General features: G+C 51.7%; 110 protein-coding genes, 7 tRNA genes, 1 rRNA gene and 1 riboswitch (1 of these 119 running past the window's edge). Of the genes, 87 read left to right on the forward strand and 31 right to left on the reverse strand.

Annotation, left to right across the window (positions count from 1 at the left end):
- The 32 genes from E5161_RS18285 to E5161_RS18440 all read left to right on the forward strand — a co-directional run.
- A 23S ribosomal RNA gene (locus tag E5161_RS18285) occupies window positions 1-164 on the forward strand; the annotation flags it as partial.
- Window positions 165-311: 147 nt separating this feature from the next.
- Window positions 312-388, forward strand: a tRNA-Met gene (locus E5161_RS18290).
- A 16-nt stretch (window positions 389-404) separates the two neighbouring features.
- Window positions 405-480 (forward strand) — tRNA-Val (locus tag E5161_RS18295).
- 34 nt (window positions 481-514) lie between these two features.
- Window positions 515-591: transfer RNA gene (locus E5161_RS18300), tRNA-Asp, on the forward strand.
- A gap of 22 nt (window positions 592-613) precedes the next feature.
- A tRNA-Phe gene (locus tag E5161_RS18305) sits at window positions 614-689 on the forward strand.
- Between the two features lie 43 nt (window positions 690-732).
- Window positions 733-817: transfer RNA gene (locus E5161_RS18310), tRNA-Tyr, on the forward strand.
- A gap of 30 nt (window positions 818-847) precedes the next feature.
- Window positions 848-923: transfer RNA gene (locus tag E5161_RS18315), tRNA-Lys, on the forward strand.
- Window positions 924-1,072: 149 nt separating this feature from the next.
- The gene (locus E5161_RS18320; RefSeq protein ID WP_136779337.1) at window positions 1,073-2,164 is read left to right on the forward strand and encodes a PucR family transcriptional regulator; all 1,092 of its coding nucleotides are present in this window, start codon (window positions 1,073-1,075) and stop codon (window positions 2,162-2,164) included.
- Between the two features lie 90 nt (window positions 2,165-2,254).
- The gene (locus E5161_RS18325) at window positions 2,255-3,379 is read left to right on the forward strand and encodes an ABC transporter ATP-binding protein (protein WP_136779338.1); all 1,125 of its coding nucleotides are present in this window, start codon (window positions 2,255-2,257) and stop codon (window positions 3,377-3,379) included.
- Window positions 3,380-3,508: 129 nt separating this feature from the next.
- Window positions 3,509-4,441 (forward strand): HPr(Ser) kinase/phosphatase, encoded by a 933-nt coding sequence (hprK, locus tag E5161_RS18330; RefSeq protein WP_136779339.1) that lies wholly within the window; start codon window positions 3,509-3,511, stop codon window positions 4,439-4,441.
- An 18-nt stretch (window positions 4,442-4,459) separates the two neighbouring features.
- Window positions 4,460-5,485, forward strand: coding sequence for a prolipoprotein diacylglyceryl transferase (gene lgt / locus E5161_RS18335; RefSeq protein ID WP_136779340.1), 1,026 nt, complete (start codon window positions 4,460-4,462; stop codon window positions 5,483-5,485).
- A complete protein-coding gene (ppaX, locus tag E5161_RS18340) occupies window positions 5,482-6,144 on the forward strand; it encodes a pyrophosphatase PpaX (RefSeq protein WP_136779341.1) in 663 nt (220 codons plus the stop codon). Before lgt ends, ppaX begins: the two co-directional genes overlap by 4 nt.
- Window positions 6,141-6,614, forward strand: coding sequence for an acyltransferase (locus E5161_RS18345; protein WP_136779342.1), 474 nt, complete (start codon window positions 6,141-6,143; stop codon window positions 6,612-6,614). Before ppaX ends, E5161_RS18345 begins: the two co-directional genes overlap by 4 nt.
- Before the next feature lie 57 nt (window positions 6,615-6,671).
- Window positions 6,672-8,579, forward strand: a complete 1,908-nt coding sequence (locus E5161_RS18350) for an FAD-dependent oxidoreductase (protein ID WP_136779343.1) — start codon at window positions 6,672-6,674, stop codon at window positions 8,577-8,579.
- Window positions 8,580-8,727: 148 nt separating this feature from the next.
- Window positions 8,728-9,954, forward strand: coding sequence for an ATP phosphoribosyltransferase regulatory subunit (locus E5161_RS18355; RefSeq protein ID WP_136779344.1), 1,227 nt, complete (start codon window positions 8,728-8,730; stop codon window positions 9,952-9,954).
- A gap of 5 nt (window positions 9,955-9,959) precedes the next feature.
- Entirely contained in the window at window positions 9,960-10,598 is a 639-nt protein-coding gene (gene hisG, locus E5161_RS18360; protein ID WP_136779452.1) for an ATP phosphoribosyltransferase, read from the forward strand.
- Window positions 10,599-10,600: 2 nt separating this feature from the next.
- A complete protein-coding gene (gene hisD, locus E5161_RS18365; protein ID WP_136779345.1) occupies window positions 10,601-11,893 on the forward strand; it encodes a histidinol dehydrogenase in 1,293 nt (430 codons plus the stop codon).
- Window positions 11,886-12,491 (forward strand): imidazoleglycerol-phosphate dehydratase HisB, encoded by a 606-nt coding sequence (gene hisB, locus E5161_RS18370; protein ID WP_136779346.1) that lies wholly within the window; start codon window positions 11,886-11,888, stop codon window positions 12,489-12,491. The genes hisD and hisB overlap by 8 nt, the downstream gene beginning before the upstream one ends.
- A 2-nt stretch (window positions 12,492-12,493) precedes the next feature.
- Window positions 12,494-13,129: an imidazole glycerol phosphate synthase subunit HisH gene (gene hisH / locus E5161_RS18375; protein ID WP_136779347.1), complete on the forward strand. Its 636-nt coding sequence runs from the start codon at window positions 12,494-12,496 to the stop codon at window positions 13,127-13,129.
- Between the two features lie 236 nt (window positions 13,130-13,365).
- Complete coding sequence (gene hisA, locus E5161_RS18380) at window positions 13,366-14,109, forward strand: 1-(5-phosphoribosyl)-5-[(5-phosphoribosylamino)methylideneamino]imidazole-4-carboxamide isomerase (protein WP_136779348.1); 744 nt, start codon at window positions 13,366-13,368, stop codon at window positions 14,107-14,109.
- 18 nt (window positions 14,110-14,127) lie between these two features.
- Entirely contained in the window at window positions 14,128-14,886 is a 759-nt protein-coding gene (hisF, locus tag E5161_RS18385) for an imidazole glycerol phosphate synthase subunit HisF (RefSeq protein ID WP_136779349.1), read from the forward strand.
- The gene (hisIE, locus tag E5161_RS18390) at window positions 14,883-15,545 is read left to right on the forward strand and encodes a bifunctional phosphoribosyl-AMP cyclohydrolase/phosphoribosyl-ATP diphosphatase HisIE (protein ID WP_136779350.1); all 663 of its coding nucleotides are present in this window, start codon (window positions 14,883-14,885) and stop codon (window positions 15,543-15,545) included. Before hisF ends, hisIE begins: the two co-directional genes overlap by 4 nt.
- 11 nt (window positions 15,546-15,556) lie before the next feature.
- On the forward strand, window positions 15,557-16,363 hold the full coding sequence (gene hisJ / locus E5161_RS18395) for a histidinol-phosphatase HisJ (protein ID WP_136779351.1): 807 nt from the start codon (window positions 15,557-15,559) through the stop codon (window positions 16,361-16,363).
- 83 nt (window positions 16,364-16,446) lie between these two features.
- Window positions 16,447-17,400, forward strand: a complete 954-nt coding sequence (locus tag E5161_RS18400; protein WP_136779352.1) for a ribose-phosphate diphosphokinase — start codon at window positions 16,447-16,449, stop codon at window positions 17,398-17,400.
- A 249-nt stretch (window positions 17,401-17,649) separates the two neighbouring features.
- Window positions 17,650-19,395, forward strand: coding sequence for a tetratricopeptide repeat protein (locus E5161_RS18405; RefSeq protein ID WP_136779353.1), 1,746 nt, complete (start codon window positions 17,650-17,652; stop codon window positions 19,393-19,395).
- 29 nt (window positions 19,396-19,424) lie between these two features.
- Window positions 19,425-20,378: a thioredoxin-disulfide reductase gene (gene trxB, locus E5161_RS18410; RefSeq protein WP_136779354.1), complete on the forward strand. Its 954-nt coding sequence runs from the start codon at window positions 19,425-19,427 to the stop codon at window positions 20,376-20,378.
- 174 nt (window positions 20,379-20,552) lie between these two features.
- Complete coding sequence (locus E5161_RS18415) at window positions 20,553-21,503, forward strand: ROK family glucokinase (RefSeq protein ID WP_136779355.1); 951 nt, start codon at window positions 20,553-20,555, stop codon at window positions 21,501-21,503.
- Window positions 21,504-21,591: 88 nt separating this feature from the next.
- Window positions 21,592-22,479, forward strand: a complete 888-nt coding sequence (gene rapZ, locus E5161_RS18420; RefSeq protein WP_136779356.1) for an RNase adapter RapZ — start codon at window positions 21,592-21,594, stop codon at window positions 22,477-22,479.
- A gap of 17 nt (window positions 22,480-22,496) precedes the next feature.
- Window positions 22,497-23,480: a gluconeogenesis factor YvcK family protein gene (locus E5161_RS18425; protein ID WP_136779357.1), complete on the forward strand. Its 984-nt coding sequence runs from the start codon at window positions 22,497-22,499 to the stop codon at window positions 23,478-23,480.
- 5 nt (window positions 23,481-23,485) lie between these two features.
- The gene (gene whiA / locus E5161_RS18430; protein WP_136779358.1) at window positions 23,486-24,421 is read left to right on the forward strand and encodes a DNA-binding protein WhiA; all 936 of its coding nucleotides are present in this window, start codon (window positions 23,486-23,488) and stop codon (window positions 24,419-24,421) included.
- A 103-nt stretch (window positions 24,422-24,524) separates the two neighbouring features.
- The gene (locus tag E5161_RS18435; RefSeq protein ID WP_136779359.1) at window positions 24,525-24,794 is read left to right on the forward strand and encodes an HPr family phosphocarrier protein; all 270 of its coding nucleotides are present in this window, start codon (window positions 24,525-24,527) and stop codon (window positions 24,792-24,794) included.
- A 142-nt stretch (window positions 24,795-24,936) separates the two neighbouring features.
- Window positions 24,937-25,710: an SIMPL domain-containing protein gene (locus tag E5161_RS18440; protein ID WP_169306758.1), complete on the forward strand. Its 774-nt coding sequence runs from the start codon at window positions 24,937-24,939 to the stop codon at window positions 25,708-25,710.
- A 53-nt stretch (window positions 25,711-25,763) separates the two neighbouring features.
- Here E5161_RS18440 and sda read toward each other — a convergent pair whose 3' ends face one another.
- The 3 genes from sda to E5161_RS18455 all read right to left on the reverse strand — a co-directional run bounded on the left by sda (window position 25,764) and on the right by E5161_RS18455 (window position 27,060).
- The gene (sda, locus tag E5161_RS21445) at window positions 25,764-26,024 is read right to left on the reverse strand and encodes a sporulation histidine kinase inhibitor Sda (RefSeq protein WP_281279890.1); all 261 of its coding nucleotides are present in this window, start codon (window positions 26,022-26,024) and stop codon (window positions 25,764-25,766) included.
- A 206-nt stretch (window positions 26,025-26,230) separates the two neighbouring features.
- The gene (clpP, locus tag E5161_RS18450; protein ID WP_136779361.1) at window positions 26,231-26,812 is read right to left on the reverse strand and encodes an ATP-dependent Clp endopeptidase proteolytic subunit ClpP; all 582 of its coding nucleotides are present in this window, start codon (window positions 26,810-26,812) and stop codon (window positions 26,231-26,233) included.
- 173 nt (window positions 26,813-26,985) lie between these two features.
- Window positions 26,986-27,060, reverse strand: a tRNA-Arg gene (locus tag E5161_RS18455).
- A gap of 235 nt (window positions 27,061-27,295) precedes the next feature.
- Here E5161_RS18455 and E5161_RS18460 point away from each other — a divergent pair.
- The 11 genes from E5161_RS18460 to E5161_RS18510 all read left to right on the forward strand — a co-directional run bounded on the left by E5161_RS18460 (window position 27,296) and on the right by E5161_RS18510 (window position 41,627).
- Window positions 27,296-28,318 carry a sugar-binding transcriptional regulator gene (locus E5161_RS18460; RefSeq protein ID WP_136779362.1) on the forward strand — a complete coding sequence of 341 codons (1,023 nt, stop codon included), beginning with the start codon at window positions 27,296-27,298 and terminating at the stop codon, window positions 28,316-28,318.
- Between the two features lie 101 nt (window positions 28,319-28,419).
- Window positions 28,420-29,424, forward strand: a complete 1,005-nt coding sequence (gene gap, locus E5161_RS18465; RefSeq protein ID WP_136779363.1) for a type I glyceraldehyde-3-phosphate dehydrogenase — start codon at window positions 28,420-28,422, stop codon at window positions 29,422-29,424.
- A gap of 398 nt (window positions 29,425-29,822) precedes the next feature.
- Window positions 29,823-31,004, forward strand: a complete 1,182-nt coding sequence (locus E5161_RS18470; protein ID WP_136779364.1) for a phosphoglycerate kinase — start codon at window positions 29,823-29,825, stop codon at window positions 31,002-31,004.
- A gap of 16 nt (window positions 31,005-31,020) precedes the next feature.
- Complete coding sequence (tpiA, locus tag E5161_RS18475; protein ID WP_136779365.1) at window positions 31,021-31,776, forward strand: triose-phosphate isomerase; 756 nt, start codon at window positions 31,021-31,023, stop codon at window positions 31,774-31,776.
- Entirely contained in the window at window positions 31,777-33,312 is a 1,536-nt protein-coding gene (gene gpmI, locus E5161_RS18480; protein WP_136779366.1) for a 2,3-bisphosphoglycerate-independent phosphoglycerate mutase, read from the forward strand.
- Window positions 33,313-33,365: 53 nt separating this feature from the next.
- Complete coding sequence (eno, locus tag E5161_RS18485) at window positions 33,366-34,658, forward strand: phosphopyruvate hydratase (RefSeq protein ID WP_136779367.1); 1,293 nt, start codon at window positions 33,366-33,368, stop codon at window positions 34,656-34,658.
- Between the two features lie 130 nt (window positions 34,659-34,788).
- Window positions 34,789-35,649: a hypothetical protein gene (locus E5161_RS18490; protein WP_136779368.1), complete on the forward strand. Its 861-nt coding sequence runs from the start codon at window positions 34,789-34,791 to the stop codon at window positions 35,647-35,649.
- A gap of 77 nt (window positions 35,650-35,726) precedes the next feature.
- Complete coding sequence (locus tag E5161_RS18495; protein WP_136779369.1) at window positions 35,727-36,566, forward strand: sulfurtransferase; 840 nt, start codon at window positions 35,727-35,729, stop codon at window positions 36,564-36,566.
- Window positions 36,567-37,126: 560 nt separating this feature from the next.
- Complete coding sequence (locus E5161_RS18500; protein ID WP_136779370.1) at window positions 37,127-38,668, forward strand: SEC-C metal-binding domain-containing protein; 1,542 nt, start codon at window positions 37,127-37,129, stop codon at window positions 38,666-38,668.
- 417 nt (window positions 38,669-39,085) lie between these two features.
- Window positions 39,086-40,540 (forward strand): DUF5677 domain-containing protein, encoded by a 1,455-nt coding sequence (locus E5161_RS18505; protein ID WP_136779371.1) that lies wholly within the window; start codon window positions 39,086-39,088, stop codon window positions 40,538-40,540.
- Window positions 40,530-41,627: a hypothetical protein gene (locus tag E5161_RS18510; RefSeq protein WP_136779372.1), complete on the forward strand. Its 1,098-nt coding sequence runs from the start codon at window positions 40,530-40,532 to the stop codon at window positions 41,625-41,627. The genes E5161_RS18505 and E5161_RS18510 overlap by 11 nt, the downstream gene beginning before the upstream one ends.
- 1,270 nt (window positions 41,628-42,897) lie before the next feature.
- Here E5161_RS18510 and E5161_RS18515 read toward each other — a convergent pair.
- Entirely contained in the window at window positions 42,898-45,204 is a 2,307-nt protein-coding gene (locus E5161_RS18515) for a P-loop NTPase fold protein (RefSeq protein WP_136779373.1), read from the reverse strand.
- A 938-nt stretch (window positions 45,205-46,142) separates the two neighbouring features.
- On the opposite strand from E5161_RS18515, the gene E5161_RS18520 reads away from it, so the two are divergent.
- On the forward strand, window positions 46,143-46,763 hold the full coding sequence (locus E5161_RS18520) for a VOC family protein (RefSeq protein ID WP_136779374.1): 621 nt from the start codon (window positions 46,143-46,145) through the stop codon (window positions 46,761-46,763).
- 315 nt (window positions 46,764-47,078) lie between these two features.
- Here E5161_RS18520 and E5161_RS18525 read toward each other — a convergent pair whose 3' ends face one another.
- On the reverse strand, window positions 47,079-47,963 hold the full coding sequence (locus E5161_RS18525) for a LysR family transcriptional regulator (RefSeq protein ID WP_136779375.1): 885 nt from the start codon (window positions 47,961-47,963) through the stop codon (window positions 47,079-47,081).
- 113 nt (window positions 47,964-48,076) lie between these two features.
- On the opposite strand from E5161_RS18525, the gene E5161_RS18530 reads away from it, so the two are divergent.
- Entirely contained in the window at window positions 48,077-49,333 is a 1,257-nt protein-coding gene (locus tag E5161_RS18530) for an MFS transporter (protein WP_136779376.1), read from the forward strand.
- Window positions 49,334-49,763: 430 nt separating this feature from the next.
- Here the strand turns inward: E5161_RS18530 and E5161_RS18535 are convergent, their stop codons facing one another.
- Together E5161_RS18535 and E5161_RS18540 are read right to left on the reverse strand one after the other, a co-directional pair.
- Window positions 49,764-50,576 carry an SH3 domain-containing protein gene (locus E5161_RS18535; protein ID WP_136779377.1) on the reverse strand — a complete coding sequence of 271 codons (813 nt, stop codon included), beginning with the start codon at window positions 50,574-50,576 and terminating at the stop codon, window positions 49,764-49,766.
- Window positions 50,577-50,633: 57 nt separating this feature from the next.
- Window positions 50,634-51,392 carry an NYN domain-containing protein gene (locus E5161_RS18540; protein ID WP_136779378.1) on the reverse strand — a complete coding sequence of 253 codons (759 nt, stop codon included), beginning with the start codon at window positions 51,390-51,392 and terminating at the stop codon, window positions 50,634-50,636.
- A gap of 147 nt (window positions 51,393-51,539) precedes the next feature.
- On the opposite strand from E5161_RS18540, the gene E5161_RS18545 reads away from it, so the two are divergent.
- From E5161_RS18545 to E5161_RS18580, 8 genes are all read left to right on the forward strand, one after another.
- Window positions 51,540-52,334: an SDR family NAD(P)-dependent oxidoreductase gene (locus E5161_RS18545; RefSeq protein WP_136779379.1), complete on the forward strand. Its 795-nt coding sequence runs from the start codon at window positions 51,540-51,542 to the stop codon at window positions 52,332-52,334.
- Window positions 52,331-53,866 carry an AMP-binding protein gene (locus tag E5161_RS18550; protein ID WP_211246763.1) on the forward strand — a complete coding sequence of 512 codons (1,536 nt, stop codon included), beginning with the start codon at window positions 52,331-52,333 and terminating at the stop codon, window positions 53,864-53,866. The genes E5161_RS18545 and E5161_RS18550 overlap by 4 nt, the downstream gene beginning before the upstream one ends.
- Window positions 53,867-54,141: 275 nt before the next feature.
- On the forward strand, window positions 54,142-55,713 hold the full coding sequence (locus tag E5161_RS18555; protein ID WP_246042424.1) for a phytoene desaturase family protein: 1,572 nt from the start codon (window positions 54,142-54,144) through the stop codon (window positions 55,711-55,713).
- A 594-nt stretch (window positions 55,714-56,307) separates the two neighbouring features.
- Window positions 56,308-57,165 carry a YheC/YheD family protein gene (locus tag E5161_RS18560; RefSeq protein ID WP_281279892.1) on the forward strand — a complete coding sequence of 286 codons (858 nt, stop codon included), beginning with the start codon at window positions 56,308-56,310 and terminating at the stop codon, window positions 57,163-57,165.
- Window positions 57,166-57,193: 28 nt separating this feature from the next.
- Window positions 57,194-58,477 carry an O-acetylhomoserine aminocarboxypropyltransferase/cysteine synthase family protein gene (locus E5161_RS18565; RefSeq protein WP_136779381.1) on the forward strand — a complete coding sequence of 428 codons (1,284 nt, stop codon included), beginning with the start codon at window positions 57,194-57,196 and terminating at the stop codon, window positions 58,475-58,477.
- A gap of 192 nt (window positions 58,478-58,669) precedes the next feature.
- Entirely contained in the window at window positions 58,670-58,999 is a 330-nt protein-coding gene (locus tag E5161_RS18570; protein WP_136779382.1) for an ArsR/SmtB family transcription factor, read from the forward strand.
- Entirely contained in the window at window positions 58,996-59,415 is a 420-nt protein-coding gene (locus E5161_RS18575) for an SRPBCC family protein (protein ID WP_136779383.1), read from the forward strand. Before E5161_RS18570 ends, E5161_RS18575 begins: the two co-directional genes overlap by 4 nt.
- Before the next feature lie 22 nt (window positions 59,416-59,437).
- Window positions 59,438-59,815, forward strand: coding sequence for a DoxX family protein (locus E5161_RS18580; protein ID WP_136779384.1), 378 nt, complete (start codon window positions 59,438-59,440; stop codon window positions 59,813-59,815).
- 67 nt (window positions 59,816-59,882) lie between these two features.
- Here E5161_RS18580 and E5161_RS18585 read toward each other — a convergent pair whose 3' ends face one another.
- Window positions 59,883-60,356 carry an SRPBCC family protein gene (locus tag E5161_RS18585; RefSeq protein ID WP_136779385.1) on the reverse strand — a complete coding sequence of 158 codons (474 nt, stop codon included), beginning with the start codon at window positions 60,354-60,356 and terminating at the stop codon, window positions 59,883-59,885.
- Between the two features lie 112 nt (window positions 60,357-60,468).
- Here E5161_RS18585 and E5161_RS18590 point away from each other — a divergent pair, with 112 nt between their 5' ends.
- Window positions 60,469-60,885, forward strand: a complete 417-nt coding sequence (locus tag E5161_RS18590; RefSeq protein WP_136779386.1) for a winged helix-turn-helix transcriptional regulator — start codon at window positions 60,469-60,471, stop codon at window positions 60,883-60,885.
- A gap of 365 nt (window positions 60,886-61,250) precedes the next feature.
- On the opposite strand, the gene E5161_RS18595 is transcribed toward E5161_RS18590, so the two are convergent.
- From E5161_RS18595 to E5161_RS18615, 5 genes are read right to left on the reverse strand one after another with little or no spacing between them, the layout of a single operon-like run.
- Window positions 61,251-62,441 (reverse strand): acetyl-CoA C-acetyltransferase, encoded by a 1,191-nt coding sequence (locus tag E5161_RS18595; RefSeq protein ID WP_136779387.1) that lies wholly within the window; start codon window positions 62,439-62,441, stop codon window positions 61,251-61,253.
- Window positions 62,442-63,101, reverse strand: coding sequence for a 3-oxoacid CoA-transferase subunit B (locus E5161_RS18600; protein WP_136779388.1), 660 nt, complete (start codon window positions 63,099-63,101; stop codon window positions 62,442-62,444).
- Between the two features lie 13 nt (window positions 63,102-63,114).
- Window positions 63,115-63,810 (reverse strand): CoA transferase subunit A, encoded by a 696-nt coding sequence (locus E5161_RS18605; RefSeq protein ID WP_136779389.1) that lies wholly within the window; start codon window positions 63,808-63,810, stop codon window positions 63,115-63,117.
- Between the two features lie 33 nt (window positions 63,811-63,843).
- Window positions 63,844-64,620 carry a 3-hydroxybutyrate dehydrogenase gene (locus E5161_RS18610; RefSeq protein ID WP_425456540.1) on the reverse strand — a complete coding sequence of 259 codons (777 nt, stop codon included), beginning with the start codon at window positions 64,618-64,620 and terminating at the stop codon, window positions 63,844-63,846.
- A gap of 38 nt (window positions 64,621-64,658) precedes the next feature.
- A complete protein-coding gene (locus tag E5161_RS18615; protein ID WP_136779391.1) occupies window positions 64,659-66,041 on the reverse strand; it encodes a GntP family permease in 1,383 nt (460 codons plus the stop codon).
- A gap of 139 nt (window positions 66,042-66,180) precedes the next feature.
- Between E5161_RS18615 and E5161_RS18620 the strand changes: the two genes are divergently transcribed.
- Window positions 66,181-67,074 (forward strand): LysR family transcriptional regulator, encoded by an 894-nt coding sequence (locus E5161_RS18620; RefSeq protein ID WP_136779392.1) that lies wholly within the window; start codon window positions 66,181-66,183, stop codon window positions 67,072-67,074.
- Window positions 67,075-67,209: 135 nt separating this feature from the next.
- Window positions 67,210-69,576: a DUF4084 domain-containing protein gene (locus E5161_RS18625; protein ID WP_136779393.1), complete on the forward strand. Its 2,367-nt coding sequence runs from the start codon at window positions 67,210-67,212 to the stop codon at window positions 69,574-69,576.
- Window positions 69,577-69,646: 70 nt separating this feature from the next.
- Here the strand turns inward: E5161_RS18625 and E5161_RS18630 are convergent, their stop codons facing one another.
- Genes E5161_RS18630 through E5161_RS18645 form a run of 4 tightly spaced genes read right to left on the reverse strand, consistent with a single transcriptional unit; the run spans window position 69,647 to window position 71,928 of the window.
- On the reverse strand, window positions 69,647-70,558 hold the full coding sequence (locus E5161_RS18630; protein WP_136779394.1) for an NAD(P)-dependent alcohol dehydrogenase: 912 nt from the start codon (window positions 70,556-70,558) through the stop codon (window positions 69,647-69,649).
- Entirely contained in the window at window positions 70,555-71,250 is a 696-nt protein-coding gene (locus tag E5161_RS18635; protein WP_136779395.1) for a DUF4386 domain-containing protein, read from the reverse strand. Before E5161_RS18635 ends, E5161_RS18630 begins: the two co-directional genes overlap by 4 nt.
- A complete protein-coding gene (locus tag E5161_RS18640) occupies window positions 71,247-71,480 on the reverse strand; it encodes a helix-turn-helix transcriptional regulator (protein WP_136779396.1) in 234 nt (77 codons plus the stop codon). The genes E5161_RS18635 and E5161_RS18640 overlap by 4 nt, the downstream gene beginning before the upstream one ends.
- 1 nt (window position 71,481) lies before the next feature.
- The gene (locus tag E5161_RS18645; protein ID WP_136779397.1) at window positions 71,482-71,928 is read right to left on the reverse strand and encodes a hypothetical protein; all 447 of its coding nucleotides are present in this window, start codon (window positions 71,926-71,928) and stop codon (window positions 71,482-71,484) included.
- Window positions 71,929-72,104: 176 nt separating this feature from the next.
- Between E5161_RS18645 and E5161_RS18650 the strand changes: the two genes are divergently transcribed.
- From E5161_RS18650 to E5161_RS18690, 9 genes are all read left to right on the forward strand, one after another.
- Window positions 72,105-73,406 carry an MFS transporter gene (locus E5161_RS18650; protein WP_246042426.1) on the forward strand — a complete coding sequence of 434 codons (1,302 nt, stop codon included), beginning with the start codon at window positions 72,105-72,107 and terminating at the stop codon, window positions 73,404-73,406.
- Between the two features lie 67 nt (window positions 73,407-73,473).
- Window positions 73,474-73,577: riboswitch (purine riboswitch) on the forward strand.
- 165 nt (window positions 73,578-73,742) lie between these two features.
- Entirely contained in the window at window positions 73,743-74,360 is a 618-nt protein-coding gene (locus E5161_RS18655; protein WP_136779399.1) for a xanthine phosphoribosyltransferase, read from the forward strand.
- Window positions 74,353-75,651, forward strand: coding sequence for a nucleobase:cation symporter-2 family protein (locus E5161_RS18660; RefSeq protein ID WP_136779400.1), 1,299 nt, complete (start codon window positions 74,353-74,355; stop codon window positions 75,649-75,651). Before E5161_RS18655 ends, E5161_RS18660 begins: the two co-directional genes overlap by 8 nt.
- Before the next feature lie 199 nt (window positions 75,652-75,850).
- Entirely contained in the window at window positions 75,851-76,816 is a 966-nt protein-coding gene (locus tag E5161_RS18665) for an ABC transporter ATP-binding protein (RefSeq protein WP_136779401.1), read from the forward strand.
- A complete protein-coding gene (locus tag E5161_RS18670) occupies window positions 76,782-77,591 on the forward strand; it encodes an ABC transporter permease (RefSeq protein WP_136779402.1) in 810 nt (269 codons plus the stop codon). Before E5161_RS18665 ends, E5161_RS18670 begins: the two co-directional genes overlap by 35 nt.
- A 352-nt stretch (window positions 77,592-77,943) precedes the next feature.
- The gene (locus E5161_RS18675) at window positions 77,944-78,483 is read left to right on the forward strand and encodes a dihydrofolate reductase family protein (RefSeq protein ID WP_136779403.1); all 540 of its coding nucleotides are present in this window, start codon (window positions 77,944-77,946) and stop codon (window positions 78,481-78,483) included.
- 59 nt (window positions 78,484-78,542) lie between these two features.
- Window positions 78,543-78,767 (forward strand): hypothetical protein, encoded by a 225-nt coding sequence (locus E5161_RS18680; RefSeq protein WP_136779404.1) that lies wholly within the window; start codon window positions 78,543-78,545, stop codon window positions 78,765-78,767.
- Between the two features lie 119 nt (window positions 78,768-78,886).
- Window positions 78,887-79,321, forward strand: coding sequence for a MerR family transcriptional regulator (locus E5161_RS18685; protein ID WP_136779405.1), 435 nt, complete (start codon window positions 78,887-78,889; stop codon window positions 79,319-79,321).
- A gap of 9 nt (window positions 79,322-79,330) precedes the next feature.
- The gene (locus E5161_RS18690) at window positions 79,331-80,575 is read left to right on the forward strand and encodes an MFS transporter (protein WP_136779406.1); all 1,245 of its coding nucleotides are present in this window, start codon (window positions 79,331-79,333) and stop codon (window positions 80,573-80,575) included.
- Here the strand turns inward: E5161_RS18690 and E5161_RS18695 are convergent.
- The 5 genes from E5161_RS18695 to E5161_RS18715 all read right to left on the reverse strand — a co-directional run bounded on the left by E5161_RS18695 (window position 80,572) and on the right by E5161_RS18715 (window position 84,965).
- Entirely contained in the window at window positions 80,572-80,886 is a 315-nt protein-coding gene (locus E5161_RS18695) for a hypothetical protein (RefSeq protein WP_136779407.1), read from the reverse strand. The two genes, E5161_RS18690 and E5161_RS18695, sit on opposite strands and share 4 nt — an antisense overlap.
- Complete coding sequence (locus E5161_RS18700; protein WP_136779408.1) at window positions 80,879-81,247, reverse strand: DUF6864 domain-containing function; 369 nt, start codon at window positions 81,245-81,247, stop codon at window positions 80,879-80,881. Before E5161_RS18700 ends, E5161_RS18695 begins: the two co-directional genes overlap by 8 nt.
- 599 nt (window positions 81,248-81,846) lie before the next feature.
- A complete protein-coding gene (locus tag E5161_RS18705; protein ID WP_136779409.1) occupies window positions 81,847-82,335 on the reverse strand; it encodes a hypothetical protein in 489 nt (162 codons plus the stop codon).
- 354 nt (window positions 82,336-82,689) lie between these two features.
- A complete protein-coding gene (locus E5161_RS18710) occupies window positions 82,690-83,379 on the reverse strand; it encodes a response regulator (protein WP_136779410.1) in 690 nt (229 codons plus the stop codon).
- Entirely contained in the window at window positions 83,376-84,965 is a 1,590-nt protein-coding gene (locus E5161_RS18715) for an ATP-binding protein (RefSeq protein ID WP_136779411.1), read from the reverse strand. Before E5161_RS18715 ends, E5161_RS18710 begins: the two co-directional genes overlap by 4 nt.
- A 224-nt stretch (window positions 84,966-85,189) precedes the next feature.
- Here E5161_RS18715 and E5161_RS18720 point away from each other — a divergent pair, with 224 nt between their 5' ends.
- The 6 genes from E5161_RS18720 (at window position 85,190) to E5161_RS18745 (ending at window position 90,878) form a co-directional block, all read left to right on the forward strand.
- Window positions 85,190-86,146 carry a tripartite tricarboxylate transporter substrate binding protein gene (locus E5161_RS18720; protein WP_246042436.1) on the forward strand — a complete coding sequence of 319 codons (957 nt, stop codon included), beginning with the start codon at window positions 85,190-85,192 and terminating at the stop codon, window positions 86,144-86,146.
- Window positions 86,147-86,240: 94 nt separating this feature from the next.
- Window positions 86,241-86,708, forward strand: a complete 468-nt coding sequence (locus tag E5161_RS18725; protein WP_136779413.1) for a tripartite tricarboxylate transporter TctB family protein — start codon at window positions 86,241-86,243, stop codon at window positions 86,706-86,708.
- Between the two features lie 18 nt (window positions 86,709-86,726).
- Complete coding sequence (locus E5161_RS18730) at window positions 86,727-88,253, forward strand: tripartite tricarboxylate transporter permease (protein ID WP_136779414.1); 1,527 nt, start codon at window positions 86,727-86,729, stop codon at window positions 88,251-88,253.
- Window positions 88,254-88,290: 37 nt separating this feature from the next.
- Entirely contained in the window at window positions 88,291-89,697 is a 1,407-nt protein-coding gene (locus E5161_RS18735; protein ID WP_136779415.1) for an NAD-dependent malic enzyme, read from the forward strand.
- On the forward strand, window positions 89,697-90,620 hold the full coding sequence (locus tag E5161_RS18740; protein WP_136779416.1) for an AEC family transporter: 924 nt from the start codon (window positions 89,697-89,699) through the stop codon (window positions 90,618-90,620). Before E5161_RS18735 ends, E5161_RS18740 begins: the two co-directional genes overlap by 1 nt.
- 12 nt (window positions 90,621-90,632) lie before the next feature.
- Window positions 90,633-90,878: an HPr family phosphocarrier protein gene (locus E5161_RS18745; protein WP_136779417.1), complete on the forward strand. Its 246-nt coding sequence runs from the start codon at window positions 90,633-90,635 to the stop codon at window positions 90,876-90,878.
- 35 nt (window positions 90,879-90,913) lie between these two features.
- On the opposite strand, the gene E5161_RS18750 is transcribed toward E5161_RS18745, so the two are convergent.
- Window positions 90,914-91,582 carry a DUF1796 family putative cysteine peptidase gene (locus E5161_RS18750; RefSeq protein ID WP_169306762.1) on the reverse strand — a complete coding sequence of 223 codons (669 nt, stop codon included), beginning with the start codon at window positions 91,580-91,582 and terminating at the stop codon, window positions 90,914-90,916.
- Between the two features lie 194 nt (window positions 91,583-91,776).
- Between E5161_RS18750 and E5161_RS18755 the strand changes: the two genes are divergently transcribed.
- Entirely contained in the window at window positions 91,777-92,145 is a 369-nt protein-coding gene (locus tag E5161_RS18755; RefSeq protein WP_136779419.1) for a heme-copper oxidase family protein, read from the forward strand.
- Between the two features lie 54 nt (window positions 92,146-92,199).
- Here the strand turns inward: E5161_RS18755 and E5161_RS18760 are convergent, their stop codons facing one another.
- Genes E5161_RS18760 through E5161_RS18770 form a run of 3 tightly spaced genes read right to left on the reverse strand, consistent with a single transcriptional unit; the run spans window position 92,200 to window position 94,600 of the window.
- A complete protein-coding gene (locus tag E5161_RS18760) occupies window positions 92,200-92,346 on the reverse strand; it encodes a FeoB-associated Cys-rich membrane protein (RefSeq protein ID WP_136779420.1) in 147 nt (48 codons plus the stop codon).
- Between the two features lie 14 nt (window positions 92,347-92,360).
- Complete coding sequence (gene feoB, locus E5161_RS18765) at window positions 92,361-94,376, reverse strand: ferrous iron transport protein B (RefSeq protein WP_136779421.1); 2,016 nt, start codon at window positions 94,374-94,376, stop codon at window positions 92,361-92,363.
- Complete coding sequence (locus E5161_RS18770) at window positions 94,370-94,600, reverse strand: FeoA family protein (protein WP_136779422.1); 231 nt, start codon at window positions 94,598-94,600, stop codon at window positions 94,370-94,372. Before E5161_RS18770 ends, feoB begins: the two co-directional genes overlap by 7 nt.
- A gap of 218 nt (window positions 94,601-94,818) precedes the next feature.
- Here E5161_RS18770 and E5161_RS18775 point away from each other — a divergent pair, with 218 nt between their 5' ends.
- The 5 genes from E5161_RS18775 to E5161_RS18795 all read left to right on the forward strand — a co-directional run bounded on the left by E5161_RS18775 (window position 94,819) and on the right by E5161_RS18795 (window position 99,961).
- Entirely contained in the window at window positions 94,819-95,481 is a 663-nt protein-coding gene (locus E5161_RS18775) for a response regulator transcription factor (RefSeq protein ID WP_136779423.1), read from the forward strand.
- Complete coding sequence (locus E5161_RS18780; protein ID WP_136779424.1) at window positions 95,468-96,604, forward strand: sensor histidine kinase; 1,137 nt, start codon at window positions 95,468-95,470, stop codon at window positions 96,602-96,604. Before E5161_RS18775 ends, E5161_RS18780 begins: the two co-directional genes overlap by 14 nt.
- A 120-nt stretch (window positions 96,605-96,724) precedes the next feature.
- A complete protein-coding gene (locus E5161_RS18785; protein WP_136779425.1) occupies window positions 96,725-97,660 on the forward strand; it encodes an ABC transporter ATP-binding protein in 936 nt (311 codons plus the stop codon).
- A gap of 31 nt (window positions 97,661-97,691) precedes the next feature.
- Window positions 97,692-98,810 carry an ABC transporter permease gene (locus E5161_RS18790; RefSeq protein ID WP_136779426.1) on the forward strand — a complete coding sequence of 373 codons (1,119 nt, stop codon included), beginning with the start codon at window positions 97,692-97,694 and terminating at the stop codon, window positions 98,808-98,810.
- A 2-nt stretch (window positions 98,811-98,812) separates the two neighbouring features.
- On the forward strand, window positions 98,813-99,961 hold the full coding sequence (locus E5161_RS18795; RefSeq protein WP_136779427.1) for an ABC transporter permease: 1,149 nt from the start codon (window positions 98,813-98,815) through the stop codon (window positions 99,959-99,961).
- Between the two features lie 57 nt (window positions 99,962-100,018).
- Here the strand turns inward: E5161_RS18795 and E5161_RS18800 are convergent, their stop codons facing one another.
- Entirely contained in the window at window positions 100,019-100,936 is a 918-nt protein-coding gene (locus E5161_RS18800) for an aldo/keto reductase (protein WP_136779428.1), read from the reverse strand.
- Window positions 100,937-101,018: 82 nt separating this feature from the next.
- On the opposite strand from E5161_RS18800, the gene E5161_RS18805 reads away from it, so the two are divergent.
- Complete coding sequence (locus E5161_RS18805) at window positions 101,019-101,546, forward strand: DinB family protein (protein ID WP_136779429.1); 528 nt, start codon at window positions 101,019-101,021, stop codon at window positions 101,544-101,546.
- 1 nt (window position 101,547) lies between these two features.
- On the opposite strand, the gene E5161_RS18810 is transcribed toward E5161_RS18805, so the two are convergent.
- Window positions 101,548-102,333, reverse strand: coding sequence for an SDR family NAD(P)-dependent oxidoreductase (locus E5161_RS18810; protein WP_136779430.1), 786 nt, complete (start codon window positions 102,331-102,333; stop codon window positions 101,548-101,550).
- A gap of 160 nt (window positions 102,334-102,493) precedes the next feature.
- On the opposite strand from E5161_RS18810, the gene E5161_RS18815 reads away from it, so the two are divergent.
- Together E5161_RS18815 and E5161_RS18820 are read left to right on the forward strand one after the other, a co-directional pair.
- Window positions 102,494-103,033, forward strand: coding sequence for a sigma-70 family RNA polymerase sigma factor (locus E5161_RS18815; RefSeq protein ID WP_136779431.1), 540 nt, complete (start codon window positions 102,494-102,496; stop codon window positions 103,031-103,033).
- The gene (locus E5161_RS18820) at window positions 103,026-104,345 is read left to right on the forward strand and encodes a DUF4179 domain-containing protein (RefSeq protein ID WP_169306763.1); all 1,320 of its coding nucleotides are present in this window, start codon (window positions 103,026-103,028) and stop codon (window positions 104,343-104,345) included. Before E5161_RS18815 ends, E5161_RS18820 begins: the two co-directional genes overlap by 8 nt.
- 185 nt (window positions 104,346-104,530) lie before the next feature.
- On the opposite strand, the gene E5161_RS18825 is transcribed toward E5161_RS18820, so the two are convergent.
- On the reverse strand, window positions 104,531-104,968 hold the full coding sequence (locus E5161_RS18825) for a VOC family protein (RefSeq protein ID WP_136779433.1): 438 nt from the start codon (window positions 104,966-104,968) through the stop codon (window positions 104,531-104,533).
- A gap of 217 nt (window positions 104,969-105,185) precedes the next feature.
- Here E5161_RS18825 and E5161_RS18830 point away from each other — a divergent pair, with 217 nt between their 5' ends.
- The 7 genes from E5161_RS18830 (at window position 105,186) to E5161_RS18860 (ending at window position 114,394) form a co-directional block, all read left to right on the forward strand.
- Complete coding sequence (locus E5161_RS18830; protein ID WP_136779456.1) at window positions 105,186-106,163, forward strand: sugar ABC transporter substrate-binding protein; 978 nt, start codon at window positions 105,186-105,188, stop codon at window positions 106,161-106,163.
- Complete coding sequence (locus tag E5161_RS18835) at window positions 106,160-107,626, forward strand: sensor histidine kinase (RefSeq protein WP_136779434.1); 1,467 nt, start codon at window positions 106,160-106,162, stop codon at window positions 107,624-107,626. The genes E5161_RS18830 and E5161_RS18835 overlap by 4 nt, the downstream gene beginning before the upstream one ends.
- Window positions 107,601-109,142, forward strand: a complete 1,542-nt coding sequence (locus E5161_RS18840) for a response regulator (RefSeq protein WP_136779435.1) — start codon at window positions 107,601-107,603, stop codon at window positions 109,140-109,142. Before E5161_RS18835 ends, E5161_RS18840 begins: the two co-directional genes overlap by 26 nt.
- 36 nt (window positions 109,143-109,178) lie before the next feature.
- A complete protein-coding gene (xylF, locus tag E5161_RS18845) occupies window positions 109,179-110,300 on the forward strand; it encodes a D-xylose ABC transporter substrate-binding protein (protein WP_246042427.1) in 1,122 nt (373 codons plus the stop codon).
- A 126-nt stretch (window positions 110,301-110,426) separates the two neighbouring features.
- The gene (locus tag E5161_RS18850) at window positions 110,427-111,533 is read left to right on the forward strand and encodes a sugar ABC transporter substrate-binding protein (RefSeq protein WP_136779436.1); all 1,107 of its coding nucleotides are present in this window, start codon (window positions 110,427-110,429) and stop codon (window positions 111,531-111,533) included.
- Window positions 111,534-111,641: 108 nt separating this feature from the next.
- A complete protein-coding gene (locus E5161_RS18855; RefSeq protein WP_136779437.1) occupies window positions 111,642-113,162 on the forward strand; it encodes a sugar ABC transporter ATP-binding protein in 1,521 nt (506 codons plus the stop codon).
- Window positions 113,163-113,173: 11 nt separating this feature from the next.
- Window positions 113,174-114,394, forward strand: a complete 1,221-nt coding sequence (locus tag E5161_RS18860) for a sugar ABC transporter permease (RefSeq protein ID WP_136779438.1) — start codon at window positions 113,174-113,176, stop codon at window positions 114,392-114,394.
- A gap of 57 nt (window positions 114,395-114,451) precedes the next feature.
- On the opposite strand, the gene E5161_RS18865 is transcribed toward E5161_RS18860, so the two are convergent.
- A complete protein-coding gene (locus E5161_RS18865) occupies window positions 114,452-115,207 on the reverse strand; it encodes an exodeoxyribonuclease III (RefSeq protein ID WP_136779439.1) in 756 nt (251 codons plus the stop codon).
- Window positions 115,204-115,343, reverse strand: partial view of a 3'-5' exonuclease gene (locus E5161_RS18870; protein WP_136779440.1) — the end only. The gene runs 625 nt beyond the window's last position; the window shows 140 of its 765 coding nt (coding positions 626-765); the start codon falls outside the window, past its right edge — the gene reads right to left on this strand; the stop codon is at window positions 115,204-115,206. The genes E5161_RS18865 and E5161_RS18870 overlap by 4 nt, the downstream gene beginning before the upstream one ends.

Raw genomic sequence — 115,343 nt, forward strand, 5'->3', positions numbered from 1 at the left:
GCGGGAGGGATAAGCGCTGAAAGCATCTAAGCGCGAAGCCCGCCTCAAGATGAGATTTCCCAATTTAGTAAGACCCCTGGAAGAACACCAGGTTGATAGGCTCGGGGTGGAAGCGCGGCAACGCGTGCAGCTGACGAGTACTAATCGGTCGAGGGCTTATCCTAATAAGCACACAGGTATCGATGATGTTTATATCAGCAACTGTTTCGTTTCGCATCCGGTTTTCAAGGCGCAAGCCTTGGGCGGCAGACAAAAATTGCCGCTGTACATGACGGCGAGTCCGTGGTATGATCGGGTTCGTTGCAATTTATGGCGGCGTAGCTCAGCTGGCTAGAGCGTTCGGTTCATACCCGAGAGGTCGGGGGTTCGATCCCCTCCGCCGCTACCAAATTCATATCCTTCATGGAGGCTTAGCTCAGCTGGGAGAGCATCTGCCTTACAAGCAGAGGGTCGGGGGTTCGATCCCCTCAGCCTCCACCATGATTACACCCCATTCGGGGACCATGTACAACGCGGAGCCGTGGTGTAGAGGCCTAACATGCCTGCCTGTCACGCAGGAGACCGCGGGTTCGAATCCCGTCGGCTCCGCCATTTTATATGGCGATATTTTTTTGGCTCGGTAGCTCAGTTGGTAGAGCAGAGGACTGAAAATCCTCGTGTCGGCGGTTCGATTCCGTCCCGAGCCACCACTTGTTTCAACCGGTACAGGCATAACCTGCCGGCGAATATCGTGGAGGCTTAGCGAAGTGGCCAAACGCGGCAGACTGTAAATCTGTTCCCTCAGGGTTCGGTGGTTCAAATCCATCAGCCTCCACCATTTTATCTTTACATGCAGCATCAGCATCACGAGCCATTAGCTCAGTTGGTAGAGCACCTGACTTTTAATCAGGGTGTCGAAGGTTCGAGTCCTTCATGGCTCACCACCATACACATCGAAGCAGACGAACAGACGTCTGTTTTTTTGTATTTATACGAGATTTTACATAACTATACCGAAAATAGCTGCTCATACAGCAATATACGAAATGTGGTACAATACACGCAGAAACTACGGCCGTCAAAGGGGAACGCGATGCAGAAATCACAGTGGCAGCAATTGGAGCAGTTGCTAGGTGACGGCGTGACCGCTAGAACGATCACCGTCGATCAGTGGGAACACGACGGAGGCAATCGGCGTCCGGAGCCCGGGGATCGTATGAAGCTGGATACGGGAATTCGGTTTGTTACACGAACGGTCGGTTCGGAACTTCACGTTTTGGAGACGGACAAGGAGCTCACCGCTCTCGAACAAGAGTTGATCCGCTTGCTGCTGCAGCAAAGGAACGGAAAGACTTCCGGCGGAGCAACGGAATTGGAACGCCAAGCCCGCAGGCTCGGGGAATGGATCGGGCAAAACGCGGCGTCAGGCGACTGGCGGATGGAAGTGCCTGACGGCATGGAGCTGAGAAGCCGGTTGTTCGACGGGATGATCCCCTTTTTACTGCTGAGAGAGCAGGCGGAAGAGAAGGAGCCGTCGTACGGCGAGCTGGACAAGGCCATTCGTTCGTTTATGAGCGAAGACACCCTTCTCATTCCGCTGAGGGATCATGAATGGCTCATCTTGTCGCCGGACCGGCTGCTCGCCGAAGCGGAAGCGGCGGAGGAAGATGTGCTGGAAGGCCATGAACGCAAAGCGATGCTGAGTTCGCTGGGTTCTGGGCTTCTTCAAATGGTCTCGGGAGAGTGGGGCGGCGAGTGCCATGTCGCGGTCGGAGATCCGATCGATCCGGTAGAAAGCGCCGTGCAAACCGTGGGGGTACTGCGGGAGACGATTCAACTCGGGCGGAAGTTCCATGTCGGAATGCAGGTGCATCTGCCGTGGCTTATCCATCTGGAGCGGCTGCTCAGCGGCATTCCGGAGGCTTCGCGGATCCGCTTCGTCGAAGAGACCATGGGCAGGCCGGACATGTTCAACGATCTTGAGACGGTATCGACGCTGGACGCCTTTTTTGCGATGGACTGCAACGTCAGCGAAACCGCCAAAAAGCTGTTCATTCACCGGAACACGCTGCTTTACCGCTTGGATAAGATCAAGCAGGAAACGGGCTTGGACGTCCGTTCCTTCAACGACGCCGTATTGGTGCGCATTTTGCTGTTATTGTACAAAGTCACGAAAAGGAAATGAATTTTTTGTACGGATTGTGCATAGTCATTGGGCCTAGGTGTGCGGTATGATGATTATGTACCTTCAAACGAAGTGTTAGGGGGAAAAACAATGGCAGGCGTACGTTTGGAACATGTATTTAAAAAATACCCGGGTTCTGACAAAGCATCGGTATCCGACTTCAACCTTGATATCCAGGACAAAGAATTTCTCGTTCTGGTCGGCCCTTCGGGCTGCGGCAAATCGACCACGCTGCGGATGATCGCAGGCCTTGAGGAAATTTCCGAAGGCAAGCTTTATATCGGCGACCGCGTCGTCAACGACGTCGCTCCGAAAGACCGCGACATCGCGATGGTGTTCCAGTCCTACGCTCTTTATCCTCATATGAACGTATATCAAAATATGGCGTTCGGTCTGAAACTGCGGAAATTCCGCAAGGACGAAATCGACCGCCGCGTGCGCGAAGCTGCCCGCACCCTGGAAATCGAGCACCTGCTCGACCGCAAGCCGAAAGCTCTGTCCGGCGGACAGCGCCAGCGCGTTGCATTGGGCCGCGCCATCGTGCGCGAACCGCAAGTGTTCCTGATGGACGAACCGTTGTCCAACTTGGATGCCAAGCTGCGTACGCAAATGCGCGCTAACATCTCCAAATTGATGAAGCGCCTGGAGACGACTTGCATCTACGTTACCCACGACCAGACGGAAGCCATGACGATGGGCGACCGCATCGTCGTTATGAAAGACGGATTCATTCAACAATCCGCGACTCCGGAAGTTCTCTACAACCACCCGGTTAACCTGTTCGTTGCAGGCTTCATCGGCGCTCCGGCGATGAACTTCCTGACCGGCCAGCTGGTCGAAGAAGGCGGTTCCGTCCGCTTCCGCGCAACGGGCGTAAACGTGGTCATTCCGGAAGGCAAAGCGCAGCTGCTTCGCTCCAAAGGCTATATCGGCCGCGAAGTGATCGTCGGCGTTCGTCCGGAAGATATCCATGAAGAGCCGGTGTTCATCGAAGCTTCTCCGAACAGCATCATCAACGCGAGCATCGAAGTTTCCGAGAACCTCGGTCACGAAATGTTCCTGTACCTGAACGGACTGGGCAAAGACAACGTCATCGCCCGCGTTGACGGCCGATCCGGCCTGCATGAAGGCCAGAACGTGAAGCTTGCCATCGACATGAACAAAATCCATGTTTTCGACAAAGACTCGGAATTGAACGTATTCGAAGCCGAGTAATTAACACCAACCGTTCGGCCCTCGGCCGGACGGTTTTTTTTGTTGTGCGGCTGGTGAAACACTCATTGCTTTACCTGCCCATTTTCGTTACGATGAAGGATGAACGCAAATTGGGAAAGGAGCTGTACGATGCCCAAAAAAGTGAGAGTTGCCGAACTCGTGCAGCAATTTCACCTGGAGGTCGTAGCCGGGGAAGATGGGCTCCGCCGCACGGTCGAAACCGACAACCTGAACCGGCCCGGGTTGGAGATGGCCGGCTATTTCAACTATTATCCTGCCGAGCGTGTACAAATATTGGGCCGCACCGAATTGGCTTTTCTGGAAACGCTGACGACCGAACTGCGTAAGGATCGCATGGAGCGGCTGTGCCATGAAGAAACACCGTGTATCATCATTACACGAGGACTCGAGACTCCCAGCGAGCTGGTGGAAATCGCGAACAGCCGTCACTTTCCGGTGCTGCGAAGCGGACTGGCCACGACCATTTTGCTCAGCCGAATTACGAACTACCTGGAGAAGCAGCTGGCGCCGTCGGCCACCATTCACGGCGTCCTTGTGGACGTATATGGGGTCGGCATGCTGATCACCGGCGGAAGCGGCATCGGGAAAAGCGAAACGGCGTTGGAGCTGGTCAAGCGCGGACACCGGCTTGTCGCCGACGATGCGGTTGAAATCCGGCAGACATCCGACAATAACCTTTTCGGAAGCGCACCGGAGCTGATTCGGCATTTGCTGGAAATCCGGGGACTCGGCATTTTGAACGTGATGACCTTGTTCGGAGCCGGCGCCGTGCTGAACTCGAAAAATATCAGTCTTGTGGTGAAGCTGGAGAATTGGCAGCAGGACAAGCAGTACGACCGTCTCGGATTGGATGAGGAAACGACCAAAATTCTCGATACCGAAGTGCTTCTGCTCACGGTACCTGTACGGCCCGGACGAAATCTCGCGGTCATTCTCGAGGTGGCGGCCATGAACTTCCGGCTCAAACGGATGGGCTATAACGCGGCTCAGCAATTTACGAACAAATTGACTGAGGCAATTGCCGAAGACGATTACGAATAGTCGGGACGGAGGATCAACATGTTACCCTTGGTTTTAAATCCGGTTGCCTTCACGATTGGAACGCTGGAGGTTCATTGGTACGGCATTATTTTGGGCTTGGGCGCGCTCGCGGGACTGCTGCTGGCGGTCCAAGAAGGGAAACGGTTCGGCCTCTCGCCGGACTTTTTCCTGGATCTGCTGCTGTTCGGAGTTCCATCTGCTATTGTCGGAGCCCGGCTGTACTACGTGTTGTTTAAATGGGACTTTTACCGCGAACACCCTTTGGATATTTTCAAAATATGGGAGGGTGGCATTGCGATATATGGCGCCCTCATTGGCGCGTTGGTCTGCGGATTTTTCTATATTCGGTCGAAGGGCTACCGATTCTGGCGAGTGACGGACATTTGCGCTCCGTCCCTGTTGATCGGGCAAATGATCGGCCGCTGGGGAAACTTCGTGAATCAGGAAGCTTACGGGGGACCGGTGAAAGAATCCTTCCTTCGGGACACGCTTCATATTCCTTCCTTTATCGTGAATCAAATGAACGTACAAGGCGAGTACCATCATCCGACATTCCTGTATGAATCGATGTGGAGCCTGCTCGGCTTGGTCATCATCTTCATCATCCGCCGCATGAACTTTTTAAAAGCCGGAGAGCTCTTCATGTTCTACATTATCTGGTATTCGATCGGACGCTTTTTCATCGAGGCGCTGCGTACGGACAGCTTGGCGTTTCAAGGGCCGAGTTGGCTCGCATCACTCTTGAACGCATTGTGGTCTCCGATGACGGCGGTATTTGAGCAAGGCTATTTGAACCCGGCTTACGGCAATGTACGGACATCTCAGCTGCTCGCGCTGTTGATTGTGCTTGCAGGCATTGTGTTTATCGTCTTCCGGCGCGTTACCGGAAGAGCGTGCGAACGTTACAACGATCCGATCGTGAAGCGCGGACAGCAGGAAGTGCCGGTTGAAAATGAAACGGCGGCTGAACGCACAATTCACGTAGAAGAAGTGACAACAGCCACGGACAACGACATCGAGAATGGAGAGCAAACCAAGGCATGACGAAGCTAGTGAAAGCCGTCCTGTTCGATTTGGACGGGACGATCGTCGATACGAACGAGCTGATCATTCAATCTTTTTTGCACGCGCTGCAAGGCACGGTATCCGACGATTTCGGGCGGGAACACATTATTCCCAGCATGGGCCTGACGCTCACAGACCAGTTGAAGCTGTTTTCCGGTCTGGAGGATGTGACAGAGCTTACCCGCGCGTACCGGGAGTACAATTATTTGAAGCATGATGAAATGGTGGCCTTGTTCCCGGGTGTGGCGGAGGTGCTGCCGATTTTACGCCGGCACGGAATCCGGCTCGGCGTGGTCACGACCAAAATGCGGCCTACCACAGAACGGGCGCTGAAGTTGTTCGGATTGTTCGAGCATTTGGGAACGATCGTGACGCTCGACGACGTTCAGCATCCGAAACCTCATCCGGAGCCGGTACAGAAAGCGATGGAAGCGCTTGGCGCGGAGCCGGAGCACACGATCATGGTTGGTGACAGTACGGTAGATATTGAGTCTGCGGCCAATGCCGGCGCACTGCCGGTCGGTGTGGCCTGGTCTTTAAAAGGGGAAGCCGTTCTCCGGGAAGCCGGAGCGGCGCATATCCTTCATAAGATGGAAGATCTGTTGACTTTATGCGGAATCGAGGGAACCGACGCTTGAGAAACGTAGAGCGGTATCCGGTTGAAGGACCTAACTCGCTATGGCAGGTTTATCGGACGGTATCGCGCTGGAAAGCGGTCCGAAATTTCGTGTTTATCCAGATCGCGCGATATTGCCCGAGCCTGCCGATCAAAAATTGGATCTATCGCCATATTCTCGGGATGAAGGTGGGCGAACGAACCGCCTTTGCCCTAATGGTGATGGTAGACGTCTTTTTTCCGGAACGCATCTCCGTCGGCCGAAATTCGATTATCGGTTACAATTCCACGCTGCTCACGCATGAATATTTGATCGAGGAATATCGGCTTGGCAACATTTCTATAGGTTCCAACGTTATGATAGGGGCGAATGTAACCATACTTCCCGGCGTTACGATTGGGGACAACGCGGTCGTCGCGGCGGGAGCCGTCGTCCATCGCGATGTGCCCGCTAGTGCGAAAGTCGGAGGAAATCCTCTTCGGGAGTTATAACATTTTTCCGCCGTCTTCATCCCGCGATTTCATTATCCAGTTGACAGGAGTATGGAAATGCCCGCACTGTCCCTCCGCAAAAAACAGGTACTTTTGCTCGCTCTTTTTTTTATTATCGTCATTTCCGGTCTCGTGGTGTGGCAGCTTCTCCCGAGCACCCAGAACCATTCGGCGCATCAAAAGCTTCAGCCTGTGCATGTCACGGGGATTACCCGTCCGTCGTACGACGTGATCGTGACAGGCACCGATCCGGAAGGGATCATGGCGGCTGTCTCGGCGGCGCGCAACGGACTTTCGGTGCTGCTCGTCGACGGCAAAAATCGTGACATTTTCGGCGGGCTGTTGACGCTGGGCTGGCTCAATTCGCTCGACAACAACTATTCTCCGAAACAGCAGCCGCTGACGGGCAAGCACAACTTTTTGAACAAAGGTTTGTTCCAGGAATGGTACGATCAAATTGAAGGCACATCGTTCGACGTGAATACGGCCGCCAATGTCTTTCATAAAATGGTCGCGAACGAAAAGAACATCGACGTGCTGCTCAAGGTACGCAAAATGGAACCGCTCATGGAAGGCAGCCGGGTTGCCGGATTGCGGGTCGAGAAGGAAGACAGGACGGTGCAAGACGTACCGTCCAAAGTATTGATCGATGCGACGCAGGATGCGGACATTGCGGCTGCAGCTCACGTTCCGTACACGTTTGGACGCGAAGACATCGGAGAACCGGACGCCCGCATGGCCGTGACGGTGGTTTTCAAAATGAGCGGTGTCACCCAGCAGATTTGGGATTCGTTCGGGCAACATAAGGACTCGGGTGTGGACAAGATGAGCGCCTGGGGATTTCCCGAAGCTAAAGACTATGTATCCAGCGACCCCGCACGGGTGAAGCTCCGGGGTCTGAACATCGGCCGGCAGAACGACGGCACCATCCTCATCAACGCGATGCACATTTATGAGGTGAATCCGCTCACGCCGGAGTCGGTGCAGGCAGGACTCGCGATCGGGCGAAAAGAAGCGCCTTTGATGGCCGCGTTCCTCAAAAACAAGTTCAAGGAATTTAAGGATCTGGAATACGCCGGAACGGCGCCTGAGCTCTACATAAGGGAATCCCGTCACATTATGGGCGAATATCGCTTGAAAATGACCGATTTGATGGAAAACCGGAATTTTGATGACGCCATCGCTTACGGTTCCTATGAAGTGGATATCCAAAGCACGAGTCCCGACTATCCGGGCGCCATCCTGATGAAGCCGCAAGCCTACGGGGTGCCGTTCCGCTGCCTCGTGCCCCAGCAAATAGACGGGTTGCTGGTCGTGGGAAGATCGGCAAGCTACGACTCGCTCCCGCACGGAAGCGCGCGCGTCGTGCCGCTGGGCATGGCAACCGGACAAGCAGCCGGTGCGGCGGCTAAACTGGCCATCGACAAAGCCGTCTCCCTAAGGGAATTGTCCAGGTCTAAAGAGGATATTACCCAACTAAGGGCTCTTTTGAAACAACAAGGCATGGATCTTCAAATGCCCGACATCCATAAGCCTGAGTATGCCAAGCATCCGGATTATCCCGGACTGCTTGCGGCGGTCAGCATGTTCATCACAAGCGGCAACTATCATAATAAAAGCTTTGATCTGGACGGGAGTTCTAACGCGAAACGTTTTGCGAACCAGTTGTCCCAAGTGAAAAAAGCTCATCGGGAATATTTCAAAGGGAATCCGCAGGCCGCGGCAGCCGTCATGGCGAAGCCCGAGAAGAAGCCGCTGAGTTTGGGGCAGGCCGCGTACACCATTGCGCTGGCTGCTGGAATTGAGACCACGCCGGATCATGCGCTGAAAGAGCTGAAGAAGCGGAAATGGCTAAGGGATGAAACCGTCAGCGAGATTAAAGATCCGAACGCCCTGACGAACGGGGAATGCTTTATGCTCATCCGTGACGTCGTAGAATTGTATGCCGGGGTAAAATACAAATAAAAGCCGGAAGCCTCCTGAGCGATCGGGAGGTTTTTCGCGTTCTTGACGCTCTGGAGGATTCATGCTAAAGTGAGAAAAATCTTTATTTTGCTAATATGGTAGCATATTAACGCATTAAAGCGTTTTGCGGTGCAACGGGGTGAAGGAAGTGTCCAAACCGAAAGGGTTCGAGAAACCGGTAGGCGTGAAAGACTATTTGCCGCATGCCGTAACTAAGCTGCGCGCCATCGAGCGGAACGTGCTCGCCTGCATGAGCCGCTGGGGCTATGAGCAAATTGTGACGCCGACGATGGAATATTACGATACGGTGGGGGTGGCCAGCGCTACCTCGGACCAAAAGCTTTTCAAGCTGCTCAACCAACGCGGCACAACGATCGTGCTGCGCTCGGATATGACGGCTCCGATCGCCCGGGTGGTCGGATCGCTGCTCAAGGATCGGCCGTTCCCGCTCCGTCTCAGTTACCACGCCAACGTGTTTCGCGCGTTCGAGGAGGAAGCGGGCAGGGATGCGGAGTTTTTTCAGACCGGTGTGGAACTGGTAGGCGATCCGTCGCCCGAGGCGGATGCAGAGATGATCGCCTTGGCGGTAGCCTCGCTCCAGGCGGCCGGTGTGGAGTCATTTAAGATGGCCGTGGGCCATGTCGGATTTCTGAACGGGCTGTTCGAAGAGACGCTGCCGGGTCGCACGGAAGAGCAGGAAGCGCTGAAGGAATGCTTGCTTCAGAGAGATCACGTGGGGTACCGGAGCATCCTCCGATCCTTGTCGTTGGAAGAGGGCTGCCGGGTCGAGCTGGAAGGGATCTTGAGGCTGCGCGGCGGTCAGGAAGTGTGCGACCAGGCCCTGCATTTAAGCGGCAGCGCGGGAGCGAAGGATGCGATCCGGCATCTGTGCGAGGTATGGGACGTGCTGGCCGATTATGGCGTGCAGGAGCATGTGCTGATCGATTTGACGATGATCGGCGATTTTACTTATTACACGGGATTGACGTTTGAAGGATATGCGTCGAATTTGGGGTTCCCGGTATGCAGCGGCGGCCGTTACGACAACTTGTTGGCGCAATTCGGCCGGCCGGCTCCCGCGACAGGCTTCGCGCTCAAAACGAACCGGATTCTGGAAGTCGTGGAGCAGGAACCGGATTCGGACGGAAGGACGTTCATCGCCTATTTGGCTTCGGAGCGGGCAGCTGCTTTGGCCGAAGCCGAGCGGCTTCGTTCGGACGGGCTGGTTGTGGTCACGCACAGCGTAAAGAGTTTGGGTGAATTGACGGAGCTGCGTGAATCGTTTGACCGGGCGGGAAGGACATTTGATTTTCACGGATCGGCATATAACGAATTGATCGTGTTCGGCGGCGGGAAAGGAGAGGGATCGGATTGACGGAGATCGGTGCGGTGTTGAAGGTCGCCATGCCGAAAGGGCGCATCTATAAGCAGGCGAGCAAGCTGTTCCGGGAAGCGGGACTTACGATCCCTGAAGATTTCGAGGATTCCCGCAAGCTGATCATCCCGGTGCCGGAAGCGGGCATGGAGTTTATCATGGCCAAGCCGGTCGACGTCCCGACGTATGTGGAATACGGAGTGGCGGATATCGGGGTTGTCGGCAAAGACGTGCTCATGGAAGAGAATAAAGATGTGTACGAGCTGCTGGATCTAGGGATCGCGAAGTGCCGGATGTCGGTCATCGGCCTGCCGGGTTGGAAGCCTGATATCCATCCGCGTGTGGCGACCAAGTATCCGAATGTGGCTTCGAAATATTTTCGCGAGCAAGGGCAGCAGGTGGAAGTGATCAAGCTCAACGGCTCCATCGAGCTGGCGCCGCTGATCGGCCTGGCCGACCGGATCGTGGACATGGTCGAAACGGGACAGACGCTGCGTGAGAACGGGCTGGTCGAGATGGAGTCGATTTTCGAGATTACGAGCCGGCTAATCGCCAACCGCGTCAGCTACCGGCTCAAAAATGCGGCGATTCAAGCGCTGTGCGATCGGCTGGGCATGGCGGTTCCGGCGCGGGGAGGTAGATGACGATGTATTTTGGACCGGCATCGGGTTTTCGGCTGGAGCGGGAAAACGAATACGGCACGCCCGAGCAAAACGCGTCGGTAGCCGAGGTGGTGGACGCGGTTCGCCGGGAAGGCGACACTGCGCTGCTGCGGTACACGGCTTCGTTCGATAAGGTCGAGCTGACGCCGGATCGTCTGCGGGTGACCGCGGATGAGATTCTGGCGGCGTATGAGCGGGTGGAGCCGGAGTTTTTGACCGCGCTGCGGCAGGCTGCGGCGAACATCACGGCGTTTCATGAGAAGCAGAAACGCGGCTCTTGGATGGACGTATCGCCCGACGGGACGATGCTGGGCATGGTGATCCGGCCGCTTCGGCGGGTCGGGCTGTACGTGCCTGGCGGGAAGGCGGCGTATCCGTCGTCGGTGCTCATGAACGCGATTCCGGCCAAGGTGGCCGGGGTGCCGGAGATCGCGATGGTAACGCCGCCCGCCACCGGAGGGCGCGAAGGGATCGACCCGTACATTCTCGTGGCGGCCGCGGAAGCGGGGGTCACGGAGATTTACCGGGTCGGGGGCGCCCAAGCGGTCGCGGCGCTGGCCTTCGGGACGGCGAGCATTCCTGCCGTCGATAAGATCTGCGGGCCCGGCAACATCTACGTGGCGCTGGCCAAACGCGCCGTGTTCGGTGCTGTGGACATCGACAGCATCGCGGGACCGAGCGAAATTGCCGTGCTGGCGGACGACAGCGCGGATCCGCGGTTTGTAGCCGCGGATATGCTGTCGCAGGCCGAGCACGACGAGATGGCGTCGGCGGTGCTGGTGACGCCGTCGGAGCGGCTTGGACGAGCGGTCGCGGCGGAGCTCGAGCGTCAGCTGGCCGTGCTGCCGCGTCGCGAGATTGCTTCGCGTTCGCTGGAGGAGTACGGCGCGGTGCTGCTGGTTGACGACTTGACTGAAGGCGTGGACGTGATTAACAAGCTGGCGCCGGAGCATCTGGAAGTGATGACCGAGGATCCGATGAAGCTGCTCGGCCGGATCGAGAACGCCGGGGCGATTTTCCTCGGACCTTACAGCTCCGAGCCGGTGGGCGATTATTTCGCAGGGCCGAATCACATTTTGCCTACCAATGGAACCGCCCGGTTCTCTTCTCCGCTGAACGTCGATGATTTTCTGAAAAAATCGAGTTTGATCCGATACAGCAAGGAAGCTCTTCTGCGGGACACCGCGGGGATCGCGACACTGGCCCGTCATGAAGGGCTGGAAGGTCACGCAAGAGCGGTGGAAATCCGATGGGAAGGCGGGAAGCCGAATGAGTGAATCGCAGCAGGCGCGTCAGGCGTCCGTATCGCGGAAAACGAACGAAACCGACATTACGCTGTCGCTGAATGTGGATGGCAGCGGGGAAGTATCCATTGATACGGATGTTCCCTTTTTGAACCACATGCTTGATTTGTTCGCCAAACACGGGCAATTCGATCTGAAGGTCGAGGCCCGGGGAGACGTAGACGTGGACGACCACCATACGTCGGAAGATATCGGGATTTGTTTGGGTCAAGTGCTGCGAGAAGCGCTCGGCGATAAGAAGGGCATTAAGCGTTATGCGAGCGTGTTCGTGCCGATGGACGAGGCGCTGGCGCAAGTCGTCATCGACATCAGCAACCGGCCGCATTTTGAAATGCGCGGTGTGGAATTTCCGGCGGCGAATGTGGGAAGCTTCACGGTCGAGCTCGTACACGAGTTTCTGTGGAAGCTGGCGCTGGAAGCACGGATCACGCTTCATGTCATCGTGCATTACGGACGCAATACGCACCACATGATCGAGGCGGTGTTCAAAGCGCTGGCACGCGCGCTGGACGAAGCCACTTCCATCGACCCCCGCGTGAAGGGTGTCCCCTCCACGAAGGGAGTGCTGTAAGGATGATCGCGATCATCGATTACGGCATGGGCAACCTGCACAGCGTAAGCACGGCGATTCATAAGCTCGGCTGGCAGGCGGTCATCACGTCCGAGGCGGAGGAAATTATGGCGGCGGACGGCGTGATTTTGCCTGGGGTTGGCGCGTTCGGGGATGCCATGGCGAATTTGCGGGAAACCGGGTTGGACGCGGTGGCCAAAGATTATGCGGCGGCCGGCAAGCCGATGCTCGGAATCTGCCTCGGCATGCAGCTGCTGTTCTCGGAGAGTGAGGAGCACGGACGGCACGAAGGTCTCGGTCTGCTGCCCGGACGGGTGGTCAGGTTCCAAGGACCGTTCAAGGTGCCGCACATGGGCTGGAACGAGCTGAAATTTGTGCGGGACAGCGCGCTGTTCGAAGGCGTGGAGCCGGGGTACGTGTATTTCGTGCACTCTTTCCACGCCCTTCCGGAGCGCAAGGAAGATTTGCTCGCCGTGACGGACTACAACCAGCCGGTGACGGCCATCGTGGGTCGCGGCTCGTTGTTCGGCATGCAGTTTCATCCGGAGAAAAGCGGCGGACTCGGCATGGCGCTGCTTCGCCGTTTTCTGGAGCTGGCGGAGCCGAAAAGGGTTGCGGCCGCTGCCGGGCGGATGTAAGTCAGCGAGGCTGACTTAGGATTGCACAGGATCGCCGCCGCGGCTTCTGTAAGTCATTGAGACTGACTTAGGGTTGCGGAAGTTGGAGGGTGCGGCGTTTGTAAATCAGTCAGACTGACTTAGGATATCAGTTGCCGGCTAGCTGCATCGTCGTAAGTTAGTCTGGCTAACTAAGCGTTGTGTGTAAGTTATCTCGTCTTAATATTTGACTTCATGAAGTTCGGAGGTTCGCCAGCATGTCCAAGTTCGTCATTTATCCCGCGATCGACATCCGGGACGGGAAATGCGTCCGGCTTGTCCAGGGAGACTATAATCAAGAGACCGTGTACAACGAGGATCCGGTGGCCGTGGCGCGCGATTGGGAAGCCCAGGGCGGACAATGGATTCACCTCGTCGATTTGGACGGTGCGAAAGCGGGCCGCCCGGTGAATCACGAGCTCATCGGACGAATCGCCAAAGCGGTGAACGTTCCCGTGCAGGTCGGCGGTGGTCTTCGCACGGAGGAAGACGTCGAGCGGCTGCTGGGCTTGGGCGTAACGCGCGTCATTCTCGGCACCGCGGCCATCGAGGATCGGGCCTTCGTCTCCCGCGTGCTCGCCAAACATGGAGCAGCGGTCGCGATCGGCATCGATGCGCGCAACGGACTGGTCGCGACCCGCGGCTGGCTGGAGACATCGGAAGTGAAGGCCGAAGACCTCGCCGTGCAGCTTGCCGCGGAAGGCGCCCAAACCTTCATCTTCACCGACATCTCCCGTGACGGCATGATGGGTGGGCCGAACGTGGAAGCGATCGTACAGCTGGCGAAAGTATCCGGACGCACCGTCATCGCCTCCGGTGGAGTGAGCAGGCCCGAAGATCTGGACCGGCTCGCCGAGCATTCACGCGACGGCGTCGGCGGAGCGATTGTCGGCAAGGCGCTGTACACCGGCAGCATCAAGCTGGCCGACGCGGTGCGCAAGCTCGCGGACGGACACGCCTAAACCGAAAGGAGAGCCCCGATGCTGGCCAAAAGAATCATCCCCTGCCTGGACGTCAAGGACGGCCGGGTCGTTAAGGGGGTAAATTTCGTGAATTTGAGAGACGCGGGCGATCCGGTCGAGCTGGCCGCACTCTATGACCGCGAAGGCGCGGACGAGCTCGTGTTCCTGGACATCTCGGCTTCCGTCGAAGGCCGTGCGACGATGGTTGATGTCGTAAAACGTACAGCCGGCGAAATCTCCATCCCGTTTACTGTTGGCGGCGGCATTTCGTCGGTAGACGACATGAGGCGGCTGCTTCGGGCGGGAGCGGACAAAATCGGGATCAATACCGCCGCGATCGTTCGCCCCGAACTGATCGCCGAAGGTTCCCGCATGTTCGGCGCGCAGTGCGTCGTGGTCGCGATCGACGCGAAGTTCAACGCCGAGTGGGGCGAATGGGAAGTGTTCACCCATGGCGGCCGCAAGCCGACCGGCATCCGCGCGCTGGAATGGGCGAAGGAAGCTGAGCGGCTGGGAGCGGGAGAGCTTCTGCTGACCAGCATGGATGCGGACGGCACGAAGGATGGCTTCGATATGCGTCTGACGAGGGCCGTTTCGGATGCCGTCAACGTCCCCGTCATCGCCTCCGGCGGTGCGGGCAATGCCGAACATTTTGCGCAAGTGCTCACGGAAGGACATGCGGATGCGGCGCTGGCGGCCAGTATTTTTCATTATAAGGAAGTCACCGTCGGCCAAGTGAAAGATGAGCTGCGCAGCAAAGGAGTGATCGTGCGATGAGCGATACGGCTTGGATGGATCAAATCCGATTTGACGCCCAAGGCTTGGTGCCCGCGGTGGTGCAAGACGCCGTCAGCAAAGAAGTGCTGATGCTGGCTTACATGAACAAGGAGTCGCTGCAAAAAACGGTGGAAACCGGTCAAACCTGGTTTTGGAGCCGTTCCCGCCAGGAACTGTGGAACAAAGGCGCAACAAGCGGTCACACCCAGCACGTGCAATCGCTAAGCTATGATTGCGACGGCGATACGCTTCTCGTCGCCGTGAAGCAGGACGGACCGGCTTGCCACACGGGCGCTTACAGCTGCTTCTACCGCACCGTGATGGGCGACAACGAAGCCAAGTCCAAGTCCGCCGAAGACCGTTTCGGCCCGCTCTCGCGGCTCGAATCCACCATTGCGCAGCGCGATGCGGAACGGCCGGATGGCGCGTATACGACGTACCTTTTCGAAAAAGGATTGGACAAAATCCTGAAAAAAATCGGGGAGGAGACGGCGGAAGTCATCATTGCGGGCAAAAACCGCGACCGGGTCGAGCTGCGCAGCGAGGCGGCGGACCTGATTTTCCACCTCCTCGTCTTGCTTCGGGAACAGCAAGTTCCGTTCGACGATGTGCTGCAAGAGCTTGAATTCCGCCACCGCCAACCGGTGAAGAAAGACTAGGTGAATCCATCATGCGCATCGACTATCACACCCACCATTTCCGCTGCGGGCACGCGGTGGGAACGCTGGAGGAGTATATCGAGAGCGCCATCGCAAAAGGCATGGAGCAAATCGGCTTGTCCGATCACATGCCTCTTTTGCATGTCGATCCCGAAACGTATTACCCCGAGATGGCCATGCCGATAGCCGAGCTCCCGGCTTATGTGGAAGAGTGCTTGAGGCTTCAAGAAAAGTATAAGGATGAAATTCAGGTTCGTGTCGGTTTGGAAGGCGATTATATCGAGGGCTACGAAGAGCAAATCGAGAAAATCGTCACCGGCTACCCCTGGGATTACGTGATCGGTTCCGTCCATTTTCTCGGAACGTGGGACATCACCGACTTTCGTCAGGTTCATCATTGGGAAGGCAAAAATATTATAAAAGTGTACGAGCAATATTACGATGCCGTCCGTAAAGCCGCTGCCAGCGGATTGTACGATTATATCGGACATATCGACGCGATCAAGCGTTTCGGATATCGCCCGGAGGAAGACACGACGGCGCTGGAAAATGCGGCTCTCCGAACGGTTGCCGAGCACGGCTTGGCCATCGAATTAAACGCCGCAGGCATTCATACGGCTGCGAAGGAGATGTATCCGTCCCGCCGCATGCTGGAGCAAGCGTACGCACTCGGCGTCCCCGTTACCTACGGCTCTGACGCTCACCATCCGGACCGCATCGGCCAAAAAGGCTCTGAAGCCCGCGATATGCTGAAAAGTGTCGGATTTTCCAAATTAGCCACATTTAAGCGTCGCAAAAGAGACATGATTTCATTGTAAAATAACCTGTTAGATCATGTATAATAAATGAGCAACGAAAATGTACGGTTTTTGGCGAATAGACCGATATTTTGGAGGGGCTCATGTACAGCAGCAGCAAACTTCGCGTTTTTTCGGGATCTTCCAACGAACCGTTGGCGAAGAAGATCGCCGAAAATCTCGGTTCGCCGCTCGGGAAGATCAAGCTTTCCCGGTTCAAGAGCGGTGAAGTGTATGTCCATTACGAGGAAACGATCCGCAACTGCGACGTGTTCCTCATCCAGTCCTTTTCTCATCCGATCAACGATTGCTTCGTCGAGCTGCTGGTCATGATCGACGCCGCGAAACGGGCGTCCGCCCGTACGATCAACGTCGTGCTTCCTTATTACGGCTATGCGCGCCAGGAACGTAAAGCGGCTCCGCGCGAGCCGATTTCCGCCAAAATGGTCGCCGACGTGCTGACGACGGTTGGAGCGAACCGGATCATTACGATCGATTTGCACGCAGCAGCCATTCAAGGATTTTTCAATATTCCGGTCGATCATCTGACTGCGCTCGACTTGATCAGCGATCATCTGAAATCCAAGAACATTCTGAATCCGGTTGTGGTGTCTCCGGACGCCGGGCGTGCTTCCACCGCGGAGAAGCTGGCGAATCAGCTGAACGCTCCTTTCGCGATCATGATCAAGAAGCGGCCGGCTCACAATATCTCCGTCATCACCCATGTGATCGGGGATGTTGAAGGTTTCACGCCGATTATTATCGAAGATATGATCGATACCGGTTCTACCATTGTCAACGTGGTGGAAGGACTGAAAGAACGCGGCGCCCATGACGCGTATGTGTGTGCTACGCATCCCCTGTTCTCGGGGAACGCGCTGGAGAAGCTGGACCACCCGAACATCCGCGAGATCGTCGTCACCGACTCCATTCTGCTGCCGGACGAGCATCCGACGAAGTTTCAGGTGATCACCGTCGCCCCGATGTTGTCGGAAGCGATCCGCATCATCATAGAAGGCGGTTCGATCAGCACCCTTTTCAAGGACAAAGGCATCTAAAATCCACATCCAACGCATGCCCACGAGGAAACGCCGCATCCGGCTCCAACTCGTGGGTTTTTCATTTTTCGACAAAGCCCTTGTTAATAATTAACCTTATATTATAATAATTATAAACTGTACGACGCTCCCCGGCCGCGTTTTTGTTTTAAGGATGGCGATTGCTGTGGTATAATCTTGGATGATGAAGAGGGGATTAACGGAGGCATATTACGTGAAAATTCAAACAACCGGGGAGGTGCCTTGGCGATGAATCAGCGGAAACGCGCGGCCAAAAATAAAAACCGGCGTCCGAAGGTGATTCCGATGCGTCTGGACGCGACGTTTTTCTTCGAACGCGCCGTGCAGTCGCTGGATCGGTTTCATTACGACAAGGCATTGAAATATTTCCGCCGGGCTGTCGAATACGAACCGGAAAATCCGGTGAATCATTGCAACATGGCGGGTATTTTGTCGGAGATGGGGCGTTACGAGGAATCGAACGTCATTCTTCGATCGGTATTGGATCAGATCGATCCGGCAATGACCGAATGCTATTATTATTTGGCGAACAACTACGCGAATATGGAGTTGTACGAGGCCGCAGAGGAAGCGCTCGTCCGCTATTTGGAGAACGATCCCGACGGACAGTTTCTGGACGAGGCCGACGAGCTGCTCGATCTGTTGAACTACGAATTGAACCGCCCGGCGAAGATCAACACGATCAAATCCCGCGAGAACCTGTTCGCCCACGACAAGGCACGGGAGCTGCTGGAAGCGGGACGATTTGCCGAAGCCGTCCGTATATTGGAAGAAATTATTGTGCGGCAGCCGGACTTTCTTGCCGCCCGGAACAATCTGGGTTTGGCATACTACTATATGGGGATGTTCGAGAAATCCGTCCATACGATCGGCGAGGTGCTGGAGTCCGAACCGGGCAATCTGCACGCCTTGTGCAATCTCGCGATCTTCTACCAGCATGCCAACCGGGAAGACGAGCTGCAGGCCTTGATCGAGAAGCTCCGCAAAACGGTGCCTTTCCATCCGGAGCATGTGTTCAAGCTCGCGACGACGCTGGGTATCGTCGGGGATCATCGCGAAGCTTACCGGCATTTCCGCCGTCTGCTGAAGACCGGCGAGCTATCGAGCGAACCGAGTCTGCACCATTTTGCCGCGGTCGCGTCGGTCAATCTCGGCCGATACGAGGAGGCGGGCCGCCACTGGCGCCAAGCCTCGAAGCTGGACCCGGATTCGGAGGTCCCTCCGTTTTATTTGCGGAAGCTGGACAACATCCGTACCGGGAACGAAAATCCCCCGGTTCATTATCATTACCATCTGCCGTTCGAAGAGCAATTCCGCCGCTGGGAGTCGAGCCCCGGGCTCGTGTCGGAGGCGCTGAAGCGCGATCCGCTGATCCGCTCTTCGTTTTTCTGGGCGCTGCGCCACGGAGACCGCCGCACGAAGGTGCAGGTCATACAAGCGCTGGGCCTGGTCGCGGACGACGAGGTGATCGAGGCGCTCAAAGCGTTCTTGATCGACTCGGAGGAAGAGGATGAACTGAAGCGCGTCGCCGTGCTCGTTCTGCGCTCGATCGGCGTCCAGGATTCGCTGAATGTGACATTCGGCGGGCGGACCTTAACGCTCGAGGCGCGCCGCAAGTCGGCTCGGCTTCCGGTGTGGGACAGCGCCTGGCAGGCGGTTCTGGAGCAAGCCCTGGACAATATGTCCGGCCGTTATGACGTGGTGCAGCAGCACGACATGATGACGCTGTGGGTCGATTATTTGTCCCGCGTCTATCCGGAAGTGCCGAAGCTCCACAAGGCGTCGGGATGGGCGGCGGCTCTCGAATATTGGACGGCGAAGATGCACCGTAGAACAGTGACATACGCCGATCTGGTCAACCGTTACGGCGCATCCCAGGCGAGCATCAGCCGCTATGCGAACCGGATCGACGAAGCCTGCGGGATCCGCGAGAAATTGGATTTGACGACTCCTGTTTTCCAGGAGCAAAAATAAGCCACAACATCGAGACGGAGGAACATAAGATGTACAAATCGATCGTAATCGGAACGGGACCTGCCGGATTGACGGCAGCGATATATTTGGCGCGCGCGAACCTGAATCCCCTCGTCATCGAAGGCCCCGAACCGGGCGGCCAATTGACGACCACGACGGAAGTCGAGAACTTCCCCGGCTTCCCGGAAGGCATTATGGGGCCGGAGCTGATGGCGAACATGCGCAAGCAGGCGGAGCGCTTCGGTGCGGAATTCCGCACCGGCTGGATCAACTCCGTCGAAACGTCGAAACGGCCGTTCACGCTCTCCCTTGAAGGCGGGGAGACGCTGCAGGCCGAGACGCTGATCATCTCCACCGGAGCATCCGCCAGGTACTTGGGCATCCCCGGCGAACGCGACAACGTCGGACGGGGCGTCAGCACCTGCGCAACCTGCGACGGGTTCTTCTTCCGGGGCAAGAAGATCATTGTGGTCGGCGGCGGCGACTCCGCCATGGAAGAGGCGAACTTCCTGACGCGTTTCGCGTCCGAAGTCGAGCTGGTTCATCGCCGCGATGAACTGCGCGCTTCGAAGATCATGCAGGACCGTGCGCGCGAAAATCCGAAAATCAAATGGAGCCTCAATCGCACGCCGTTAGAAGTCGTGGCAACGGGCATGGGGGTTACCGGCCTGAAAGTGCGCAACAACGAGACCGGCGAAGAAGAAGTCATCGAGACGCAAGGCCTGTTCGTGGCCATCGGCCATACGCCGAACACGAAGTTCCTGGGCGGTCAGATCGACACCGACGAGCTCGGCTACATCAAGGTGAAGCCGGGAACGACCGAGACGAACATTCCGGGCGTATTCGCCTGCGGCGACGTGCAGGATCACAAGTACCGTCAAGCCATCACGGCGGCCGGAAGCGGCTGTATGGCGGCGCTCGACTGCGAGAAGTTCCTTGAAGGAAACATGGTGCATGACTGGAGCGAAACGCTGAACGTGTAACTCTTAATATAAGCGCATAACACATCGAGAAACCGGAGGCAGCTCCGGTTTCTCTTCATGCTCGGAGAGCCTCACGAGGGCCGCTTATTCTTGACCGCGCGGGACCGTTGGCTTATAGTGAGTACAGTAACCTTAACCGGTTAGGAAGGATTTCAACACAAGAGGTGCCAGGAAATGTCGGAAAAAATTTACGTCGGTGCGGATATCGGCGGGACTGCGATCAAGGTGGGCATTTGCAACGAGAACGGAGATCTTCTTCATACCTTTGAAGGCCCGACGGAGACCGAACAGGGGACGGACCGCATCCTGAGCAACATCGCCGGCTACGCCCGGCATATCGTGTCCGAATCGCCGTACAGCTGGGAACAAGTCGCCGGACTCGGCGTGGGCATTGCGGGATTCATCGACATTCCCAAAGGCTTCATGAAATTTTCGCCTAATTTGCCGTTGACCAATGTGCCTTTGAAGGACTATTTGGAGGCGGCGTTAAATAAGAAAGTCCGCATCAACAACGACGCGAACGTAGCCGCGCTGGGCGAGGCTTGGGGCGGTGCGGGCCGCGGAGTCGGCAGCTGTGTCGTCTACACGTTGGGTACGGGAGTCGGCGGCGGAATCGTCGTGGACGGCCGTTTGATCGAAGGCTTTACGGGCATGGGCGGCGAGCTCGGCCACATCTCGATCGTGCCCGATCTGGAAGCGATCCAATGCGGATGCGGCAAAATGGGCTGCCTGGAGACGGTCTCTTCGGCTACGGGCATTATCCGGATGGCAAAGGACGCCGTGGAGCGCGGGGACCGCACCTCCTTGACGGCCATCGAAAAGCTGACCGCCAAGGACGTGTTCGACGCCGCCAAGAGCGGTGACGAAGCGGCCCAACGGATTGTGAGCCGCGCCGCGTTCTATCTCGGCAAGTCGTTGGCGGCCGTGTCCGTCATCATCAACCCGCAGCGCTTCATTCTCGGCGGGGGCGTCAGCGCGGCAGGCGAGTTCTTGTTCGCGCAGGTGCGCGAAGTATTCCGCAAATATGCACAGGATCGGGCGCAGGAAGGTGTCGATATCGTGGCTGCCGAGCTCGGCAACAACGCGGGCGTCGTCGGTGCCGCCGGATTGCTGCTTCACGCTTAAGGTCTCAGATTACGGCGCCTGTCCCGATGCGGTAACCGCGTCGGCCAGGCGCTCTCTCGTTCACGAATCCGGGGAGGAGGATATCAAGATGGACAGAGACAATCTTCCGTCACAACCGAGTTTGGTCATCATCACCGGCATGTCGGGCGCGGGCAAAACGATTGCCGTGCAGAGTATGGAGGATCTCGGTTATTTTTGTGTGGATAATTTGCCTCCGGTTCTCATTCCGAAATTCGCCGAGCTGATCGAACAGTCTCAAGGGAGAATCGCCAAAGTCGCGCTCGTGATCGATTTGCGGGGGCGGGAATTTTTTACGGCTTTGTCGGAGTCGCTCGGTTTCGTCCGCGAGCACTACACGATTCACTACGAGATATTGTTCCTCGACGCCACGGATTCCGTGCTGGTGCAGCGGTATAAGGAAAGCCGCAGGCGCCATCCGCTCGCACCGGAAGGGCTGCCGCTCGACGGGATCCATATGGAGCGAAAGCTGCTCGAAGACTTGAAGGGCTGGGCCACGCAAGTCATCGACACCAGCAGCCTGAAGCCCGCACAGCTGAAGGAACAGATCGTCTCCCGGTTCGCGAACACGGATCGCAAGTCAATCTCGATCAATGTGACGTCATTCGGCTTTAAATATGGCGTTCCCATCGATGCCGACCTCATTTTCGACGTACGGTTTTTACCGAATCCGCATTATGTGGACATCCTGCGTCCGAAAACCGGTCAAGATGCGGAAGTCTACGATTATGTCATGAAATGGTCCGAGACGCAGGTGTTTTTATCCAAACTGCTCGACATGCTGGAATACTTGATTCCGTTATACCAGAAGGAAGGCAAAAGCCAAGTCGTGATCGGGATCGGCTGTACGGGCGGCAAACACCGTTCAGTGGCGATTGCGGAATATTTGGGAAGGAAGCTTGCAGCGGGCGAGATGGAGACGGTGAGGGTTCAGCATCGTGATTCCACCCGCGAGTAGCAAGGGCAGGTGAAGGAATGAAGTCGAATACACATGACGCCCGTCAGCCTCGGATTGTCGTGATCGGAGGCGGAACGGGTTTATCCGTTATGCTCCGGGGGCTGAAGGAGAAGCCGCTGGATATTACGGCCATCGTCACGGTGGCGGATGACGGCGGCAGTTCCGGCATACTGCGGGAAGAGCTGCAAATCCCGCCTCCCGGCGATATTCGAAGCGTATTGACGGCGCTTGCCGATACCGAGCCGTTGTTGGAAATGCTGCTCAGGTACCGTTTCCACACCGGAACGGGCTTAGCCGGCCACAGTTTGGGCAACCTGATTTTGGCGGCGATGACGGATATTACGGGCGATTTCGTGACCGGGATCACGGAACTGAGCCGCGTATTGGCCGTGCGGGGCCGTGTGCTGCCCGCCGCCCATCAGGCGTTCGTGCTGAAAGCGGAGATGACCGACGGCTCCATCGTGGAAGGCGAATCTTCCATTACGAAGGCGGGCAAGTCGATTCACCGGGTGTACGTCGAAGAGCCGGTCGAAGCGCTCCCGGAAGCTGTAGAAGCCATACGTGAAGCGGATGCGATTCTCATCGGACCCGGAAGCTTATATACCAGCATCATGCCGAATCTGGTCGTACCGCAGCTCGCCGAAGCGATTGTGGAGTCGGAAGCGGTGAAATTGTTCGTCTGCAACGTGATGACCCAGCCGGGCGAAACCGACAATTATAAGGTCAGCCATCATTTGGACGCTATTCATGCGCATATCGGCCATCATTTATTTCATTATGTCATTGTCAACAATAGTGAAATCCCGATCGAGGTACAGAATTTATACGCCGAGAAAGGCGCAAAAGCGGTACAGCTGGATTTGGAGGAAGTGGCCCGGCACGGGTGTCAGGTCATTGCCGACAGACTCGTGCTGTTTCAAACTTATTTACGCCATGATGCAGCCAGACTGAGCGATCATATATACCGGCTTGTGGAAGATTGGATGGCGAGAAAGGAGTAGGAGCAATGTCTTTTGCGGCCCAAACGAAAAAAGAATTGACGATGGTGGAAGGCGAAACTTGCTGTGAGCGGGCGGAGCTGGCCGCGCTGATCCGGATGAACGGAACCGTGGCGCTCACGAGCAAGCGGATTGTGCTGGACATCGCGACCGAGAACGCCGCCATCGCACGCCGGATGTACACGCTCCTCAAGCGTTATTTTGACGTCGTCACGGAACTGTTGGTACGTAAAAAAATGCGTCTGAAAAAAAATAACGTGTACGTGGTGCGGGTTCCGGCCGGAGTGGAATCGCTGCTGAAAGAGCTGGCGATTACGACCGGGGGATTCCAGTTCCATCCGAGCATCGACAAGAACCTGATCAAGAAGCCGTGCTGCAAACGGGCGTATTTGCGCGGCGCATTTCTGGCGGGCGGCTCGGTCAACAATCCGGAAGGCTCCTCCTATCATCTTGAAATCGCGTCTATGTATGAAGAGCACTGCCGGGCGCTCGTGGAACTCGCCAACAAATTTCATTTGAATGCCCGGTTTATCGAACGCAAAAAAGGCTTCATCCTCTATATCAAGGAAGGCGAAAAAATTATCGAGTTTCTGAACATCATCGGCGCGCACCAAGCACTGTTCAAGTTCGAGGACGTGCGGATCATGCGTGACATGAGAAACTCGGTGAACCGCATCGTCAATTGCGAGACCGCCAACCTGAACAAGACGATCGGAGCGGCCGTCCGTCAGATCGACAACATCAAGCTGCTGCAGAAGGAAGTCGGTCTGGAAAATTTGCCGGAGAAGCTGCGCGAGGTGGCGGAGATCCGGCTTCAGCATCCCGATATGAACCTGAAGGAAGTCGGGGACCTGCTGAAGGGCCAAGTGAGCAAGTCCGGCGTGAACCACCGGCTGCGCAAGCTTGACGAATGGGCGGAAAAAATACGGAACGGCGGCGCATGAGCTTCTAGCGTTTCCCTTCCAAACAATGTTATAATAATCAACGAAACCGAGTACGGCATGGCCCCGGTCTATGGGGCGATCAATTTTAGGGGGTATCCGGTCCATGACGAGACAGCCGGTGGTTGTACGGCTCAAAACGGGGCTTCACGCCAGACCGGCGGCGCTTTTCGTGCAGGAAGCCAATAAATTCTCCTCCGACGTTTTCGTGGAGAAGGACGAGAAGAAAGTGAACGCCAAGAGCATCATGGGGATTATGAGCCTCGCGATCAGCTCCGGCACGGAAGTGGCCATCAGCGCGGAAGGCTCCGACGCAGAGCAGGCTGTAAACGCTTTAGTGCAGCTGGTCAGCAAAGAAGAGCTCGAGAACCAGTAACAATGAATCTTTTTAACGAACTTTCGCTCAAAGCTCCCGCGCAGGGAGCTTTTTGCATGTCATGAAGTCTATGAGCTTGCTTGAAACCTTTTTCGGGTATCCTGCGTCCATAGGGTCAAACGACCAAGGAGGCAAGCGGCGAATGAAGCAAAAAAGCTGGCAAACGGCGGTACTGGTAATGGCGGTGGCGGCAGTTGGGTGGTTCGGATTCGGAAGAGGAGAGGGAGATTTGGCCGGAGCAGAACCTCTCGATACGGCGGCTATGGCGGCAGTGTCGGCATTGAACACCATTACGGTAGGAGCGAACGGCAGCGTGATGGTGGACCCGGATATCGCCTATCTGAATGTAGCGGTGGAAACGCGCGGATCCACGGCAGCTGCTGCGCAGCAATCCAATGCGGATAAATTCGCCGCAGTGGAGAAGACGCTGTACGAGAAGTTTGCGATAGACAAGAAGGATGTGCAGACAACCGGGTTCTTCGTGCAGCCGGAGTACAATTACACGGAGAAAGAGGGCCGCAAGCTTGTCGGTTACACCGCTGTGCATTCCGTCCAGGTGAAATATCGGAAGCTGGGCGAAATCGGCAAGCTGCTGGACGCGTTGTCCGCGGCCGGCGCCAACCGGATGGACGGCGTCCAGTTCGGAACGGAGAAGTCCGACGAGTATGAACGGCAAGCACTGCAGAAGGCGATGGCGAACGCGGAAGCGAAAGCGAACGTGCTCGCGGCTTCGGCGAAGCGGGAAGTGAAGAAGGTCGTGAACATTGTGCAGGGTGCTGCATCCACGCCCCCGATCTTGCTGCAGTCCAATGCGAAAATGATGGCAGATTCGGCGGCAAGCATGCCGGCCTCTTCCGTACAAGTCGGGCAGATTGAAGTGACGACGAGCGTTACCGTCCAATATGAAATGAGATAAAAATGAGGGGTGTCCCGTGGGACACCCCTTCGTTATATGCCTGTGTCACGCGATTACGCTTTCTGCCGATGCTGCAGCTGTCGGATCGCGATCGCCTCTTCGAGCAGTTCTATAAATTCGCTGGACAGGTTCATTTGCTTCGCTTCGCGGTAAACTTCGAGCAGATGCTCGTCCTTCAGCGGACGAAGCAAGGATGCTTTATCGCTTAAGCTGCGCCCCGCCACCCATTCGCCCGGTTCGTCTTCCGCTCGCGAAGAAGGCTCGGTAAATTCCGGCTTCTGTTTCACCAGATAAGGATAGGTCCGTTGCATCATTATCGGGTCCCCCTTTTGCAAAATTCCGAAGTACGGACGAAACTGGAGGTATATGGAACAACCTCTCCAAAAGAATATCATGAATCGGGTGGACGGCAGGAGGGGGGATTCAGTCGTTTGAATTTTTATTGACAGAAGGTAATGGTTATGATATGAAAACAACCCTTTCCGAGATCGGAAAGGGTTGTCGTTTGTTGAGGCTGCGGTTAAATTTTCTCGATGACCTTGTCGATCAGGCCATATTCTTGCGCTTCTGAAGCTTCCATGAAATAGTCGCGGTCCGTATCTTTCTCAATGCGCTCAAGCGGCTGTCCCGTACGGTCGGCTAGAATGTGGTTGAGCTTATCGCGCAGCTTCAGGATGCGCCGGGCGCGGATTTCAATGTCGCTTGCCTGCCCTTCGGCTCCGCCGAGCGGCTGGTGGATCATGACTTCGCTATTGGGCAGCGCAAAGCGCTTGCCTTTGGCTCCCGCCGCAAGAAGGAAAGCGCCCATGGAGGCAGCCATGCCGACGCAGATCGTGGATACGTCCGGTTTAATGAACTGCATCGTATCGTAAATCGCCATGCCTGAAGTGATGGAACCGCCGGGACTGTTGATGTAAAGGCTGATGTCCTTTTCCGGATCCTCGGCTGCGAGGAAAAGCATCTGCGCGATGATGGAGTTGGCGACCACGTCGTTCACGGGGGTACCCAGGAAGATGATGCGGTCTTTGAGAAGACGGGAATAAATGTCGTATGCCCGTTCCCCTCGATTGCTCTGTTCGACGACCATAGGCACGAAGCTCATGGGGTAACGTCCCTCCTTAACGATGAATTAGTTTCGGTTTTTCCATCATATCCAATTCAGGAACGAAAGTCAAAGAAAGTCAAACGTCATTTTCGGAGTGCCTGGCCGGCGCTGGATCGGAAAACGAAAAAACCGCCCGTATGGAACGGACGGTTGTGCTGTATTCTATAATTTGGCGCGCCCGAAGGGAATCGAACCCCTATCTCAGGCTCCGGAGGCCTGCGTCATATCCTTTGGACCACGGGCGCATATGAAAACTGACAGCAAAAATTATTATAGGCGAACGCACGGCAAAAAGCAAGCTTAATCGACCTGGTAAATTCCGCACATAATCGGACAACAATGAACTTGCAACGGTTCGTTTTCTTCGATAAAATATGTGTGGGACCTAAAAAGAAGTAGCGGGACGTTTTGCGTCCAGCATGCATCGCCCGCATTCATCCCGGAACCATCCATCCGAAGGAAGGAGGACACACGGTAAGAATGCGGAGTCTATTGGAAATTCAGAATCAAATCGTGCCTGACTTGATACAGGTCATGCAGAAGCGCTACGACATTTTGCGTCGCATTTTCGTCTCCGGAACAATTGGCAGAAGAGCTCTTGCGGCAAGCGTGGATCTGACGGAACGGGTTCTCCGGTCAGAGCTTGAAGTCCTCCGGGCGCAAGGGCTGCTCGACACCGGCACGGCCGGGATGACGCTGAGCGAAGCCGGCAGACTGCTCGTCGAAGAGATGGAGCCGATCGTGAAGGAATTGTTCGGCTTATCCGACCTGGAGGAGAAGGTTCGCCAGGCGTTCGGGCTTCAGCGGGTCGTCATCGTTCCGGGCGATTCCGATCAATCCGCGCATGTTCGGCAGGAACTCGGGCGCGTCGGCGCACGGGTACTGCGGGAGAGCTTGTCACCCGGCGACGTGGTCGCCGTGATGGGCGGCTCCACGATGTTCCGGATGGCCTCCCAATTCTCCATGCCCGCGACGCTGAAGGACAATTGGTTCGTTCCCGCCCGCGGAGGGCTGGGGGAGAGCGTCGACTATCAGGCCAACACCATCGCATCCGAGCTGGCCAAGCGGGCCGGCGCCCGTTACCGGATGCTCCATGTACCCGATCATCTGAGCGAAGAAGCTTATCAGACGATGATGCAGGAGCCCAGCGTGCGGGAAGTTGTCGACATGATCCGCAGCGCGCGGATCGTCGTTCACGGCATCGGCGATGCGATGACGATGGCACGGCGGCGGAAGCTGGATCCGGAGACGATGGAAGAGATGCGTGCGGACGGAGCCTTGGCGGAAGCGTTCGGTTACTACTTCGATCGCGACGGCAAGGTGGTTCACCGGATGGCGACGGCCGGACTGCGACTCGAGGATATCGAGGCAGCCGGAGTTGTGATCGGCATCGCGGGCGGCCGCAGCAAGGGGGAAGCGATCGCTTCCGTGCTCCGGTTCGGACACGACGATGTGCTCGTGACGGATGAAGCTGCGGCGGAAGAAGCGCTCCGCCATTTGTGATACGCGGCTTTCCCGGAAGTTTAATGTAAATTGTGTGGTCTTGGCGCCAAGCGCGCCTGTCATAGATCAAATAATCCAAACGTTCTAAGGAGGATTCTCTCATGGTGAAAGTAGGCATTAACGGATTTGGCCGGATCGGCCGCAACGTATTTCGCGCATCGCTGAAGAACCCGAATGTAGAAATCGTCGCCATCAACGACTTGACCGACGTTTCCACGCTGGCCCATTTGCTGAAGTATGACACGACTCACGGTCGTCTGGACGGAACCGTTGAAGTGGGCGAAGGTTCCCTGATCGTCAACGGCAAAACGATCAAAGTGTTCGCGGAACGCGACCCGGGCAACCTTCCTTGGTCTTCCGTCGGCGCCGAAATCGTCGTGGAATCCACCGGTATTTTTACGGCTAAAGAAAAAGCTTCCCTTCACCTGAAAGGCGGCGCGAAGAAAGTCATCATCTCCGCACCGGCTACCGACGAAGACATCACGATCGTGCTCGGCGTTAACCATGACAAGTATGATCCGGCCCAGCACACGATCATCTCCAATGCTTCTTGTACGACCAACTGCTTGGCGCCTTTCGCGAAAGTGCTCAACGATCAATTCGGCATCGTAAAAGGCATGATGACGACGATCCACTCCTACACGAACGACCAGCAAGTGCTGGATTTGCCGCATAAAGACCTGCGCCGCGCACGCGCTGCAGCGGAGAACATCATTCCTTCCACGACGGGCGCTGCGAAAGCCGTATCCCTCGTGCTGCCGGAATTGAAAGGCAAGCTGAACGGCATGTCGTTCCGCGTACCGACTCCGAACGTGTCTGTCACGGATCTTGTGGCTGAACTGAAAGTGAGCGTAACGGTTGACGAAGTCAACAAAGCGCTGAAAGCCGCAGCTGAAGGTCCTCTGAAAGGGATCCTCGCCTACTCCGACGAGCCGCTCGTGTCGAGCGACTACAACGGCGACCCGGCTTCCTCCACGATCGACGCCCTTTCCACGATGGTTGTGGAAGGCAACATGGTGAAAGTCGTTTCCTGGTACGACAACGAGTGGGGCTATTCCAACCGCGTTGTAGACTTGGCTGCTTATCTCGCGAGCAAGGGACTCTGATTCTCTAACCAGTTAGAGACTTCCCACCCCCTAAATCCCCCTCCCCGGAGGGGGACTCCGAGGGCGCTGCCCTCTGGACACCCGGATTACAGCTGTAAATTTATCGCAACCCCCTAAGTCCCCCTTCCCGAAGGGGGATTCCGAGGGCGCTGCCCTCTGGACACCCGGATTACAGCTGTAGCGATATAGAGATACTGAGTGGATAGAGAAACTTGATCCGTGAATAATGCAATTTACTTTTGAAGCAACTGATGTCCCGGAATTGCGCTGCAACTCCGGGACACGCTTTACCATTTTGCGGTTAAGTTACTTAAGTGCCGAAATACACTTGCTTCACGATACATACCGCATCTGAACTAAGTGTACTTTGACACTTCGATAAAGGGGAGGTTTGGTCCATGAACAAGAAAAGTGTCCGCGACGTCGAGGTGGCCGGCAAAAAAGTGTTCGTCCGCGTCGATTTCAACGTGCCGCTCGAGAACGGCGCGATCACCGACGACACCCGCATCCGGGAAACGCTGCCCACGATCCGCTACCTGATGGAAAAAGGCGCGAAAATCATTCTCGCCAGTCATCTCGGCCGGCCGAAAGGCGAAGTAGTGGAAGAGCTGCGTCTCACGCCCGTGGCCAAGCGCCTGTCCGAGTTGCTCGGCAAGCCGGTCGGCAAGGCTGACGAAGCCGTTGGTGACGCCGTGAAGGCCAAAGTTGCGGCTTTGAACGATGGTGACGTGCTGCTGCTCGAGAACGTCCGGTTCTACCCGGGTGAAGAGAAGAACGATCCGGAACTGGCGAAAGCATTCGCCGAGCTGGCTGATCTGTACGTCAACGACGCGTTCGGCGCGGCTCACCGTGCCCATGCCTCCACGGAAGGCATCGCGCACCACCTCCCTGCCGTATCCGGCCTTTTGATGGAGAAAGAACTGGATGTGCTCGGCAAAGCGCTGAACAACCCCGAGCGTCCTTTCACCGCCATCGTCGGCGGCTCCAAAGTGAAGGACAAAATCGACGTCATCAACAAGATGATCGAAATTGCGGACAACATCATCATCGGCGGCGGCCTTTCCTATACGTTCTTCAAGGCGCAAGGATACGAGATCGGCCAATCGCTGTGCGACGACTCCAAGCTCGAGCTGACGAAGGAGTTTGTGGAGAAGGCCAAGAAGTTGGGTAAAAACTTCTACCTGCCGGTAGATATTCTGGTTTCCGATGATTTCAGCGCGACGGCCAACACGAAAGTCGTTCCCGTGGACGGCATTCCCGCGGATTGGGAAGGCATCGACATCGGGCCGAAGACGCGCGAAATTTTTGCGGAAGTCATTAAAAATTCCAAACTGGTCGTATGGAACGGCCCGATGGGCGTATTCGAGATCGAGCCGTTCTCCCACGGCACACGGGCGGTTGCCCAGGCTTGCGCGGAAACGTCCGGCTACACGGTCATCGGCGGCGGCGATTCCGCTGCTGCGGCTGAGAAGTTCCACTTGGCCGACAAGATGGACCACATTTCCACCGGCGGCGGCGCATCTCTCGAGTTCATGGAAGGCAAAGCCCTTCCCGGCGTTGTAGCCTTAAACGACAAGTAAAGCGAGTGGTGAGACGATGAACAGAACCCCGATCATTGCGGGCAACTGGAAAATGTTCAAAACGGCGAAAGAAGCGGCGGCATTCGTAGGCGAAGTGAAGGGCAAGGCGGAAGTCGAGGGCGTGCAAAGCGTGATCTGCGCTCCATTCACGGCACTTCCTGCTCTCGTCGAAGCCGTGAAAGGCACCACGCTGAAGGTAGGCGCGCAAAATCTTCATTTTGAGGACAATGGGGCTTACACAGGCGAGATCAGCGGCGTCATGCTGAACGACCTGGGCGTCGACTTCGTCATCATCGGGCACTCCGAGCGGAGGGCTTACTTCGCGGAAACGGACGAGACGGTCAGCAAAAAAGTTCATGCCGCGTTCCGCCATCACCTGATTCCGATCGTATGCGTAGGTGAGAAGCTCGAAGAGCGTGAAGCCGGCCAAACGAAAGAAGTGTGCCGTGTGCAGACGGAAGCTGCTTTCGATGGACTGGCGGCGACTGAAGCGGCGCAAGTCGTTGTGGCTTACGAGCCGATCTGGGCGATCGGAACGGGCAAATCCTCGACGGCTGAAGATGCCAACGAAGTCATCGGCTACATCCGCAGCGTCATCCGCGATATGTTCGACGATAATACGGCGCAGCAAGTCCGCATTCAATACGGCGGCAGCGTGAAACCGGCCAACATCCGCGAATATATGTCGCAGCCGGAAATCGACGGCGCACTTGTCGGCGGTGCGAGCCTGGAGCCGGCTTCCTACATCGCGCTGGTTGAGGGGGCCAAGTAAATGGCGACTCCAAAACCGGTCGCGCTGATCATCCTCGATGGATTCGGTCTGCGCGAAGAGAAGCATGGGAATGCGGTGGCCCAGGCGAACAAGCCGAATTTTGACCGTTTTTGGGCAACTTATCCGCATACGCAGCTGACGGCTTGCGGTGAAGCGGTCGGATTGCCGGAAGGACAGATGGGCAACTCCGAAGTCGGCCATTTGAATATCGGCGCCGGCCGGATCGTGTATCAGGATTTGACGCGGATTTCGAAGTCGATTCGCGAAGGCGAATTTTACGACAATGGAACGCTGATTGGCGCGGTGCGCCACGCCAAGACGAACGGCAAAAAGCTTCATCTGTACGGCCTGCTCTCGGACGGCGGCGTGCACAGCCATATCGAGCATTTGTTTGCGCTGCTGGAGCTCGCCAAGAAGGAAGGCTTGTCGGATGTGTTCGTGCATGCGTTCCTGGACGGCCGGGACGTCGCGCCGGATAGTGCCGTAGGCTACTTGGAACGGCTGACAGCCAAAATCAATGAGCTGGGTGTCGGACACATTGCAACGGTTCAAGGCCGCTATTACGCCATGGACCGCGACAAGCGCTGGGAACGTACGGAGAAATCCTACCGCGCGATGGTGTACGGGGAAGGTCCGGCTTACAACGATCCGATCAAAGCCGTGAAGGAATCTTACGAGAAATCGGTCATGGACGAATTCGTCATGCCGACGGTCATCGTGGGAGCGGACAACAAGCCGGTTGGTCTGGTCGAATCCGAGGATGCGGTCATTTTCTTCAACTTCCGTCCGGACCGTGCAATCCAGTTGTCCAACGTGTTCACCAATGAAGATTTTCGCGGATTCGATCGGGGTCCCAAGTTTCCGAAAAATCTTTACTTCGTGTGCTTTACGCTGTTTTCGGAGACGGTCGGGGGCTATGTGGCATACAAGCCGAAGGAACTCGACAACACGCTGGGCGAAGTCCTTGTGCAAAATGGCAAAAAACAGCTTCGCATTGCGGAAACCGAGAAGTATCCGCACGTGACATTCTTCTTCAGCGGCGGACGCGATGTGCAACTGGATGGCGAGACGCGTATTCTCATCAACTCGCCGAAGGTGGCCACCTATGACCTGAAGCCGGAGATGAGCGCCTATGAAGTAGCGGATGCAGCGGTCAAGGAGATTGAGGCGGAACGGCACGACGCGATCATCCTCAATTTCGCGAACGCCGATATGGTGGGTCACTCCGGCATGCTCGAACCCACCATCAAAGCGGTGGAAGCGACCGACGAGTGCTTGGGCAAAGTGGTGGACGCCATACTTGCGAAAGGCGGCCTCGCGGTGATTATCGCCGACCACGGCAACGCCGACATGGTGATTGACGATGCCGGAAGGCCTTTCACCGCACATACCACCGAGCCGGTTCCTTGTATTGTAACGAAGCCTGGCATTACGTTACGCGACGGGGGCGTTTTGGCGGATGTCGCACCAACGATGCTGACCTTGCTGGAACTGCCGCAGCCGAAAGAAATGACAGGTAAAAGTTTGATACAATAGCGTTATGAAGAACGGATGAATCCGATCAAAACAAGCAGAGGAGTGTCCCCGACATGACCATCATTTCCGACGTTTACGCACGTGAGGTGCTGGACTCCCGCGGCAATCCGACCGTGGAAGTCGAAGTGGTACTGGAATCCGGCGCCATGGGGCGTGCCATCGTGCCGTCCGGCGCATCAACCGGCGCATATGAAGCCGTAGAGCTTCGCGACGGTGACAAAGACCGTTACCTCGGCAAAGGCGTATTGAAAGCCGTCGACAACGTCAACGAAAAAATCGCGCCTGAAATCATCGGCCTAGACGCGCTCGATCAAGTCGCCATCGACCGTCAAATGATCACGCTCGACGGAACGCCGAACAAAGGCAATCTCGGCGCCAACGCCATTCTCGGCGTTTCCATGGCCGTTGCCCGTGCCGCAGCTGACGCACTCGGGGTTCCGCTGTACGCTTACCTGGGCGGATTTAACTCCAAGACGCTTCCGGTGCCGATGATGAACATCGTCAACGGCGGCGCGCATGCCGACAACAACGTCGATGTGCAGGAATTCATGGTTTTGCCGGTCGGTCTGCCGACGTTCCGTGAAGCGCTGCGTGCAGGCGCGGAAATTTTCCACTCCTTGAAAGCTGTATTGAAGTCGAAAGGCCTGAACACAGCAGTAGGCGACGAAGGCGGCTTCGCTCCGAACCTCGGTTCCAACGAAGAAGCTCTCTCCACCATTATCGAAGCGATCGAAAAAGCCGGCTACAAACCGGGCGAAGACGTATTCCTCGGTATGGACGTTGCTTCCACCGAGTTCTTCAAAGATGGCAAGTACCATCTGGAAGGCGAAGGCAAGTCCTTCACTTCCGCTGAGTTCGTGGATCTGCTCGCAGGCTGGGTAGAGAAATATCCGATCATTTCGATCGAAGACGGCTGCTCCGAAGACGACTGGGAAGGCTGGAAGCTGCTGACCGACCGTCTCGGCGATAAAGTTCAGCTGGTTGGTGACGACCTGTTCGTGACGAACACCGAGCGTCTATCGACCGGTATTGAGAAAGGCATCGGCAACTCTATCCTGGTCAAAGTGAACCAAATCGGTACGCTGACCGAGACGTTCGACGCGATCGAAATGGCGAAGCGCGCCGGCTACACGGCCGTCATCTCCCACCGTTCCGGCGAGTCGGAAGACAGCACGATCGCCGACATCGCGGTCGCGACCAACGCCGGCCAGATCAAAACCGGCGCTCCGTCCCGTACGGACCGCGTAGCCAAGTACAACCAATTGCTCCGCATCGAAGATATGCTGGCTACCACCGCGCAATACGGAGGCAAAACCGCATTCTACAACCTGCGCGGGTTGAAATAAGCAATATCTTTCCAATATCAGGATACGATGATATAATCTCGGTATCTTGAGTGGTGAAGCACACCCCTGGCAGGACGTTTCGACGTCCCGCCGGGGGTTTTGTTTTTTCGCCCAAATTGGAGGAGGAGTCATGATGATGCCGCAAGCCCGTTTGTATGACAACCCGCAAGAGTTTGGAGAAATGATTGTGCAGCATTTGAAAAGCAGCTTGAACCTGGATGTGCGGCAGCAAGAGGAGGAGCCTTTGCTGCTTGAAATCGTCTACGGTCCGGACAAAGAGGACGATAGAGCGGTCGTGAGTCTTCACAACACGTTCCAGACCTACATGCGCAGCGGCGATTTCAATACCGCAATCGATTATTTGAACGGCGTGATCAGCTGTTCGAATGCGATGCAAAACAAAGAAGAGCTGTTGATGATCGATACGACCTGTATTTATCCTGCGTTGAGAGATCAGAAATATGTAGAGGAAGCCGCACAAGGATTGGAGTTGATCGTGGAGGAGAACATTCCCGGTCTGTGCACGGTTTTTCTGGAGATCAAAGACGGATATTCCAAGCTGATCAGCCAAAAGATGCTGGAACACCATCCGCGATTGAACGAGGAGAAAGTGAAGCGTTTAGGCTACCGCAATTTGCGGTCCGAGGGCTGGACTCCGTCCCGGATGACATTGCAATCTCCTTTTCGGCCATCCTGTTACGTTGAAACGTTCTTGGACAATCCGTTCCCCATCGAATGTCAGTTTATAAATCCCGATATGTCTCGCGGTCACGTTCCGGCCTCGTTTTTAATCGCATTTCCCACCAGAAGAACTGTGCTCCTCATGAGATCGGAAGAAAAAATGGACACCTTAGCTCAAGCTAAGCAATTAGCCAAAAAATCCAAGTTTCATGAAATGGTTCGCCGGAGCTACCGGGTCATGCCGCACCCAGTATCGGAGCACATTTACTGGTCGTGCAACGGGGAGATTCAACGATTGGAAAATGTTTGAACGAGAGACATCGGAAACCGCCGCTTATCTGATAAAATGTAAGCATAGTGAATCTGTAGGTGGAAGGATGATTTCCGATGCGAAATGTTGTCCCCATGAAATGGCTGCTGGCCCGCTTGTATGAGCCTGACTTAGTGATCGTAGACTGCCGATACCAGCTTAATGATTCGAGCGCCGGCCGAGCGGCGTATGAACAAGGATACATACCGGGCGCCGTTTACTTCGATTTGTCGAAGGACTTGTCCTCTCCGGTTTCCGAACACGGCGGGCGTCATCCGTTGCCGGACATCGCAACGTTTGCAGACAAACTAGGAAAAGCCGGTATCGATGAAACGATCCGGGTTGTCGCCTACGACGATCAAGGCGGTATGAATGCGTCCCGCTTCTGGTGGCTGCTGAAATATTTAGGGCATGAAAAGGTTTATTTGCTGGATGAAGGATTCACGGCATGGAAAAACGCCGGCTATCCGGTCACCAATGCCGCGCCGCCGATCCGCGTACCTAAAAAGTTCACTCCCCGGCCACAGCCGGATATGCTCGCTGATATGGAGGATGTTCGCACCGCCGTACGGGATCGTACAAGTGTTTTGGTCGACTCCAGAGAACATAAACGCTACATCGGTCAGGAGGAGCCGATTGATCGGATAGCCGGCCATATCCCGACTGCGCGTAATCGTTTCTGGAAGGACAACGTGAACGCCGACGGCAAATGGAAAACCGTTGAGGAGCTGCAGGAAAGATTTCATGATGTAAACAACCACGACAACATAATCGTGTACTGCGGCTCCGGCGTCTCGGCCTGCCCCAATGTTGTCGCGCTGGACGAAGCGGGATTCCGCAACGTGAAACTGTACGCAGGCAGCTGGAGCGATTGGATTAGTTATAGGGAGAATCCGGTGGCTGTGGGTGAAGAGTAAAGGCGATTAGTATGCAAGTGGAATACAGAGCACGGTTAGATGAATACCGTTGCTCTGTATTTTTTTTATGAGTCGAAGTCAACACGGAGTCAACATCCAGCTTTAGAAAGTGCTCACATCACTTGTTTTGAGTCTGTTTTCATACTTTTTACTGAGACACAATATCCAATTATTCTCGAGCAAAGATATGCGTGGAATCAACAAATGAAGATTAATCGGGCAAATCAACGAAAAGTCAACATTTCTGAAGATTAATCGGTGAACCGTACCATAAGTGACGGCGAAAGATTTGCTGAGGGAACTTATGGAAATGTTTCAGGGCATGTTGGATATAGTGAGTAATAGGCTTTGAGGCCTTTGATTTTTATTTTTCTTATGTATATGCTGACATTATTAACCATCATTTTCCATAATGTGATATCATACTGAAGCAGCCTTTTAAAGCGGCGTTTCATGTAACTTTTACGCAATTGTGATTGTGTGAGAGATATAAATATATTCAAGCCATTTCATAAAAAATATGAATAGTAAGAAAAGAACCTTGGGAAAAGAGGTATGACATGGAAGTGAAGTATCCCCAAACTGTTATGAATAAGTCTCAGGGGTTCACTGATGCGGAAGAGTTCTTAGCTCGCCTATGTAATAGTTCTTTTCTTTCATTGTGGAGTTACCCCAATGTTTTTCGAGATCAGGGACGAACAAGCTCTCAACGATTCGAGGCCAAGGGAGATGGCAAAGAACTATGTGATCTTCTGGTTATATTCGAAAATCACATAATAATATTTTCCGATAAACAATGTGTTTTTCCAAGCAGCGGGGACATCCAGCTTGATTGGAGTAGATGGTATAGAAAAGCAGTAAACAATGCAGCACATCAAATATGGGGTGCAGAAAGATGGATACTTAATTACCCGGAGACTATATTTCTTGACAGCAAATGCACTCAAAGGTTACCAATTCAAATTCCCTCCAAGGAAAATGCAATAGTTCATCGAATAGTAGTGGCACATGGAGCGTCGGAAGAATGTAAAAAGCAGCTAGGTGGAACTGGTAGTCTAATGATACATCCATCAGTGATTGGTGATATGCATACTGGTAATTATGAAAATCCGTGTATTCCATTTACAATTGGGCGGATTGATCCTAATAAAGGATATGTACATGTATTTGATGATTTTTCTCTTGAAGTAGTTATGAAAACCGTCGATACTATTTCAGATTTTACAAGATATTTAACGAAAAAAGAGGAATTGATCCTTAACGGCAAAGTCGTAGCTAGTGGAGAGGAAGATTTATTGGCTCATTATCTTCAAAATATCGATGAAGACGGAGAACATACATTTTTATCTGAAACGGACGAAAACATCAGTGCAATCTCTATTTGGGAGGGATTATGGGAGGATTTCTGTAATCATCCATCAAGACTAGCACAGATCAAAGCCAATGAAATTAGTTACTCATGGGACAAACTAATAGAAAAATTTCTTTTTCATATTACAACAGGAACATCGCACCTGATGTCGCATCCAGATATAAAGAGTCAAGAAGAGGTTTTTAGGTTTCTTGCAAAAGAAAATAGAACGCGACGTAGATTTCTAGCTGAGTCAATACATGATTTAATTAAGAAGACACCAGATAACGCTAGATCAACCCGTACATTATTACCTGTAAATCCGGGTGACCCGTGCTATCTCTTTTTACTAATGCCCAAGAGAACAACACTTGCATATGAAGAATATAGAGAGATGAGGGGGCAGTTACTAGCGAGCTATTTACGTATAACAAAGCATAAGTTTCCCGAGGTTAAAGATATAGTTGGGATAGCTACGGAGACTGGCTTATCCGATGAACGCTCTGAAGATTTTATGTATCTTAATGCAAGAGACTGGACCGAAGAAGATGACAGGGAAGCAGCAGTCTTGGAAAGGGAATTTATTAGTCAAGGCCTGCTTGGTAAAAGAAAATTATTTAGATCAAGTGTTCATGAATATCCTGACACGAACCCTTCGAAAGTAACGACAGGAATGAAGGGAAATGAAAGGAATGATCCTTGTCCGTGTGGAAGTGGGAAAAAGTTCAAAAAATGTTGTGGGCAGTTATAACTATTATTGGTAACAGTCTCACACTCTCCATCAAGCCAAAACAAAAGAGAACGACCCTCACGGCGTTCTTCTTTCTGTCCCATGTATTAATCCTCTATAGCCTCATGAACTAACATCTGAGCATAGGATTCACCTAAGCCAATCCGCAGTCACGGAGCGATTCCCGATTACACTATTGATATAGACTTCAATGAGAAGCGACTAATACTAGAGTCAGTTGTTTTTGCTAAGGGGAAGCAATTTAATAAGGATAATAAACTAACTTTAATGAACTGAAAAAAGCAAATTATGTTATAACCAATGATTAAATATTCATGTATCGAGCTCATACCCTCGATACGCATATGGACTTTTGGGAAACTTCGCCGGTTGTATTAATTGGTGACAACGATATTAATTTGAAAGGGTCAATCAATAATGGAGCATAGCAAACTTTCTGATCACATATTCAAAAAAGGAAAATTCATTACTCCATGGAATGAGTTCTTGACTGAAATTACAAGAGAGAACTCTTGGTATCACGGAAGGTTGCCAGAGTACCTTTGGTTAGCACTAATTATTAAGTTTTATGGTAGAGAAAAAGGCTTGTCGAAATGCAATATTATTCTTAAAAAACTAAATGAACAAGCCCCTTCATTAACCACCCCAAGATTTTCAAAGATACTTAAACTAGACACCGACAAACAAAATGAAATATTTAACTGTATTTCAACAATTGTAAGTGCTCGAGTATTAGCACCGTTGACAGCTATTTTTACTTATTCTAGCTATCCAGTATTCTCCTCGAAATTTCAATCCTCTATTTCAGTTGAGGAAAGAATTGCAACGATAAACACTTTGATGGAGGAGACTAGCGATCATCAAACACATCTCTCAACAGATGTACGTTTTATCGTACTATACTTTCATTTAATGTCTGGAAAATTACATATGCCCAGAGAAGAGTTGAAAAGGCTTTTGGATTATCCCCACTTATCTCATGAAGATGAGCGTATGAGAATGATCCGACCAATGGTACGTTCATTGGAAATGATGTTGCCAGAGATTGAACCTTTTGATGCAGAGTACCTAGAAATATTTTGGGAGGCTGTTAGTAGAATGAGTAATTGCGAGTTGTTTTATATTAAATTTTCCGACGATCTTCCCGACACACAGGATTATATGAAGCAGGTCAAAGTAATACTAGAGTACTATACGGAGTTGTTAACCTCAGCGAATCCACTTGATAATAAAATGTTGGTGTTGTTGGGTATTACCACTTACTCCTATAAAAGGTTGCTGGAGTTAGTTGATCATGAACTCTTCAATACAATTTCAGGGAGAAGCATTGTACGCACTCTAATAGAGGACTGTATTATGATGAAATATCTACTTAAGCATGAAGCATCACACAGTGATATATGGACTGAATATCAGTACTATGGAATTGGCCAATACAAGTTGATTGTAGAAAGGTACAGACAATCGGATAAGGAGTTACCTAACAGTCATGTTGCTTATAATTACATTGATATTCTAGTTGGTGAATATAAAAACAAAGAGTTTATAGACATGGACACTACATATTTTGACAAACAAAATATCAGGGGGAAAGCTATTAGTGTAAATGAAAAAGAACTCTTTGATTTTTATTATGATTATGATTCAGCGTTTGAACACGGGCTTTGGGGAGCTATTCGCGAAAGTTCCTTAATAAAGTGCAATACACCTTCGCATCAATATCACTGTGTTCCAGATATCGAAAATAATCAGAAATTAAATAGCGTTTGGTATGATTGTGTGAAGGTTATGAATAAAACTCTTGGAATTCTAGAGGATGTGTTTGGACTTCCTCCACATTTATCGAAAGGTGTAAAGGAATATGAGCAATAACATGTTAATAGATGAGTTGCATCGTATTCAAATTGAATATAGGAGTGTTTTGGAGACTGCATTAACAAACATCTATAAAAAAGAATCCAGCGCCATTATAGATGAAATCGGGGTGTTTTGGGAGCGTAATAAGAAAGTTGTACAGTGTATTTTGCGGTATCTATTTCCTCCATTTGAGGGATATGTCTTTACTTCGGCAACGATTTTGGACTTAGATGATAGTGAGCATTACCCATTTATATCACTGGGTAAGTTTCATTTCTGGGACGACCCCCTATATAAGTATGTAACGATGCTTCAAAATACAGAAATAAATAAAGAATTTGATCAAAAAATGAGAATACAGATAATATCTACAATTGGGGATAATATAAAGATTGTCAATCAAGCATTTGGGATTATCTACATTTTACCAATCAGATTAATTACGGAAGCCAATCAGCTAGCTCATGAAGCCGCTACTAAGGCTTTTTTTAGCTTGTTTAAAGATGAACTTGATTTCACAACGTATAAAAACAATTTTAAAACAATAATTGATGTAAAGAAGGGGTTATCAGTTGGCGAAAAGCACATAATTCTATTAGACGGTGAAGATGCAACTCTTGATCTTGAAACTAGATTCAGGAAATACAAGGAAACGACTGTTTTACCGCTGTCATCTGATGCTTCAGATGCAGAAATTTTTTGGTTTGGTGTATATAGTTATTTATTACAGGCATTCGATACTATACTTGTTAGCTTAGAACATAAATTGATTCCCTATATTAGGTATGAAGTAGCCTTTAAATATATAGTAAAAATCTCAGGAAATTTCGGTGACAACGAGGAACTGTCAGATATGCTGCTTAAATGTATTGTAGCCCATCTTTTACATCATAACTTCGACAAACAAATAATAGATGATATTGATTTTAGAGAATACTATAAGGCTGTTCAAAGTTATGGTATTGAAAAAAAAATATTTGGTGATATAAAACAAAAAAATTTAGGTTTATCCAGTATGTCATTAAGGGATTTAACAACAATAATTGATAATACTTTTGAAAGTTTTTTTACTAGGTTTCATGAAGAGAGAATTAATCCATGAATTAAGATATTTTATAGACGGCTCGAGCTCGAGCCTCCAATAGCAGTGCATACCCATGGCAGGGCCGCATAAGTTGGCTAAACCACAACTCCGAACAACTCTTAGTTATATATAATAATTGCTGCGGAAGTCAACCGTCACGGCCTCTAGAACCAACTCCACAGCCGGGTTGAATTTGCTACGTGGAAAGTCGTTAGCCGAGCGTGCACACGATGCCGAAGTCTTTGAATTGGAGATTGTTAGCTATGCGGGGAATCCGGTAGCGACCGGGGATGAAGAACAAACGAGCAAGGCATAACAGTATGCAAATTCTGATTACATCGCCATATGGGCTGTATGCCCCGACGATGTATTTTCAATATCTGGAGTCAACACGAGGTCAACACCGCCTGCTGGCAGTTACCTTGCAAGTCACTTGCAACGCGAGTCGGACGTTACGCATGAACACGCTCGTGTATAAAGACAAAGGGCTGGGATGCCCTACCATTGCGGTGTAGCAAGCCCGGCCCAGATATACGAGTCAACAGTAACCTGGTTTACGTGTTTAGCTTTGTCTCTAGGTAGTGTCACATTCGGCCGTCTCCTTTCAAAATACAACTTTAGCACTTATTTATTTATAAATTTCCCCATTTAATATTATTGACACAAGACAAACGAAAACATCCCTTTCTTCTTCGCTAATAGCAGGTAATAGACGATAGTACTTTCGAAATAAATACATTGCCTTTGGGCAAACGCGTTGGTGATGTATTTTTTATGCCTCAAAGTCAACATGGAGTCAACAAGTCATGCTTGAAAATACTTGCAGAACGAAAACCGAATTCTAGCTTGTATCTACGCGAAACTCTGCAAAGACAGAGAAGAGCCCCGCCATAGCGGTTGCTACAAACGCTGATCCTCTTAAGTAAGTCAACAACTAAACGCAACAAGAATGAAATCAACGCAAAGTCAACGTTCATAGCAATTAAAAAAACCAAGCGAGCAGGGGTCAATTACATCCCTGTTTGCTTGGTTTTCTCTTTTTTCACGGATCGGGTTGATTAGCCATATAAGGCACATAGATCAGTGGCGGTGTTTTTGCATGTCCGGAATCAACACAGAGCCAATCATCAAGTTATACAAATATGAGCAGCATCGAGCAGATCAAAACTAACATACTCACATAAACTATGAATATGTTTATATGGATTGAAAAAAACAATGGTATAAAATGAAAGTCGATTCAAGATAAAATTAATGGTGCTAATATGGAACATTCCCAGATGGTAGCTTAGTTAATGCCTAATTTTTGTAGTATTCCGTCTAAGTAGATCTGTAAGTTGTTTTCAGTATCCAATCCTTGGTCGGGGTGGAAGTAAACTGAAATATAAGTCGCCAAGCTTGGGAATTCATTATTAACAATATTATCCAAAAGGCTCTTAAAAGAGGAATAGGTCTTTTTACCATTACCACCTTGAGCGTGAATTAGAAAACATAGATAGTTGTTCTTTTGCGAATGAATATTATAATCTTTAAAAGAGTTAATAGTTCTGTAAATATTGTCTTTCATTATTGATATATTCGCAGAATTTATTATTTTCACTTCAAATAATGCATCAGGATATTGATCCAAGTTGCTAGAGGCAATAAAATCAAATCTAAATCTACTATTTGTAGTTGGGACGATCTGAGTTTCGCGAGTGACAGAAAGATTATAGCCATTAAAGTGTAACTTAGTCATATAAAACGAATAATGCTCGATAAATTGAGCTTTGAACTTATTAATCTCGAAAGAATAATTTTGAACATGATCCAAATCTTCAATAGTAACATCTTGTCCGTGTACAATTTTATTTCTTAAATCAATAATTACATTTAACCGATTTCCCTCAATCCAGCTTCTGGGAAGAAGTTCGATTTCGACAAACTTTCTAAGCATTTGAATAATAGATTTATGATTTTTATCATGAAATACTTCAAGATAAATTGTGCGAATATATTTTTCGAGTTCTATGAAATCTCTTAGAAATTTTGATTGGAATTCATCAGTAACACCAAGTATTGTTTCAGTTTTAATGGTTACTCGATCTGTCCATCTGAAATAGGGAATATCTTCTCCGTCATCAGACCGCTCCAATTTCTTTTCCAATAGCCCGGATGTTGTTAAATCATCAAGTAGTTTTACAACAATAACATTGAGTCGAGCGAAACTCCAACTTGGATGAGAAGTTTTATAATCACTGACCAAATTGTAAATGTCTTCCTTGCAAAAGAAAGAGCTTCCTTTTAATTTCATTTTTAGAATCCACAAATGCAATTGAGTAATAAAAAAATCAATAATACCATCACTATAATCGGTATTTATGAGATCCTCATTAATAATTTTTTCTACTTGCTCTAATAATAAAGCATCTGTTTTATATACTTGTTTACTCTCTTCTGGAATTTCAATAAAGGCTAAGTTATCTCTCCATAATATATCTTGACGAATAAGATTGAGAAATCGCCTCGGTAATCGATTTGAATTTAATACTTTCGATTTTACATAATCGATGACATTAGTGTCGTTTATATTGGCTGGGTCGAAGATAATGTTTGAAAATATATCAAAAAAAGTCCTAGTTGATAATAATGGAATGTGAAGTGTTTTTGAAAAAATACTTGCTATTAAGGCATCATCGTGTGTGTGGGCTGTATGAAATTTATAATATAAATTCTGACCTGAAACCAATATGAAACTTGCTAATCCCGACAATAAAAGAGGTTTTAATTCAGCAATTAACAACTCAACTTTTTCATTTTCATCGATCTTATCTAACTCATCAACAATAAATACCGGTAAAATGCGTAGTTTATTGAGATCTACTAATATTTTATTTAATTGAAACTCGGCAATTTCATCGTCATAGAGAGTCTTTCTGCTTATTTCAGAATATTTTGTTTTGTTTTTTGTCTGTTTTACATTAAATTTAATCAATTCGAATGCCGCCCAGAACAAGGGGGCGCAAAAGAAAAGAGTATCAAGATATTTATTTTTTCTTAGATCTAATAACCACTCAAAAATATTAAACCTTAAATTTAATCCTGTTAACAGTAGCAATACTAATGCTATTGTCATTTTCTTAACATCAACTTGTACTTCAGTAGACAAATTTGATTCTTGTTTCTGACTATCATTTTGGGAATATACAATCTCACGATAAGTACGTTCATATAATAGTTCTAGTGAGGTGATAATCTCGGCATTCTTCTCCCTTATTTCTTTAAAGTTTTGTATTTCTGTTACCGAGTGATAGACCTGACGAATAATCTTTCGTAGTAGTAGAGAATAACTTTCATATTTGGCTAGGTTTAAGTTTATGAAGACAATTTGTTTTCCATCGCTTCTTTTCTCTTTAATATCTTGTGATACTCTTTTAATAAACGAAGTTTTACCTGCGCCTCGATATCCGGAAATCAAAAAACAAGTAGGAGTACCGTTAAGCATTTCCTGCTTAAATTGTGAAATTAGTTCTTCATCGTCGAAAACAAATAAATCTTCAGTACTTCCACTATAGGGAGAATCACTTATTGAGTTATGTTTAATTTGAATTTCCATATTTATACCCCCACTGCAGATAATTAATTGCCGTAGAGTCCACTAAATAAAACTATGGGCACGACTATTACCATATTCGACCAACTTCGACTTTTTCCTGTATTATGTAGTGGGAATTCAAGTTCAGGATCCTTTTTAAGAATTCTTGTCTTTGTAATCAATTGTTGATTGGCTCACAGATCGAAGCAAATGGGGGGATTGGGTGAGCGACCGGGTGGAGGTGGGGGACGAAGAAGTGTCGAAACAGAAATAGTAGTAAGTTTATGTTGAATATAGGGCGCGGTTTAATGAACACAGTCGCTCTATTTTTTTTATGGACCGAAGTCAACACGGAGTGAACAAGCGGTTGCTGAAAATACTTAGAGGTCAACGAACCGAGCACGCGCTCGTATCCTTTGTACAGGCAAAAAGAAGGCCGGGAAGCCTACCATCACGGTGTGCAACCCGACCCCTTGCGTCTCTTGCTCAGGCACTGACCTGACGAAACTTCAACTATAGCAATAATTTCTAAACCTCTATCATTCGGCAGGGTTTGAGATTACTGCAGAGTCTAATTATTATGTGATCTCTATCAATGAGTTTTAGCGAGAGGCCACACGGGAGCGGGTTGGAGGGCTGTGACAGGTTGCCGTAGGCGGGCTGCTGCATCCCTCTTTGGGTTCCGTTCAACAGCTTGCAAACAAGAGGTTGAGGAAAGCAGTTACAGGAACCCCGGAGCCAGCAAAGCTCCTGACGGGCAGATATGTGAAACGTATTCCAACAAAAAGTTGATAAAAAACTGACATAACACAATGATTTTAATTTGGTAAAATAATGAAAAGTGAGGAGGTACATGTAATGGAGCCAGGTATAAAGAATATGCAAAGATGTGATGGATAAAACCTGTTAATATTCCCAATGCCCTTAAAGTTATTCAAGGCAATAAGGAGGATAAAAGAATGAGCAATGTTAAAGAAATACCTGCCGATAATCTGTTGAACAAAAAAACAAATGGTGCAGATGTGATCGGTTACTGCTGCATGAGATTTCCGGTCACAGATTTGAAAAAGTCGATAGATTTTTATTGCAATGTGTTGGGCTATGAATTGTTTTCGGCAGATTATTCGTTTGGAGAGGCACATGTCGGATTGAAAAATAGAAACGGTCCCGGTATTTTTTTGATGGAAACCAAACCGGACGATATCACACAATTGAAGTTTGTATTTCCACGCTCATTCTTTGTCACAAATAGCACTGGGCACGTGACGATGGTTGAGCTATTAACGAATGATTTGCTTGCTTTGCATGAACGGATTAAACAAGCCGGAGCCCATATTGATAATGAACCTGTATTTACGAATCAATTCGGTTACTTCACCTTTTATGATCCGGACGGGCACTACATTCGGGCTGTCGAAGAAAGAGGCGTGTTTTTCGACTTGCAGCGAAGAATGAGTTCAACACTCAAAAGGGATCTGACTGAGCACGAGAATCAATTGCTATGGGGGCTGTGTGAAAATGCCAGTGATGAACAGCAAAAGTTTCTCAGCTCCATCATCTCGGAAATTAGAGGTTCATAAGCAGCCCTGATTGTCGTTTTTGCTATGATGGGAATTTTGGTACTTTCTCTTTTTGTAAAGCACTTCATTTATTAGAGCAATTAATAAAAGTAACGGCCCGAATAAATCATATACATTCCAATGATCATCCAATAAAAATCTTAGAAAGTAAGCTAGTCCTCCCAATAATAGCACTCTTATTAATAGCCACCTATTTAACATCAACGCACCTCCATCCTTTTTACTAACCATGGTGTAATTTTATTTTAATTTGTATGAAGCAAGGGTCATAACAAGCATGTTTCGCCAGATACGATTGTTTAGGGTGCCTTGTTACTAGGCCTTCCGGAAGAAGTGGATCACGAACTCCCGGAAACGGATGGCGGCTTCGGACAGATAGTGCTTCCGGTTCCAGGCTATACCGAAGGTTCGCAGGCATACGGGATCTTTGACTTTCACCTGGGCCGTGTTCGAGTTGGAGGCTCTGTTGCCCAGCGAGAGGGGCAGCGTGAAGGTGATGCCGAGCCCCATCTCGACCAGCGTCTGGATCGAGCTGGCCTCTTCGAGCTCGAAGGCAATACGGGGCTCAAAGCCTGCTTGGCGGCAGAATCCGTCTGTAATCTCCCGGAAGTGGGAGTGGGAGGCTAGCGCGATGAAGGGCTCGTTCGCCGCTTCGCTCAGCGAGATGCAGTCCCTGGAGGCAAACCGATGGGAGCTAGGAACGGTTAAGCATAATTCTTCTTCCGCCAATGTCAGCCACTCGATGTCCGGCCCCGTAACCGGCGTGGTGGAGATGGATAAATCGATGGCGGCATTCTCGAGCTCGTTCTGGATCTCTAGCACGGAGCCCAATTGATGCTGGATAATACGGACATGAGGATGATCGGTTAAGAACTCTTTGAGAAGCATCGGCAGTACGTAGGGGAGCGTGATCGAGATCGATACGACGCCATGCTGCAGTCCGGCCATGTCGGCAAGCTCGCGTTCGCCTTCTTCCAGTTCAAAGAAAGCCCGTTCGACGCGCCTGAGGTAGGTTCTGCCGAAGGCGTTCAGCTTGACCCGTCTCCCCTCGCGTACAAACAGAGGAACGCCAAGCTTCTTCTCCAGGCGATGAATCGAGTTGCTCAGCGACGGCTGCGATACGTTCAACTCCCGGGCTGCCTGCGTAAAATGCTCCAGTCTGGCGACCGTTTGAAAATATTTCAGTTGAAGAAATTCCATTGATTAACATCCTTTATATATCACATTCATGAAATGAATTTATTATTAAATAAGTATTATACATAATAAATCCTCAATCTTATAATGATTTCACAATAGAGATAGAAATCAGGATGGGATTGGAGAGCAGCGGTTTGCTTAGAGAGAGAATCTGGACAAAGGATTTCATCGTTGTTTGCTTGAGCAGCTTCTTTATGTTTCTCACGTTTTATATTCTGGCAACGGCGTTTCCGTTATATGTGAAGGATAGCTTACACGGCAATGAACAACAGATGGGATTAGTGATTACCGTTTATGTCATTGGCGGCATCATAGGCAGGCCGTTCTCGGGACTGTGGGTCGATCGGTTTGGGAAAAAGAGGATGGCCGTGTTCGGGCTGTCCGTGTTCTTGCTGGCCTGCATCGCGTATTTCGGCGCGACAGGCATGTTGCTGTTCCTTGCGATTCGTCTGATCCACGGATTCGCCTATGCGTTATCGTCGACCGCGACAAGCACTGCCGCTTCCTCTATCATTCCCGAATCCCGCCAAGGGGAAGGGATCGGCTACTACAGCATGTTTATGAGCATCGCGATGGCCGTGGGGCCAGCATTGGGGATCTGGCTGTGGAAGGACGAGAACGTGAACTTCCTGCTGCTGGCCGTGTGCATCATCGCCGCGCTGTCTCTCGCGTTCGTGATCGGAATGAGGCTTCCCCTGCAGAAAGCGGAAGGCTTGGTACCGACGTCAACTACAGTTGAACCGGAACCAAGCGAGGGCAAGAAACGTCTGCAATGGAGTGACTTTATCGAGCCGAAGGCGTTGCCGATTTCGCTCGTAGGCTTCATCGTATCCTTCGCCTACAGTTCGCTTTCCGGCTTCTTCGCTTCCTTCGCCCAAGAGATTCACCAATCGAGCATAACGTCTTTGTTCTTCCTCGCGTTCGCGGCGATGATCGTCTTGTTCCGCCCGGTGATCGGCAAAGTATTCGATAAATATAAGGAGCATTATTTGTACTATCCCGGGGTCGCGCTGTTCGCCGTCGGCCTGATCTTGCTCAGCCAAGCGCATTCCGGGGATGCGGTCCTTCTGTCGGGCAGCATCATGGGCATCGGCTACGGGGCGTTGTTGCCCTGCTTCCAGACACTCGCGGTCAAGCTGGCCCCCGAGCATCGGAGAGGCAGCGCGATGGGGACGTTCTTCCTGTTGTTTGATTTGGGCTATGGGTTCGGTTCTTACTTCATGGGCATGATCGCCTCGTTCACGGATTATCGGATGATGTATGCGACGGCCGGAGTGATGGCGCTGCTGTCCGTTGTTTTCTACTATGTGCTTCATCATCGGCTTCGGGGGAGACTCACCGTACACAAAAAACAGACGGAGACCGTTTAACCCTTTCGAGGAGATGTAGAGGATTGCGTTGGACCGGGTTTGGTAGGGATAATCGGCCGGACAGGCGAGAGGCAGAGGAAACGGTTTTTCGTTTCTTCTGCCTCTTTTGTTTAGCGGGGAAATCAAATGACGGTCACAACGAGGCGGCGGGTGCCTCGTTCGCGGATGTCAGCGGGATTTCGGATGCATCCGCCGGTGGCTCGTCCCATATTTTCTTAAGTCCTCGGGAAACAAGAATGCACATTCCCTCGGTCTTCACCGTGATCGGCGGCCATTACCAGCAGGAGAGTGTCCGGCTGCAGCGGGAGGGGCGCTGGAGGAGGAAACCCGCAATAAGTAGGTTGTAGAAATAAAATACAGAGCACGGCGAAAATACGGTGTGCTCTGTATTTTTACGAACAAGTATATTCAACTGATCCTACTTACTTCTTCAATCGCCTGCGACAAAAGTGATGATTTTCCAGTTATCGTCCTGGAAGTTAAAAATAACGCGATAATCAATGGGCGAACGGACTTGTCCTTGCTTGACATATCCCCCGTAACCCGAAGGAGTGATCACAGGCGTCCAGCCTCCTTCTTCGTACTCCATTTTAACCACCGTATAATCGAGGACGTCCAATACCTGCGAAGACTCGCTGCGGTCCGCGTATACCTTAACGTCCTTCTCAACGGCAACACCGTATGTGAAAGCATCGAGTTGCTCCGGCAACTTGTCGAACAATTCGAACACGTAGGGCGCAACAAACATCTTTTGGTCATTCCCTCTGCCAGTGAATACCCCGCCCAACTGCAGTGCCCGTTCCAACTCCATCCAACGAGTTTCGTCCCACTCTTTGATTAAACCTTCTGCTCCGGCTTCATCGCCGCCAAAGCTGAATCGGACATGTGGATCGAGATGCTCCTTGATGTAATTCAAATCCCGTTCATCAATTTTCTTCATCAGCTCTTCGCGGAAAGTTGCGAAGATCCGGTTTTGAGAAGATTCGTCCACGGGTTCGATCCTAAACGCTTTATAAGTTTCCTGCTGCGGCGACGGTTTCGCATCGGCAGCCGGATCAGCAGAAGGAGATTCCGCCGGTTTCGGTTCCGAAGTCTTCATATTTGAGGGTTCCGACTCGTTCGGCTCGGTAACCGCCGGCAACGCACCAATGCTCGAAGAATCGGCCGCTTTGGAGCCGTGCGACCCGCATCCCGTGAGCATCAACACGGTCAATACCATTATTAATCCGAATCTTTTTATCAATCGGGCCATCTCCTTTTCTGTTTTCTATTTGGACGATGGTCTTCATACCACGACATGTCAACGCTTTTGCTTAACCTTAACCTTTGTTTTGATGTAAATGACATCCGCTTTAGAGCCTTTAGATCTGCGACGATCGATTTCAAAGACGTTTAGATTGGTGATTAGAGGAGTAAGCTTAGAGAATCCATAATTTCTTGGATCAAAATCTGGTTTTTTCTTTTGAATGTGGCTGCCCACTGCTCCAAGAGAAGCCCACCCATTTTCATCAGCAACGTCCTCAACTGAGCTTGAAATCAATTCTATTAGTTCTGGATTGATTGATTCACTAGAATTGGCCTGTTGAGTCGCTTTTGTATCCGTTAACTCTGGTGAATCCGAAGAATCGATGATTTCAAGGTATGTAAACTTATCACAAGATACTCGGAAGGCCTCAGGAGTTTTCCTCTCGCCAAAGCCATAGACCAATAAGCCAGCTTCGCGGATTCTAACGGCAAGCCGAGTATAGTCGCTATCACTTGCAACAATACAGAATCCATCAACATTTCCTGAATACAGGATATCCATGGCATCAATGATTAAAGCGGAATCAGTAGAGTTCTTACCCGTGGTATAGCTATACTGCTGAATGGGAGTAATAGCCGTCTCTAATAATTTCTTTTTCCACCCCGACATCGCTTGAGTAGTCCAATCTCCGTAAATGCGCTTAAATGTTGCACTCCCGTACTTTGTTATTTCTTTCAGAATTCCTTTGATGTTTTTATGGGGCACATTATCAGCGTCAATAAGTACCGCAAGCTTCTTTTCTGAATCTGACATTTTCATCCCCCAAACAACATTATTCGTAATATTCCTCGGCAATACTATACCATACCACTTCGAGTAGAAAGGACTTTACTCCCCCACTCGCGAAGAACATGAGAACGCGCCTTTGATGGCTGCCTTTTTCGCAAGAAAGGAGCTCGCATGAATAACTATAGCCTTCTCGAACACTTCTTATTCCCGCCTACTGCCTTAAATAGACAGAAGCTAGGACGTGAATTGGAAGGGAAGACGGTTCTGATCACGGGTGCAAGTTCCGGAATAGGGGAGCAGTTGGCTTATTTGTTAGCCGAGATAGAGGTACATTTGATTTTGGTAGCGAGACGAGGGGACAAGCTTTCCGCCATGAAAAGCGAAATCGAAACGAAAGCCGCCCGAGTAAGTGTGTTCCCGGCCGATCTTCGAAATGAGCAGGATATGGAAGGATTGCTTGCCTTTCTCCATCAGCTTCCGAATGGGCTTGATATCGTCGTAAGCAATGCCGGTCATTCCATCCGGCGGTCGATTTATCAATCCATGGACCGCTATCACGATTTTACTCGCACGATGGCGATCAACTATTTTGCTCCGGTTCAACTGCTATTGTCCACCCTTCCTTTGCTTGAAAAAAGGCAGGGACACATCCTCAACATCTCAACCGTAAACGCACTGTTGCTTCCCTTGCCTCATTGGGCTGCTTATCAATCATCGAAAGCTGCCTTTGACACCTGGTTTCGTTCTGCGGCTCCCGAACTGCACATGAGAGGAATCTCCACCACCTCGATCTACCTTCCATTAGTGAACACGCCCATGATCCAGCCGACGGCAGCTTATCGCAAATTGCCGGCCATGTCTCCACAGCATGTAGCGAAGATCATATCCAAATCCATCTATACCAAAAGAAAAACATACAAACCTTGGTGGCTGATTTTCGCGCGATTGGCGGGGTACAGCCGATGAGGATTTATAAACTGATCTATATTTTGTATAAAATCCGGATGCTGTCCCCCTTGGCCTTTTTGCGGTTAACCACCGCGATGTATCGTTATGGAATCAATCTGATGGCGCTGTTGGATTTTTCAACCAGTACCTATAGGGAAAAAATAGCGCTGGTAGATGAGAAGGAAACACTGACCTATCTCCAATTGTTTGCACAATCCGAGGCGCTTTCGGTCGTTTTGAGGGAGAGGTACCAGCTTGCGAGCGGCAAAAAGGTAGGTTTATTGTGTAAAAACCATGCCTCTCTGGTGAAAGCGATTTTTGCGGTTTCTTATTCGGGTGCGGATCTGTATCTGCTGAATGTGGAAATGAGCGAGGGTCAGCTGAATACGATTTTGAAGCGTCATGATTTTGACCTCCTGATCTATGACGAGGAACGAAGCGCATGGCTGGAGCATTCTTCGGATACAAAAGCGAAACTGTTAAGCTACCATGACACATTGCCTGCGATAAACAACTTACAATCTTCGAGCCACTGCGGCAAGCGAAAACGACACCGGGCTTCCTCAGGGAGGCTTGTGCTTCTCACCGGCGGGACGACAGGCCACGCGAAAGAAGCGGTACATAAACCTTCCTTATTTCAGTATCTGGATCCATTCTATGCCTTTGTTAATCGACTAAAAATCTTAAACCATCGCACTGCCTATATCACCACTCCCATCTATCACGGTTACGGACTAGCGGTGCTGCTTTTGTTTGGCGCTTTAGGAAAGAAAGTGGTCATTCAACGCGGATTCGATGCAGAGAAAGCATGCCGCTTGATACGGGAGCACCAGGTTGAAGTTGTAACGGTCGTCCCCTTAATGCTGCATAAAATGTTGAGAACAAATGTAGACGATTTAAAGTCTCTTGCTTGCATAGCTTCAGGGGGGGCGGAGCTTAGTCCCAAGCTGGTGAAAGAGACTTTAACGCAACTGGGCGAGGTGCTGTACAATCTGTACGGAACTTCGGAAGCGGGCCTGAATATGATTGCGACGCCTCAGGATTTAGCCCGCTATCCCAATACAATCGGCAGAAAAATTAAGGGCGGCGCTTTGAAGATAATGAGTGATGAAAAGAAGGAAGCTGAAATTGGCCAAGTAGGTCAGTTTTGTTTCAAAAACAGATGGTCTATGAGAAACAGTGCGAAGGCTTGGATCGAAACCGGTGATTTGGGCTATCGAAATGAGCAGGGGTATTACTTTTTGTGTGGAAGAGCGGACAGCATGATTGTTTCAGCGGGAGAAAATGTCTATCCACTTGAAGTGGAACAGATCCTGCTTACTCACCCTCGGGTAGAGGATGCAGCGGTGATCGGAATTCAAGACGAGTATTTTGGGCAGCGGCTGAAAGCCGTAGTGGTGTTGGCTCCACAAGCGGGAATGTCAAAAGAGGAGTTATTAGAATGGTTGCGCTCGAGAGTTGCGAGATTTCAGATGCCCAATGAAATCATCTTCGTCGATCAATTGCCTTATACCCCGTTGGGGAAACTGGATAAAAAGCTGCTTAATTGAAGGGTTAGGAGCAAATCTTCGGATCGGGACATTACGAAACCGTTTTTGTTCCGGATCGCCGCGAACGCATGGGTGGACATATGTCGCAGCCACAAACTGCAACCGCAAGCGGGACCGCTCGAGGAATACTTAATATTGCCGGATTGTTAAGTAGAGGCCAGAACTCTTGTCTGAGGGTTCTGGCCTTTAAAGCAAATTTTTTGTGATGGCCGACCGAGATTGTTTGTATTTAAAATCCACAACTCTGGGAAAACATACTATCTGAGGTGATAGGTGTGGATTTTGACGCCATAATAATTGGATCCGGACATAACGGTTTAGCTTGCGCACTGATCCTGGCGAAAGCCGGATGGAAAGTCGCTGTCCTTGAAAAAGCGGATATTCCCGGTGGCGCATCCAAATCGGCGGAAATCACGCAAAAGGGTTTTATTCATGATCTGTATGCGACCAACATCGGATCGTTTCTCGGGGGGCCATTTTATCGGGAATTCGGTCAGGATATGCACAGACACGGGTTTTCTACCGTGTTCGCAGATAAGCCGTTCGCGAATGTGTTTCCTGACGGCACCGGTGTCGGTGTTTATAAAGATGAAGAAAAAACCAACACGGCATTTAAAAATATTTCCGAGTCCGATTATCACGCATGGCAGCAGTTGAAACAGGATTTTGACGCGACGGTTCCCCAAATGGTCCCCTTGATGGAAATGGAGCTGCCTTCCTGGCAAGCGGGCAAACAGCTGATCAAGATGTACCGCACGTTAAAATTTAAAAGAACCATGGAGCTCGGCAGTTTAATCCTGCAATCCCCTCGAGAATTTGTGGAGTCCCGATTCGAAAGTGAAAAAATAAGAGCATTATTCGTCCCTTGGGCATTTCATTTGGACTTTGGGCCGGATGTTTCAAACGGCGCGGTCTTTCCCTATATCGAGGTCATTTCAAATCATCGGAACGGAATGGGATTTACCAAAGGCGGCATCAGCCATTTGATCGGCAGTCTGATCGCCGCGATCAAGGAACATAATGGACAAATTCTGCTTGGTAAGTCTGTTGATCAAATTCTCATCAAAAACAATAAAGCCGTTGGCGTTAGGCTCAGCGATGGACAAGAATTGTACGCCAAACGAGTCGTTATCGGTAACATTACGCCTACTCAACTTATCACTCGCTTGCTTAAAAAAGAACAATTGCCGTCCCAATATGTGCAAAAGGCCGAGAATTACCGCTACGGTCCCGGAACCATGATGATTCATTTGGCGCTGGACGATAAGCTTCAGTGGAAAGCAGGCGAGGAATTCTCTTCTTTTGCCTATGTTCATATCGGCCCTTACATCAATGACATCGCGAAAACCTACGTGGAAGCAACGAACGGATTGTTGCCGGAAAGCCCCATGCTGGTCGTCGGGCAGCAAAGCGTGATCGATACGAGCCGGGCGCCGGAGGGGAAACAAACCCTTTGGGTTCAAGTCCGCGCACTCCCGGCGAAATCGAAAGGCGATGCCGCAAATCAAATCCAGCCGGCAACCTGGGATTCGATGAAAGGGCAATACGCCGACCGCGTGATCGATAAACTGGCCCAATATGCACCCAATGTAAAAGGCATCATCTTGGACCGTAAAGTGCTATCTCCCATGGATTTGCAAAATGATAATCCGAACCTAGTGGGTGGAGACAGCGTCGGCGGAAGCCACCATTTATTTCAGTATTACATTTTCCGGCCGATTCCCGGGTACTCCCGTTATAACACCCCGATCGATCGGTTATATCTGTGCGGCGCAGCCACTTGGCCCGGCGGCGGCTTGAACGGTACCAGCGGCTACTTATTGGCAAAGAAATTGCTGAGAAAGTAATGAGCATGTTGAAAAGTACCCTGGATGCCATCTTGAACCTCCGGTTGAAATTTTAAAGTCCGTCGAATTGCTGCGCGAAGGAAAGCATCAATCATAATACTGCATGGAGGGCGCCCAACAGGGCGCCTTTAGATTTTTCCTGGGGCCATTCAATCTCGCTCCCTGCCCGATCTACCGGATCGCAGTACAACTTCCCTCCCGTGGATACCGCAGCGTTGACGAGTTCACCGACCTTCTCCTGGCTTCCGGCGGCCAACGCCCCATCGAACGGCTTAAACTTTTTGCCCGAAGAGACTTTCGCCTTTCCAAAGCAAGAGTCAACTACATACTTCTTATAAGACAGATGAGTGGAGTTGAAAAAAATTGACATCGAATGCTTCAAGTCATTGACAGGGAAAGGTGAGGCTTGTGATCGGTATCATACTGCACCCCACCAGAATCGAACGGGAAAAGGACCGGGACAAAGATCCTTACGTTCTTTTTTACATGAAACTCGCCCAAAAACACAAAGTGGACATATGCTTTTATTCACTCGACCAAGTCTCCACAGAACGTGAAACCGTCAAGGGCCACGCCTATTCGTATCGCAGCAGAATGCTGAAATATAAAACCGTCCCAATTCCGAAAATTAATTTGTATAAATGCGGCTCAAGCATACAAAGCAAGGGCTCCTTCCGGAAAATCAAACGATTAAGAGAGAAAAGGGATTACCGATTTTATAACGCTTGCTCCATAAAAGATCGAGACAAAAATAAGGATTATATGTATTTGTCGAAATTCGAGCGAATCCACCCGTACCTGCCGAATACAAAAACACTGTGCTACGACACGCTTCTGAGCATGCTGGCCGACTACTCCAAAGTATTCATTAAACCGAAGCAGGGCGGCCAAGGAAATGGCATCCATATCCTGCGCAAGTACAACGATAAGTACTCGGCAATACGTATTTACAATAAAACGATGAAAGAAGAATTGATACCGCACCATAGATTAAAGCATTATTTTAACCGATATTTTCGTAACCCCTCTGACTTTATCGCACAACGGGGCCTCTATTTAAAAACATACAAAGGCCAGAGATTTGATTTCCGGGTTTCTCCTCAAAAAGACCGTAACGACCGTTGGCAAGTGACTGGGATGATCGGCAGATTGGCCGCGCCCGGATGGGATGTCACCAACATCAATCAAGGAGGAGAAATTATTCACGATTTGCGAAAGCTGATTAAACCCGAAACCGAGGAGTTAATTTACCGCGTCAGCCTCCGCATCGCTAAGGCGTTGGAAGAGCGGTTTATCCATTTAAACGACCTGGGCTTGGATTTTGCGGTGGATCGGCGTGGGAAAATATGGTTTCTCGAAGCCAACTTCAGACCGAATCGAAAAATAGTGAACGTAAAGCGGAATCGTATTCCTTTCGAGCATGTCTGCGCGGTCTATCGAAAATATGCATGATATCAAAGAACGAAAGAGGGGGACGAGGATGAGCGAACGGGAACACGGTTTTGAGACGAAGTCGCTGCATGCGGGACAGAAAGCCGATCCAGTAACGGGAGCGACAGCGCTGCCGATCTATCAAACGGCAGCTTACCAGTTTAAGGACACGGAACACGCCGCCAAATTATTTTCGCTGGAACAATCCGGGAACATTTATACAAGAATCATGAACCCTACCCAAGAGGCGTTTGAAGCGTGCATGGCCAGTCTGGAGGGAGGGGTGGGAGCGCTCGCACTCGCTTCCGGGCAAGCTGCTGCCGCATACTCCATTTTAAACTTGGCCGGAACCGGTGATGAAATTGTCGCGTCCCCATCATTGTACGGAGGAACCTATACCTTATTTTCTCAGACGCTGCCAAGATTAGGGGTGCACGTGCGCTGGGCTGATTCGGATGACTTAGATTCGTTCCGCAAGGTGATCAACGTAAAGACAAAAGCTGTTTTCGTGGAGATGATCGGCAATCCGAAAATGGATATACCCGATATAGAAATGATTGCCGCGATGGCTCATCAACATGGAGTCCCCCTGATCGTAGACAGCACTTTTACCACACCGTATCTTTGCAGACCGATTGAACATGGAGCGGACATTGTCGTTCATTCGGCGACAAAATTTATCGGGGGTCACGGGACCGCCATCGGAGGAGTCATTATCGACTCCGGTAAGTTCAATTGGGATAACGGGAGATATCCGGAATTTGCCGAACCGAATCCGCAACGTGGCAAGTCATACACGGAAGCCTTCGGACCGATGGCATATATCATAAAAGCCAGAGTCGAACAGCTCAGCAATTTAGGGGCGGCGATATCTCCGTTCAACGCGTTTTTGTTCGTCCAAGGATTGGCAACGCTTGCCTTGCGTATGCAGAGACATTGCGAGAATGCTCTCAAGGTCGCACAATTTTTACGCGGACACCCGAAGGTAGAGTGGGTTAACTACCCAGGTTTGGGGGACAGCCCCTATTATCATTTAGTCGGAAAGTATCTGCCCAAGGGGCAGGGGGCTATCTTAACATTCGGCGTCAAAGGCGGCTGCGGCACAGAAAAAAAGGTCATCGATCGCATAAACCTCATCTCTCATGCGGCTAACGTCGGAGATGTGAAATCGCTCATTATTCATCCCGCGACGACCACGCATCAAAAATTATCTCCCGAGGAACAAATCAAAGCCGGTGTGTCTCCGGGAATGCTGCGATTGTCTGTCGGACTGGAATCCGTGGAGGATATTATGGACGATCTGGATCAGGCGTTAAAAGGAATCTCCGTGTAAACAAGAAAGCAAACTCTCCAGCTCTTTCGCTTCCCAGAGGAAGTCGGGAGAGCGTTATTAATTTTCCGGGACGTTTCCACTCTCAAAAAATATGTTGACAGGACACCGTTTGGTGTCTTATCATCAAATCAGACACCAAATGGTGTCCAATAAGACGACTTCGGACGATTATCAAATTTAGGAGAGGGTGTTGTGAGCGAGAACAACCAGTTGCGGGATGTGTTTGACGCGATTGCAGATCCAACCAGGCGCCAACTGATACGTTTGTTAGCTGGGGCAGAGGAAATACCTCTTCACGAATTAACGGCAAAGTTTCAGATGGGTCGTACAGCAGTGTCCAAGCATTTGACAATCCTTAAAGAGGCCGGACTGGTCACTGACCGAAAAGTCGGAAGAGAAACACGATTTAGGCTAAATGCCTCTCCACTCAGAGAAGTTCAAGATTGGGTGGTATTCTACAGCAATTTCTGGAGTACGAATCTGTCACGCTTGAACCGACTATTAGAGGAGGAAGAAGAATGAGCTTAACCTTAACGTTGGATTTTCAGTACACGACAACAATCGAGAAGCTTTGGTCCGCCTTAACCGACTCAAACAAGCTTGCCAAGTGGGTGTCCAACATCCAAACCGGTCAGGCGATGGAAAATGATTTTAAGGCCGTCGTAGGACACCGTTTTCAGTTTCGCACTCAGCCGACCGAATGGTGGGACGGTATTATTGAAGGCGAAGTGCTTATCGTGGACGCACCGAACCGGGTGGCCTATACCTGGGCTAGCGGAGGGGAGAAGCACACGGTCACCTGGACGCTGGAGAATTTAGGGGACGGAAAGGTGAACCTTCATCTCGAACAATCCGGACTCTCGAATGAACCGGCACTCAATGGCGCTAAGTATGGCTGGAGTAAATGGTGCGGCGAACTTCAAAAGGTATTGACCTAGTCGTAAAAGGAAGGAGAACTCTATGTATATCATTTTTATTATTTTGCAAAGTTTTCTGCTCGTCTCCATGGCCTTTGGCGGCGGAAGCAAGCTGGCAGGTTCGAAAAATTTTGTTGAAATATTCGAGTCGATTAGACTGCCGCAATGGTTTCGAGTAGTTACGGGGCTCGTTCAACTCGTAGGGGCGGCCGGACTTGTCATCGGTTACTGGTATCCGGCAGCGGCCGCATGGGCAGGCATTTGGATTGGCATCACGATGCTGGTGGCATGCCTTTCACATATCAGAGTCAAGCATCCTGTTGGAAAAGCGGTACCAGCCTTGGTGATTACTTTGATTGCAACGGCTCTGGTAATCGTACATGCATCCGTAATGTCGCATCCCTTCCACATAACAGTCTGAGCCACCTTTTTGGTGACTTACTTTCAGAAGGGCACCCGGCGGGGTGCCCTTCAATATTTCGGCGCTTTTAAGAGTTTTCAATGCCATGTTTATTTGCAATTTGCTCGTTTTGATTGGGCTGGCCTTTACCTTTGGTAATCAAGTCGTGCAGGCTGCCGTTTATGTAGGTACTCCAAGCGTCCGAACAAACGCTGTAGCATTCGCACGAGGGAACGAGCCCTACATGCGTAAAGCGAACTTCTGTGGAGTCACCCTGCTTGGCGATTTCAAAAACTATGTGGGTATCCTTCCACTCGCTCTTGTCGTTTACGAAATTAAAGTAGTTGTCTGTAATGTGCCATACAACCTTTTTACCCCGAACAAGTTCGGTGATTTGGATGGTGCAGCGGTGAATGTCTTTGTAGTGATACTTAAATTCACCGAGTTCGTCAGTGTTGCCATCAATTTCTTCCGACCACCACCCGCGGACGTTGTTGATGGCTGCGAAGACTTCTTCGGGGCTGTGGTCTACCTTAAAAGAAGTGCTGTAACTTTGATCCATGCAAGTTAGCTCCTCTCGCCTTTTATTGGCTGCACCTCGAGTATAAAGTCAGTGCTTGCATTTTGCAAGTACAAACTTGTGAAATGCAAGCACAGAGTGTATACTCTTGCTCATGAAGAAGCGAACTTTCACTGTTTGTCCAATCGTATATGCCCTCGACATATGGGGTGATCCATGGAGCCTGGTCATCCTTCGAGACGTCCTTATCCATAACAAGCGATACTACCGCGAATTCCTTGCCTCTCGCGAGAACATCTCAACCAACATTTTAAGCGCACGGCTCCTATCACTTGTTGAAGCAGGCCTGCTGGTCAAGATAGAAGGCGAAACAAACCGGGCCCAAACCATGTACCGGCCAACACAAAAAGCGCTTGATCTACTTCCTGTCGTGTTTGCCATTATGCATTGGGGCCTTAAATACAACCCAAATACCGATATGGGTATTCCGATCATGCAGGAACTAAGAACAAACGAAAAAGGGCTGGCACAGCGCCTTTTGCAGAATTTCGACGATATTACATCAGAATAAATCTTACCGTAGGGGCCTCACTAGAGAGCCCCTGTTTGATTTTAGAAACTTGCCTTTAAAGATAGTGCGGTGAACCTTATCAAAAGTAACAGCAAGTTTTTAAAAAATTTAATTGAAATGTAGAAATCGGAACAACTGATAGGACTTTATAATGAAACCAAATTCCAATACGGTTAAAGGGAGGAGTTTTAGTATGAATTACATCTTGATGTTTAAATCCCTTCGTGTTTGTTGAGCGACCCCAGACAGATACCATCATTAAACTTTGAATAAGAAAAATGGCGGCCAGTTCGGCCGCCATTTCCGTATTAGGTTGATTTATTTTGACTCCAATTTCTGTGACAATTCCGAAGTTATTTCGGGGCTTAGTTGGCTTCAACTAACATTGAAATGCCTTGGCCGCCGCCAATGCAGAGCGACGCCAAGCCTAGCTTTCCTCCGCGGCGCGCCAACTCGTGCAGAAGGGTCACCAGTATGCGAGCGCCGCTGGCGCCAATGGGATGGCCGAGGGCGACCGCGCCGCCGTTAACGTTCAGTTTCTCGCGCGGTACTTCGAGATCGCGGCCGACGGCGAGCGCTTGAACGGCGAAGGCCTCGTTCATCTCGAACAAGTCGATATCCGCCATAGAGACTCCCGTCTTGGCCAGCAGATTCCGCGTCGCATCCACGGGACCGAGTCCCATGAACGCGGGATCGAGCGCGGCGCTTGCGTAACCGCGTATGCGGGCGAGGGGCTTGAGGCCGAGCTCCGCGGCCTTGTTCGCCGACATGACGACGAGCGCAGCCGCGCCGTCGTTCAAGCCTGATGCGTTGCCGGCCGTAACGGTGCCTTCCTTACGGAACGCCGCGCGCAGCTTGCCGAGCGACTCGGTGGTCGTGCCCGCGCGCGGATATTCGTCCACCGAGACCAGCAGCGGATCACCCTTGCCGCGAGGCACCGATACCGGGACGATCTCGTCGGCGAAGCGGCCCGCCGAGATGGCTTGCTCGGCCTTCTGCTGGCTCCATGCGGCGAATTCATCCTGCTCCGCACGGCTGATGCCGTACCGTTCCGCGATATTTTCCGCCGTTTCTCCCATATGCACGTCGCACATGGCGCACCAAAGCCCGTCGCGGATCATGGAATCGACCATTTTGGCGTCTCCGAACCGAAGACCCGACCGCGCGCCTTGTACCAAATACGGGGCCTGGCTCATGCTTTCCATGCCGCCCGCCACGACGATGTCCGTATCTCCCAGCATCACAGATTGGGCGGCCATGACGACGGCTTTCAAGCCGGAGCCGCATACTTTGTTTACGGTAACGGCCGGCGTCGAATGGGTGAAGCCGGCTTTCAGCCAGGCTTGTCGCGCTGGATTCTGGCCGAGACCTGCTTGCAGGACGTTGCCCATCATGACCTCGTCGACCTGTTCGTGAGAGATACCCGCACGGCTTAAGGCCTCTTGAATGACGACGGCACCAAGCTCGGGAGCTGGCACTGTGGAGAGCGAGCCTTGAAAATTCCCGATCGCCGTGCGTACGGCGCTTACGATAACGGCATCATTCGTTCCGGTCATTTAACAAGTCACTCCCCGTTCGAGTTCTGTTGTCGTTTTGAAGCTCGCATCTGTTTTGCTTCTAACCTCCTCGAGCGTCGCGCCCGGCTGCAATTCGACGAGTACCATGCCGTCCTTCGTGAAGTCGAACACGGCCAAATCCGTAATGAGACGATCGACCACCCGCTGGCCGGTGAGCGGAAGCGTGCAGGCGCGTTTCACTTTGGATTCGCCGTGCTTATTGACATGCTCCATGATCACCACGACCCGCTGCGCACCGCTGACCAAATCCATCGCGCCGCCCATTCCTTTGACCATTTTTCCCGGGATCATCCAGTTCGCCAAGTCCCCGGTCTCCGACACTTCCATGCCGCCGAGAATGGCTAGTCCGATATGGCCGCCGCGAATCATAGAGAACGACTCGGCGCTGTCGAAAAAAGAAGACCCCGAAATTGCCGTGATTGTCTCTTTGCCCGCGTTAATGAGATCCGGATCTTCCTCGCCTGTGACAGGATAAGGACCGATGCCAAGCAAGCCGTTCTCCGAGTGGAGCATGACGTTCACGTTTTCCGGTATATAATTAGCAACCATCGTCGGCAAGCCGATGCCCAGGTTGACGACCATTCCGTCTTGAATTTCTTGCACCGCGCGCATGACGATCACGCTGCGATTATCGTTCATACGGATCTCCTCCTTAGATGCTTCGAACGGTCAGCCGCTCGATCCGTTTTTGATAGCCGGTTCCCTGAACGACTCTTTGTACGTAAACGCCGGGCGTATGGATGGAGTCCGGGTCCAACGTACCGGCGGGGACGATCTCCTCAGCTTCTGCGATTGTAATCCGACCCGCGGCCGCCGCGATCGGATTAAAGTTGCGGGACGTCTTGCGGAACACGAGGTTGCCCAGGGTGTCCGCCTTCCAAGCTTTCACGAGAGCGAAATCGCCCGTAATGGCTTTCTCCAGCAAATAGGTTCTGCCGTCGAAATCTTTGTGCTCCTTGCCATCCGCGACGACCGTTCCCACACCCGTCGGGGTATAGAAGCCGGGAATTCCCGCCCCTCCGGCGCGGATGCGCTCCGCCAGCGTTCCTTGCGGCACGAGCTCGACTTCCAGCTCTCCGCTGAGGTATTGACGTTCGAACGCCTTGTTCTCCCCGACATAGGAGGAGACCATTTTACGGATCTGCTTGGCCGCGAGCAGCAGCCCGAGTCCCCAATCGTCGACACCGCAATTGTTGCTGACGACGGTCAAATCCCGCGTGCGCTGCTCGACCAATGCTTGAATCAAATTTTCCGGAATTCCGCACAAACCGAATCCGCCGACGATGAGCGTCGAGCCGTCGCGGATATCGCGAACGGCCTCTGCGGTCGAATTATATACCTTGCTCATTTGTTTCCACTCCTCTGTGCCAAGCTCTCTCTGTTATTGGGCGGTGTAACCCCCGTCGATCAACAGCGTTGCGCCCGTAACGCCGCGCATTTTATCCCCGGCGATGAGTGCCGCGAATTCCGCGATCTCGTCAACGGATAGGAGCCGCTTCTGCGGGATAAGCGGATAAAGAACTTCCTCCAGCACGCTCTCCAGCGGAACGCCGCGAGTTCGCGCCAAGTCTTCCATCTGTCCCCGCACGAGCGGGGTATCGACGTAGCCCGGACATAACGCGTTAACCGTAATGTTATGGGCGGCGCCTTCCAGCGCAGCAACTTTCGTCAGGCCGATCAGTCCGTGCTTCGCGCTGTTATACGCGGCCTTGCCCGCGAAGCCGATAACGCCGTTGATCGAAGCCATATTGATGATTCGGCCGTATTGCTGGCGCTTCATGATCGGGAAAGCATGCTTGATCCCAATGAAAGCCCCCGTCAGCATCACTTTGAGCATGAACTCGAATTTTTCCACGGGGAATTCTTCAATCGGCGCGACATGCTGCAGTCCGGCGTTGTTGACGAGGATGTCCAGGCGACCGTAAGTGGAATCCGCGTGCGCGATGGCCGCTGCATATTGGTTTTCGTCCGTCACGTCACAAGCAAGACCGATCGCCTCGCGTCCCGCTTCACGCCGAAGAGACGCGGCGGCTTCTGCCGCCGCCTCTCCCCGAACGTCCGTCAAGACAACCTTCGCTCCTTCACGAGCGAGAGTACGGGCGATTTCCAGCCCGATTCCGCTGGCCGCGCCCGTGACGAGCGCGACTTTTCTTTCCATCGGTGATTGATTCATGGTGGTTTACCTCCTAGCTCTTCTTACAGGAAAATCGAAAGCACGGCTGCGATGGCGAGAACCGTCACTGTTTTAATAACAGTAATGGCGAAGATGTCTTTGTACGATTGACGATGGGTCAGTCCCGTTATCGCCAGCAGCGTGATAACGGCGCCATTGTGCGGCAGCGTATCCATACCGCCGGACGCCATGGAAGCGATCCGGTGCAGAACTTCCGGGCTGATGCCCAGGGCGTCCGCAGCGGAGAGGTAAGTCTTACCCATGACCTCGAGCGCGATGGATAACCCCCCGGATGCGGAGCCCGTAATGCCGGCGAGCAGGTTGACGGAGACGGCTTCGGACAGCAAAGGCGCGCCGTTCATGCTCTGGATCCAATCCTGAATCGCCTTGAAGCCTGGCAGCGTCTTCACGACGTTGCCGAAGCCGACCTCGGATGCCGTGTTGAAGATGGCGAGCAGCGCGCCCATAGCTCCGGCGGTCAAGCCGGCGGCGAGCTTGCCTTGCACTCGGCGAACGTTGATGCACAGCGCCGCGATGATCCCGATCGACAAAGCGATGATCAGCGCCCAGATCGACGAAACGTTCTTCACGTTCGCGATGTTGAAAGACTTCAGGAGTTCTTCGCCATACCAGGTGTTGGCGGTCAGAGCGCCCCGGCTCAGCAAGAAGTTAAAGACAAGCACGAGTACGAGCGGCAAAATGGACAGCCAGATGTTCGGATATTTCGCTTCTCCAGCGGATTCGGGCTCGTTCTTGTGATTGTCGCCGTAGCCTTCGCCGGCCAGCTCCGCTTGCTTGCGGCGGCGCTCCAGCCAATAAAGGCCCGCCGCGAAGATGATCACACCGCCGATAATGCCGATGACCGGAGCGGCATAGGAATCGGTACCGAAATATGCGGTAGGTATGATATTCTGAATTTGCGGAGTGCCTGGAAGCGCATCCATCGTAAAGGTGAAAGCGCCGAGGGCAATGGTGCCGGGAATGAGCCGCTTCGGAATATTGCCTTCGCGGAAAATAGCAGCCGCGAACGGATAAACCGCGAACGCAACGACGAACAGCGAAACACCGCCATACGTAAGCACGGCGCAGGCAAGGACAACTGCCAGCATAGCCCGCTTCGATCCGAGCGATTTCACGATCGTGTGGGCGATCGAAGAGGCCGCCCCGCTGAGCTCCATCGCTTTACCGAAAATCGCGCCGAGCAGGAAGACGGGGAAATACGTCTTGATGTAGTTCGCCGCGTTCACCATATAGACTTCGGTGTAGCTCGGCATTAAGGCTTTACCCGAAATCAAGACCGCGAGCAACGTGAAGATAGGCGCGAACACGATGACCGGAAAACCCCGGTACGCGAAAAACATGAGCAAACCAAGCGCAAGAACAATTGCAAAAACTTCAAGAAACATGTTGTGGCTCCTCCACCTTTGACTTGAATTAAAACGCTTACATTTATCGCACCACCAGTTTACATCTCACTTGGCGGAAGGTACAATTCATAGATCGAATCATTGTCATGCCATTTTTTTATGAATCGGGGGCGTTTCGATGGAAATCAGACAGCTCTCTTACTTGCTCGAAATCGCCAAACAACAGAATATCACGAAAGCAGCCGAAGCTCTCCATTTGACCCAACCGACTTTGAGCAAAATCGTAAAAGCCGTGGAAGACGAACTGGGCGTCCCGTTGTTCGACCGGTCGGGCAAGCAGCTGAAGCTCACCGACGCGGGCGCCGCAGCCATCGGACAAGTTCCGTCGGTGCTTCGCGCCGTGCAGGATATGCGCACCGCGATCGACGACGTCGCCGAGCTGAAGGTCGGCAGTATCGCGATCGGTCTGCCTCCCGTGATCGGCTCTGTTTTTTTCCCGCGCGTCGTGTCGCCGTTTCAACAGCTTTACCCGAACATAGCGTTCCAGATGGCGGAGGAGGGCGCGAAGAAAATCGAAGCGATGTTGATGGGAGGCGACTTGGATATCGGCGTGGTTGTCGGTCCAGTTGACGAAGAGTCGTTCCATGCCATCCCGTTCATGAGGCAGCGGCTTGCGCTTGCCGTGCACGAATCGCACAAGCTCGCGGACCGGTCGTCCGTGTCGATTGCCGAGCTGGCGGAAGAGCCGTTCATTTTGTTCTCTTATGGATTCGCCGTTCGGCAACACGTCTGTCGCGCGTGCCAAAGCGCGGGTTTTGAGCCGCGAATCGTCCACTCCAGCTCGCAATGGGACTTAATGGCCGAAATGGTTGGGGCGCGTATGGGCATCACGATATTGCCCGGCCCCATTTGCAACAAGATCGCCGACCCGCGCATCCGCGTCATTCAACTGGACGATCCGGTCATCCCTTGGAATCTGGACGTCATTTGGCCGAAAGGCAAATACGTCTCCCATTCCGTCCGCATGTTCACAAAGTTCATAGCTTCGTTGACAGACAACGGCTCATTCTGAGGAGTACAGCGATTTTCGTTCGTGCTCTTTTATTTTGTCAACATGATTTGAAAATGTCGAACTGTAGTAAGTTAGAACTAGAAAATGTGTTACTATAATACTAAGTCATCCCAAATTATGGAGGGTGCCATGTAGATGAGAGTCAGACACCCGGAGAAAAAAGCCGTCCTATTCGTGGTTTGCTATATCTTAATAAATTATGCGGGAATTATCCTTCTCCAAGATCATAGCCGTCTATTGACCATGACAAGTGATACTCTCAATATTTTAGCGCCGAGCTTGACTGCCATTTGTCTGTTGAGACACTTCTACAGAGTGTCGGATAAGTTGAAGTACTTCTGGCTCCTATCATCTCTGGCTTCATTTTCTTTTTCACTGGCAACGATTGTTGACAGTCACTTTATTGGGGACGCTTCGGGACTTTCCAATATTATGTGGCTTACAAGTCTTCTGCTATCCTTAACCGCTATTATTTATGCGAATTCCCTAAATAAGAATTCTTCGCGCATTTTTCAGTTCATCTTCGATATCATGATCGTCATGATCGTGGCGTCCGCGATCAGCTGGGATTTCATTATTCAGCCCATCCTGAATTCTTCATCTGATCTGGGAATCTTCATGACTTCGCTATATTTGTGTTACCCCATCGGGACTTTAGCGTTGTTATTTGCGATTTTAGGTTTGTATTATTCCTCCAGAAGCATATTCTCCAAAGAAATAATTGTATTAGCTGTCATAGGTTTTACGGTCTTATTTTTCGCTAATATGATTTATTTATATTTGATCCTCCATGGTTCCTATCGGACAGGCAGTTGGTATGACCCTTTATGGTCGCTCGCGTTATTAATTGTGGGCCTCGCACCTTTTTACGATAAAGCAAATAAAAGGACTTACATACAGGAAGAAGATCAAATTGATCTGAAGGGCAAGTTTCGGAACTTTTTATCTCTAAGGCTTATGCTGCCTTACATCAGCGTCATGGTTATCTTCTGCTTTATGATTTTGCAAAGTTCTTTTCATGTCAACGGCTTAGTGATCGGCTCTATTCTCTCAACCTTCCTGATCATCGTCAGGCAAATTTTCACGCTGTTCCAAAACAATCAACTGCTGCAGCAATCAAGGGAATTAAATAAACAGCTTGAAGTGAAGGTGGCTCAGAGAACGGAAGAGCTGCATCATAAAAACTTGGAGTTAGAGTATATTGCTTATCACGATAGTTTAACCTCGCTAACGAATCGGAGATATTTTGAAGAATACGTGACCAAAGCGATCGAGAAGGCGAGGCCCCTCAACCAGCAATTAGCGGTTTTGTTCATTGATCTCGACAGATTTAAGTTTATTAATGATACGCTCGGTCATTCCATCGGGGATTTGCTCTTGCAAAAAGTGGCCCGGATTCTACAGGACAATGTAGGGGATAGGAACATGGTTTCGAGACAAGGCGGAGATGAATTCATGATTTTGCTTCATCATACGTCCAAGGAAGAAACGGAGCGCATCGCCCGAAATATTGTTTCCGATCTGGAAAACAGGATTGATCTGAATGGGAACGAGGTTCTTATTACTTCAAGCGTGGGGATCTCTATGTATCCTCACAATGGAGATACGGTGGACACCCTCATTAAAAGAGCGGACATTTCGATGTATGCGGCCAAGGAGCAGGGTAAAAATCGCTATCAATTTTTTGATGCCAGCATGGATGAGCATATTGCAACCAAGGTGAATCTCGAATATGGCCTGCGAAGAGCGATTGAACAGTACGAGCTGCAAATTCACTATCAACCGATGTTCAATCTGGAATGCAATGAGGTTACGGGAGTAGAAGCACTTTTACGATGGAATCATAGTGAATATGGCCTCGTCCCGCCCTCCAAGTTTATTCCGCTGGCAGAAGAGACGGGATTGATTATGAAAATAGGGGATTGGGTGCTTCGAGAAGCTTGTTTGCAACTGAAGAGGTGGAATGAACAGGGGTTGACCTCGCTTAAACTTTCCGTGAATGTATCGACCCTGCAATTTTTGCAAAAAGGGTTCGTGGAGCGGGTAAATGCGATTCTGAAAGAAACCTGGATCGATCCGCAGTATCTGGAATTGGAAATTACGGAGAGCACCATGATGGATGCCAATGAAGTGATTCCCATTCTGCGGAAGCTGAAAAAAAGCGGCATTCAAATTTCTGTGGATGATTTCGGATCCGGGTATTCGTCATTAAGTCATTTAACGAAGCTGCCGATTGATGTGTTGAAAATAGACCGGATGTTTGTTGAGGCCATCGGCAATGAAAAAAGGGACATGGCGATTTTGTCGACCATCATTGCGCTCGCCCATAGCTTGAATTTAAAAGTCGTTGCGGAAGGCGTAGAAACCGAGCTGCAATTCAAAGCGTTGAAAGAAAGAGGCTGCAACATCATCCAAGGTTATTACATCAGTAAGCCGCTGCCGGTTGATATTTTCAACGAAGAAATGATAGAGAAGTGTAAACTGAGGCCGGATTGGGTTTGATCGGATTTCATGAAGACTCAAACAGGCAGAAGAACGGGTTACCGTTCTTCTGCCTTGTTGGTTTTATCCTTTATGAAATGTTAATCACGACATTTCCCTTTTTACGCCCTGTCTCCACGTACCTGTGGGCTTCGGGAACTTGTTCCAGCGGATAGCGTCTGTCGATGACCGATTTCAGTTTCCCCGTTTCGAGAAGCTCCTTGAGGAAAAGTAAATCTTCAACGCTCACTTTCGCGATCCCTTGCCCGTCCACCGATACGTACTTCCCTTCGGGAGCTAAAGCTTTCTTGCATCTCTCTTTTGAAATTTTCCCAACAGCATCGAAGATAATATCATATGTCTCCTGATTACTCGCAAAGTCATCTTTCGTGTAATCGATGACATGGTCTGCACCCAAAGCTTTCACCAGTTCTATATTTGGAGTGCTGCAAACCCCGGTTACTTTCCCTCCAAATTGCTTGGCAAGCTGAATTGCGGCTGACCCTACCGCACCGGATGCCCCGTAAATAAGCACTTTTTGCCCATTTCGGATATTCCCTTTTCTAAGGAAATACAAGGCCGAAAGTCCACCGAAAGAAACGGCTGCCGCTTCTTCGTAAGAGACATTTGCCGGTTTCATGACAACCAATCCGTCTTCATGCAGACAGGTATACTCGGCATAAGCACCGAAATTCATCCCTCTATACGCGATGATCTGATCGCCTTTTTTGAATCGTTTCACGCCTTGACCTACATCTTCGATTTCGCCGGACAGCTCTGCCCCCAGAATAGGTTTTTTGGGTTTTCTGAATCCAAGGATGATTCGCATGATCAATCTAATCATAATAGGAGCATTTAAGCTGCGAATTCTAGCGTCCATGGCCGATACGGTTGTTGCATGAATTTTTACCAGAACCTCATTATCCTTGGGGATCGGTTTGTTTACCTCCGCCAGTTGAAGTACGTCCGGCAATCCATATTTTGTGCATATAATCGCCTTCATGCTCCGCCTACAGTAGCTGATTTGTTAAATCCTTTCACAATAAGCCATACCGCGAGGCTTATTTCATTCGCTGCTACTGGCAGCGACAAAATAGCGCCCCAAGCAGAGACTTGTTCGATGACGCCGAACATTTCTAATAAGGCGGCAATAAAAACAAGGGTTGACCCTGTCATACCCAGGATGGGAATAAATCTCGGAACGAGTTTGGATCTATAAAAAATGTAACTGTACATCATCGTATTGATACCTAGAAAGAAATTAGGGCCCAGCAAAAATGTCCAGTCGTGTACGGCTTTTAACGAAGTGCCTGCAGCTTGAAAAGTGGCGGAATCCGCAGCTCCTGCGGCTGTAAATTCGCGGCTTAAGGTCAATAGGGACAGCACACCAATGATGCCGACTGTAATGATAATCGCTTCAAGGAATCTGAAGCATACATGCCAAAGAGCAATCGTCTCATTATACTTTCTAAGAATCGGAAACATAGTGGTGGCCGTACCCACCGCTGACACGACAAGAATTAACTCCATAATGGCTCCCAGTACAACCTGATTGGCGTGTATGGAACCTTCTAACAGGTAATCCGGTCCGTTTAGAATAGGATCGTATAAAAGAAGACCCATAATCGACGATACCGCCGCAAGAATGAACAGGATTCCCACTATAGATGCGCTCTTTCTGGTGGAAAAATTCATTTGTTATCCTCCTCCGTGTGTTCCTCGTAAAAGAAAACCTCTTCCAAAGGTAAGTGAAATGCGCGTGCAATGCGGAAAGCCAGTTCCAGAGACGGGGAGTAGTTCCCTTTTTCCAGTGCCACGATCGTTTGTCTTGTTACGCCCACCTGGTCAGCCAATTGCTGCTGTGTCATTTCGTGATGGTTGAACCGCAATTTGCGGATATGGTTGCCAACAAGATTTTTAGCCATTTTAGAAACCTTTCCGATAATGATAAAGTTTCGTAACGGAGCCGGTCACATCGGATAGGAATCCTGAGGCGATCAGAATCATGAACATCACCTGTGACGGCTTATCGATGACCAGCGAACCCATGGCGAGAAGGAAGCCGAGGATAAACACAAAGAAGGAAATTCGGTTGGCCTTCAATTCGATGAGTTTATCCAATTCATCCGCAAACGTCGGTTCCTTTTCCCCGGTCGTGATTCGAAAGACGATGTTAAAAACGATGCTGATGACGATGTGGGCGATAATCGAAACTAACATCAGGACGAGAACAAAGGAGCCCCAATAGCGAAACGTTTCAGTGGAGTCCAGCCCTCCTTCGGGAAACTGTGGATACTTGTACAAGCAATAAGCCACGAAAATGAGGATTGTGCTGATCAACGAAACGATGCTTTTCTTTTCTTGATAGGTCATCCCTTACACTCCCTGTAGGTTATTTTAGACACCAAGTTAAGTTTTCTATACACAATGTAATGTTAATTAGTCACGATGTCAAGTTTAATTTACATAAAACATTTGTTCGGGGGTAACTGGGTTCGTTGTATAATAGAATGCAACATAGGGTTTAACGAAAAGGTGGTTTCAGACTGGTGTCGGATGTGATCAAGAGTTACGCGGATTCTCTTGAAAAGCAGCATCAGCTCTATCGGCGGTCCTTAGTCATCGTGGTCATCGCGCAGCTTTTCGGCGGTGCCGGGCTTGCGGCAGGCGTGACCGTCGGAGCGTTAATTGCGCAAGACATGCTAGGCACAGATAACTTTGCGGGGATTCCGTCCGCCTTGTTGACGATTGGCTCTGCCGTGTCGGCGCTTCTTGTAGGGCGGCTCTCTCAACGTTATGGCCGCCGGGCGGGATTGGCGACAGGCTTCATCGCCGGAGGGATCGGTGCAATCGGGATCGTGATTGCGGCAGTCGTCAACAATCTCGCGCTGCTTTTCGCTTCGATGCTGGTCTATGGTGCCGGTACGTCGACCAATTTACAAGCGCGATATGCCGGAACCGACTTGGCCAAGCCCGCCCAGCGGGCAAGAGCCATCAGTGTCGCCATGGTGGCGACGACTTTCGGCGCCGTGACGGGACCGAATCTCGTCGATGTGATGGGACGTTTCGCCGCGTCTCTGGGCATTCCCGCCTTGGCGGGTCCGTTCGTTCTCGCGGCAGCCGCCTTCCTTATGGCCGGTTTTATTTTTTGGGCGCTGCTTCGTCCGGATCCGTTTATGGTTGCGAAAGCCATTGCCGAAGGGCAAACAACGAATGTACGCGATGAGCCGGCCGCGGATCCGAAAGTACCCGCGATCCGTCAACGTGGAATCATGGTCGGCACATCCGTCATGGTCTTCACGCAAATCGTCATGGTGGCCATCATGACGATGACGCCGGTCCACATGAAGCATCACGGACACAGTCTCGGTGAGGTAGGCATGGTCATTGGGTTTCATATTGCCGCGATGTATCTCCCTTCATTGGTAACCGGTGTTCTTGTGGACAAACTTGGTCACACCATAATGTCCTACGCATCGGGCGTTACGTTACTATTGGCCGGAATTGTTGCCGCGGCAGCGCCGGGCGATTCGATGTTCCTGCTTATCGTCGCTCTTTCGTTGCTCGGTCTCGGCTGGAACTTCGGTTTGATCAGCGGTACCGCACAAATAATTGAAGCGACGCCCGTCGCCACGCGAGCAAAGACGCAAGGCACCGTGGATGTCCTGATTGCTTTGGCGGGAGCGTCGGGCGGAGCTTTGTCCGGTGTGGTTGTGGCGAATGCCAGTTTTACCGTCCTCGCTCTTGGGGGAAGTATCCTTTCTCTGCTGCTGATTCCGATCGTGATCGGGTCGCAAAAATTTCGCCTAAAGGAAACGCGGGAGCGGGATGCGATATCGGAAATACGGTAACTTTTAATACTGTTGATTATTGGAATTAAAAACGTCTTGAAGGTTTGGAAACGCACGTGTATGATACAAGATATAATTTCATAGCACTCGTATAATCTTGGGGATATGGCCCATAAGTTTCTACCGGATGACCAACGTAATCGTCCGACTATGAGTGAAAGCGTGTCTAGGGTTCCGTTTTCTTTGCTTTGCGGCGGGAAAAGCTGGTCCAAGCGGCACGGGCACATGCGTGTGCTACACCATGAGGGACAAAAACCCAGAAGGACAGGTTTCACTTGAGAGAATGGCTCAAGGAACCTGTCCTTTTTTATTTGAAAAAGGAGCGGTGACGTCACCATGAAATGCCTTGAAGACCGTATACGCCAAGAGGGAGAGATTTTGTCCGACAAAGTGCTGAAAGTCGATTCGTTCCTTAATCATCAAGTGGATGCGGAGCTTGCGCTGGAGATCGGACGAGAATTTGGCCGGATTTTCGGCGATCAACCGGTCACCAAAGTACTGACCGTAGAGGCGAGCGGCATTCAGTTTGCGATGGCGACGGCGATCGCGCTCGGTGTCCCCTTCATTTATGCCAAAAAGAAAAAGGTCGCCACTCTTAGCGAGGGCGTATATTCGGCACCCGTGCATTCGTTTACCCGACAGGAAACGTATCAGATCAGCATCTCGCACAAATATCTCGGTCCCCGCGACAAAGTAGTAATTGTAGATGATTTTCTCGCAACGGGTGCGGCGCTGCTGGGTCTGGTGGACATCGTGAAAGAAGCGGGGGCAGAGCTTCTGGGCGTCGGCTGTGTGATCGAGAAAAGCTTCCAGGAAGGCCGCGGACTGCTGGAAGAGAAGGGCGTGCGGGTGCACTCCTTGGCCCGTATTGCCTCGATGTCGCCAGGTGAGATTCACTTCGTGGAAGATAATTTAACCATCCAAAATAATCGGGAGAGATTACTCAATGCTTAGCAAACAAAAAGTCGTCACCTTAGGTTTGCAACATGTGCTGGCTATGTATGCCGGAGCGGTTGTGGTACCCCTGATTATCGGCGGAGCGCTCCACCTGACGGGCGCACAGATCGCTTATCTGATCGCTGCCGACTTATTTACGTGCGGGATCGCGACCATTCTGCAAGTCATGGGGACGAAGTACTTCGGCAGCCGACTGCCGGTTGTGCTGGGATGTACCTTCACCGCAGTCGGCCCAATTATTGCCATTGCTGCGACTTCGAATTTAGCCACAGCATACGGAGCCATCATCATTTCCGGTTTGTTTGTTGTCGCAGCCGCGCCGTTATACGGCAAATTGCTGAAGTTTTTCCCTACGATCGTCACCGGGTCAGTCGTCACGATCATCGGTCTTTCCCTGATTCCCGTCGCCATGAATAATGCGGCGGGGGGTCAGGGCAGCCCGGAATTCGGCCAGCCGCGCCAGTTAATTCTTGCGCTTCTCACGCTGCTCGTCATTCTCATCGTGAATCGCTTTGCCACCGGATTCGTGCGTGCGATCTCCGTTCTCCTCGGGCTTGCGGCCGGAACGGCTGCCGGATATGCGATGGGGCTCGTCGATTTCTCCACCGTTTCCAAAGCATCGTGGGTCAGCATTGCTCAGCCTTTCTATTTTGGGACGCCAGAGTTCAGCATCACGGCGATTATCACGATGGTGATCGTGTGCATAGTCAGCATGGTGGAATCTACGGGAGTTTACTTTGCCGTAGGCAGAGCGACGGAGCAAAATGTGGAACAGAAGCAGATTGTGGCCGGCCTGCGTTCCGAAGGCGTTGCGATTATGCTCGGCGGCATTTTCAATGCATTTCCGTATACCGCTTTCTCTCAAAATGTCGGCTTAATTACGCTCACTCGGGTGAAATCCCGGAATGTGATTTTTGCAGCCGGCGGCATTATGGTGGTGCTCGGCTTGCTCCCGAAGCTTGCCGCTTTGACGACCGTCGTTCCAAATGCGGTGCTTGGCGGCGCGATGATTGTCATGTTCGGATCCGTTGCCGCCTCCGGTATATCGATTTTGTCGGAGGTCGATCTGCGCAAAGGCGACAATCTGCTGATCGTCGCATGCAGCGTCGCGGTCGGAATGGGCTCGGCAACCGTTCCTCAAATGTTCGACCAACTGCCCGATTTCGCCAAAATGCTTCTGCAAAACGGTATCGTGTCCGGCTCGTTAACCGCTATCCTTCTGAATTTGTTTCTATCTAAGCGGGAAACGAACGTAGAAGTAGAACAGAAAAACAGCGCCGCAGCGTGAAGAAAAAATAATCCATAACACGAACATAAGAAGCCTCCAACCCGCTGTAAAGCGAGATGGAGGCTTTTTCTTGTAGCGTTCGAGCAGAATTCGGCTGCTCGGTCCTCAGACGGATCATCGTTCAAACCGAAGACGCTTCCAAGGTTACTAGGGATATGGTAACCTGAGTCCAATAATCCACTAATTGGGAGAGTTTCGGATGAACGTCGTTTTTGAAATTGACCACGTAAGCAAGGTTTATAAAAAAGGAAAAGTGAAAGCCAATCGGGACATTCATTTCGATGTGCTGAAAGGAGAAGTGCTAGGGCTGCTCGGCCCCAACGGAGCGGGGAAGTCCACGCTGATTCAGCAGATGGTCGCACATTTGGCGCCCAGCGAGGGAGAGATACGCTATGAAGGTGTGAACGTTTTGAAGCAGCCGAAGCGAGTGGCGCAGAATGTCGCTTACTATGCGCAGGAGCCTCATACGCTAACTTCGTTGAAAGTTTGGGAAGCCCTGTGTTTTACCGGGATGCTTCGCGGCATAGAGAAGAAAGAAGCGCTCCGGCAAGCGGATGAACTGCTGGAACGTTTCGAAATGACGGATCTGCGTACCAAGCAGCTGAAGCATATCTCCGGCGGGCAAAAACGCATGGTGGGAATCGGCACGGCATTAATCGGGAGAGCGCCTGTCCTCATTTTTGACGAGCCGACGAATGAGCTGGACCCGAAAAAGCGGCGTTTGGTGTGGGATTTGATCCAGGAACGGAACCAAGAAGGCGCGACCGTCATTCTGGTGACCCACAATGTATTGGAGGCTGAACAAGTTGTAGATCGGGTGGCAGTCATCAATCACGGCAGGTTGTTTGCGATTGACCATGTCTCGAAATTAAAGCAAAAAGTCGATCAACGGCTTAAGTTCGAACTGGTGTCGGAGATGGGAAAGAGTGATGAACTAGAGCATAAGCTCGCCACATGGGGAGAGTTTGTGAAGACGGGCGAAAATAGATTGAGACTGCTGATCGAGAAGCAGGAAGCGAGTCGGCTCCTTGATTTTATAGTGGGCAACCCGCAGCTCCCGATCGAAGAATACGCGGTCGTGCCGCCGAGTCTTGAAGATGTTTATTTTTATATCGAAAAGGAGAAAGAACATGAGCATGTCGGAGCTGCCTCTGCACGGGGTTAATCAGGAGCAAGCCTTGCTCACTAGAGGCGCAAGGAGATACATGGTGGAATTGGGCATATTGTTTCGCATTCAATTTTCCATTATCCGCGACTCTTGGGTGTGGGTGATCTTGATGGCGTCGATGTTTCCTTTCATGACGCTGATGTTCATGAGGTTTTTCATGACCAATCCAACGCCGGACATGATCATTCGAAGTATTACCGGGAATATGCTGTTCGGCGTGATCGCGATGGGAATGAACGGAATGGCCCAGGAGATTTCTTGGCAGAAGCATCAGGGACATTTTACTTTCTACGCCGCACTGCCGATCTCGAAGTTCAATTTCGTTCTCGCCAATTTGATTCGCGGATTGATTTCCAATATACCGTCGGTCATTATACTCGCCATTATCGGGCAGCTTGTCTACGGAGTGACGTTTCACTACAGTTGGGGACTCATTCCGGTACTGCTCTTATCCATTTTCAGTATCGTCGGTATTGGTGTGTGCCTAGGATTTTCATCGCCCAACCATCAGTTGACGAACATGCTGTCTCAAGTGTTGATGATGGTAGTGACGTTCCTCACCCCCATTATGATGGATATCCATCAGCTGCCTAAGGTGCTTCAATGGTTCTCGTATATATTTCCTTCCACTTACGCCGCGGAGGCTTTACAGCAAATATTACTGACGGGATGGACGACTGTGGTTACGAGGGATGCATTGATCTTGTCTGGGTTTTCAGTCGTTTGCTATCTCGTGATTAACAAAAGCGTCAGCTGGCGCGTGAATAAGTAACCATGGAACTGACTCAAACGTCACCGCCGGTGGCTTCAGGTCAGTTCCTTTTATTGACAGCCGCATGAAATATTATTATTATCGGAGCGTTTACCGGATGACCATTGTGATTCCGCGGAAATAGGCTTTTACATTATACTCATAATAAGGAGTTGCCGGAATGTTCAGTATTTATTACCAACGATATAAGGTATGGTTTTGGCTGTTCCTCACTCTGCTATTCTGTTTTAGCTTGGTCGCCAAAATCCTTCACGGAGCGCTATACGAAATCATATTAAACGCTGCTACGGTAGTTGTCTGTTTGATCAAGTTCATCCGTGTTTCACTCAGAAAAAAATAGGAAGGTGTGTTCATGAGGAAGCTTATCGTTCAAGAGTTCGTTACGATCGATGGCTATTTTGCAGGTCCTGCAGGAGAAATTGACTGGCATGTTCCGGATGAGGAATATGGCGAATATGCGGAAAATTTTCTTCGCTCAGTAGACGCGCTGCTATTCGGACGAGTGACGTACGAGCTTCTGGCAGGCTATTGGCCGACGGCAACCGATAGCATTGCCGATCTCATGAATGCGATCCCGAAATTTGTTTTTTCCAAAACGCTTACGGAAGCGGGCTGGCAAAATACTAAGCTGGTAAAAGAAAATATCGCGCAAGAGATTAACCGGCTTAAATTGCAACCGGGTAAAAACTTAGCGGTATTGGGAAGTGCCGAACTCGTCTCTCATTTGTTAAATGAAGGGTTGGTCGACGAATTTCAACTTACTGTTGCACCCGTTATTTTAGGCGGGGGAAAGCCTTTGTTTAAGGACATTGACCATCGAGTCAACATGAGGCTTCTCCATACGAGGACGCTTCGTTCCGGATGCGTTCAACTGTCCTGCCAACCGGAGTGATCACTGTTCATGGAAGCAGATCCCGACGGGATTCGCGGGCAAGGCGCATCGCTTCTTGTTTGTCGGCTACCTGGAGCTTGTTCAAAATATTGGTGAAGCGCGCATTTTTCTTAAAGGCCTCGGAATCTTCCGCATTGGTCACATTAGCACTGCTGATTGCCGATATGTTCACCCCTGATCTGCCGTTTTTCTCGCTGATTCATCTGATGGTCATGCTGTTCGGCGTGAAGTTGGCTTTCGAAAAAAAGACGGACTTGTCCGCTAAGGAGCAATTGGCTGCGTAAGCCGGCGAAACCCCCGTTCGATGGATGGGGGTTTATCATTGGTGCAAAGTTAACGTTGACGTTAAGGTTAAACGGTGCTATTTTATTTATTATCGCACATGGAAGAAGAGGGAGGAAAAATGAACCGGTATAAAATCGAGGATGTCGCAAAGGAATGCGGATTAACGAAGCGGACGATACGTTATTACGAGGAGATCGGGCTGCTGTTCCCTCCCGAGCGGAGCGAAGGCGGCTTTCGTATTTATACCGACAAACATATCGAACGGCTAAAGCAGATCATTAACGCCCGCGACGTGCTGGGCATTTCTTTGCAGGAACTGCAGGAGTTCATTTCCATCAGCGAACAGTTTAACAACCAGCGGCAAGAGGTCAGACAGATTCAAGACAAGGAACTGAAGCTGGAGAAGGTCGCGGGGCTGAAACAAACGCTCAGCCAGCAGCTGCGGCTTATCGATCAAAAGATGGATAAGTTGACGGCGATCCGAGCACAATGCAGCGAATTGTACGATCGGGTGCTTGCCGCGGAAGATAGAATCAAATCGGAGCAGGAGTGAGAGGAAAATATGGCAACAACAACTAAAGATACAGCATCGGTGGCGACATCGGCCGGTCAGACACGGGAAAAGTCCGGAATATTGAATCAACCGAGGGCGGTATGGGCCGTTTTTTTCGCAGGCATAATCGCGTTTATGGGAATTGGCCTTGTCGACCCTATATTGCTGAGCATTGCGCATGATATGGGAGCCTCGCCGAGTGAGGTCAGCCTGTTATTTACGAGTTACAACGCGGTGATGGCAGTCGCCATGCTCATTACCGGCACGATTACATCCAGAATCGGAATGAAAGCGACGCTGCTCCTGGGAATCGTGATTATTGCCGTGTTTTCAGGACTTGGCGGCATGTCGGATAGTATCTGGACACTCGTCGGCCTGCGCGGCGGGTGGGGATTCGGGAATGCGTTGTTTGTCGCGACGGCCTTAACAGCGATCGTATCCTTGTCCACAAGCGGAGTGACCAAAGCCATTGTGTTGTACGAGGCGGCCATCGGGATCGGTATATCTGCGGGCCCGTTGGTCGGCGGGGAGCTGGGCGCCATTTCGTGGAGGGGGCCATTTCTTGGAGTCGCCGCACTAATGGTCATTGCCTTCATCGCGCTGATCACGATGATGCCGAAACAGAACAGCCATCAGGTGCAAGGCGCCAAAAAAACTTCGCTGCTCGACCCGTTCCGCGCGATGAAGCATCGTTCGCTTGTCGTGTTCGGCGTGACGGCGTGCTTGTACAATTTTGGTTTTTTTACCTTAATGTTTTCCGCACCTTATGCGATGGGGCTCGATGAGCATGGGATCGGGTATGTCTTTCTCGGGTGGGGCGTGCTTCTTGCGATAACGTCCGTTTTCATGGCTCCGAAATTGCAGCAAAGATTCGGCACGGTACCGTCCATGTCCGTCATGCTGGTCTTATTCAGCTTGACGCTGCTTGCGATGGGGATCTGGACGGATACGCAATGGGTGATCATCGCATCTGTCATTTTTGCCGGCGCGTTACTGGGCAATAATAATACGTTGATCACCACGGGCGTGATGAATGCCGCCCCGGTTCAGCGTTCCACGGCGTCGGCGGCTTACAGCTTTTTGCGGTTCATCGGAGGAGCAATCGCACCATACTTCGCCGGCAAGCTGGCGGAATGGTATAACCCGCACGTTCCGTTTATTGTGGGAGCGGGATTTGTTCTGCTGTCCGTGTTGTTTGTCGTACTGAACCGCAAGCACGTGAAGCACGTCGACGAAGTCGGGGTCGCGCATTAATTTCCGGAATCCTTCGACCATGAACCGATCAAATATCCGATAATGGTCGATTCCACGGGCAGCACGACTAGAGACCACATTTCCTTTAAGCCGAAGTCGGCCGAACGGTATTTGTCGGGCGTCAACGTATAAACAAGCGCGATGAGCAGAATGATGAGTGCGATCGTGCCGACGATGTAGAGGCGGACGTTGTCTCCTGAGCCGAAAAACTTGCCCAGGAGGCCGAGTTCCGCCTTTCGTTTTTCGCTTTCGGAGTTTGCCGCGATAATTTTGCTGGCCACTTTGGGGTCTTGGATCTCCAGCTTATTCATTCCCGGGGACCCCCTCGCCGGCAAAAAAAGTAAACGTCAGCGCCCATGCTGTCGCATCGAAATTGATGGTGACTTCGTACCGAAGGGAGAGCTTGCGATTGTTCAGTACGCCGAGATGAATCAAGTCATGGTTGCCGGTCGGTTTGCCTCTCGGAAAATTGACGCAGGCAATTCTCACCTCATTGTAGCGGACTAGCCGGATATCCGTCGTGAAGTCGTTCCTTTCCGGTTCCTGCTCGATGCAGAAAACGAACTTGAGAGGATCGTTCTCTTCCGATAGGACGATTTCAATCGGATTCATCCCGTAGGCGAACACTCTGCCGTGATAGGCGACCTCATAACCTCCGGACGTTATTTTCATCGCGATCCCTCCGAGGCGGATTGTCTTCGTACGAGCTCCGTTGTTCTATCTTACGAACGGGATGATGGGCGCATGACAACAGCCGGAGGGCAAACGGCTCTTCTGTTTCACGCACAAAAACAAAAAAGACGTGATCGCTCACGTCTTCGGTACCCTGGATGAAGACCTTACGCTATTACTTCGGCCGGTGCAATCGTTCCGGCCTTCACTAAAGTTGAGAAGTAAGAGGCAGGATCGGGGGAAACACGCGCAATGTGTCTCTGAAAGAGACATACAACCATATGGAGGGTTCGGCAATGCGAAAATAAAAAATGGACTAGCGTGCTAGGTATAGAGAAAAGGATCGGACGCTTAGGGTCAATCCTGATTTTTCTTCGATAATCTATCATAAAGTATATTCAAGAGAAATAAGATGCCCGCACCTAAGACCCCTGAGTAGTTTATGTAATCGTTAAAGAGGTAACCACCTATAGTCCAAGCAATCCCGAACGCAATAGCGGTAAGCAGATGTTTGCCTATTCGTTTATTCATAGAAGTCGCTCCTGTCTAATTAAGAAGTCCGTGCCGGGACTAATCGTATCCCGGCACAGAACATACCATCATGGATTTTTTAGGCCATGCAGCGCAAGTACGTCATCAGGAACTCTCACTAATGTATCAGAATAATAGACATCTATTGGTGTTATATAGCTGTTATTAGTATACCAGATGACTGATTCAACATATGTGTACATCTTATAGTATGTGTTATAGCTTATTCCCTGTCTAACCTGAACATAAGTGTTACCCAAGCCTAATTTGTTTTGAATCCACTGAGTAACAAGTCCAGTCGCTACTGATCCACCAACAGATTTTGCCTCAAGTGCGGGTACTTTTTTTGTGACGATAAACGTGACAGCACTGAAAATCGCCGAATAGACGTAGGAATTATCGAAGGTTTTGTATTCAGAATAGACAAGAGTGTAGCTGGGGCCGCCACCAGGGTCCATGTAATTAATAGGCGGGGCAGCATTTACACGAGCTGACCCGAATGATATGCTACCCAGCAAGACAGCAAAGGCAAAAAGTAAAATTACGATTTTTTTCATCAAATTTGTCTCCTTGATTTGCATTATATATTGTACGCTGGCCAGCGGAACAATCATTTTTCCAATACCACCACTTTATGTAATTTCAAAATAAAAAGTGAACTGCTGCTCTCCCGGCGTGACTCCCAACAATCTCACTGTAGTCAGGTTTTGTCCAATTACAGCGAGGGACTCACGTTCGATGGCGTCTGTAGTCCGAAAAACCCAGCTAAATTATACTTTTCCAGCAGGTCACCTCGAAGAAGGCTTGTAAGTGGCTCAAAATCGGACTACAGGCTCAAAGTTACGGAGTCCTCGTCGGAGGTACCTTCCACACAAAAAAAAGACGTGATCGCTCACGTCTTTAATTCGCACTTACTTCGGCCGGTAAACCCGCTCGGGTCTACCGACGGATCCGTAGGTCAAATCCGCAGTCACCTTGCCCGTGCTGACGAGGTATTCCAGGTATCGCCTGGAGGTGGACCGGCTGATGCCCAGCTGGGCACATACTTGCTCCGCGGTGAACGGTTGGTTCAAGCCCATCATGTAGCCCGTCACTTTATCCAGTGTGAGCTGATCGATACCCTTCGGGAAAGTAGAACGCAGCTTGTCGTTCTCGCCCAGCCGCAGCAGCTCGTCGATCTCATGCTGGTCGACGGTCGCGCGCGAGCGTTCCTGCTCGAGCAAGGAGATTTTCACGCGGAAGCTTTTGTACTTCTCCAATGTTTCTTGAAGCCTCTCGAAAATGACGGGTTTGAGAATATAATCGAAAATGCCCCCGTGGATCGCTTCCCTTACCGTATGCAGCTCTTTCGCCGCCGTAATCATGATGACATCTGTCTGCTTATGGCCCACCTTGATATACCTCAGCAAATCGAGCCCGCTCACATCCGGCATGTATAAATCGAGCAGCACGAGATCAGGCGACAAGATCTCCAGCAGTTCCCGCGCCTGCCGTCCGTCCGTCGCGATTCCCGCCGTTTGAAAGCCCTCTACTTTCTCCACGAAACGTCTGTTGATCTCCGCATTGCGAACGTCGTCTTCCACGATGAGTACCTCAATCATGCCGCGTCGCTCCTTGTCTTGGGCAGGGCTACGGAAAAGCGGGTGCCGCCGGCTTGCCCGGAATGGAACTCGATCGATCCGCCGAGCTCGTCCACCGCCCGCTTGACCAAAGCCAGTCCGAATCCGCGTTTTTGCCCGTTTTTCGTGGAGAAGCCCTCCCTGAAAATATGCTCCGACCAATCCGCCCGGATGCCGGGTCCATTGTCTTCGACTTCGATGATCAAGTCCTGGCCCAAATCGGTAAGGAGCACGGTGACGAGCTTCTCCCCATCGTTCTCCATGACGGCTTCCATCGCGTTGTCCAGCAAATTGCCCAGAATCGTGACCATCGCATTGCGGTCGATCCACGAAGGCACGTCGCGGAACGTGCTGCCTTCATCGATGTTCAGGCGTATTTTCAGCTCCCGCGCCCGGTTGATTTTGCCGAGCAGAAGTCCGCCGATAATCGGATCGGGGATTTCCTTCAAGATGACCTTGAGCAAATCGCTCTGCTTGTCGGATTCCCGGGCGATGAATTCGACCGCTTCCTGATAAGATTCCAGTTGGATTAACCCGGAAATCGTATGCAGCTTATTCGAAAATTCGTGGGTCTGGGCACGCAGGCCGTCGGCGTACTGATTCATCTGTCTGAGCTGCTGCGTGAGCAGGTAAAGCTCGGATTTGTTGCGAAAACTCGAGACGGCGCCAATCACGTTGCCGTGCGGGTCCTTCACCGGCAGACGGTTCACCACGACCTCATGACCGCCGATGATCGCTTCGCTGTCGTATTCCGCTTCACCGGTGCGGATGACCTCCGGCAGGGTGGAATAAGGCAAAACATCCAGCACGTGCTTTCCCAAAATTTCGGATTTGTCGTCCGTCCCCAGAAACCCCAACGCGTTAGGGTTCACCAGGGTAATGATTCCTTTGGCGTTCACCGTGATGATTCCTTCATGAATCGATTCCAAAACGGCTTGTTTCTCCTGATATAATCGGCCGATATCCTCGGGTTCCAGCCCGAATATCGAGCGTTTGACCTTGTTCGCAATGAATGCGGCTCCGGCAGCGCTGAGCAGGAGGGCGGCCAAAGCGATCCAGATAATGATATTTCGAAGATGGACCCCTTCTTCATTGATATCCTCGAAGAGAAATCCGACGGAGACGACGCCGATGATCTCTCCGTTATCGCCATAGATCGGAGTTTTTCCCCGGAGCGACAAGCCGAGGGTGCCGGTGGCCTCCGAGACGATGGATTTCCCTTCAAAAACCGGACCGTTGTCGCCGCCGACCATGGTTTGTCCAATTCTCGACGGAACGGGGTGGGAATACCGGATTCCGTCGCGGTTGCCGACAACGATGAATTCAGCATCGGTCTGTGAGCGGATCTCTTCGACCAACGGTTGAATGGTTTTGGATGGGTTGGCATCGTCGAAAGCATCTTGGAGATCCGGGATGGCTGCCACCGTTTTGGCCAAATGCAGCGCTTTCTCCCCGAGCTGCTCTTTGTAAGTGGACATCCACATTTGCTGGAACGTAAGCGACATCGCCACAATGATCGTAAAAGTAAGGGTACAAGTGAGCAGAATCAGCTTGGTCTGCAAACGCATGGAGGATCACATCGCTTCGTGAATTTTATGAATTTAATAGACACAATGAAGCTAAATCAACTAATGCGCACAAACTAGGCGACCAAGCAAACGTCATGGTACCATCTCAAAGTGTAAGCGTTATCAAGTAACACCGATCAATAGGTAATATATCATAAGGGGGAACTTTGGTGACATTTAAAAATTGGAAATGGAAGGCTGGGTTGGTTGCCGCAGTTGCAGCCATCACCTTGACGGGCTGCGGAGGAGCAGGCGGCAAGTCCGGCGATTATCCTAAGAAACCGATCGTCGTAGTCGCGCCTTCCGGCGCCGGCGGCGGCTGGGACAAAACGGCACGTTCTTTAACGAAGGTGCTTTCCGAAGCGAAACTGGTTGACCAAACGATGACGGTCGAAAACAAGCCGGGCGGCGGCGGTGCCGTATTCCTCGCGGATTATGTAACGCAGGATAAGAAAAATCCGTACAAGCTGTTCGTGAGCTCTCCTCCGATTCTAATCAACAACCTGAAGAAGGAAGGAAACAGCCCGTACGGCTACAAGGATACGACTCCTCTTGCACAATTGACCAAGGACTTCGGCGCCATCGTCGTGAAGGCCGATTCCAAATACGCGGACATCACCGCTCTGATGAACGCTCTGAAAGCGGATCCGACGAAGATCACGGTTGCGGGCGGTTCGGCTCCAGGTTCTATGGACCATGTGATCTCGATCTTGCCGGCATACAAATTCGGCATTGATCCGAAAGCCGTGAAGTATGTCTCGTACGACGGCGGCGGTGAAGCCATTGCAGCTCTTCTCGGCGGCAATGCGGACGTGATCGGTACGGACGTCTCCAGCGCGGCTGAGTATCTTAAAGCCGGCAAAGTGAAAGTGCTTGCGGTTACTTCCGCAGAAAGATTGTCCGGCGATTTCAAAGACATCCCGACGCTGAAAGAGTCCGGCATCGATGCAGAGTTCACCATTTGGCGCGGCGTATTCGGTCCGAAAGAAATGACGGACGATCAGAAAGCTTACTGGGAAAAAACATTAAAGTCGCTGAATGATTCCGACGTTTGGAAAAAAGAACTCCAATCCAACTCTTGGGAGCCGGAGTTCAGATCGGGCGATGAATTCAACAAGTTCCTGGATGACCAGGAAGTTCTGCTCAAGGATGTTCTGACAGCTCTGGGCATGGCGAAATAAGGCAAGCCGTCAAAATAAACGCAGTGACGAAGGCGGGCTCAGCTTCCCCTTCGTCACTTTTTTTCCAAGCAAATTGTGCAATGGGGTGAGGAAAGTGAACAAAGTGTTTGACCGATATGCCAGTATCGTCTTTTTGCTCATTGGTGTGTTATTCGTATGGCAAAGTCAATCGATCGGCACGAGTTCTTATGGAAGCAACGTCGGCCCGGATATCTTTCCGATGGGGCTGGGTGTCGTGATGATTCTTCTAAGCATTCGGTTGTTTTACGAAGTGTTGAAAACGAAAACTTCCGCTTCTTCCGAAGAGGACACCAAACCGGATTACAAGCGGTTTCTGCTTATATTGGCCGCGTCCCTCATTTATGCTTACTTCCTTGAGGACATCGGTTACGTCATCGGGACTTTCTTATTCCTGTTGTTCTCGTTCCAAGTCATTGAGAGAGGAAAATGGCTCGTCTCGATCATCATTTCGGCCGCATTCTCTTATGGCGTTTACTATTTGTTCGTTCAAATATTGGAAGGAAGCCTGCCAGGGTTTCCGTCCTTTATGAATCTGGGCTAGAAGGAGGCCGTGAACAACATGGATGTTTTAAATTTCTTGGCGGACGGCTTCGCAACTGCGCTGCAGTGGAACAACATTCTGTTTGCATTTATCGGCGTTGTCATCGGCACGGCCGTCGGCGTATTGCCGGGGATCGGCCCGATGAGCGGCGTCGCGCTTCTCATCCCCGTGACGGCCAGCATGACGTCCGGCCAGGATCCCGCAAGCGCGGCGACCAGCGCCATCATCCTGCTGGCAGGCGTGTATTACGGTGCCATGTACGGCGGATCCACCACGTCGATTTTGCTGAATACGCCCGGTGAATCTTCTTCCGTCGTGACCACGCTGGACGGTTACCAGATGGCCAAACAAGGAAGAGCGGGAGCTGCTTTGTCCATCGCCGCCATCGGTTCCTTCGCGGCCGGCATTTTCTCTTTGGTTGCTCTGATTGCGCTTGCTCAGCCGCTATCGGATCTGGCAATTAAGTTCGGGCCTGCGGAGTATACCTCCCTGATGCTGCTTGGACTTGCGGCGGTCAGCGGCCTCGCCGGCAAATCGATGACGAAGGCGCTCATCATGACGGTCATGGGACTGCTTCTTGCGACGATCGGGATGGACAACGTTTCCGGCGTGGCCCGGTTCACGTACGGCTTTCCGATTCTTTACGGCGGACTTGAATTTCTGACGATCGCCGTTGGGTTGTTTGCGCTTGGTGAGGTGTTCAAGACAATTATCAACCGGGAATACGCAACGGGCGAAATTGCCAAGGTTGGACGCGTTTTGCCTACCAAGCAGGACATGAAAACGAGCGCGGCCCCGATCGCGCGCGGTTCGATTCTCGGATTCTTCGTTGGCGTGCTTCCCGGCGCCGGCGCCACGCTGGCTTCCTTCTTCAGCTACATCATGGAGAAGAAGATCAGCAAAAACCCCGGCAAGTTCGGCAAAGGAGCCATCGAAGGCGTGGCGGGTCCTGAATCGGCCAACAACGCGGCTTCGGGCGGCGCGATGGTTCCGCTGCTAACGCTCGGCATTCCGGGCTCGGGTACAACCGCCATTCTGATGGGTGCACTCATCATGTACAACGTCCAGCCGGGTCCGCTCCTTTTTGAAGACCATCCGGACGTCGCCTGGGGCTTGATCGCTAGTATGTTCATTGGCAATCTGATGCTTTTGCTGCTCAATATGCCGCTCGTCAAAGTGTTTGCCAAAATCATTGAAACACCGCCGAAATATTTGCTTCCGATCATCGTCGCGATTTCCGTATTCGGCGTCTATGCGGTTCAGTACACGACATTCGATCTGTTGCTGCTGATCGGCTGCGGCATTGCGGGTTATTTCCTGGCGAAGAACGATTATCCGCTGGCTCCGCTTGTTCTGGGTCTGGTGCTCGGTCCGATGATCGAAAACAACATGCGCCGCGCTTTGACCGGCTCGAACGGAGATTTCTCCGTATTTCTCACCAAACCTCTGTCGCTTACATTCCTGGTCGTTGCCGCACTGTGGCTGATCGTTCCGATCTTGCTCAAGATGCGCGGCAAAAAAGTTGTGATCAACGAGGAAGTGTAAGCACCGAACACCTCCGATACGGAAGGGGAAGGCCGGTATGGCAACAAGTTCAAACATCATCATCCGCATGGAGATTCAGAAATCGAAAATTACGTTCGGCGAAGTGGCGATGGCCATCGGAGAATCGGGCGGGGACATCATGGCAACGGACATCATTCACTCCGCCCGTGATTCCGCTATCCGGGACATTACGGTCCACATCCCCGATCACAGCAACTCGAGTCTTCTCGAGCGGCTCAGGGGTATGGACGGTGTAAAGGTCATCAACGTATCGGACAGAACATTCCTTGTCCACCTTGGCGGCAAAATCGAGGTTCAAGCGCGTATGCCGGTCAAAAACCGGGAGGACTTGTCCCACGTTTATACACCCGGCGTAGCGAAAGTGTGCAAAGCGATCCAACAGGACGAAAGCAAGGCGTTCTCTCTCACGATCAAACGCAACACCGTGGCCGTTGTCAGCGACGGCACCGCGGTGCTTGGCTTAGGAGATATCGGGCCGTTCGGCGCCATGCCGGTCATGGAAGGGAAAGCGATGCTGTTCAAGCAGTTCGGCGGCGTGGATGCTTTTCCGATTTGCCTGCAGACCAAGGATACGGAAGAAATCATTCAAACCATTAAAAACATGTCTCCCGCGTTTGGCGGCATCAATCTGGAGGACATCAGCTCTCCGCGCTGCTTCGAAATCGAGGAGCGGTTGAAGCAGGAGCTCGAAATCCCCGTCTTTCACGACGATCAGCACGGAACGGCCGTCGTCATGCTGGCAGGTCTGCTTAACGCGCTCAAGATCGTCGACAAAAAGCTGGAAGACATCAAGGTTGTCGTCATCGGCATAGGCGCGGCGGGTGTCGCTTGTTCCAAAATGATGCTGGCGGCGGGCGTCCGCAACTTGATTGCTGTTGACCGGCAAGGGGCCATTGTTGCGGGTGAGGAGTATTCCAATTCGATGTGGCGGTGGCTCGCGGAGCATTCCAATCCGAACCGCGCCACAGGATCGTTGTCCGAAGTGATCGAGGGTGCGGATGTTTTCCTCGGCTTATCCGGACCCGGCGTGCTCAAGGTGGAAGATGTGAAAAAAATGGCCCGGGATCCGATCATCTTCGCGATGGCAAATCCAGAGCCGGAGATCGATCCTGAAGCCGCCGAACCGTATGTGCGCGTCATGGCGACCGGACGGAGCGATTATCCGAATCAGATCAACAACGTATTGTGTTTCCCGGGTATTTTCCGGGGCGCGTTGGAATGCCGTGCCCGCACGATCAACGAACGGATGAAGCTGGCCGCCGCGGAAGCGATCGCCTCCGTCGTCGGCGCCGAAGAGCTGAACGAGCAGTATATCATCCCGAGTGTCTTTAATGAAGAGGTTGTGGTGAAAGTCAGGGCCGCGGTCATCAAGGCCGCGATCGAAACCGGAGTGGCGAGAAGGGTGCCGAGGGATTTCCGGTAATGGACGTTCTGTTTCTGATCCTTCTTCAGGTGATTTTTCCCGTATTCGCCCTTCTTGCGGCGGGTGCGGGGCTTCACCGGAAGTATCAGTTCGACTTGAGGACCCTCTCCAAGCTCACCACCAACGTGTTTCTGCCGGCCCTGGCGTTCGTTAATATTTATGAAAGCCGAATTGCGGGGGATTTGCTGGCGGAGCTGGTCACTTTCCTGCTCGTGCAGAACGTCGGCCTGATGATCATCAGCGGGATTGCGGCCCGCGCGGCGGGACTCGATCGCAAGGTGGCCGCCACCTTCAAGAACAGCGTGGTGCTGAACAACTCCGGCAATTACGGGCTGCCGGTCAGCCAGCTGGTGTTTGCTGGCAATCCGGTCGGCATGTCCATCCAGGTGGTCGTGACCATATTTCAGAATGTGGTTACCCATACCTATGGGCTGTTCAACTCGATTTCCACCCAAGTGAAGGGCGCCAAAACGATTGTTGAGATGTTCAAAATGCCCATCCTGTACGCGATGCTCGCGGCGGTTGTGCTGAAGGGGCTGGGCGTTGCGATTCCAGGCTTTCTTTGGAAGCCAATCGACAACGTCGCCAACGGATTTGTGGCTGTCGCCTTGTTCACACTGGGGGCTCAGGTGGCCTACTTGAAACTCCGGCGGCCTTCTTTGCCGCTGACGCTGACCGTTATCGGTCGCTTGCTCGTTTCCCCGTCATTGGGCTTGCTGATTATTATGATCATGGGCCTGGAGGGCGTGACCGCGCAGGCGCTGTTCATCGCCAGCGCTTATCCTTGTTCCCGCAACACGGCGTTGTTTGCCCTGGAATACGACAACGATCCTGACTATGCGGCGGAAGCCGTGCTGCTTACGACTCTTTTAAGTGCCATTACGGTCACCGTTGTCGTGTATCTTTCCAAAATATTGTGGTAGAGGAGGCTTACAATGAGCGGTATCGGAACGACAGCGATCGTCGAGATCAATCAGACCGCGAACAGGTATCAGTCCAGCATCGTAATTCACGCCGACAACAAATACATCGACGTCAAAAGCATCCTGGGGCTGACTTTAACGCTCATTCGGGACGAGCTCTACCGACTCGATGTTCACGGACCCGATGAAACGGAAGCGAGAGAGGCAATGAAGGTTGTTTTTGAGAAACACGGACTCGCGGTAAGGTTCGAGGTTTGACCGATGCGGGTAACCTTTCGGCTCGCATGCAGGCTTTAACGTCTGCGTGCGGGCCGTTTTTCATTTAAACGAGCGGACGCAGTATACAATTTATAACCGTTCATACACAGATCCCAAGCCGGGTCGGATCCCCGCCAGTCTTCTCCCGTCGGCAATTTCACCGAGCAGATGCCGTCGAGCCCCCAGTCCTCATACGCAACGTCAAGCCGACCCGGCGGGTGGTGATTCACGATCAGAAGCTGAAATTTGCCGGGTGCCAATTTCCTTAATGCCTTAAGCAGCTCCTGTGCTTCGCTGGAATTCGTTTGAGTTCTTACGAAAAGAACCGGCTGCTCCCGAATGACTTTCATAAAGCGTTGTACACGGCGGTCGAGTGTCTGCTTAAAGGCGGGATAAGCGTCCCGCCATCTGTCTTCGGGGATGTAAACGGGAAAATCATGATAAGAGACGACCTGGTTGACGTTATCCTTTACGACATAGCATTCCTGGGTGCGGCCGACGAGCTCAAGCTGGTTCAGTTCCATAAAGCCGTTGAAACGGTGATGGAGCAAGCGGACCAATCCGTTCATGGAATCGGAAACGAACCAATCCAACGGGCCCGAAAAACTGCGCAAGCCCAGTCTTCGGAGTTGATAGGCGGTTTGGCAAGTAGCCCCGAGACTTATGCATGCTTTATAAGCGCCTATGGAATTTTGCCATTTCAAGACTTTCACTCCCGTCTCCAAGCTGCTGTCCTCCACCGTAACGATCAAAATTAACGTATGCCGATGAGAGAATCGCGCTTGGACGGGGGTACAATCCGAGGTTGTGAAAATTTATCCAAAATCGTTTTATCGTGTGTTACGATGATGAAAATGCTTTCTTTAGTCGTCATCATATAAAATCGGGAGGATTGCACATGAGTGCACGGTTTATTAAGGCGGCCGTCATTTATTTTCTAATCGGAACGGTTCTAGGATTGGTCATGGGAAGCGCTCAAGCTTTCGAGTACACGTCGGTCCATGCGCACATCAATCTGGCAGGCTGGGCTTCGTTGGCCATCATCGGTCTCATTTATAAAGCCTATCCGGAATTGGGAGAAGCGAGGTTGGCGAAAATCCAGTTCTGGCTGCACAACGTCGGCCTGCCGCTTTTGATTGTCAGCATGGTCCTTTTTGCGGCGGGCAATGATGACATCGGCATCCCTTTTGCCGTGCTCGGCGGCCTGCTCATTATCGTTTCGGTCATTCTGATGACGGTTAATGTGTTCAAGCGGTTGAAGGCGTGACTTATAAAAAATCCATTCCACAACGCTTTGTGGAATGGATTTTTTTGTTTCTCGTTACTTGACCTGAGAACAGGATGTTTGGCAAGACGCTTGAAGGGAGCAAGCTGCGCATTTGCCTTGCCGTGTTTTCTTGAAGTAGCGGGTTAAGGTCCATCCGGCGTATCCGAAAATGCCGGCTCCTGCGATAATGCTGAATATCATGGCGGTTCCTCCCGTTAATGAAAGCCCAGCAGCAGGCCTCCACGGTATATGATGAACGAAATAACATAAGCGATAACCAAGGCGTACCCGACGGAGAACCATGTCCATTTTGCGGATTTCGTCTCGTTGCGAATGACGCCCACCGTTGCCAGGCACGGTACATACAAAAGGATGAACACCATGAAGCTGTAAGCTTGAAGCGGAGTAAAGAAATGCGCGATCGCACCTTCTAGGCCCGCTTCGGTCGGCGCGGCATAAATGATCCCCATCGTCGAGACGACGACCTCTTTCGCCAAAAATCCGGTAATGAGTGCTGCGCCGGCCTGCCAATTCCCGAAGCCCAGGGGCTCCATGACAGGAGAAAGTACGGAGCCGATGGCTTGAAGAAAGCTTTCGTTCATCGGTACGTTCCAACCATGGAATCCAGAGTAGCCCATCAGCCAGATCACGACGGAACCGCCGAAAATGAACGTACCTGCCTTGCGAACGAAGCCTTTGCCTTTTTCCCACGTGCTGCGGGAAAGTGTCCGCCACTGAGGAATCCGGTAGGGCGGCATTTCGACGATGAACATCGATTCTTCTTCTTTCGCCAGCGTATAAGAGAAGAGCTTCGCCAGAATCAGCGCGACCACAACGCCTAGCACATAGAGAGATAATACGATAAGGGCTTGATGGGATTGAAAGAATGTTCCCACAAATAAGCTATATACGGACAACCTGGCCGAGCAAGACATCAAAGGCGTGAGCAGAATGGTCAGAAGCCGTTCTTTGGGCTGCTCGATCGTGCGAGCAGCCATAATTCCGGGGACGTTGCAGCCGAAACCGATAATCATCGGAATAAAAGCTTTGCCGTTCAGCCCGACGCCTTCCAGCAGCTTATCCATGACGGTGGCGATTCGGGCCATATATCCGGAATCCTCGATAAAAGAGATGATGAGGAACAGCATGAAAATTTGTGGAACGAACACGAGAACGCCGCCAACCCCTGCGACAATCCCGTCCAGAATGACGGCCTTGAGGAACGACGCGGCGCCGACGGTATTGAGAAAGGATGCAATCCCGTCCCTAATCACCCCATTAAGCAGCGCGTCCAGCCGGTCGGATACCGGTGTTCCGATCCAATCGAATGTCAGCTTGAACGTGAAATACATGAACGCAAGGAATATCGGGATGCCGAGATATTTGTTCAAGACGATCGCATCGATTCGCTCGGACAGCGTGGTACGTAGAGGCTTTGTCTCGCGTACGGCGCTTTGAAGCCAACGGTCGATGATACCTGCGCGTTTGTCGCGAATGTAATCCGGCAGCTTTTTCCCTTCGGGAAGCTTCTGAACAAGCGCCTCTGTTTCAACGTAGAAGGCTTGCAGCCAGACGGGGTCGACATGTTGGCGAAGCTTCTGCAATACAGGGATGTTCCCTTCAAGCAGCTGCAGCGCAAGCCACCGTTTGGACGCCATACTTACCGGAAGCTTCGCTTCCAGCGTGGATATCGCTTGCTCCAAAACCGGTCCGTAATCGAAGTGGCGAGGGCTGACCAGAGATTCGTCATCGATACTGGACTTTACCGCGGCTTGCATGAGCGTATCGCATCCAAATCCGGAACGGGCGATGACGGGCATGATCGGAACGCCCATTTGCTCTGAAAGCTTTTTTACATCGATGTCCAATCCGCGTTTTTCGGCCACGTCGATCATGTTGAGCGCCACGACCACTGGTCTGCCATATTCCAGCAGCTGAATCGTAAGATGGAGGTTTCTCTCCAATTGAGAAGCGTCGACGACGTTGAGCAGCGAAGAGGGTGACTCATCCAGCAAATAAAGCGTCGTTACCCCTTCGTCGCGAGACAACGGACTGAGAGAGTATATGCCGGGGAGGTCGACCAACTGTCCTCGTTTATTTTTAAGAGTACCGACTTTCTTCTCGATAGTAACGCCGGCCCAGTTTCCGACATACTCGTAAGAGTCGGTCAACATATTAAAGAGCGAAGTTTTGCCGGTATTGGGGTTACCGGTTAAAGCAACCGTCAGCATAATGCTTCCACTACAATATGGCCCGCATCTTTGCGGCGAATGGCGATCCACTGTCCCTTGACTTCAATCGTGCATGGACCCCCGAACGGCATCGCCTTGCGGAGCGAAATAACCGAACCTTCCATCACGCCCAGGTCCCCAAGTCGACGACGAACAAGCTGTTGGACGCTTTCTAAATTCGTTACTTTTACCTTGGAACCCCAATGAGTTTCCAGTAAGGTCATATTGTTCACTCCGGTGTTTTTCATACAGTGATAATGATTATCATTACCGAAATATGATAGATGATTTAGGCGGGAAATACAATAGTAAAATTTGAGGAGCTTCTTGTTGGGACGGTTTTTTTCGTTTCGGTGTCCATGGCGGTGAATCGTTCTGACAGGATTCGATCGAGAAATATCGAATTATTGATTGAGTCATTCATCATGTGAGGTGAACAACACTGAAAATTAAGGTCCTGATTGCCGACGATAATTCCTTTGTCCGGGAAGGCATGAAAATTATTCTGCATTCATTCGACGAATTCGACGTCTTGGCCGCCGTCCAGAACGGGCAAGAGGCGGTTGCATTCTGTGAACGGCAGGCGGTAGACGTGGCGCTGCTCGATATCCAGATGCCGGTCATGAACGGGGTGGAAGCCACGAGGCTTCTCACCGAACGGACATCCACCAAGTCGCTGATTCTCACCACCTTCGACGATGACGAATTCATCCTGGACGCGATTAAATATGGCGCGAAAGGCTACTTGCTGAAGAATAACGATCCTGAGCATATTCGTCATGCGATCCTATCGGTACATAACGGGCACAACGTGCTCCAGGATGCCGTGCTCGACAAACTGAAATCCGGTCTGATGACAGGGAAGGATAAGAAGGAAGATCCAGGAGGGAAAATCGACCGCAGCTTGTTTACCGACCGGGAATACGAGATTATGGCCCGCATTGCCAAAGGCTTGTCCAACCGGCAAATCTCGCAGGAGCTGTTCATTTCCGAAGGCACTATTGCCAATCACATAACTTCGATCTTGGGAAAGACGGGACTTACGCATCGCACGCAGATCGCGATTTATTTCCTGACGGGGGAAGTCGGCGATGCGGCAAAGTGAGATCCCTGCTGAATTTTGGTCGATCTGCCACAAAAGCATCATCCTGCTCTATGTGGTCGTCTCTTCTTCCTTTTCGTCCGCGTCGGCGTCACACTGGGATATTGTTTTCGTTCTACTCTACCTAAGTGTGAATCTCTGCATTTATATCGTGAAACGGGTTCGATTGAAGCCGTTGTTCATGCTGGTTTCCGTTCTGATGGTTTCCGCATTTGCCTATCGATTGGACCCGCTGTTCCTGCTGCTTCTCCCTGCAGGCATGTACGAGCTGGCATCGGCCTTTATCCCAAAAAATCAATCTGCGATCCTCTTGTTCCTCCTGATGGCTCCCTTGGCGTTTCTTCCTTCGGACTTCATGCTGCTATACGGCCTCGTCGCTTTGCTCGGCTTTGTCTTTGGCGAGATGCAGGGGACGTACTCGGCAAGGATCGAAGCCTATCGCAAAGACCTGGAAACAATGCGCGGCCGCGTCGATCAACTGGCCAAGAGCTTGAACGAAAATACCGAATATATCCGGCAATCCGAGTATACGTTCAAGCTGGAGGAACGTAACCGGCTGTCCCAGGAAATTCACGATAAAATCGGGCACTCCATGACCGGAGCGCTCATCCAGATGGAAGCTTCCAAGCGGCTGCTTGCCTCCGATGCCGCCAAATCGGCTGAGCTGCTGCAGAACGCGATTCATATTTCGAAGGACGGCATTGAAAGCATCCGCCAAGTCCTGAAAAATATGAAACCGCCAACGGAACAGCTGGGCATCAACCGCTTGAAGCTGCTGATCGACGAATTTTCCGCCAAACATCCCGTCAGTACCGTACTCACGCACGAAGGCAATGTGGACCTGATTACCCCAATCCACTGGAAGGTCATTTTGGAAAACACCAAGGAAGCTCTCACCAACATATTGAAATATTCGGATGCCACCGCCGTCTCGGTAAGCATCCAAGTGCTGGGCACCTTGATTAAAGCCGAGGTTTCGGACAACGGCAAAGGTACGCCAAAACTCATTAAAGGCCTCGGGATCATCGGCATGGAGGAACGGGCGGCCGGCGTGAACGGCAAGGTGATCGTAGACGGATCGCGCGGATTCTCCGTGACCACTCTGCTTCCCTATGGGCAGCCTTGAAGATTCCAACCGCAAAAACATGAAAATTCTCATGCCGAAAGAGTGAACTTGTGCACTGCCGCAGGTTCATTCTTTTTTATATGATCGAAGTAACCTGAGATATGGATTGGAGTGTACGGGATGAACATTTTGGAAATCGACCGGCTCAGCAAGACATTCGGAGATTTCGTTGCCGTGGACCAAGTGTCGTTGTCGATCGGAGAAGGAGAGATATTCGGATTCCTGGGGGCGAACGGCGCGGGCAAAAGCACGACGATCCACATGATCGCTTCCTTGCTCCGCATCTCCAAAGGCGAAATCCGATTGCTGGGCAAAGACATCACCAAGCATGCCAATTTCGCGAAAAAGAACATCGGCATCGTCCCGCAGGAAATCGCGATTTACGAGGATATGACGGCCTATGAAAATGTTCGTTTTTTCGCGGGATTGTACGGAATCAGAGGTTCCGAGCTGAAGGAGAGAACGCTGGAGGCGCTGGAATTCGTGGGCCTCGGCGACAAGCATGCGGTCTATCCTAAACATTTCTCCGGCGGGATGAAGCGGCGGCTGAACATCGCCTGTGCCATCGCCCACAGGCCCAAGCTGCTCATCATGGACGAGCCGACGGTCGGCATTGATCCTCAATCGAGAAATCATATTCTGAATTCAGTGAAAAAGCTGAATGAGATGGGATGCACGATCCTCTATACGAGCCATTACATGGAGGAAGTAGAAGAGATCTGTACCCGGATTGCGATTATTGACCACGGTAAAATCATCGCGCAGGGGACGAAGAAAGAATTGAAAGCGATCGTGACCGATCAGAAAAACATCTGGATTGAAGTGCGTTCGACGGAAAACGCGGATCCCGGCAAGCTGCGGGAGATCGCCGGCGTGAAGCAGGTGGAAATCGAAGATCGGGTCATCAAGTTCACATCCGACGCCGGGGTGAACAACCTGAACAAAATGATTCAGCAGTTGATGGCAGACGAGATCGAAATCCGGTCCGTGGAGGAGCAGGAGCCCAACCTGGAAAGTGTGTTCCTGACCTTGACCGGCAGAAGCTTGCGGGATTAATGAGCGCGGGAGCGGGAAGGAGGAGAGACTCTTGAATATTTGGAGAATAGCGCTTAAGGAGTTGTTGACGCTCCGGGACGTGAAGATGCTCGTGTTTATGATCGCGACCCCGGTTTTGCTGGTCTTGATCCTGGGGACGATCGTGGCAAACGGTTTTCACGGCAGCGTAGCGGTAGGAGAGATCCGTGTTCTCTACACGAATCATAGTCAGGAACCGATTCTGGCGGACAGTTGGAACCGATTTGTCGAACAGTCCGGCCGTTCCGGCATCGCATTCGAGCGGGTAAGAGCGAGTGCGGACGGCAAGCTTGAAGTGGAAAATAACCGATACGTGGGTTATGTGGAGATTTCGGACACCGGGATCAAGTACTACGGGAATAGCCGCAGCCGTGTAGAAAGCGATATTGCCCAAAGCATGATAACGGCATTCGAGGATCGTTATCGGTTGGCGTCCGCGGTTGCCAAGGAAGACCCGGAGCAAGCCGGCGTGTTGTTGTCCGGGGGCGAAAGCACCGACCATGTGTCGGAAACTTCCGTGAATGGGGCTCGGCAGCCGGGTGCGACGGACTATTACGCGATCGCGATGATCACCCTGATTGTTCTCTATGGCGCCATGACGGCCGCTCAATTGATCGAAACCGAACGCAAGCGCCGCACAGCCGTAAGGCTGCTGGCGTCGCCGGTAACGAAAGCGGAAATTTTCGCGGGCAAGGTCGCGGGGAACCTGCTTCAAAATGCGATATACATCCTCGTTGTGGTGCTTATTTGCAAGTACATGTTCAATGTATATTGGGGCGAACATCTCGGTTTGGTGTTCCTCGTGCTGCTCAGCGAAATCGTATTCGCCCTCAGCTTGGGACTCGGATTCAGCTACATTTTTAGGGAAAAAGCGGCGGGCTCGATCCTGATGATGATCATCCAGGTCGGCGCTTTTGTCGGCGGATCGTACTTCCCGGTCGACGCGCTGTCGGGCTTTATGAGAACGGTGGCGGACTTCTCTCCGCTGGAGTGGACGAACGATGCCCTGCTGCAAATCATTTATGCGGATCATGCTGCCGCGGCGGTTCAGGCCATTTCCCTCAATATCGGGTTTTCCGTACTGCTGCTGGTCGCGGCTTTGCTCATCATGAAAAGACGGGAGGGGCTATAATCGTGCGAGATACGCTGTGGTTGATTAGGAAAACATTAATATCGACGTTCAAAACCTATAAGAACTGGCTGTTCTATTTGGGGTTGCCCCTCTTGGCTATTCTGTTAGCGATCATGACGCGAGGCCATTCGGAAGATGTCCGAGTGAATATCGGGATCGTCAATGAGGATGGGAAACAGGCCATCACGCTGGACACCATTGCCTTCATCGGCGGCATGCACTCTACCAACCTCGTGGAACTTCCGAAAGAGGAAGCGGACGAACAAATCATCGCGGGTGATTTGGATGCGGCGCTTATTTTCCCGGCCGGGTTCTCTCAAACCGTGAAAAGCGGCAATCCCGAATCGGTTCGGATCGTATCTGTCAAAGGGACGGAGGCGAGCGACTACGTAAAGGCAAACCTGAACCGGTACATCGACAATATGACCTTGATATCGAAAGCGGCTGGGGGCAGTGAAAGCAAATTCGATCGCTTGTATGCAGAGTATAAGGCTTCGGATTTCCCGCTGTCCGCGGAAACGTTGCAGGACCGGTCCGCCGGCCACGCACAAGCATACCAATCCATCGGTTATCTGGCGGTTCTCATGCTGTTCGCCGCCGGCAACCTGTCCGGCATCCTGCTCAAGGAACGGGAAAACAGAACCTACCGCCGCATCATGGCTTCTCCGGTGTCCGCCCGCAGCTATGTTTCCTCGAATATTATCGTCAACCTTGCCGTTATCGTCGCGCAAGTCGCCTTAACGCTGGGCGTGATGACGCAGATCTTCGGCGTCAAGCCTGGCCTTCCGCTCGGTGTTGCGTTCTTCCTCTTGTGTCTGTACGCTCTGGTCGCGGTCAGCCTGTCCCTTGCGGTCGCGGCATTCGCCAAAAGCTCAATGGAGGCCGGAGCGTTGCAACAGATGCTGTTTTTCCCTACCTCGCTTCTTGCCGGGTGTATGTTTCCGATTGCCGCCATGCCGCAGGCGATGCAGAGTATCGCGTACTTCCTGCCGCAATATTGGCTGCTGGAAGCGTTCGGCAAGCTGCAGCTGGGAGTTGCCTTGGCAGAAGTGATCCCCAGCGTGCTGATTCTCGTTTCGTTCGCGATATTCTTTTCACTGACGGCTGTTTATAAGTTTGGTCGAAATCAGGATGCGAGAAGCTTTATTTAAGGAAAAGGCCGGAGCGCACACCTAAGTTGGCGTGTCTCCGGCCTTTTGCCCGGCGGATTACGGAAGCACATTCCCTGCCGCGCGGAAGATTTCGTACCATTCTTCGCGTGTCAGGCGGATGTCGCTCGCCTTGCAGCAATCCTTGAGCCGCGTGATGTTCATCGTGCCGGTCACCGGCTGCATGTTCGCGGGATGACGCAGCAGCCAGGCGATGGCGATCGTCGTGTTGCTCACATCGTACTTGGCGGCGATTTCATTGATTTTCGCGTTCAACTCCGGGAACTTGTCGTTATCCAGGAAGACGCCCTCGAAGAAGCCGTATTGGAACGGGGACCAAGGCTGAACCGTGATGTCATGCAGTCTGCAAAAGTCCAGGATGTAGCCGTCCCGGTTCACGGCCGGCTCGTTCTGCATGTTGACGTTGAAGCCGCTGGAAATCATCGTCGCGTTCGTGATGCTGAGCTGCAGCTGGTTGGCCACGATGGGCTGCTTCACATACTTCTTCAGCAGTTGGATTTGCATCGGATGCTGGTTCGACACGCCGAAATGCCGCACTTTGCCGGAAGCCGACAACAGGTCGAACGCTTCCGCCACTTCTTCCGGCTCGACCAGGGTATCCGGACGGTGCAGCAGCAGCACGTCCAAATAGTCGGTCTTCAGACGCTTCAAGATGCCGTCTACCGATTGGAGGATGTGATCCTTGGAGAAGTCGAACATGCCTTTACGGATGCCGCACTTGGACTGGAGGATCATCTGCTCGCGAATCGCCGGACTCATCTGGATGGCGTCCGCGAAAATTTCCTCACACTGCCCTCCCCCGTAAATATCCGCATGATCGAAGAAATTCGCGCCTTCTTCCATCGACGTCCGGATGAACCTCTCCGCCTCTGCCTTGTCCAGTGAATTCATGCGCATGCAGCCGACGGCAACGACGGGCACTTCCAAGTTGCTGGTTCCTAACTTCATCGTTCTCATCTTTTCATCCTCCTCCTACATACTATAAGCTCATTCTATAGAATTCCGGAGGCGAATGTAAGCTTTAGGAAGGAGTATCGATATGAATTTTAAAATGGTAGAAGCAATCGAGGTTTTGGAGCGAACACCCCAGGCATTGGAGTATTTTTTATCCGGTTTGTCTGAGGGATGGCTGCAAGGCAATGAAGGAGAAGGGACCTGGAATGTCAATGAAGTGATTGGGCACCTCATCGAGGGAGAGAAGCATGACTGGATCCCCCGGTTGGAAATCATTCTTCAGGATGGCGAAAGGAAGACGTTTGCTCCATTTGACCGTAATGCTCATTTGAACGAGAAGCCCGTAAGGTCAATCGAAGAGAAGCTGCATGAGTTTAAAACGCTTAGAGCATTAAATATCAACAAGCTTAAGGCTCTCGTTGATCCGGAGATGGATCTGGAATTGACAGGTTCGCATCCTGCTTTAGGTACTGTCAAACTAAGAGAACTGCTCTCTACGTGGGTTGTCCATGATCTCACACACATCGTCCAAATCGTACGGGTGATGGCCGAGAGATACAGGACGGACGTCGGGCCTTGGATTCAATATTTGGGGATTTTGACCAAGAAATAATCTAGTCGGCAATTTCACCGCAGGTAACGTTCGTGATCGCTCCAGTAATCGCCCTGGCATGGTCCGAGGCCATCAGCACCGCTGCATCAGCGACTTCGGCGAGTTTAGGCAGTCTTTTTAACATTGTTTTCTCGGCAATGCCTGCCTCATATACTTCCCTGGAGACACCCGCATTTTCAGCATGAAGATTGAATACCTCATTTACACCAGGTGTGTCGGGGGAGCCCGCCGATCGAAGACAGACGACACGGATGCCAAGAGGCCCCGCCTCAACCGCCAGTTGCCGACAAAAACCCTCGATAGCGGCGCAGGCGACTCCAAAACCGCCTACATTGGGATACGGTTTGCGTGAGGCCTGGGCGGTCAGGGCAAGGATGACGCCGGATCCGTGTTTCGCCATCTGGCGTGCGGCAGCGGTCGCCGTCAAGAAATGTGTACGCATGGCGGTTTCGATTGGAAGCGCGAAATGGTCGTGTGGCATTTCCATAAGAGGTGCCCCTTGAGCATCGCCTAGTCCGATTGTATTGAACGAGATGTCGAGGCGTCCTGTCATTTTTACGATTTCGTCGAGATGGTTCTCAATAGCTTGCTCATCTAGAGCATCAACAATGGCGATTTCGACTGCGCCTCCTGAATTCGCAATTTCCGAAGCTGCTATTTCCAACTTCTCAAGGCTGCGACCGGCAAGAAATACTCTCGCTCCTTCGCGGGCGAAGGCACGGGCGACCGCACTTCCGACAGCTCCTCCTGCCCCGTAAATCACGGCGTTTTTATTTTCAAGCAGCATCTTTTATCCTCCTCGCTTCCTCAATAGGGTGTTATTCTAGTAAATTTTAACAGATTTGAGTCGGAGGACAACGTCTCTTTTTTATTTGGCATTGGTAAAACCGTTTGGCGATTAAAAAAGTCTAATCTTATAGAAGTAACAACGGCGGGGGAGGAAACGTGTGGATAACGAGTCGCTTGTGCTTGCAGCAAAAGCCGGTGATGATGAGGCTTTCTATCATCTCATCACGCTGCATGAGAAAAAAATGTACCGGATCGCCTATACGTACCTCAAAAATAAAGCCGACGCTCTTGGAGCGGTACAGGAATCGACCTGCCGGGCGTATATGCAGCTTCGAAAATTGAAAGAGCCTCAGTACTTCGGCAGTTGGCTGATCCGCATTGTGATGAACTATTGCGCGGACGAAATGAAAAAGCGGGCAAGGAGGACCGGCAGGGGGCATACGGCAATTGCTGCCGAGAATCAGGATGAGGCAAACGGTGAATCGGCCCTGTTGGAGAAGGTGCTGCTGGAGTCGGCCATCTCTCAGTTGGACGGCAATTATCAAAAAGTGATTCAGCTGAAATATTATCACGATCTGACCATCACAGAGATTGCGAAAACACTGAACAAGCCGGAAGGCACGATTAAAACATGGCTTCATAAAGCGCTCGGCGGGTTGCGGCAACACCTGGGGAAGGATGGTGAACACCATGCGTGAGACAGATGGATATACAGAGGAGCAGCTGCAGTTAGAAGCTATGAAGGAGCAAATAGAGCAAATTGCCGTCCCTGAAGAAATCGACGAGGCCATCCGGAACGGCATGCGGCTCGGCCGGCAGCGGAGAAGGCGCCGGAGGTTAACGAGAGCGGCTTCCTATGTCGCCTGCTTGCTGATTTTGGCATCTGTGGCTTCGATTCGGTTTTCACCGACAGTCGCGGCTTATGTCGGCGATATTCCAGGTTTGCGTTCTCTCGTCGAACTGATTAACTATGACAAGGGGCTCAAGCTTGCTCTTGAAAATGACTACATGCAGCCGGTTGGGCTGTCCGAAGAGCATGACGGTATTCAGCTGAAGGTGGACGGCATTATCGCCGACGAATCGAGGATTATCGTATTCTATACCTTAAATAACATGGATGGGCGGAAGCGGATTGTTAATCTGGGCGAAGTGAAGCTGGTGAACTACGAACACGCCTCATCCGACTTTGGTTCATCCAATTTTAGTGAAGATTGGCACAGCAAACAAGGGACGTTCGAATTTAATTCGCACGATGAGGTGGGAATCCCAGAAACGCTGGATCTGGAAATTAAGGTCGGCGAGGGAGTTGAGGCGTCGGCAACCGCACCGGTTTGGAAGTTCTCCGTACCGGTCGATAAGACTAGATTCGATGGAATGAAAGAAACATACCCTATCGACCAGACCGTGACAGTTGAAGGACAGCGCATCACTTTCGGGAAAATGACGGTTTACCCTAGCCGGGTCGGACTTGAAGTGGCCTATGATCCCGCCAACACGAAGAAAATATTCGCCTTCGACGATATTCGGCTTGAAGACGAGCTCGGCGAAACGTTCGGCACCATCACTAACGGCGTTTCCGCCACCACACTGAGCGACGGCCGGCAAATTCTTTATTTTCAGAGCAACTATTTCCGAAAACCTAACCATCTTTATTTGCGGGCGAGCAGTATCCGGGCACTCGACAAGAGTAAACTGGAGGTGAAGGTAGATGTGGACCAGAAGCAGCTGCTCTCCCGTCCGGACGACCGTATGACATTAACTGGTAACGCGTTTACCGGTGAGGAAGATCTCAATGCTCTCGTTATTCGCCTGAAGAATGAAGACCCGAGGGACAAGAATTTTCATTACTTCTTATTTCAAACCGATTACAAGGATGCATCAGGCCAAGTATTCCAATCGAACCGGATGGGATCTACAACAGGGGAGTACCAATATTATATTAAGAAAGCGAACTATAAAGGCCCACTAACACTCACGATTGCCGATTACCCCTCCAGGATCAAACGGTGACATCAGCATTCGAGTGAAGTGATCCTCATCCTAGGCGAGTTTTTGGAAACCAACAGAGAATAAGCTTGCCGCAAATAAGGCCGGGAACTCCCCTTCAGGAGTGTCCCGGCCTTATTGTAATCGGCATATATGTACGGATCTGTGGTCTTATTGGTATTGGCCCATTGCGGAGGATGGTGCGTGTGCTACTCAGCCAGCTTCGCTCCAAAGCTTTGGGGATGAACGTCTCGGATGTGCTGCGAGAACTCCCATAAATGACCTTCCGGATCCAGAACCGAATACAGACGCTCCCCGTATTCTGTGTCGAAAAGTTCTTGCACGATTTTAGCACCTAACGATTTCGCCTGGTGATAATGTGCATCAACATCTTCGACGACCACCATGAGCGAATGCGTCGCAACACCGGACTCAGCCGGGCATGTCCGCGTACGATCCGAGTTTTTGAGCATGATCCAGGAGCCGCCATGATGCGTCATAACGCCGTGGAGCTGTCCTTCGGGAAACTCAATGCGATAATGCTCGACGAAACCGCACACCTCCCTTAACCATGTGAGCGCATCGTCTGTATTTTCGTAATAAATGTGCGGTAGAATGCCATCGGTCGGTACGGAACGATTTTTCATCCGCGAATGCCTCCTAAACTCAATCTTTCTAAATTATACCATTTAGAGAGTTATTTGTTTTGCTGTGATTTCACATTTCCAATGGAGTCGAGAGGAGATTGCAGGGAAACTGCTGGAATTTGTCGAACTCTCCCATAGCCAAACAGCGGTGATCGCTTCCCGGTCCGTCAGCCGGCCGGCGGTCGCCGAGTTTATTCAGGAAACGGAGATCATTCCCTTGCGGAAAACGGTTATTTTTATTCTCGGGCTCGTATGCGTCGTTCTGATGTATTTCACTTGGATATCTGCCGACAAAGTATTCCGCTCCGAATGGCAGCTGCCGCAGACCCCGGTTCAGAAACAGGCGCAATACCGCCTCGTTCTCATCACGCAAGAACTGGAGACGCCATTCTGGGTCAAAGTCGGCAAAGGCGCCAAGGAACAGGCGGGGCGGGACGGAGCCAGCATCGAAGTGTGGGGAAGCTACGTCAAGAACCAAGAAGATTTCCTGAAGCAAATCGAGATCGCGATCGACGCCAAAGTGGACGGCATTATCGTACAGGGTCTGGATACGGATGAATTCAAGGATTTGACGAAAATAAAGGCGGCGTTCTACGGGATTCCCATCGTGACCGTCGCCAACGACGTCCCCATGGCCGACAGTCTGCGTAGAACGTATGTAGGCTCGGACCAGCACAAGGCGGGGCGCATGATCGCCGAGCAGTTGATCTCGGATATGGGCGAATCGGGCATCGTCATCTTGTTGGGCGACAGCCGCCACGAGTATTATCAGCAGCAGCGGCTCAGCGGGATCAAGGAAGTGTTGGAGAAATATCCGCACGTCCGCATGGAATACGCGGAAACGCCTGACACGCGGGAGCACATCATCGCCGCAACGCAGGACCTGATGAACCGGCTGCCCGAAGCCGACGCTTTCGTCGCGGTCAACGCGAACCTTGCGGATGCTATGATCCATGAAATCGGCCGGCGCGCGCGGGTTGAGCCTTACTTTATTTATTCGTTCGACGACAGCCCGGATACGGCTGAGCTGCTCCATCAAGGGAAGCTTGACGGCATGATCGGACAATCGCCGGAAGCGATGGGCAGGCTCAGCATCGACCTCCTCACCAAATGGCTGCGCGGCGAAATGATGCCGCTTCACACCGAAGGCTATTTCACCGATATCCGGATGCTGAAGGGAACGCCAAAGCCATGAACAGCATCCAGAAGAAAATATGGTCACTAGCCGGTATCGTCCTGTTCATCATGGTGGTCATCTGGACCACTCTCACCTATTACAACCAGAAAACGCAGGACCATTACAACGAAATTCTGCAGCGTTACCTGCGGATGAACGAAGTGTCTCAGGCCAGCCAACAGGCGGTCACGGCGCTCAACAACTACTTGCTCTCGTCGTCCCAGGACAATCTCAGCCAGTTGGAACGGAGCCAGCAGCAGCTGCGCAAGGTGAAGCTCCAAATTTTCGATTTGAGAAACACGGAGAACGATTTCGCGCTTACCAATTACATGAACCTGATCGACAGTCTCGTGGAGACGACGGATCGGTCGCACATGTTTCTTACGGAGAAGGATACCGAGGATTCGGTCAAGGCGTTCGATGAAGCGACGCGCATCTCCAAATACATATCCGACATGACGCTGACCTTGCTCGACAAGGATCTGAAAACGTACGACCGCTTCTACCGCGGTATCATCGAGCAGTCGAAGGCGCTCAACGAACTCGGGATTTGGCTGCTTTTGACGATCACGTTCCTGCTGCTCCTGTTCACCTACTGGTTTTCCTTGAGCATTACGCGGCCGGTGCTGAAATTAACGCAGGCGGCGAAGGAACTATCCCGCGGCCGGTTCGATTTGCAGGTCGAGGTCGCGTCCAATGACGAAATTTCCTTTCTGGCCAAGATGTTCGACCGCATGCGGATCAACATCAATAACTTGATTGTTGAAATCCAGCAGAAGGCGCAGCTGGAGAATGAACTGCAGCAGAACAAGCTTCTGCTGCGGGAGAGCCAGCTTCGCAGTCTGCAAAGTCAGATCAATCCGCACTTTTTGTTCAATACGCTGGATACGCTGTCCAAGAAGGCTTACTTGGAAGGGTCCGAGGAAACAAGCGACCTGCTGGCGAGCGTCGCGGGCTTGTTGCGTTACAACCTGAAACGGCTGGACCGGTCCGTCACGCTCTATGAAGAAGTCAAAGTGCTGCGCCAGTACATGGAAATCCAGAAAACCCGGTTCACCGATCGGCTGCAATTCCATTCGGATATCGATGAATCTTGCCTCTACGTGCAAATCCCCGGGTTAACCCTGCAGCCGATCGTGGAGAATGCCGTCATTCATGCGGTCGAACCCAGCGAGGAAGGCGGAACGATCCGATTCCGCATCCGGAACGACGGCGAGCGGGTCACGATCGAAATCACAGATGACGGACCGGGGATGCCCGAGAATAAAATCCGGCAAATCCTGGAGGAGCACCCGGTGGATTCGGAAGGTCATTCCACGGGGATCGGGTTCAGCAACGTCGTTCGAAGGCTCCGGCTTTTTTATGGTCTAGACGACGTCATTGAGATCGAGAGTGAAACAGGCAGAGGAACGATGGTCCGCATGAAAATACCGAAAACAAGGGGAACCGAAGAGGATGATAAAGCTCTTGATCGTGGATGACGAGCAGATCGAGCGGGAAGGTCTGATGGCGATTCTGCGCAATGGTTTTCCCGACCTGGTCTTCGAGCAGGCGAGGAACGGGAAAATCGCCGTCGATTTGGTGAAGCGGTTTCGTCCGGACCTGATCCTGATGGATATCAAGATGCCGGGGATGAGCGGTCTGGAAGCCGTCGAAATCATCGGCGCCGAAGATCCGGACGTCAAATTCATTATGGTAACGGCGTACGATACTTTCGACTACGCGCGGAGAGCAATCAAGCTGGGCGTGAAGGATTATTTGCTGAAGCCGAGCAAGGCGAGCGAGATTGTCGATACGGTGGGGAAAGTGCTGAAACTGATCGAAGAGGAGCGTGAATCGCGCATCGCGAGCAATCTGCAGCGCGACGCTCTCCGTAAGATGCTGCCGGTTGTCGAGACCGACGTCGTCACCCAGCTGCTGTTCGATCACGTTCATGAGGTCCATCTGGACGAACTGGTTGGATTGCTCGGCGTCAGCACCTCGAACGAGAAGTTCGCGATGACCGTCCTGCTGCCGCCGGGATCGGAAGGCGTGTATTCCGCGGTCAAGGAGAAGGTCAGGCAGACGGGGAGCGGTTGGGTCGGTGCGCTGTACGGCCGCCAAATTCCGGTCATCGCGTTTCGGGACTCGGACAAGTCGTATCGTTCCCAAGCCGTCGGCATGGCGCGCGACCTGTTGTCCGTGGCTGGAGCAGTGGCCGGAACCGGCTGGTTCGTCGGCATCGGAAACGTCTGCGCCTCGCTGGAGCAGATCCGGCAGTCTTATCAGGAGGCGCTCATCGCGTCCATGGATCCGTCTCTGCCGGTCAAGTACCGATTCTACGCCGATACGCCGGTTCTCAACCTCGCGAATGACGGCCAGTCGGCCAAACAGACGGAAAAGCAGTTCTTCGACCGGATCCGGCTCGGTCATTGGGAGCAAGTCCGTGCGGATGTGATGGAATTTATCCGGCGGTTCGAGAATGAAGGCGTCGATTTGCTGCAAGCCCAACAACGCGTTCTCGGATTGCTTTGGATTGTGTCGCGGGTGTTGCTAGAGATGGGAATCGAGATTGACACGCCCTTGTTTGCTTACCAATCTCAGGATTACCGGCAGCTGCACGCCGAAACGGGTCAGCTGCTGGGCGGCATGCAGCGACTATTCGTATCTTATCAGGAACGTATTGCGCCAGACTCGATCCAGCAAATCAAGCAATATATCGTCGAGCATTCCCACCAAGACGTCACATTGGAAACGATCGGGAAGATAGTGAGCCTGAGCCCTTTCTATATCAGTAAAATGTTCAAAGAACAGCTGGGTGTCAACTATATCGATTTCCTCACCGAATGCCGGATCGAGAAGGCGAAGAAGCTGATGGCCGATCCCGACCGGAGCATGAAGGAAATCACGTTCGAGGTCGGCTACCATGATCCAAACTATTTCAGCAAAGTATTCAAGAAAATATGCGATGTGTCGCCGACGGAGTACCGGAAAATGCTGCTGGGGAAAAAGGGATGAGCGGCCGGTGAGTTCGAAGCGAAGGGGGAGAAACGGATGCGGATACGGAAACAGACGGGCTTGGGGCGCGTCTCATTCCTCGGAATGGCCCTGGCTCTGCTGCTGGCTAGCTTATTGCAGGCGTGCACGGGCAACGGCGCGGTGAACGAGCCGGCACCGACGCCAGCAGCCTCGCCCCGCGGAGGGATCGGCGGCGACCCGTCCACAGGCAAAGACGACAAGATCAAGGTCGGCTTCTCCATGGATACTTTGAAGGAGGAGCGCTGGCTGAAAGACCGCGACCTGTTCAAGGCCGCGGTGGAATCGCTCGGCGCCGAAGTGGTCATCATGGCGGCGAACGGCGACGATGCCCAGCAAATCTCGCAAGCCGAGACAATGATCAGCCAGGGCGTTGACGTCCTGGTCGTCGTGCCCCATAATGCCGAGGCCATGGCGGCCATCGTCAAAAAAGCCCATTCCGCCGGTATTAAAGTGCTCGCTTATGACCGTCTGGTCAAGAACGCCGACATTGACCTGTACGTGTCGTTCGACAACGAAATGGTCGGGAAGCTTCAGACGCAAGCCATTACGCGATTGGTGCCCAAAGGAAAATATGTGTACATCGGCGGCGCGGATACGGACAACAATGCCCATATGATGAAGGAAGGCGTGTTTACGATCCTGCAGCCGTCGATCGATAAGGGAGACATTACCGTCGTCTACGACCAATGGACGAAGGACTGGCTGACCGCGAATTCGCTCGCCAACATGAGAGCGGCGCTCAAAGCCAACGGAAACCGGATCGACGCGGTGATCGCCGCCAACGATGCAACGGCGGGGAGCGCCATTGAAGCCTTGAAGGAGCAGGGGCTCGCTGGACGCGTTCCGGTAGCCGGGCAGGATGCGGAGCTTGCGGCCGCCCAGCGCATCGTCGAGGGCACGCAGACGATGACCGTGTACAAGCCGATCAAGCGGCTGGCCGAGAAGGCGGCAGAGCTTGCGCTCAAGCTGGCCAAGGGCGAAAGCGCCGGAGCCGACCGGAAAGTGAACAACGGAAAAATCGAAGTGCCGTCCGTGCTGCTTCCGCCGATTGCCGTGGATAAAACGAACATCGATGACACGATTATCGCCGACGGATTCCATTCCCGTGAGGACGTCTATAAGAACGTAAAAAAATAACCGCCAGTGTCAAAAAAGTATAGACGTTTGTAAAAAGTTACTATTGTATAGCGCTTACAATCCTTTCGGGCGATGATATATTGGTCGTGTTACCCAATTTATCCATTTCCGAAAGGGGTCCCCAGAATGAAAAGAAGCTTCAAGACGATTGCTCTTCTGATGGTCGTGATGCTGTTCGCGGCACTGGTTGCGGCATGCGGCAATAAAAGCGGAAGCGGCAAAGTCAGCGTAGGTATCGTTTTGCCGACGAAAGACGAGCCGAGATGGGTGCAGGATGAGACGCGTTTCAAAGACGCGCTCAGCGGTACGAAATACACGACCGAAATCCTGTTCAGCCAGGGTTCCTCCGCGAAGGAGAAAGAAAACGTCGATACGCTGATCAGCAAAGGCATCAAAGTTCTTATCATCTGCCCGCAAGACGGCGATGCGGCCGCTGCTGCCGTAGAAGCCGCTAAGAAGGAAGGCATCACGGTTATCTCTTATGACCGCCTGATTACGAACACTGACGCAGTCGACTACTACGTTACGTTCGACAGCCTCCAGGTAGGCGCTGCGCAAGCGCAATACCTGATCGACCACTCCAAAGGCAACGGCCAGCCGCTGTACCTGTACGCAGGTGCCTCTTCCGACAACAACGCGTTCCTGTTCTTCGAAGGCGCGTGGAAAGTGCTGCAGCCGAAAATCGCTGACGGCACGTTCAAAATCGCGAACTCCAGCGAAGCTGTTGCTCTGAAAGACAAAGCGGAACTCAGCCGCGACGAAATGGCGAAAATCATCGGCCAAGTCACGACGAACTGGGATGCGAACGAGGCGAAAAACAAAGCGCAAACGCACCTTACGGCTGCTGCAGCCGACGCCAAAGGCGACGTTCTGATCCTGGCGCCGAACGACGGCACCGCCCGCTCCATCGCCGACGTATTCGCTTCCGACAGCGCGGTTACGAGTTACGTTGTAACCGGTCAGGATGCGGAAAAAGCTTCCATCCAGTACATCATTGACGGCAAGCAATCGATGACCGTGTTCAAAGACGTTCGGACGCTCGTCAAAGACGCAATGGGCATGGCAGTCGATGTGCTTGACGGCAATACGCCTGAGACGACCGGCGAATATGACAACAAAAAAGTCAAAGTAAAAGCGAAGCAAACTCCGGTTATCACGGTCGACAAGGACAACGTGAAGAAAGAACTGGTAGAGTCCGGATATTACAAAGCCGAAGACTTTAAGGGACTGTAAGCCGCAAGACGCAACCGTAAATAATCCGCATGGAATAGTGATAGATTCGCGTCTATCACTATTCCGTTTTCCGCTAAGGCAACCGTTGTGGGGTAAGGAGTGCAAAACATGAGCGACTACATTTTAGAGATGAACAATATCTCCAAGGAATTCACGGGTGTCAAAGCGCTCAGCGACGTCAGCTTCAAAGTCAAGAGAGGCGAGATCCACTGCCTGGTCGGCGAGAATGGGGCGGGCAAGTCTACGTTGATGAAAGTGCTCAGCGGGGTTTATCCCTATGGGACGTACAAAGGCGATATCGTCTACAACGGCGAGGTGCAAACGTTTGGCAAAATCAGCGACAGCGTGAAAGCCGGCATCGTCATCATTTACCAGGAGCTCGCGTTGTTCCCGGACTTGTCTGTGTACGAGAACATTTTCGTTGGCAACGAAGTGAAGCGCGGAGCTTTCGTGGATTGGAACCAAACGATCGTTCAGGCGAAGGAAATGCTGAAGAAAGTAAAGCTGAACGTCAATCCTGAAACGCCGGTCAAAAACCTGGGGGTCGGCAAACAGCAGCTCGTGGAAATCGCGAAGGCACTGAGCAAGGACGTCAAACTCCTCATTCTGGATGAGCCGACGGCGGCCCTCAATGAGAACGACAGCGAAAACCTGCTTGAGCTGCTGCGAGAATTGAAGAATCAAGGCATTACCTGCATCATGATCTCCCACAAGCTCAAAGAAGTCATCTCGATCGCCGACAAGGCGACGGTTCTCCGCGACGGCAAGACGATCTGCACGCTGGACGCTGCGAAAGGCGAAATCTCCGAGAGCGTCATTATCAAAAACATGGTCGGGCGCGATATCGAAGACATTTATCCCAAGAGAACGAACAAACAGTTCGGCGACAAGATTCTGGAAATCAAGGATTGGTCTGCATACGATCCCCAAGCGGGCCGTAACGTTGTGAGCGGCGTGAACCTGCACGTGAAAAAAGGAGAAATCGTCGGGATAGCCGGCTTGATGGGCTCGGGACGGACGGAGCTTGCGCTCAGCATCTTCGGTAATCCCAGGTCCTATAAACTGAAAGGCGACTTGTTCGTCGACGGCTCCCCCGTCACGTTCAAGCATACGAGCGACGCGATCGAAGCGGGAATCGCCTATGTCACGGAAGACAGGAAAGGCGACGGCTTGTTCCTGATTCAGGATATCAAAAGCAACATCACCGCGGCGAACCTGCAAGGCATCTCCTCGCGCGGTTGGGTCAATGACAACGAAGAAGTGAAGGTCGCCAACGAGTACAAGCAGTCCCTCTACGTGAAAGCTCCGTCCGTCGAGCAGATCGTCGGCAAGCTCAGCGGCGGCAACCAGCAGAAGGTATCGCTTGGCAAATGGCTGTTCGTCGGCCCTAAATTGTTGATTCTGGATGAGCCCACGCGCGGCATCGACGTAGGCGCCAAATTCGAAATCTATTCAATCATGAACAAGCTGATCAGCGAGGGTCTCAGCATCATCATGATCTCGTCCGAGCTGGGCGAGGTTCTCGGGATGAGCGACCGCATCTATGTCATGGCCGAAGGGAAGCTGAAGGGCGAGCTGCCCGCGGAAGAAGCCGACCAGGAAAAAATCATGCAATTCGCTACGCAATAGGAGGAGCACCTATGACCGTTTTCAATGAAGCAAGGACGCTAATCAAGGAGAACATCCGGGATGTTTTCAATGAAGCAAGGACGCTAATCAAGGAGAACATCCGGGATTACGGCATGTACATCGCCCTGTTCGTCATCATGCTGACCTTCTCGATCATGACGGACGGCCTCTTCATGTCCTCCCGCAATATCAGCAACTTGTTGGATCAAATGGGCTTCATTGCCGTATTGGCAGTTGGCATGACGCTGGTCATTGTGATCCGACACATCGATTTGTCCGTCGGTTTTGCGGCCGGGTTTCTGGGCGCAATAGCCGCCATTTTACTTACGCAGGCAGGGGTTCCGTTCTACCTGACGATTCCGATCATCCTCGTACTCGGCGTCGTGGCCGGCATGTTCAATGGCGTGCTCGTCGCGTCGGTGGGCATTCCATCGTTCGTCGCTTCGCTCGCAGGGATGCTGATTTTCCGCGGGGCACTGCTCAGGGTAACGGAAGGCAGCGGCACGATTATCGTCAAGGACAACCATTTCAACGCGATCGGCAACGGATATATCCCGGCGATTGCGAAGGTTGGCGGGTTGAGCCTGCTTTCTCTCATACTCGGCGGAGTCGCCATCCTGCTCTATATTTATTCCGAAATGTCCAATCGCAGAAATAAGCTGAAGTACCAGTTTGAAGTCGTTTCCATCCCGATTTTCACTTTAAAAATCTTGTTCGTCTCGGCTATCATCGCCTATATTACTTGGATTATCGCAGGTTACAACGGCTTCTCCTGGACGGTGATCATCGTGATGGCCGTTGTTGTGATCTATCATTTCCTCACGACCAAGACCGTACTCGGCAGACAAATCTACGCTGTCGGATCCAACCCGGAAGCCGCTCACCTGAGCGGGATTAACGTGAAGAAGATCACCTACATCGTGTTCGGTTCGATGGGCATGCTCTCCGCGTTGTCCGGCATCTTGTACACGGCCCGTCTGCATTCCGCGACGACGACCGCCGGTACGCTGTTCGAACTGGACGCGATCGCAGCGGCTTACGTAGGCGGCGTCTCCGCGGCCGGCGGTGTCGGCAAAGTCACCGGCTCCATCATCGGTGCGCTCGTCATGACTTCGTTGTCCAGCGGCATGAACCTGCTAGGCGTAGGCATCTCCTATCAATACATGATCCGCGGCGGCGTATTGGCGGCAGCGGTCATTTTCGACGTTATGACACGTAAGAAGAGAGGTTAATATACCCTACAAGGAAGGCCGGAATCCTCAGGGGAGGAGTTCCGGCCTTATTTACGTTCAAAGCTCCGCTTCCAAAATAACAGGGCAATGGTCGCTGCCGGTCACATGACAGTCGATCCGAGCATCCGTCAGCATGGGAGCGAGTCTGGCGGAAGCCAGAAAATAATCGATTCTCCAGCCTACGTTCCGCTCCCGCACTTTCGGCATATTCGACCACCAAGAGTAAACGTCTGTGCGATCCGGATAGAAATGACGGAACGTATCGATGAAGCCGGCCTCGAGCAATCCGGTCATTTTGCCTCGTTCCTCATCCGTGAAGCCGGAGTTGCCCCGATTGGACTTCCAGTTCTTGATATCGATCTCCTGGTGGGCGACGTTCAAATCGCCGCAGGCGATGACGGGCTTCCGCGCATCCAGCTCTTGAAGGTAGCGGAGAAACCGGTCCTCCCACTCCAGCCGGTAGTCCAGCCGGGATAAATCGCGCTTCGCATTTGGCGTATAGACGTTGACCAAATAGAAAGCGTCAAACTCCAGCGTGATGATGCGTCCCTCAGGCTCGGTTTCCTCTTCCATTCCGTACCGCACCGACAGCGGCTCCTGCTTTGTAAATACGGCGGTCCCGGAGTACCCTTTTTTCTCCGCATAGTTCCAATACTGCCGATATTGTTCGCCATGATCGAGGGTGATTTGTCCTTCTTGCAGCTTCGTCTCCTGAACGCAGAAAATATCGGCGTCCACCTCTTTGAAATATTCGTTGAAGCCTTTGTTCACGCAAGCCCTTAGTCCGTTCACATTCCAAGATACGAGTCTCATGGCCGCTTCTCTCCCGACGTTTTCATTTCCTCTGCAAAATACGCCTTCAATTCGGCAGCCTTCCTTCGATCCGTGAGATCGACTTTCCCCGTCAAATAATGTTCCACGAACTGGTCCCAATCCGGTGATTTGTTTT

Source organism: Cohnella pontilimi (genome assembly GCF_005049045.1).
GTDB classification, from domain to species: domain Bacteria; phylum Bacillota; class Bacilli; order Paenibacillales; family Paenibacillaceae; genus Cohnella; species Cohnella pontilimi.

Bases quoted from the DNA above. Each gene is read 5' to 3' on its own strand.
- E5161_RS18600 (WP_136779388.1), bottom strand. From the start codon at position 63,101: ATGAACGATAATCGCAGCGTGATCGTCATGCGCGCGGTGCAAGAAATT.
- feoB (WP_136779421.1), bottom strand. From the start codon at position 94,376: ATGCTGACGGTTGCTTTAACCGGTAACCCCAATACCGGCAAAACTTCG.
- E5161_RS18685 (WP_136779405.1), top strand. From the start codon at position 78,887: ATGAACCGGTATAAAATCGAGGATGTCGCAAAGGAATGCGGATTAACG.
- E5161_RS18740 (WP_136779416.1), top strand. From the start codon at position 89,697: ATGGACGTTCTGTTTCTGATCCTTCTTCAGGTGATTTTTCCCGTATTC.
- gap (WP_136779363.1), top strand. From the start codon at position 28,420: ATGGTGAAAGTAGGCATTAACGGATTTGGCCGGATCGGCCGCAACGTA.
- tpiA (WP_136779365.1), top strand. From the start codon at position 31,021: ATGAACAGAACCCCGATCATTGCGGGCAACTGGAAAATGTTCAAAACG.
- E5161_RS18655 (WP_136779399.1), top strand. From the start codon at position 73,743: ATGAAATGCCTTGAAGACCGTATACGCCAAGAGGGAGAGATTTTGTCC.
- E5161_RS18575 (WP_136779383.1), top strand. From the start codon at position 58,996: ATGAGCTTAACCTTAACGTTGGATTTTCAGTACACGACAACAATCGAG.
- E5161_RS18645 (WP_136779397.1), bottom strand. From the start codon at position 71,928: ATGACCTATCAAGAAAAGAAAAGCATCGTTTCGTTGATCAGCACAATC.
- E5161_RS18325 (WP_136779338.1), top strand. From the start codon at position 2,255: ATGGCAGGCGTACGTTTGGAACATGTATTTAAAAAATACCCGGGTTCT.
- gpmI (WP_136779366.1), top strand. From the start codon at position 31,777: ATGGCGACTCCAAAACCGGTCGCGCTGATCATCCTCGATGGATTCGGT.
- E5161_RS18460 (WP_136779362.1), top strand. From the start codon at position 27,296: ATGCGGAGTCTATTGGAAATTCAGAATCAAATCGTGCCTGACTTGATA.
- sda (WP_281279890.1), bottom strand. From the start codon at position 26,024: ATGATGCAACGGACCTATCCTTATCTGGTGAAACAGAAGCCGGAATTT.
- hisH (WP_136779347.1), top strand. From the start codon at position 12,494: ATGATCGCGATCATCGATTACGGCATGGGCAACCTGCACAGCGTAAGC.
- E5161_RS18710 (WP_136779410.1), bottom strand. From the start codon at position 83,379: ATGATTGAGGTACTCATCGTGGAAGACGACGTTCGCAATGCGGAGATC.
- E5161_RS18615 (WP_136779391.1), bottom strand. From the start codon at position 66,041: ATGTTTCTTGAAGTTTTTGCAATTGTTCTTGCGCTTGGTTTGCTCATG.
- E5161_RS18665 (WP_136779401.1), top strand. From the start codon at position 75,851: ATGAACGTCGTTTTTGAAATTGACCACGTAAGCAAGGTTTATAAAAAA.
- E5161_RS18675 (WP_136779403.1), top strand. From the start codon at position 77,944: ATGAGGAAGCTTATCGTTCAAGAGTTCGTTACGATCGATGGCTATTTT.
- E5161_RS18565 (WP_136779381.1), top strand. From the start codon at position 57,194: ATGAGCGAACGGGAACACGGTTTTGAGACGAAGTCGCTGCATGCGGGA.
- lgt (WP_136779340.1), top strand. From the start codon at position 4,460: ATGTTACCCTTGGTTTTAAATCCGGTTGCCTTCACGATTGGAACGCTG.
- E5161_RS18660 (WP_136779400.1), top strand. From the start codon at position 74,353: ATGCTTAGCAAACAAAAAGTCGTCACCTTAGGTTTGCAACATGTGCTG.
- E5161_RS18415 (WP_136779355.1), top strand. From the start codon at position 20,553: ATGTCGGAAAAAATTTACGTCGGTGCGGATATCGGCGGGACTGCGATC.
- E5161_RS18560 (WP_281279892.1), top strand. From the start codon at position 56,308: ATGCTGAAATATAAAACCGTCCCAATTCCGAAAATTAATTTGTATAAA.
- E5161_RS18470 (WP_136779364.1), top strand. From the start codon at position 29,823: ATGAACAAGAAAAGTGTCCGCGACGTCGAGGTGGCCGGCAAAAAAGTG.
- E5161_RS18630 (WP_136779394.1), bottom strand. From the start codon at position 70,558: ATGAAGGCGATTATATGCACAAAATATGGATTGCCGGACGTACTTCAA.
- E5161_RS18610 (WP_425456540.1), bottom strand. From the start codon at position 64,620: ATGGAAAGAAAAGTCGCGCTCGTCACGGGCGCGGCCAGCGGAATCGGG.
- E5161_RS18695 (WP_136779407.1), bottom strand. From the start codon at position 80,886: ATGAATAAGCTGGAGATCCAAGACCCCAAAGTGGCCAGCAAAATTATC.
- E5161_RS18840 (WP_136779435.1), top strand. From the start codon at position 107,601: ATGATAAAGCTCTTGATCGTGGATGACGAGCAGATCGAGCGGGAAGGT.
- E5161_RS18640 (WP_136779396.1), bottom strand. From the start codon at position 71,480: ATGGCTAAAAATCTTGTTGGCAACCATATCCGCAAATTGCGGTTCAAC.
- xylF (WP_246042427.1), top strand. From the start codon at position 109,179: ATGCGGATACGGAAACAGACGGGCTTGGGGCGCGTCTCATTCCTCGGA.
- E5161_RS18490 (WP_136779368.1), top strand. From the start codon at position 34,789: ATGATGATGCCGCAAGCCCGTTTGTATGACAACCCGCAAGAGTTTGGA.
- E5161_RS18760 (WP_136779420.1), bottom strand. From the start codon at position 92,346: ATGATATTCAGCATTATCGCAGGAGCCGGCATTTTCGGATACGCCGGA.
- E5161_RS18635 (WP_136779395.1), bottom strand. From the start codon at position 71,250: ATGAATTTTTCCACCAGAAAGAGCGCATCTATAGTGGGAATCCTGTTC.
- E5161_RS18320 (WP_136779337.1), top strand. From the start codon at position 1,073: ATGCAGAAATCACAGTGGCAGCAATTGGAGCAGTTGCTAGGTGACGGC.
- E5161_RS18620 (WP_136779392.1), top strand. From the start codon at position 66,181: ATGGAAATCAGACAGCTCTCTTACTTGCTCGAAATCGCCAAACAACAG.
- E5161_RS18515 (WP_136779373.1), bottom strand. From the start codon at position 45,204: ATGGAAATTCAAATTAAACATAACTCAATAAGTGATTCTCCCTATAGT.
- E5161_RS18580 (WP_136779384.1), top strand. From the start codon at position 59,438: ATGTATATCATTTTTATTATTTTGCAAAGTTTTCTGCTCGTCTCCATG.
- E5161_RS18350 (WP_136779343.1), top strand. From the start codon at position 6,672: ATGCCCGCACTGTCCCTCCGCAAAAAACAGGTACTTTTGCTCGCTCTT.
- E5161_RS18505 (WP_136779371.1), top strand. From the start codon at position 39,086: ATGGAGCATAGCAAACTTTCTGATCACATATTCAAAAAAGGAAAATTC.
- E5161_RS18855 (WP_136779437.1), top strand. From the start codon at position 111,642: ATGAGCGACTACATTTTAGAGATGAACAATATCTCCAAGGAATTCACG.
- E5161_RS18550 (WP_211246763.1), top strand. From the start codon at position 52,331: ATGAGGATTTATAAACTGATCTATATTTTGTATAAAATCCGGATGCTG.
- E5161_RS18670 (WP_136779402.1), top strand. From the start codon at position 76,782: ATGAGCATGTCGGAGCTGCCTCTGCACGGGGTTAATCAGGAGCAAGCC.
- E5161_RS18810 (WP_136779430.1), bottom strand. From the start codon at position 102,333: ATGCTGCTTGAAAATAAAAACGCCGTGATTTACGGGGCAGGAGGAGCT.
- ppaX (WP_136779341.1), top strand. From the start codon at position 5,482: ATGACGAAGCTAGTGAAAGCCGTCCTGTTCGATTTGGACGGGACGATC.
- E5161_RS18820 (WP_169306763.1), top strand. From the start codon at position 103,026: ATGCGTGAGACAGATGGATATACAGAGGAGCAGCTGCAGTTAGAAGCT.
- E5161_RS18715 (WP_136779411.1), bottom strand. From the start codon at position 84,965: ATGCGTTTGCAGACCAAGCTGATTCTGCTCACTTGTACCCTTACTTTT.
- E5161_RS18500 (WP_136779370.1), top strand. From the start codon at position 37,127: ATGGAAGTGAAGTATCCCCAAACTGTTATGAATAAGTCTCAGGGGTTC.
- E5161_RS18865 (WP_136779439.1), bottom strand. From the start codon at position 115,207: ATGAGACTCGTATCTTGGAATGTGAACGGACTAAGGGCTTGCGTGAAC.
- E5161_RS18705 (WP_136779409.1), bottom strand. From the start codon at position 82,335: ATGAAAAAAATCGTAATTTTACTTTTTGCCTTTGCTGTCTTGCTGGGT.
- E5161_RS18520 (WP_136779374.1), top strand. From the start codon at position 46,143: ATGAGCAATGTTAAAGAAATACCTGCCGATAATCTGTTGAACAAAAAA.
- E5161_RS18700 (WP_136779408.1), bottom strand. From the start codon at position 81,247: ATGAAAATAACGTCCGGAGGTTATGAGGTCGCCTATCACGGCAGAGTG.
- rapZ (WP_136779356.1), top strand. From the start codon at position 21,592: ATGGACAGAGACAATCTTCCGTCACAACCGAGTTTGGTCATCATCACC.
- E5161_RS18510 (WP_136779372.1), top strand. From the start codon at position 40,530: ATGAGCAATAACATGTTAATAGATGAGTTGCATCGTATTCAAATTGAA.
- E5161_RS18780 (WP_136779424.1), top strand. From the start codon at position 95,468: ATGCGGCAAAGTGAGATCCCTGCTGAATTTTGGTCGATCTGCCACAAA.
- E5161_RS18595 (WP_136779387.1), bottom strand. From the start codon at position 62,441: ATGACCGGAACGAATGATGCCGTTATCGTAAGCGCCGTACGCACGGCG.
- E5161_RS18770 (WP_136779422.1), bottom strand. From the start codon at position 94,600: ATGACCTTACTGGAAACTCATTGGGGTTCCAAGGTAAAAGTAACGAAT.
- E5161_RS18805 (WP_136779429.1), top strand. From the start codon at position 101,019: ATGAATTTTAAAATGGTAGAAGCAATCGAGGTTTTGGAGCGAACACCC.
- clpP (WP_136779361.1), bottom strand. From the start codon at position 26,812: ATGAGCTTCGTGCCTATGGTCGTCGAACAGAGCAATCGAGGGGAACGG.
- hisF (WP_136779349.1), top strand. From the start codon at position 14,128: ATGCTGGCCAAAAGAATCATCCCCTGCCTGGACGTCAAGGACGGCCGG.
- E5161_RS18590 (WP_136779386.1), top strand. From the start codon at position 60,469: ATGAAGAAGCGAACTTTCACTGTTTGTCCAATCGTATATGCCCTCGAC.
- E5161_RS18800 (WP_136779428.1), bottom strand. From the start codon at position 100,936: ATGAGAACGATGAAGTTAGGAACCAGCAACTTGGAAGTGCCCGTCGTT.
- E5161_RS18745 (WP_136779417.1), top strand. From the start codon at position 90,633: ATGAGCGGTATCGGAACGACAGCGATCGTCGAGATCAATCAGACCGCG.
- E5161_RS18425 (WP_136779357.1), top strand. From the start codon at position 22,497: ATGAAGTCGAATACACATGACGCCCGTCAGCCTCGGATTGTCGTGATC.
- E5161_RS18530 (WP_136779376.1), top strand. From the start codon at position 48,077: ATGGGATTGGAGAGCAGCGGTTTGCTTAGAGAGAGAATCTGGACAAAG.
- E5161_RS18400 (WP_136779352.1), top strand. From the start codon at position 16,447: ATGTACAGCAGCAGCAAACTTCGCGTTTTTTCGGGATCTTCCAACGAA.
- E5161_RS18495 (WP_136779369.1), top strand. From the start codon at position 35,727: ATGCGAAATGTTGTCCCCATGAAATGGCTGCTGGCCCGCTTGTATGAG.
- E5161_RS18690 (WP_136779406.1), top strand. From the start codon at position 79,331: ATGGCAACAACAACTAAAGATACAGCATCGGTGGCGACATCGGCCGGT.
- E5161_RS18835 (WP_136779434.1), top strand. From the start codon at position 106,160: ATGAACAGCATCCAGAAGAAAATATGGTCACTAGCCGGTATCGTCCTG.
- E5161_RS18525 (WP_136779375.1), bottom strand. From the start codon at position 47,963: ATGGAATTTCTTCAACTGAAATATTTTCAAACGGTCGCCAGACTGGAG.
- E5161_RS18545 (WP_136779379.1), top strand. From the start codon at position 51,540: ATGAATAACTATAGCCTTCTCGAACACTTCTTATTCCCGCCTACTGCC.
- eno (WP_136779367.1), top strand. From the start codon at position 33,366: ATGACCATCATTTCCGACGTTTACGCACGTGAGGTGCTGGACTCCCGC.
- E5161_RS18755 (WP_136779419.1), top strand. From the start codon at position 91,777: ATGAGTGCACGGTTTATTAAGGCGGCCGTCATTTATTTTCTAATCGGA.
- E5161_RS18785 (WP_136779425.1), top strand. From the start codon at position 96,725: ATGAACATTTTGGAAATCGACCGGCTCAGCAAGACATTCGGAGATTTC.
- E5161_RS18405 (WP_136779353.1), top strand. From the start codon at position 17,650: ATGAATCAGCGGAAACGCGCGGCCAAAAATAAAAACCGGCGTCCGAAG.
- E5161_RS18730 (WP_136779414.1), top strand. From the start codon at position 86,727: ATGGATGTTTTAAATTTCTTGGCGGACGGCTTCGCAACTGCGCTGCAG.
- trxB (WP_136779354.1), top strand. From the start codon at position 19,425: ATGTACAAATCGATCGTAATCGGAACGGGACCTGCCGGATTGACGGCA.
- E5161_RS18585 (WP_136779385.1), bottom strand. From the start codon at position 60,356: ATGGATCAAAGTTACAGCACTTCTTTTAAGGTAGACCACAGCCCCGAA.
- E5161_RS18435 (WP_136779359.1), top strand. From the start codon at position 24,525: ATGACGAGACAGCCGGTGGTTGTACGGCTCAAAACGGGGCTTCACGCC.
- E5161_RS18850 (WP_136779436.1), top strand. From the start codon at position 110,427: ATGAAAAGAAGCTTCAAGACGATTGCTCTTCTGATGGTCGTGATGCTG.
- E5161_RS18860 (WP_136779438.1), top strand. From the start codon at position 113,174: ATGACCGTTTTCAATGAAGCAAGGACGCTAATCAAGGAGAACATCCGG.
- hisIE (WP_136779350.1), top strand. From the start codon at position 14,883: ATGAGCGATACGGCTTGGATGGATCAAATCCGATTTGACGCCCAAGGC.
- E5161_RS18825 (WP_136779433.1), bottom strand. From the start codon at position 104,968: ATGAAAAATCGTTCCGTACCGACCGATGGCATTCTACCGCACATTTAT.
- hisA (WP_136779348.1), top strand. From the start codon at position 13,366: ATGTCCAAGTTCGTCATTTATCCCGCGATCGACATCCGGGACGGGAAA.
- hisB (WP_136779346.1), top strand. From the start codon at position 11,886: ATGAGTGAATCGCAGCAGGCGCGTCAGGCGTCCGTATCGCGGAAAACG.
- E5161_RS18625 (WP_136779393.1), top strand. From the start codon at position 67,210: ATGAGAGTCAGACACCCGGAGAAAAAAGCCGTCCTATTCGTGGTTTGC.
- whiA (WP_136779358.1), top strand. From the start codon at position 23,486: ATGTCTTTTGCGGCCCAAACGAAAAAAGAATTGACGATGGTGGAAGGC.
- E5161_RS18540 (WP_136779378.1), bottom strand. From the start codon at position 51,392: ATGTCAGATTCAGAAAAGAAGCTTGCGGTACTTATTGACGCTGATAAT.
- hisD (WP_136779345.1), top strand. From the start codon at position 10,601: ATGTATTTTGGACCGGCATCGGGTTTTCGGCTGGAGCGGGAAAACGAA.
- hprK (WP_136779339.1), top strand. From the start codon at position 3,509: ATGCCCAAAAAAGTGAGAGTTGCCGAACTCGTGCAGCAATTTCACCTG.
- E5161_RS18735 (WP_136779415.1), top strand. From the start codon at position 88,291: ATGGCAACAAGTTCAAACATCATCATCCGCATGGAGATTCAGAAATCG.
- E5161_RS18605 (WP_136779389.1), bottom strand. From the start codon at position 63,810: ATGAGCAAGGTATATAATTCGACCGCAGAGGCCGTTCGCGATATCCGC.
- hisJ (WP_136779351.1), top strand. From the start codon at position 15,557: ATGCGCATCGACTATCACACCCACCATTTCCGCTGCGGGCACGCGGTG.
- E5161_RS18440 (WP_169306758.1), top strand. From the start codon at position 24,937: ATGAAGCAAAAAAGCTGGCAAACGGCGGTACTGGTAATGGCGGTGGCG.